The organism is Novosphingobium sp. BL-52-GroH (assembly GCF_044813085.1).
In the GTDB taxonomy this organism is placed as follows: Bacteria; Pseudomonadota; Alphaproteobacteria; order Sphingomonadales; family Sphingomonadaceae; genus Novosphingobium.
Genome location: NZ_CP171149.1, coordinates 1,702,768 through 1,787,163, shown reverse-complemented (window position 1 = coordinate 1,787,163; position 84,396 = coordinate 1,702,768). Strand labels below are relative to the sequence as shown.

At 66.1% G+C, this 84,396-nt stretch carries 62 protein-coding genes and 1 pseudogene (1 of these 63 only partly in view); 31 read left to right on the top strand and 32 right to left on the bottom strand.

Going from position 1 to position 84,396, the window contains the following annotated elements; all coding sequences use genetic code 11:
• Positions 1–52: 52 nt before the first annotated feature.
• The 4 genes from ACFFDA_RS07655 to ACFFDA_RS07640 all read right to left on the bottom strand — a co-directional run bounded on the left by ACFFDA_RS07655 (position 53) and on the right by ACFFDA_RS07640 (position 7,715).
• Complete coding sequence (locus tag ACFFDA_RS07655) at positions 53–2,488, bottom strand: glycoside hydrolase family 3 C-terminal domain-containing protein (RefSeq protein WP_404477502.1); 2,436 nt, start codon at positions 2,486–2,488, stop codon at positions 53–55.
• Between the two features lie 52 nt (positions 2,489–2,540).
• A complete protein-coding gene (locus ACFFDA_RS07650; RefSeq protein ID WP_404477500.1) occupies positions 2,541–4,988 on the bottom strand; it encodes a TonB-dependent receptor in 2,448 nt (815 codons plus the stop codon).
• A gap of 114 nt (positions 4,989–5,102) precedes the next feature.
• Positions 5,103–6,401 carry an MFS transporter gene (locus tag ACFFDA_RS07645; protein ID WP_404477498.1) on the bottom strand — a complete coding sequence of 433 codons (1,299 nt, stop codon included), beginning with the start codon at positions 6,399–6,401 and terminating at the stop codon, positions 5,103–5,105.
• A gap of 3 nt (positions 6,402–6,404) precedes the next feature.
• Positions 6,405–7,715: an NtaA/DmoA family FMN-dependent monooxygenase gene (locus ACFFDA_RS07640; protein ID WP_404477496.1), complete on the bottom strand. Its 1,311-nt coding sequence runs from the start codon at positions 7,713–7,715 to the stop codon at positions 6,405–6,407.
• A 268-nt stretch (positions 7,716–7,983) separates the two neighbouring features.
• Between ACFFDA_RS07640 and ACFFDA_RS07635 the strand changes: the two genes are divergently transcribed.
• The gene (locus tag ACFFDA_RS07635) at positions 7,984–9,609 is read left to right on the top strand and encodes an MFS transporter (RefSeq protein WP_404477494.1); all 1,626 of its coding nucleotides are present in this window, start codon (positions 7,984–7,986) and stop codon (positions 9,607–9,609) included.
• 7 nt (positions 9,610–9,616) lie between these two features.
• On the opposite strand, the gene ACFFDA_RS07630 is transcribed toward ACFFDA_RS07635, so the two are convergent.
• From ACFFDA_RS07630 to ACFFDA_RS07615, 4 genes are all read right to left on the bottom strand, one after another.
• The gene (locus ACFFDA_RS07630; RefSeq protein ID WP_404477492.1) at positions 9,617–10,630 is read right to left on the bottom strand and encodes a sugar-binding transcriptional regulator; all 1,014 of its coding nucleotides are present in this window, start codon (positions 10,628–10,630) and stop codon (positions 9,617–9,619) included.
• A 207-nt stretch (positions 10,631–10,837) separates the two neighbouring features.
• Positions 10,838–11,083 carry a hypothetical protein gene (locus ACFFDA_RS07625; RefSeq protein WP_404477491.1) on the bottom strand — a complete coding sequence of 82 codons (246 nt, stop codon included), beginning with the start codon at positions 11,081–11,083 and terminating at the stop codon, positions 10,838–10,840.
• A gap of 369 nt (positions 11,084–11,452) precedes the next feature.
• On the bottom strand, positions 11,453–12,382 hold the full coding sequence (locus tag ACFFDA_RS07620; protein WP_404477489.1) for a HEPN domain-containing protein: 930 nt from the start codon (positions 12,380–12,382) through the stop codon (positions 11,453–11,455).
• Positions 12,383–12,437: 55 nt separating this feature from the next.
• A complete protein-coding gene (locus tag ACFFDA_RS07615) occupies positions 12,438–12,623 on the bottom strand; it encodes a hypothetical protein (protein ID WP_404477488.1) in 186 nt (61 codons plus the stop codon).
• A gap of 767 nt (positions 12,624–13,390) precedes the next feature.
• On the opposite strand from ACFFDA_RS07615, the gene ACFFDA_RS07610 reads away from it, so the two are divergent.
• The 6 genes from ACFFDA_RS07610 to ACFFDA_RS07585 all read left to right on the top strand — a co-directional run bounded on the left by ACFFDA_RS07610 (position 13,391) and on the right by ACFFDA_RS07585 (position 22,784).
• The gene (locus tag ACFFDA_RS07610; protein WP_404477486.1) at positions 13,391–14,167 is read left to right on the top strand and encodes an ImuA family protein; all 777 of its coding nucleotides are present in this window, start codon (positions 13,391–13,393) and stop codon (positions 14,165–14,167) included.
• On the top strand, positions 14,085–15,902 hold the full coding sequence (locus ACFFDA_RS07605) for a DUF6504 family protein (protein ID WP_404477484.1): 1,818 nt from the start codon (positions 14,085–14,087) through the stop codon (positions 15,900–15,902). Before ACFFDA_RS07610 ends, ACFFDA_RS07605 begins: the two co-directional genes overlap by 83 nt.
• Entirely contained in the window at positions 15,902–19,171 is a 3,270-nt protein-coding gene (locus ACFFDA_RS07600) for an error-prone DNA polymerase (protein WP_404477482.1), read from the top strand. Before ACFFDA_RS07605 ends, ACFFDA_RS07600 begins: the two co-directional genes overlap by 1 nt.
• A 223-nt stretch (positions 19,172–19,394) precedes the next feature.
• On the top strand, positions 19,395–21,281 hold the full coding sequence (gene htpG, locus ACFFDA_RS07595; RefSeq protein WP_404477480.1) for a molecular chaperone HtpG: 1,887 nt from the start codon (positions 19,395–19,397) through the stop codon (positions 21,279–21,281).
• A gap of 128 nt (positions 21,282–21,409) precedes the next feature.
• Positions 21,410–21,634, top strand: a complete 225-nt coding sequence (locus ACFFDA_RS07590; RefSeq protein WP_404477478.1) for a hypothetical protein — start codon at positions 21,410–21,412, stop codon at positions 21,632–21,634.
• 127 nt (positions 21,635–21,761) lie between these two features.
• Entirely contained in the window at positions 21,762–22,784 is a 1,023-nt protein-coding gene (locus ACFFDA_RS07585; protein WP_404477476.1) for a dipeptide epimerase, read from the top strand.
• 5 nt (positions 22,785–22,789) lie between these two features.
• Here the strand turns inward: ACFFDA_RS07585 and ACFFDA_RS07580 are convergent, their stop codons facing one another.
• Positions 22,790–23,398, bottom strand: coding sequence for a helix-turn-helix domain-containing protein (locus ACFFDA_RS07580; RefSeq protein WP_404477474.1), 609 nt, complete (start codon positions 23,396–23,398; stop codon positions 22,790–22,792).
• A 187-nt stretch (positions 23,399–23,585) separates the two neighbouring features.
• Here ACFFDA_RS07580 and ACFFDA_RS07575 point away from each other — a divergent pair, with 187 nt between their 5' ends.
• From ACFFDA_RS07575 to ACFFDA_RS07555, 5 genes are all read left to right on the top strand, one after another.
• The gene (locus ACFFDA_RS07575) at positions 23,586–24,758 is read left to right on the top strand and encodes an NAD(P)/FAD-dependent oxidoreductase (RefSeq protein WP_404477472.1); all 1,173 of its coding nucleotides are present in this window, start codon (positions 23,586–23,588) and stop codon (positions 24,756–24,758) included.
• Positions 24,755–26,962, top strand: coding sequence for a TonB-dependent receptor (locus ACFFDA_RS07570; protein WP_404477470.1), 2,208 nt, complete (start codon positions 24,755–24,757; stop codon positions 26,960–26,962). The genes ACFFDA_RS07575 and ACFFDA_RS07570 overlap by 4 nt, the downstream gene beginning before the upstream one ends.
• A gap of 86 nt (positions 26,963–27,048) precedes the next feature.
• Entirely contained in the window at positions 27,049–28,371 is a 1,323-nt protein-coding gene (locus tag ACFFDA_RS07565; RefSeq protein ID WP_404477468.1) for an MFS transporter, read from the top strand.
• 31 nt (positions 28,372–28,402) lie between these two features.
• Positions 28,403–29,977, top strand: a complete 1,575-nt coding sequence (locus ACFFDA_RS07560; RefSeq protein ID WP_404477466.1) for a serine hydrolase domain-containing protein — start codon at positions 28,403–28,405, stop codon at positions 29,975–29,977.
• 22 nt (positions 29,978–29,999) lie between these two features.
• Positions 30,000–31,514, top strand: a complete 1,515-nt coding sequence (locus tag ACFFDA_RS07555; protein WP_404477464.1) for a M81 family metallopeptidase — start codon at positions 30,000–30,002, stop codon at positions 31,512–31,514.
• A 10-nt stretch (positions 31,515–31,524) separates the two neighbouring features.
• Here ACFFDA_RS07555 and ACFFDA_RS07550 read toward each other — a convergent pair whose 3' ends face one another.
• A complete protein-coding gene (locus ACFFDA_RS07550; RefSeq protein WP_404477462.1) occupies positions 31,525–31,938 on the bottom strand; it encodes a methyltransferase domain-containing protein in 414 nt (137 codons plus the stop codon).
• Between the two features lie 78 nt (positions 31,939–32,016).
• A complete protein-coding gene (locus ACFFDA_RS07545; protein ID WP_404477461.1) occupies positions 32,017–33,447 on the bottom strand; it encodes an IS1182 family transposase in 1,431 nt (476 codons plus the stop codon).
• Between the two features lie 109 nt (positions 33,448–33,556).
• On the opposite strand from ACFFDA_RS07545, the gene ACFFDA_RS07540 reads away from it, so the two are divergent.
• Positions 33,557–34,192 carry a hypothetical protein gene (locus ACFFDA_RS07540; protein WP_404477460.1) on the top strand — a complete coding sequence of 212 codons (636 nt, stop codon included), beginning with the start codon at positions 33,557–33,559 and terminating at the stop codon, positions 34,190–34,192.
• 24 nt (positions 34,193–34,216) lie between these two features.
• Here ACFFDA_RS07540 and ACFFDA_RS07535 read toward each other — a convergent pair whose 3' ends face one another.
• Together ACFFDA_RS07535 and aroD are read right to left on the bottom strand one after the other, a co-directional pair.
• Positions 34,217–36,007, bottom strand: a complete 1,791-nt coding sequence (locus ACFFDA_RS07535; RefSeq protein WP_404477459.1) for a diguanylate cyclase — start codon at positions 36,005–36,007, stop codon at positions 34,217–34,219.
• Between the two features lie 72 nt (positions 36,008–36,079).
• Entirely contained in the window at positions 36,080–36,967 is an 888-nt protein-coding gene (gene aroD, locus ACFFDA_RS07530; RefSeq protein WP_404477457.1) for a type I 3-dehydroquinate dehydratase, read from the bottom strand.
• Between the two features lie 199 nt (positions 36,968–37,166).
• On the opposite strand from aroD, the gene ACFFDA_RS07525 reads away from it, so the two are divergent.
• Both ACFFDA_RS07525 and ACFFDA_RS07520 read left to right on the top strand, forming a co-directional pair.
• Complete coding sequence (locus ACFFDA_RS07525) at positions 37,167–39,593, top strand: glucose/quinate/shikimate family membrane-bound PQQ-dependent dehydrogenase (RefSeq protein ID WP_404477455.1); 2,427 nt, start codon at positions 37,167–37,169, stop codon at positions 39,591–39,593.
• Between the two features lie 86 nt (positions 39,594–39,679).
• Positions 39,680–41,053, top strand: a complete 1,374-nt coding sequence (locus ACFFDA_RS07520) for a carbohydrate porin (RefSeq protein WP_404477454.1) — start codon at positions 39,680–39,682, stop codon at positions 41,051–41,053.
• A 72-nt stretch (positions 41,054–41,125) separates the two neighbouring features.
• On the opposite strand, the gene ACFFDA_RS07515 is transcribed toward ACFFDA_RS07520, so the two are convergent.
• From ACFFDA_RS07515 to ACFFDA_RS07480, 8 genes are all read right to left on the bottom strand, one after another.
• Positions 41,126–41,776, bottom strand: coding sequence for a TetR family transcriptional regulator (locus tag ACFFDA_RS07515; RefSeq protein ID WP_404477452.1), 651 nt, complete (start codon positions 41,774–41,776; stop codon positions 41,126–41,128).
• A gap of 50 nt (positions 41,777–41,826) precedes the next feature.
• Positions 41,827–42,345: an OmpA family protein gene (locus tag ACFFDA_RS07510; protein WP_404477450.1), complete on the bottom strand. Its 519-nt coding sequence runs from the start codon at positions 42,343–42,345 to the stop codon at positions 41,827–41,829.
• Positions 42,320–43,549, bottom strand: a complete 1,230-nt coding sequence (locus ACFFDA_RS07505; RefSeq protein WP_404477449.1) for a diguanylate cyclase domain-containing protein — start codon at positions 43,547–43,549, stop codon at positions 42,320–42,322. Before ACFFDA_RS07505 ends, ACFFDA_RS07510 begins: the two co-directional genes overlap by 26 nt.
• Positions 43,546–44,070, bottom strand: a complete 525-nt coding sequence (locus ACFFDA_RS07500) for a YfiR family protein (RefSeq protein ID WP_404477446.1) — start codon at positions 44,068–44,070, stop codon at positions 43,546–43,548. Before ACFFDA_RS07500 ends, ACFFDA_RS07505 begins: the two co-directional genes overlap by 4 nt.
• Before the next feature lie 181 nt (positions 44,071–44,251).
• Complete coding sequence (locus ACFFDA_RS07495; protein ID WP_404477445.1) at positions 44,252–44,836, bottom strand: hypothetical protein; 585 nt, start codon at positions 44,834–44,836, stop codon at positions 44,252–44,254.
• A gap of 200 nt (positions 44,837–45,036) precedes the next feature.
• Entirely contained in the window at positions 45,037–45,828 is a 792-nt protein-coding gene (locus tag ACFFDA_RS07490) for a hypothetical protein (protein WP_404477443.1), read from the bottom strand.
• Positions 45,825–46,853, bottom strand: coding sequence for a Gfo/Idh/MocA family protein (locus ACFFDA_RS07485; RefSeq protein WP_404477441.1), 1,029 nt, complete (start codon positions 46,851–46,853; stop codon positions 45,825–45,827). Before ACFFDA_RS07485 ends, ACFFDA_RS07490 begins: the two co-directional genes overlap by 4 nt.
• Positions 46,850–48,016 carry a Gfo/Idh/MocA family protein gene (locus ACFFDA_RS07480; protein WP_404477439.1) on the bottom strand — a complete coding sequence of 389 codons (1,167 nt, stop codon included), beginning with the start codon at positions 48,014–48,016 and terminating at the stop codon, positions 46,850–46,852. The genes ACFFDA_RS07485 and ACFFDA_RS07480 overlap by 4 nt, the downstream gene beginning before the upstream one ends.
• Before the next feature lie 191 nt (positions 48,017–48,207).
• Between ACFFDA_RS07480 and ACFFDA_RS07475 the strand changes: the two genes are divergently transcribed.
• From ACFFDA_RS07475 to ACFFDA_RS07450, 6 genes are all read left to right on the top strand, one after another.
• Positions 48,208–49,263 carry a LacI family DNA-binding transcriptional regulator gene (locus ACFFDA_RS07475; RefSeq protein WP_404477437.1) on the top strand — a complete coding sequence of 352 codons (1,056 nt, stop codon included), beginning with the start codon at positions 48,208–48,210 and terminating at the stop codon, positions 49,261–49,263.
• Between the two features lie 125 nt (positions 49,264–49,388).
• On the top strand, positions 49,389–51,707 hold the full coding sequence (locus ACFFDA_RS07470) for a TonB-dependent receptor (RefSeq protein WP_404477436.1): 2,319 nt from the start codon (positions 49,389–49,391) through the stop codon (positions 51,705–51,707).
• Between the two features lie 65 nt (positions 51,708–51,772).
• On the top strand, positions 51,773–53,188 hold the full coding sequence (locus ACFFDA_RS07465; protein WP_404477434.1) for a nucleoside hydrolase-like domain-containing protein: 1,416 nt from the start codon (positions 51,773–51,775) through the stop codon (positions 53,186–53,188).
• Complete coding sequence (locus ACFFDA_RS07460) at positions 53,185–54,528, top strand: spinster family MFS transporter (protein WP_404477432.1); 1,344 nt, start codon at positions 53,185–53,187, stop codon at positions 54,526–54,528. Before ACFFDA_RS07465 ends, ACFFDA_RS07460 begins: the two co-directional genes overlap by 4 nt.
• A complete protein-coding gene (locus tag ACFFDA_RS07455; protein ID WP_404477430.1) occupies positions 54,521–56,212 on the top strand; it encodes a glycoside hydrolase family 3 protein in 1,692 nt (563 codons plus the stop codon). The genes ACFFDA_RS07460 and ACFFDA_RS07455 overlap by 8 nt, the downstream gene beginning before the upstream one ends.
• Before the next feature lie 32 nt (positions 56,213–56,244).
• Entirely contained in the window at positions 56,245–57,303 is a 1,059-nt protein-coding gene (locus ACFFDA_RS07450) for a Rieske 2Fe-2S domain-containing protein (RefSeq protein ID WP_404477428.1), read from the top strand.
• Between the two features lie 23 nt (positions 57,304–57,326).
• On the opposite strand, the gene ACFFDA_RS07445 is transcribed toward ACFFDA_RS07450, so the two are convergent.
• Entirely contained in the window at positions 57,327–58,190 is an 864-nt protein-coding gene (locus ACFFDA_RS07445; protein WP_404477427.1) for a helix-turn-helix domain-containing protein, read from the bottom strand.
• Positions 58,191–58,311: 121 nt separating this feature from the next.
• On the opposite strand from ACFFDA_RS07445, the gene pobA reads away from it, so the two are divergent.
• Positions 58,312–59,481, top strand: a complete 1,170-nt coding sequence (gene pobA, locus ACFFDA_RS07440) for a 4-hydroxybenzoate 3-monooxygenase (protein WP_404477426.1) — start codon at positions 58,312–58,314, stop codon at positions 59,479–59,481.
• A gap of 82 nt (positions 59,482–59,563) precedes the next feature.
• On the opposite strand, the gene ACFFDA_RS07435 is transcribed toward pobA, so the two are convergent.
• Together ACFFDA_RS07435 and ACFFDA_RS07430 are read right to left on the bottom strand one after the other, a co-directional pair.
• Positions 59,564–60,625, bottom strand: coding sequence for an NAD(P)-dependent alcohol dehydrogenase (locus tag ACFFDA_RS07435; protein ID WP_404477425.1), 1,062 nt, complete (start codon positions 60,623–60,625; stop codon positions 59,564–59,566).
• Positions 60,626–60,798: 173 nt separating this feature from the next.
• Entirely contained in the window at positions 60,799–63,591 is a 2,793-nt protein-coding gene (locus ACFFDA_RS07430) for an EAL domain-containing protein (protein WP_404477423.1), read from the bottom strand.
• A gap of 268 nt (positions 63,592–63,859) precedes the next feature.
• On the opposite strand from ACFFDA_RS07430, the gene ACFFDA_RS07425 reads away from it, so the two are divergent.
• Together ACFFDA_RS07425 and ACFFDA_RS07420 are read left to right on the top strand one after the other, a co-directional pair.
• Entirely contained in the window at positions 63,860–64,624 is a 765-nt protein-coding gene (locus ACFFDA_RS07425; RefSeq protein WP_404477421.1) for a response regulator transcription factor, read from the top strand.
• Positions 64,621–66,021 (top strand): sensor histidine kinase, encoded by a 1,401-nt coding sequence (locus ACFFDA_RS07420; RefSeq protein WP_404477419.1) that lies wholly within the window; start codon positions 64,621–64,623, stop codon positions 66,019–66,021. The genes ACFFDA_RS07425 and ACFFDA_RS07420 overlap by 4 nt, the downstream gene beginning before the upstream one ends.
• A gap of 61 nt (positions 66,022–66,082) precedes the next feature.
• On the opposite strand, the gene ACFFDA_RS07415 is transcribed toward ACFFDA_RS07420, so the two are convergent.
• Positions 66,083–68,212: a TonB-dependent siderophore receptor gene (locus tag ACFFDA_RS07415; protein WP_404477418.1), complete on the bottom strand. Its 2,130-nt coding sequence runs from the start codon at positions 68,210–68,212 to the stop codon at positions 66,083–66,085.
• Between the two features lie 363 nt (positions 68,213–68,575).
• A complete protein-coding gene (locus tag ACFFDA_RS07410) occupies positions 68,576–69,598 on the bottom strand; it encodes a VacJ family lipoprotein (protein WP_404477416.1) in 1,023 nt (340 codons plus the stop codon).
• Between the two features lie 428 nt (positions 69,599–70,026).
• Between ACFFDA_RS07410 and ACFFDA_RS07405 the strand changes: the two genes are divergently transcribed.
• From ACFFDA_RS07405 to ACFFDA_RS07395, 3 genes and pseudogenes are all read left to right on the top strand, one after another.
• The gene (locus tag ACFFDA_RS07405; protein ID WP_404477413.1) at positions 70,027–70,413 is read left to right on the top strand and encodes a hypothetical protein; all 387 of its coding nucleotides are present in this window, start codon (positions 70,027–70,029) and stop codon (positions 70,411–70,413) included.
• A 3-nt stretch (positions 70,414–70,416) separates the two neighbouring features.
• Positions 70,417–71,187 (top strand): enoyl-CoA hydratase/isomerase family protein, encoded by a 771-nt coding sequence (locus tag ACFFDA_RS07400; protein WP_404477410.1) that lies wholly within the window; start codon positions 70,417–70,419, stop codon positions 71,185–71,187.
• A 2-nt stretch (positions 71,188–71,189) separates the two neighbouring features.
• Positions 71,190–71,573: pseudogene (locus ACFFDA_RS07395) on the top strand (flavin reductase family protein); the annotation flags it as partial.
• Between the two features lie 205 nt (positions 71,574–71,778).
• Here the strand turns inward: ACFFDA_RS07395 and ACFFDA_RS07390 are convergent.
• Entirely contained in the window at positions 71,779–72,756 is a 978-nt protein-coding gene (locus ACFFDA_RS07390; RefSeq protein ID WP_404477409.1) for a hypothetical protein, read from the bottom strand.
• A gap of 441 nt (positions 72,757–73,197) precedes the next feature.
• Here ACFFDA_RS07390 and ACFFDA_RS07385 point away from each other — a divergent pair, with 441 nt between their 5' ends.
• Entirely contained in the window at positions 73,198–73,389 is a 192-nt protein-coding gene (locus ACFFDA_RS07385; RefSeq protein ID WP_404477407.1) for a hypothetical protein, read from the top strand.
• Here the strand turns inward: ACFFDA_RS07385 and ACFFDA_RS07380 are convergent.
• The 5 genes from ACFFDA_RS07380 to ACFFDA_RS07360 all read right to left on the bottom strand — a co-directional run bounded on the left by ACFFDA_RS07380 (position 73,376) and on the right by ACFFDA_RS07360 (position 79,526).
• Positions 73,376–74,239, bottom strand: a complete 864-nt coding sequence (locus ACFFDA_RS07380) for a BadF/BadG/BcrA/BcrD ATPase family protein (RefSeq protein ID WP_404477405.1) — start codon at positions 74,237–74,239, stop codon at positions 73,376–73,378. The genes ACFFDA_RS07385 and ACFFDA_RS07380 overlap by 14 nt on opposite strands.
• Positions 74,236–75,972 (bottom strand): D-lactate dehydrogenase, encoded by a 1,737-nt coding sequence (gene dld / locus ACFFDA_RS07375; RefSeq protein ID WP_404477404.1) that lies wholly within the window; start codon positions 75,970–75,972, stop codon positions 74,236–74,238. Before dld ends, ACFFDA_RS07380 begins: the two co-directional genes overlap by 4 nt.
• Before the next feature lie 265 nt (positions 75,973–76,237).
• Entirely contained in the window at positions 76,238–77,302 is a 1,065-nt protein-coding gene (locus tag ACFFDA_RS07370; protein ID WP_404477402.1) for a beta-N-acetylglucosaminidase domain-containing protein, read from the bottom strand.
• Positions 77,299–78,450 (bottom strand): N-acetylglucosamine-6-phosphate deacetylase, encoded by a 1,152-nt coding sequence (nagA, locus tag ACFFDA_RS07365; RefSeq protein ID WP_404477400.1) that lies wholly within the window; start codon positions 78,448–78,450, stop codon positions 77,299–77,301. The genes ACFFDA_RS07370 and nagA overlap by 4 nt, the downstream gene beginning before the upstream one ends.
• Positions 78,447–79,526, bottom strand: a complete 1,080-nt coding sequence (locus ACFFDA_RS07360) for an SIS domain-containing protein (protein WP_404477397.1) — start codon at positions 79,524–79,526, stop codon at positions 78,447–78,449. Before ACFFDA_RS07360 ends, nagA begins: the two co-directional genes overlap by 4 nt.
• 114 nt (positions 79,527–79,640) lie before the next feature.
• Here ACFFDA_RS07360 and ACFFDA_RS07355 point away from each other — a divergent pair, with 114 nt between their 5' ends.
• The 3 genes from ACFFDA_RS07355 to ACFFDA_RS07345 form a co-directional block, all read left to right on the top strand.
• On the top strand, positions 79,641–80,507 hold the full coding sequence (locus tag ACFFDA_RS07355) for a hypothetical protein (RefSeq protein ID WP_404477395.1): 867 nt from the start codon (positions 79,641–79,643) through the stop codon (positions 80,505–80,507).
• Positions 80,486–81,610, top strand: coding sequence for an anhydro-N-acetylmuramic acid kinase (locus tag ACFFDA_RS07350; protein WP_404477394.1), 1,125 nt, complete (start codon positions 80,486–80,488; stop codon positions 81,608–81,610). Before ACFFDA_RS07355 ends, ACFFDA_RS07350 begins: the two co-directional genes overlap by 22 nt.
• A gap of 134 nt (positions 81,611–81,744) precedes the next feature.
• Positions 81,745–84,396 carry the 5' portion of a TonB-dependent receptor plug domain-containing protein gene (locus ACFFDA_RS07345; protein WP_404477392.1) on the top strand. The gene runs 63 nt beyond the window's last position, so only the first 2,652 of its 2,715 coding nucleotides appear in the window; the start codon lies at positions 81,745–81,747; its stop codon lies off the right edge, out of view.

Sequence of the window (84,396 nt, the reverse complement as noted above, 5' to 3'; positions counted from 1 at the left end):
ACTCCAACCAATCATCATGAAGGACCCGGACTCTACCTCTGAATGGTAACAATCAGGGGAGCAGTTCAAGGGCCTTGCCGGTTTTCGGTGCGCTTGGGATAGCCAGCACCTTCGCACCATCAGCCCGAGCGGTCGCCTCATTCGTGGGGGAGGTAGTCGCGGAAAGTGACGGCGCAGGGGCAGGCCCAGTCTTTGCGCCAACAAAATTCCGTTCCCGTATTCGGATCGATCCGGCCAGCGCCCCATCGCGGGATGATCCTGCGACTACGATGCGATAGCGGCCCTTCGCGCGCACCCATCGGCCTGCCTTCGGATCGAACGTCGCCATGGCGAGCGGCTCGAATGGAGCAACGATGGTTCGTGCCTCACCCGGCGCGAGTTCCACCCGCGCCCAGCCGGCGAGCCGGGCAGTGCGCCGGCCTGGCACGGTTGCATAGATCTGGGCGATCTCTGTGCCGGCCCGATCACCCACGTTGCGCAGCGTGAACGTCGCGCGCGTCGGCTCGATGCGGAGGTCGGCAAAGCGGAAGCGCGTATAGGACAGGCCATGGCCGAACGCGAAAAGCGGCTGCCGCCCGGTCCGTTCGAACCAGCGATAACCGACGTCGGACTTTTCGGGGTAGGTGATCGCGAAAGGCGGGAGCGTCGTTACCGGCTTGCCGCCGAACGTCAGCGGTTTTCCGTCTGCGGTACGCACCGGCAAGGACTGCAACGTGGAGCCGGGAACGACGGGGTTGGGCAGATCGGCTTCGCTGCGCGGAAACGTAACGGGAAGTTTCCCCGCGAAATTGATCTGTCCGGTGAGCAGCCGCGCCAGCGCCTCGCCCCCGCGCGCGCCCGGATACCATGCTTCGACGACCGCCGAAACGGAAGAGATCCACGGCATCGTCACCGGCCCTCCCGTTTCGAGAACCACCACGGTGTGTCGATTGGCCTCGGCAAGGGTCGCGACGAGGGCGTCCTGTCCAGCCGGTAGCGCGAGGGTGGCGGCATCGCTGCCTTCCATCGCGGGCTGGTTGACGAAGGCGATCACCACATCGGCCGACCGCGCGGCGGCGGCGGCGCGCACCGGGTCAGTGCCGTCATCGTACCCTATGGCGGCGCGAGGCAGCGCCGCCCGCAATGCAGCAAGCGGCGAAGACGGATACCACACCGGTGAACGGGAAAACGATCCGGCGACGCCAAGATCGACGATGTCCTCGTCGCCCTTGACCGCGTTGCCGCCCGGCGGATCGACCTGCCCGGAGCCGCCGCCCGTCAACACCCCCACGTTGGCGTGGCTTCCCACCAGCAAGATCGACAGCGAGATTGACCCGGGGCTTCCTGCCAGCGGCAGCACGCCGTCGTTCTTGAGCAGCACCATACCGGCCTCGGCGACGCGCTGCGCCGTATCGAGGCCGGCGGCGACGTCGACCACCATCGGCTTAGGTGGGTTGTCGACCACGCCGCTGGCGATCATCGTACGCACGATCCGCCGGGCCATGTCGTCCAGCCTTGCCTCGGGGATTTCGCCGGATTCGATCGCACGGTCGAGTGACTGGGCGAAAAACCTGCCGCCCGGCTGCTCCTGATCAAGACCGGCGAGCGCCGCTGCTGCGGTGCTGTGCGCCCCGCCCCAGTCGGACAGCACGAAGCCCTGGAAACCCCAATCCCGCTTGAGCACCTGATTGAGCAGATAATCGTTTTCGCATGCCCAATGCGTTTCGAACTTGTTGTACGCGCACATCACCATGCCCGGATCGCCGTCGCGCACCGCGATCTCGAACGCCAGCAGGTCGCTTTCGCGCGCGTCAGTGCGCCCGAGCTGGACGTCGCCGACCTGTCTGCCGGTTTCCTGGTCGTTGAACGCAAAATGCTTGAGGTCGCCGATGACGTTCTGCGCCTGCAGGCCGCGCAGGAATTGGCCGGCCATTATGCCGCTGAGCACGGGGTCTTCGGATCGATATTCGAACAGGCGGCCGTTGCGCGGTTCGCGGACGAGATTGATTCCGCCCGACAGCGAGGCGTTGTAGCCCTGGGCGCGCAGTTCCCGGCCGATCAGCGCGCCATAGTCCCGCGCGATCTCGGGGTCCCACGAAGCCGCTTCGGCGATCGTCGAAGGCATCAGCGTGGAATAGCGGCTGCGGGCGGCACCGCGGGCGACGCCTACGGACGAATCCGCCAGATTCAGGGCGGGCAGGCCGAGCCGGGCTATTCCCGGCACGAAGCCGGCCCCGCCATTGGACCCTGCCGGCGGGGCGTAAGGCGGCACGGTGCTGCGTTCGCCGTGAACCAGTTGGAGCTTTTCCGCGCGTGTCATCGCCGCGACCATCACCGCGGCACGCCGATCGGCGTCGAGCGTACGGTCCAGCCAGGGCGCCGCCGTCGTCACGGCCTGCGCCGGGACACCGTCCTGCCCATCGGCGCGCGCTTCCATGGGCGACGCGAACAGCACGGCGGCAACCGCGCATGCGCGGCCGAACCCGTCCATTGTGCCCGTACAGTGCATTTCCGTTCCCCCCAAGAGGAAGAGCCGGCCGATTTCGCGTCCGGCTCCCACTTCAGAACTTCATCGCCACGCGCGCGCCGAACTGGCGTGGCAGGCGCGGGGTGAAGGTCACGCTCTGGTTGTACTGGTTGGTCGCCCCTCCCGTGACCCCGGCCACGGACGCGTTCGAATCCGACGAGCGGGTCGCGCGATAGGGGGTGTGGTTGTTGCTCAGGTTCTTTCCGAAGACCTCGAAGGTCCAGGTGCCGCTTTGAAAGCCCACACGGGCGTTGAAGATATGGAATCCAGGTGTGTAAGCATAATTCAACTCGGATTCGTACTGTTTGCTTTGATACTGCCAGTCCCCCCGCATATACAGCGACCAGTCGTCGTCGATAGGTATTTCGTAATCGGCATTGAAGCTGTTCTGCCACTTCGAAATCGATTCGAGGCTGTTCCCGGCTACCGATACGCAGTTGTTTGGCGGGGCGGTATTGCTGTATAGCAGCGCCGCATAGTTCGACGAGCATAGCGTCTTGTATTTGCCGTCGTTGTACGAAAGGCCATCGCGCAGCGTAAGCCCCGCGAGCGGGGTCTGCCAGGCGGCGTCGATTTCCGCGCCCTTGACGGTGGACTTGCCCCGGTTCTCGACCACCGAGTACAAGTTGGCGACCGTCGATGCGCCCGACGGGTTGGACATGCAATCGGTTCCGGTGGTGGTGCAGTAAGCGTAGAAGCTGCCAGTCGTCTGCTGGTTGTTCCACTTCATGTAATACGCCGCCGCATTGATCGACAGCGAATCAAACAGGCGCGCCTTGAAGCCCAGTTCGAAATTCTCGAGCGTCTCTTCTTTGATAAGCGTCTGATCGGTCCGTCGCTGCGCCGCCGTGTTGAAGCCTCCCGGATTAGTGCCCTTCGAATACGTAGCGTAGACATTGGCATCGGGGGAGAACTTGTACTGGATGTTGAACCGCGGCAGCCAGGATTTGTAAGTGCCTGTCAGGTCGACGATACCCGCGGTGTTGATCGGCGTGGTCGTGCCCGGCGTATAGGCGTTGACCAGCACCGACGTGGTCGGCGTGCTCGTGCGGTGAACGCGTTCTTCCTGGTAGCGCAGTTCGGCGCTGACCGTGACCCGCGCGATCGGATCGACGTAGAGCGCCCCGAAAAGCGACCTGTCGCGGGTATCGGTTTCGCTGAAGTCGCCCGCCGACACGCGATCCGCCGCCGCGGTGCTGTTGACGGTATAGGCGATCGAGGGAAGGCTCTTCTGCTTGATCTTCAGGTAGTAGGCACCGGCGGCATACCGTATCCATTGATCCTGCGGTGAGGCGAAACGCAGTTCCACGCTTTTATCGTCGAGCGATCCGTAGCCGATCGAGTTGCGCACGGAAGATCCGGACACGGTCGGGCGATTGCGGAAGATGAAATTGCTTTGGGATTCCGAATCCTGCGTGTTGCGTGCCGCCGTCACCGTCAGCGTGTGATCATCGGCTAGACTGTATTCGCCCTGGACATACGTGCGCCACTGCGAGATCCGATCGCCCGGATCGCTGAGGTATTCCTGGAAATAGTTGTAGTCGCCGCGCTTGGGATTGAATGTCGGGATGGCGCCTTCGAAATACATCGTGGAAGGCACCGTCGCGCCGGTGACGGGGTTGATCTTGTTCACCACCCGATTCCGCTTGCCGGGATCGACGAACAGCGCCGAGCCGGGGCCGTCGTCGATCTTGTGGTAGCTTACCAGACCCCGGATCGTCAGGTTTTCGGTCGGCTTAAGCGTGAGCTTGCCCATGAACCCGCGCGAAGTCTGCGCGCCGTGATGCGTGCCGTCGACGTCGGTCCAGGCCTTGGGGCCGTCGATGTTCATGTACGAGGCCGACAGGAAGCCGTAGATCTTGTCGTCGACGATCGGCGCGGAAATATAGCCGTCGGCGTGTATTTCGTTGAAGGTTCCGGCATCGACCGACAATCCGCCGGTCAGTTCGGAGGGTTCCCGGGTGACGTAGTTGATCGCGCCCGCGAACGTCGATCGTCCGAACACCGCCGACTGCGGGCCTTTCAGCACTTCGACGCGTTCCATCCCGGCCAGCGACAGCCCGGTAAAATCGCCCGCGACGTACACGCCGTCGAGGAACACGGAGACCTTGTTGACGCCGGTGGTCGACACCCCGAGCCCGCGGAGGGTCAGCTTGACCTGGTTGCGCTGGCCCGCGGTCGCGAAACTGAGCGACGGCGTGGTCTGCATCAGATCGTAGAGGTTCTTCACGCCGTGCTCGGACAGCGCCGCGGAATTGAGCGCGGTGACGTTTATCGGCACGTCGAGCAGGCGCTCGGTCTGTTTGCGGGCGGTGACCAGGATATCTCCCGAAGCCGAGGCGGCGGCGCTTTCCCCGGCGGGCCCGTCATCGGCCGCCGGCGCGGTTTGCGCCGGCGCCATGGTGGGAAACGTCGCGAGCGCGGCGATCGCCGCACCTCTCAACAGGTTCGTGCGCAATTGCTTGGCTGTCATGTACGACATAGATCTTCCCCTTGATCGTCTACGCCTTTTCCAGAAATTCTCCCTGAACCATGCCGTTGCTCGGCATTTTTGTCATAGTATTACGGCTGTTAATCATAGGCTTGGAGCGTATCTCTAGCAGTTCGGGTTATCCGCGAAGCCCTCACTCAGCGGATTCTTGGAGGGAACGTCGATGGCTGGATCGAGTTCGATCAGGCGTTTTCCGCGCCAGGCCACTACCTTGAGTAAGTGCAGCGCGGCATACGCCATCCCGGCGGTGATCAGGCAGATCAGGCCGGCCACCGCCAGCGGCGTTCGCGGCGTAAACCGATCCGCGAGCACGCCGATCACGATGGCGCTGACCGGCACGAAGACATAGCCGCACGCCATGTAGATTCCCGCAATCCGGCCCTGGAACCGCGGCGGCACGCGAAGCTGGACGACGGCGTTCGCGGTCGACAGGTACATGTTCGACAGCATCCCGATCGGCAGCAGGATGATACCGAAGACGATGGGGCTGGGCGCTGCTGAGGCGATCAGGTAGCAGAAGCCGAGCAGTCCGGCGGCCAGCAGCACGATCGCGAACGACGGGCGATAAAGCCGTGCCACCTGAAACGCGCCGAAGATCGATCCGATGGCCATCATCGAGGTGAGGCTTCCGAACTCTCCGGCCCCCAGGTGGAAGGCCTTGGTCGCCATGATCGTGATGGAAACCTGGAAGTTGCCCGCGAACGACGACACGCAGGCGGTGAGCGCCATAACCACGATCAGTCCGGGATTTTGCCGCAATAGCTGGAAGCCGCCCGCAAGGCCGGGCTTCTCGCCGGGCGTCATCACGTCGTCAGGCTCTCTCGGCTTCACCTTGATCCCGAACAGCACCCCCGCCGCGACCAGATAGGCCGCCGAGACGCCCATGAAGGAATAGGCGACACCGACCGCGGCAATTAGGAACCCCGCAATCGCCGGCCCGATGATGCGCGAGGTGTGGAAGATGATGCCGCTCAACCCCATTGCGTTGATGAGGTCGTCCTTGTCCATCAGATCGCGGACGTAGGCCTGACGGACGGGTGAATCCACGCCCGATGCGACCCCGAGCGCCGCCGCGAAACCATAGACGTGCCAGATGCTCGGATGACCGAACATGATGATCAGGCCCAGCATGAGAGCCGGCAGGGACATGGCGATGCAATCGATCACCAGCATCATCCGGCGCGGCCAGCGGTCGGCGAAGTTGCCGGCGATGGGGCCGATGATGAGGCCGGGGAGAAACTGCATCGCGGTGGTGAAGCCCACCGCCGCGCCATCGCCGGTAAGCTGGATCGCCAGCCAATCCTGCGTTATGCGCTGCATCCACATCGCGGTGTTCGTCATCAGCGAGGCTGTGGCGTACCATCGAAAGCTTTCGACTTTCAAAGACCTGAAGGTTCGTGACACGGGTCAGATGGTCCGCAGGTTTTCCCGGAGCGTCTTGCCCGCGTACGTCTTGCGGGTGAGGCCCCGGCGCTGCAGCACCGGGATCAGCCCGTCGACCAGTTCGGCGATGAAACGGCGGGTGATGACGCCGCCCAACAGGAAGCCGTCCCCGCCGATGTATTCCATCGCTTCCTGCATCCGGTCGGCGACCGTTTCGGGCGTACCGACCCAGCGCCGGTCTATGGGGCGCGCCGCCGCCTGGCGAAGCGTCTTGCCCTTGTTGCGGGCCAGGAATTCGTCGAGCGATTTCTGCGTGCCTTCGGTGGTCAGTCCCTCGGCCTTGAGTTCCTCGTCGAGAGGGAACCGGCTGAAGTCGATGCCGGTCGTCTTGGAAATCAGCGCCAAGCTCTGCGGCGCCATCTTCAGGTTGTGCGCCTCCAGCGACTTGGCCTTTTCATCGGCCTCGCCCTGCGTCGCGCCGAGGATGGGCGTCAGCAGCGTCATGAACTGGATTTCGTCCGGATCGCGGCCGATCCCCACCGCCAATTCGCGCAGATTGTCGCGATAGGCCTTGGACGATTCGTTGTCCCGTCCGTCACCGACGATGGTGTCGGCGTACTTCGCAGCGAATTCGCGGCCCCGGCCCGAACTTCCCGCCTGCGCCATCGCCGGACGGCCTTGCGGCAACGGCCCCACGTTGAGCGGCCCGCGCGTCTTGAACCATTTGCCTTCGAAATCAACCGTGCGCACCTTGGCGGGGTCGACCAGCGTGTTGCTTTCGCGATCGGCGACGATCGCATCGGCGTCCCAACTGTCCCACAATGCGTTCGACGCCTCGACGAACTCGGCCGCGTGGTCGTAGCGTTCGTCGTGCGGCAGCATCGCGTCGAAGCCGAAGTTCTGCCAGGCGCGGTCGGACGAACCGGTCACGCAGTTCCAGCCGACCCGTCCGCCCGAAAGCTGGTCGAGGCTCGCCATCTGGCGCGCGTGATAGAACGGATGCGGCGCGAACGTCGAAATGGTCGGGACGATGCCGATGTGCTTCGTGGCCTTGAGCATGTACGGCGCGATCATCATCGGGTCTCGGCGCGGAACGGATATGCCGTACTTGAGGTACGTATCCATCTTGCCGCCGGCGGCATCCGCCACGAATACGTTATCTTCGAGCAGAATATAGTCGAGGCAGCCGCGTTCCAGTTCGCGGGCGACCATCTCGTACAATTCCGGTCCCATGAATTCGTCGGTGATGTTGCCGCTCCATTCATAGCCCCAGCCCTGGATGTGCGGACCACCCAGAAAAAATGCCAGATGAAACGGCTTGATGTTTTCGCTCATGCGCGGCTCCCGGTGAAGACACCGAAAATTAGGCAGCGATTCGGGTTCTTGTCAATTTTAGTTTTTGTCGCATAAATATGCGGCCGGCTGGTAACGTTTGCCGCACAAGTTTCGTTTTTCCTTGATCCAAGGAAGCGTCGCGCGCCTCCTTCGGGCCGACTCACGAAAATATGGCAGTGCCCAATCGCATTTTTATGCAACTAGTATTGATATTGACACGCTGTTCGTCTCGCTAGACCTTGCGGCGATCACATGAGGGGCGATTCAGATGCCGCAAGCCGTACCGCGCGAGGCGCGACCAGACGCCGTCGCCGATCCGTCTTCGCACGAAGACAGCGACGAAATGCCCCGCACCCGGTGGCGGCGTGCGCTCGGCCGGCGCCTTGACGTTCGAGCCGGCCGCCCTGCATCCGCCAGCGCCGAACGGCGCGCCGAGCGGAGGTCGGACAACGCCTATATGCTCGCGGCCTGGCCGACCGCGATCGGCGTCGGCCCGACATCGCTGATCGCCGCCTACATCAACTATGCGACGGGCGCCTCGCTGGCCGTTCTGGGCGCGGCCGCGACCACGGCGCGGATCGCCGACGTCGTGCTCAGCCCGATCATGGGCGTCATCTCGGACAAGACCCGCACGCCGTTCGGTCGCCGCAAGCCATGGGTGCTGTTCGGATGCTTGGGCATGCTTGCCTTCCTGGTCTACGGCCTCGTGCTGTTCTCGGAACCGCGCATCACGTTCTCGCCGTTCTGGTATGCGGTCGGGCTGGGCGCGTTCCTGTTGCTGATGACGGTGAAGGGCGTCCCGTACCAGGCCCATGGCGGCGAGATCACCGCGGACTACGACCGTCGCAGCCGCATCAATATCCGGCAGGGGATGATAAACGTCGCGGCTCACCTCGTGGCGATCGGCGTGCCGTTTCTGCTGGTCGACCCGCTGACGGCCCCGGGGCGGAGGGCTTTCGCTTCGCTGTTGCCCGCCGTCTGGCCGTTCGACGTGCTCGGCGGATGGCTCACGCTCGAACCGCTAACGGGCACCGCGAATTACGGCCGCATCATGATCCTGCTGGCGTGGATCACGATTCTGTCGACGCCGATCATCCTGTGGCGGTACATGCGCTATGCCAAGGAACTGCCCATCGCGGGCGGCGCCGCGCCCAAACGTAAGACCGTCAGGTCGACCGAACTGCTGTTGCCCTTGCGCAATCCGGTGTTTATGCTGTTCGCGCTGGGCTATTTCGTCTTCGTCGCCGGTTACGTCGGGCGGCTTAGCATCTATCCGTTCATCGTCCCTTACGCGACCGGAGGCGGCTACAGCTATTTGTTCCTTTCGCTGGTCCAGAGCGTCAGCAGCCTCGTCGCCACACCCTTGTGGACGCGGCTGGCCGGCCGGCTCGAACGAGGCCAGACGATGCTGATCGCGTGCATCGTCGAAGCGGCGGGGCTGGTCCTGATCGGCTTGTCGATCGAGGGCGGGGGCGCCTTCGCGCTAGTGGGCGCGGCGCTGGTGGGCCTGCCCGGAGGAACCGTGGGAATGCTGCCGTTCCTAATGGCGAGCGACGCTTCCGACTATTCGCGGTTCCGGCACGGCGGCGATACCCGCGGACTGCACATCAGCCTCATCAGCATGATCTCCAAGGTCAGTTCTTTCATCGCGACGTTGGTGCTGACGATGGTCGGCGCGTTGGGCATCAATCCCAGCCATGGCGTGTCGACCCGGGATGTGCTGCTGATTCAGATGATCGGGCTCTACATCCCCGCCGCGCTGGTCCTGCTGGGCGGCATGATAATGTTCGTGTTCCCCATCACGCGGCGACGCCATTCGACGATTACGCGCCGCCTCGAACGCCTGGCCCTGATCCGCACGGGGATCGTCGCGCAACCCGATCCGCCGGTATGATCCGCGATCAGCCCACCGCCGCCGGAGTTTTCGCCCTTGTCCGCCCCTTCTTGGGCGTCGGCGCATCGGCCAGCAATTGCTCGCCCGTCTGCTGATCGGTTATCAGGACATCGATCCATTTGCCTTTCAGGCTGGCGCGGACGACGGGAAGTTTGCGGACCCCGCCGGCGATGCCGACGATCCTGCCGACCTGCCGGAGCGCCGGCAGGTCGATGCCCATGACCCGGTTTATCAAGGCGGAGCGGATTGGCTTGCCTTCGGAATCGATGAAGCGCAGGCACACGTCGCCCACCGCGCCGAGTTTGGACAGCTCGGCGCGTTCCTCGTCGGAGAAGGTCGCCGCGACATTCGGGCCGACCGGCCGCAGCGACATGAGTGACCCCAGCGCCACCACGGCAAGATCGATCCGATCGAAATAGGCCGCCGCCTCACGGACCGCAGGGTCGGAACTCAATACCCTCCTTGCTTCGGGGCTGCCCACCACGGCAGGGACCTGGAGCAGCACCGGGGTCGCTCCGATGTTGGCGCTGAGTTGCTGGATCAGGTGGGGGTCGTACTGGCGGCTCTGCACGTTGCCTACGCCGCCCAGAATTTGGACGACGGTACCACCCTTGCCGCGCTGGTTCGGGCTCATCCGCTCCACCATGGTGATGAGCGCCTGGCCCCAGGGCGAAAGCCCGATCACCATGTCCTTGCGCACCGTGGTTTCGAGATAGAACGCCGCGGCCGTCCCCAGTTCGCGTTCGATCTGGTCGGCGTCGGCATCGTCGGGCGTATCGACTATGATCGCCTGCTGCAGCCCGAACTTCTGCTCGATCGCCTCTTCGAGATCGGCATGCACCCCCGTGGGCGGGGCGATGCTGATCCGCACCACGTTCGTATCGCGCGCGCGCTTGAGCAGGCGCGATATCGTCGACTGGTGGATGCCGAGGCGCTCGGTGATCTCCTGTTGCCGCAAGCCCTGATCGTAATACAGGCGCGCGATCTTGACCATCAGGCGCGCCTCGTCGAAGCTAGGCACAGGTTAGTCCAATCGTGTTACGGCGGGCACATTTCGAGGTTGCCCGACCGATAAATCGCACGGCGATCCAATGCAACTACGAATATTTATGCAGATCCTGACCGGTGTCACGATAACCCTTGCCATCGTTGCGGCCGCGCGCGTAGCACCCTGCCAGGCGCGTATGCGGCGCCAGCTGATGCGTGGCGTGTCCTGACGCACTCGGGGTCAGGGCGCAGAGTAGGGGCCGCCCGCGAGATGCAGCGGCTGGACCAGCGCCAGCGCGGCACCGCCGAGCGGAGAGAATGCGAGCGGCGGAATTATCATCATGCTGATCAGGATCGTGCCGACGCCCCAATAATAGGCGGGATGGAACTTCCGACGGACCGCCAGATCGAAGATCGGCCCGGCGAAACCGAACAAGGCGACCACGCCGAACTTCACCAGCGCCGCCGCCGCGCCGAACGATCCCATCGGCAGCAACCGGCCGAGCCCGCAGCCGAGGATCGAGATCCTGGCGCACCGGCGCAGGCCAGCTGATGGCGTCGTGAAATCTCAGCAGCGTATGGCGAAATTCCCACGCCTCGTCAGGCACCGGGTCAAAAAGGTAGGCGAACATCGTAGACGCCTCCCGCTTCATGCGCGCCAGAGGCGCAACGAAAACGCTCACTCTACCTCCTCATCAAAGGCCGTCGGTCCGCCGCCTCGCGGCAACGATCGTTGCCGCAAGTTCCAGGCCCGAAGGACTGGCTGCGAAAGGCTGCGCGGAGCGTAGAGCGCAATCGCCGCATGCTTGCGGGGCATTCACTCCTTGATGCAGATCGCCGGACAGCGACCATTCCTTCAGGCCTCGGAACGCGCAGCCTCGTCGAGTGCGGCGATCCGTTCGAGACAGACCTCCTGAACGACCCGGCCGAGTTCCTCGACCTGCCGGCCCAGCCAGGTCAGTTCTTCCTGGCTGATCTGGTAGTGCTTTGAATAACGCGCCTTCACGTACGCTTCCTTGAGCTTGGTGAAGATGGCCCGTTCGCCCCGCGTATCGCCAGGCCAGACGTAGCAGAGGCGACGATCGAGGCGTTCCGCCTGCGTGCGCAGGAACCCGAGATTGTGCACGTGGGGCGTGTAGAAGGTGACCGTAAGCAAGACGCAGTGATAGAGACGCTCGGTGGCTTGATGGAGCGAAAAAGCGGCCTCCTTGAGCCTACCGCGCCCAATGTAGAAATCCGCGCCTTCCTTCAGGGCCGCCGCACTCGGAAACCATTCCTCGAAATACTCCTTCGCCATGGCGAGCGCGGCCTCGGGCGTCTTGGGCCGGGGCGCGAGCAGGTCGCTGTCGTCGGACTGGTAGAGCGCGATGCCGTCGCGCACGAGATCCATGAAGAAGTAGCGACCGTGGGCAAGTCCGTCGTTCACTTCCTGCAGCGAATGCACGATGAAGTTGACCGGCGTGCGCAGCGCGCCGGAAATCGAAAACTCGCGGGTGAGCCGATCATCCAGCTTCGACCAGTACTCGACGCGGTCAGTCAGTCGCTTGTCGTTGACGATCACGAGCAGATCGTAATCCGACTGGTAGCCCTTGGCGGTATGGGGCTCGTCCACCCAACCGCCGCGTGCGTAGGATCCGTAGAGAACGAGCTTGAGGATGCGCCCCTTCTTCTTCCAGTCCTGGGTTGCAAGCGCGATCGCCTCCTCGAACTCCTCGAAGATGACCTGCACCACGCGTTCAAGTTCGCGCTGTTTGTTCCCGGGAAGATGATCGAGGTCGGTACGCATTGCGCCGATTCTGCCGCCTCGCCCTGCAGATGGCAAGCACGAGGCAACAGCACGCTCACCGGCGCCGCGGCCCCCTCCACCACGGACGCCTTTCCTCGAAGGCATCCGCGAGGATCATCAGGCCTGCCCCGAACTGCGCCGCGACCTCGCCCATGGCGATGCCATGGCGCTGGGCAAGCTGCTCGTAAGTCGCATCCTCGATACATAGGCCACGCAAGATGTCCTGTTGCAGCGGTGTCATCCGGGCCAGCCCAGATGCGAACGCCTCCTGAATTCATGGCGGCTAAATCCCAGAAGCGCAGCCCCCTCCCCTTCCCTCGCTCTCGCCTCGTTTGTGCCCTTGCGATCCCGGCCCCAGACTTGGAGTTTAAATACCTTGCACATCGCCAGCCTCCAATCGCGCCCCAGAACCATCATGGCTTCCCCCGCAGGGCGGAGGTGGGCGGCGAAACGACCGGACAGGATCGCCGTGGAGCTGGGCCCGGCATCCGCCAAGACCGGAACACCAGTGGAGGAGCCGGGTCCGAAGGGCACGGCTTGCGGGCAACGCGGGCGAGCCTAGACAGGGAGCGCGCCCACTCCCGCAGCTTCGGGAGAGGCCCTCACCAGTGACGCCGGGCGCGGGATTCGCGCGCACGTCCTCATCGCGGCCGGCATAGCCGGCCCCCGCGCACCAGCGATGCGAATTGGATGACGTTAGTAATGCTACGGACGTTTCACGAAGGCGGATCACTCTCCTACTGCGAGCACACGCACTTGCGTACGCTCCGGGCCGATGGGGAACAACGCGATCCCCCGCCCTGGCGGAGGGCTCGAGTTAGAATTGCTACCGGATGTCAGCCAGGAGCGTGGTCTGCGGTCATTACTGAGCACATAGCCTACCGAAGATTCTTTTTCGTTTTCAGCCCGTTGCTTAGCGTAAGATCCCCCGAGTTGTCCGAGCGGACACCTTGACGGAACAGGGGACAAATAAGAACATATAGCGAACACATGAGTCGCCCTTGACCAATGATCTTGCACTCCGCCCTTCCTTCGCGGCTGCCTGCCGAGCAGCTCGCCTTGCTGCGCGCCCAGATTGCGCAAGTCCAGGCCGTGCGCGGTCCGGTGCTGCCGTTCGGCGTGGCAGAGATCGACACCCGGCTTGCCAGCGGCGGCCTCGACGGCGCCGCACTTCATGAGATAGCCGGCGCCAGCGCCAGCTGGAGCGACGACGCTGCCGCGACGCTGTTCACTGCCGGCTTCGCCGCGCGCTTTGCCGCCGGTGCAGGCATGACCGTGCTGTGGGCGCTCAGCCGCTTCGACCTCTACGCCCCCGGCCTTGAGCAAGTCGGCCTCGGGCCCGACAAAGTGCTCTACGCGCAAGGGGCCAAGGATGCCGAGGTCCTGGCGCTGGCCGAAGACGCTTTACGCGACGGATCGCTGGCCTGCGTGATCGCCGAGGTCAAATCGGCCGACCAGACCGTGACGCGGCGCCTGCAGCTTGCTGCCTCCGATGGGAAGACGCCGATGCTGCTTTACCTGCGGCATCGCTCGCGCGAGCGCAGCCCCCTGATTCAACCATCCGCGGCGATGACGCGGTGGAGCATTGGCACCGCCCCCTCCTCGCCGCTGCCCCACGCCGGCGTCGGCCGCGGGCAATGGTCCGTCGAGCTTGTCCGTCAGCGCGGCGGCAATCCCTTTTCTCTTTGCGTCGAGGCCTGCGATGACCAGGGTTGCCTCGCTCTACCTGCCCCAGCTGCCGATCGAGCGACTGCGCCGGTTCGAGCGGCCATCCGCGCCGCTTAACGCGGCCGCGCTGACGCCTCGGTTCGCGCAAGCGATCGACGACGATCCCGGCCCCTGCTCGGTGCCGCGCGGCGGCGGCTGGCGCCCTGGCGCACGCTGGGCGCAAGGCGCGCTTGGCGCCGCGCCGACGCCATCGGACATCGATGCCTTGCCTGCACACCAGCGCCCGACCATGCGCGAGATGGGGCGGCGCAGCGAAACCGCCGATCACCCTTTTCGCGCGATGGCCCCCGACGATGGCGGGCCAGCCAGTGCAGCCAGGCCATCGCCGGTGGCGCGCCCGCGCACCGATCCCTGGGCCAAGCCCATGATTCTCATCGCGCGCAGCGGCCAGCGTGACATCGTGACCGCCACATGCCCGGTCGCGCTCGACCTCGGCCTGCGCCCCGGCATGGCTGCAGCCCATGCGCGCGCGCTGGTGAGCGATCTCGACGTCCGCGACGCCGAGCCCAGCGCCGACGCGACGTGGCTCGACCGCCTGGCGCTTCATGCCGTGCGCCACTGGACACCGACGGCAAGCGCTGGCGATCTCGACGGCCTCTGGCTCGACCTGACCGGGACCACGCATCTGTTCGGCGGCGAGGATCGCTTCTGCCGCCGGGTCCTGCGTTTTCTCGAGCGCCTGGGCTTTACCGCGCGCATCGCCATCGCTGGGACGCCCGGCGCTGCACATGCGCTGGCCCGCTTCGGGGGGAGCGCGATAACGATCCTGCCGCCCCGCGCCGAAGCACAGGCGATCGCCGACCTGCCGCTTGCGGCGCTGCGGCTCTGCGCCGACACCTTGGCCACAGCGAGCCGGTTCGGGATCGAACGCATTGCCGATCTCTACGCGATGCCCCGCGGCCCGCTCGCCAAACGCCTTGGCCTCAAGGCGGTCCAGCGACTCGATCAGGCACGTGGCCTCATTGCCGAACCGATCGTGCCGGTGGTCCCTTTCGAGGTGCCGCGCGCCGAACGACGGCTGCTCGAACCGATCGTCACCGCCGAGGCGATCAACCACGTCATCGGCGACCTTCTCGCCGACCTCGTGCACGACCTGCAGGGCCGCCGGCTGGGCCTGCGCACCGCGGTGCTGACCTGCCAGCGGGTGGACGGGATCGACCAGCGCGTCGCCGTAGGCACCGCGCGCGCCACTCGGGACGCCAAACACCTGGCGCGCATGTTCGCAATGCGCGTCGAGCGGATCGATCCCGGGCTCGGCATCGAGGTGATGCAGCTCGCGGCGCCGCGCGTCGAGGATTTGCAACCGGTTGCGCTCGATTGCGGCCTGCTGGACACTCGGCGCGCGCCCGACATCGCGCCCCTCGTAGACCAGTTGATCGGCCGGGCCGGCGAGGAGGCCCTGTTCCGCCTCAGCGCGATCGAGAGCGACGTGCCCGAGCGCGCGGTGCGGCGGACCGCCCCCTTGGCGACGCCGTTCGGCTGGCCGGCCTGGCGCCGCCCGGTCCGCCTGCTGCACCGCCCCGAACCGCTCACCAACGTCGTCGCCTTATTGCCCGATCATCCGCCACGCCGCTTCTCGTGGCGCGGCAGTGCGTACAAAGTATCGGCGGGCGAAGGGCCCGAGCGCATCCATGGCGAATGGTGGCGGTCTGCGCGCGAAATGTGGGCGGTGCGCGACTATTTCATGGTCGAGACCGGGGGCGGCGAGCGCTTCTGGCTGTTCCGGCGTGGCGACGGCATCGATGCGCCGACCGGCGATCTCACCTGGTATCTCCACGGCGTGTTCGGCTGATGGCGACCTATGTCGAACTGCAGGTCACCAGCCACTTCTCATTCCTGCGCGGCGCTTCCGCCCCCGAGGAACTGTTCGCAGCCGCCGCGGCGCTCGGCCACACCGCGCTTGGCCTTGCCGACCATAATACACTCGCCGGGGTAGTGCGCGGATGGGCGGGGCAAAAGGAGACCGGCGTACGCATGATCGCGGGCTCGCGTGTGGACCTGACCGACGGGCGCGCGCTGCTGCTCTACCCCACCGATCGCGCCGCCTGGTCGCGGCTCACGCGCCTGCTGTCCCTGGGCAAGGGCCGTGGCGGCAAGGGCAAGTGTATCCTCGCCTGGAGCGACGTTGCCGAGCGTTGCGAAGGACTGGTCGCGATCCTGCTTCCCGACATGCCGGACGTGCGAACAGCGCAGCACCTCGCGGACCTGCGCGCCGTGTTCGGGAATCGCGGCTACTGTGCGCTGTCGCTGCGCCGCCGGCCCGGCGACCAGGCCCGGCTTCATGGCCTCGATGCCCTGGCCCGGGCGGCCGGGATCCGCAGTGTCGCGACCGGTGACGTGCTCTACCACGCACCCGAACTGCGCCCGTTGCAGGACGTGATGACCGCGATCCGCGAGAAGACCACCATCGACGCGCTGGGCTTCAAGCGCGAGCGGTACCTGGACCGCAACCTCAAGTCCCCGGAAGAGATGGAGCGCCGTTTCGCGGCGTTCCCCGATGCAATCCTGGCCAGCGCCGACATCGCCGGCCAATGCCGCTTCGATCTCGGCGAGATCGAGTACCAGTATCCGTACGAGCAAGTCATGGCCGGACGCACTGCGCAGCAGGCGCTCGCCGTCCTGACCGAGGAGGCAGCTGCGCGTATGTTCCCCGACGGGCTTGGCGAGGCCTATCGCAAGCAGATCGACCACGAACTGCGGCTGATCGCCCAGCTCGGCTATGCGCCCTATTTCCTGACCGTCCATGCGATCGTCGCGGAAAGTCGGCGGCGCGGCATCCTGTGCCAGGGGCGGGGCTCGGCGGCCAACAGCTGCGTGTGTTTCATGCTGGGCATCACCTCGATCGATCCGATCAAGCACGAACTGCTGTTCGAACGCTTCGTCTCCGGCGAGCGCAAGGAGCCGCCCGACATCGACGTCGACTTCGAGCACGAGCGACGCGAGGAAATCATCCAGTGGATCTACGACACCTACGGGCGCCATCGTTCGGCGCTGACCGCGGTCGTGACGCGCTACCGCACCCGCGGCGCGGTCGCGGAAGTGGGCAAGGCGCTCGGGCTGCCTCGCGACCTGACCAAGATGCTCACCGGCCTTGTCTGGGGTTGGTCGATGGACGGGATCGGCGACGAACAGATCGAGAGCCTCAATCTCAACGCCGATGATCATCGCCTGCGCCTGACGCTGGAATTGTCGCGTCAGCTGATCGGCACGCCGCGCCACTTGTCGCAGCACCCCGGCGGCTTCGTGCTGACCCAGGACCGGCTCGACGATCTCGTGCCGATCGAGCCCGCGCGCATGGAGGATCGCCAGATCATCGAGTGGGACAAGGACGATATCGATGCCCTCAAGTTCATGAAGGTCGACGTGCTGGGCCTGGGCATGCTCGGCTGCATGAACCGCGCTTTCAACCTGCTCGAGACGCACAAGGGCATCCGGGTCGGCATGGCCGATCTGCAGGACGACGATCCGGATGTCTATGCGATGATCCAGAAGGCCGACACGCTAGGCGTCTTCCAGATCGAGAGCCGCGCACAGATGTCGATGCTGCCGCGCATCAAGCCCGACAAGTTCTACGACCTCGTCATCGAAGTGGCGATCGTGCGGCCCGGACCTATCCAGGGCGACATGGTCCATCCCTACCTGCGCCGGCGCGAAGGCAAGGAGACGCCCGAGTACCCCAAGGCAGAGCTGCGCGCGGTGCTGGAAAAGACGCTGGGCGTGCCGCTGTTCCAGGAACAGGCGATGAAGGTGGCGATCGTCGGTGCCGGCTTCACGCCTGCCGAGGCGGACCAGCTGCGCCGCGCGATGGCGACTTTCAAGCTGACCGGCGGTGTCAGCCACTTCTACGACAAGCTGGTCGGCGGGATGGTCGCGCGGGGCTACCCGAAGGACTTCGCCGAACGGACCTTCAAGCAGATCGAGGGCTTCGGCTCCTACGGCTTTCCCGAGAGCCACGCGGCCTCCTTCGCCAAGATCGCCTATGCCAGCTGCTGGATGAAGCACCATCACCCCGACGTGTTCTGCGCCGCGCTGCTCAACGCGCAGCCGATGGGCTTCTATGCGCCCGCGCAGATCGTGCGCGATGCGCGCGGGCACGGCGTCGAGGTGCGTCCCGTCTCGATCAACCACAGCCACTGGGATTGCTCGCTGGAGCCCGCCCGGGACGCACGCGGCCGATACCTGGCAGTTCGCCTCGGCTTTCGCCAGGTGCGCGGCCTTGCCAATCTCCATGGCGCTTCGATCGTCGCGGCCCGTGGCCCTGCCCCGTTCGACAGCGTCGAGGAGGTCTGGCGCCGCGCCGGAGTACCGCGCACCGCGATCGAGCGGCTCGCCGAGGCGGACGCCTTCTCGTGTATCGCCGAAAACCGCCGCCAGGGCTTGTGGAAAGTGAACGGCCTGGGCGATGCGCCGCTCCCGCTTTTCGCTGCCGCCGACGAGCGCGAGGCACGGTTTTCGCCGGAGAGCGTCGAGCCCGACGTGACCTTGCGGGCGATGAGCGAGGGCCGCGAAGTGGTCGAAGACTACCGCTCGCTGCAGATGTCGCTGCGCGGACACCCACTGCAGTTCCTGCGCACCGAACTGGATGCCATGGGCATCATGCGCTGCGCCGATCTTGGCTTGGTCCCCGATGGTCGCAACATCGAGGTCGCCGGGGTGATCCTCGTGCGCCAGCGGCCCGGCTCGGCCAAGGGTATCCTGTTCGTGACGATCGAGGACGAGACCGGCATCGCCAACGGCATCCTGTGGCCCAACAAGTTCGAGATCTACCGCCGCGAGATCATGTCCGCCTCGATGATCGCGATGCGCGGCCGCCTGCAGAAGGAGGGTGAAATCATCCACGTCATCTGCGACCGCATCATCGACCACGACGCCATGCTGCGATCGATCGCCCATGCCGACTTCGCGGTGGCGCCGGGGCGCGGCGATGGTGCCAGCAACGGCGGCGGGCCCGACCCGCGCGATCCGTCGTGGCCGCGGGGCCGGACACTGGGCTCGCCGCCCTTTGGCACTGCGGCAAACCCGGATGATCTCGTGCCGATCCGTAGCCACGATTTTCATTGATCGACGAAAGGCCTTCGCCAGAACTTTGTCAGCAGCCGGGCCAGCAAATTTTGGTTGCAAAGTACTGACGGTCAGCTTTTCTCTCAGGCCAACCCGCGAGTGGATATCTCCACAGTGCGCGGTCCACCGTTCTCGAAAAATAGCCAGCTGCGACCTCTTGAACGGCAATAGCTTTCGATCCATCTGTCGCGCGCAATTTCTAGGAATGCGAGCCAGAGAGACGATGACAATGGACACCGTTACCGCCCCTGAAACGCGGGCCTTCGAGGCAGATGTTTCCAAGCTTCTGCACATGATGGTCCACTCGGTCTATTCTGACCGGGACGTTTTCCTGCGCGAACTTATATCCAATGCTGCCGATGCTTGCGAAAAGCTGCGCTATGAAGCGATCTCCAGCCCGGCGATGCTGGGCGCGGATCCCCAATCGCGCATCAGCTTGAGGCTGGACAAGGAAGCCGGCACGCTCGTTGTCGAGGATAACGGCATTGGTATGACCGCTGCTGACATGGGCGAAACGCTGGGTACCATTGCCCGGTCGGGCACCAAGGCGTTCATGGACAAGCTTGCCGCGGACAAGAATGGCGAAGGGCAGCAGCTTATCGGCCAATTTGGCGTCGGCTTCTATTCCGCGTTCATGGTGGCGGGGAGGGTAGAGGTTACCTCTCGCCGTGCCGGAGAGGCTGATGCAGCCATCTGGTCCTCCGATGGGCTGGGTACTTATACGATCGCACCGGCCGATCCTGCAGCGGCGCCTGCGCGCGGTACGCGCGTCACGTTGCACCTGCTCGACGATGCCAAAACCTATGTCGAGCGCTACACTGTCGAGCGGATCGTCAAGGCGCAGTCGGGCCATGTCCCGGTTCCCATCTTCCTCGAAGAAGCCGGCAGCGAGGACGAACCAACACAGGTGGCCGATGGCGTGGCGCTGTGGACCAGGGCCAGGGCCGATATCAGCGAGGAAGATTACGCCGATTTCTATCGCAGTGTAGCAGGACAGTTCGACAAGCCGGCGCTGACGCTACATTACCGCGCAGAGGGGCGTCACGAATATTCCGTTCTGACCTTCATTCCCGAAACCAAGCCGTTCGATCTGTTCGATCCTGATCGCAAGGGCCGCATCAAGCTCTATGTGCGCCGGGTATTCATCACTGACGAGGCGGATATCCTGCCGCGATACCTTCGTTTCGTGCGCGGTCTTGTCGATTCCGGCGACCTGCCGCTCAACATGTCGCGCGAGATGATTCAGGACAGCCCGATCCTGTCCGCCATCCAAAAGGGCGTAAGCAACCGCATCCTCTCCGAGCTGGACAAGCTTTCAACCAGCGAGCCCGAGCGATATGCCGCCATCTGGGAAAATTTCGGATCGGTATTGAAGGAAGGCCTTTACGAAGATTTCGAGCGTCGCGAAGCACTGTTGCGCCTGGCCCGATTCAAGAGCACGACATCCGATGGCGCCTGGCGTTCTCTCAAGGACTATGTCAGCACTCTGAAAGAGAATCAGACGGCGATCTATTATGCGACCGGCCAGGATCTTGACCGGATCGCGCAGTCCCCGCAGATCGAAGGCTTCAACGCGCGTGGCATCGAGGTCCTGCTCCTCCCCGACCAGGTCGATAATTTCTGGACGACGATGGGCTTCGATTATGAGGGAAAGCCCTTCAAATCTGTCACGCAGGGAGCTGCGGATCTGAGCCTTATTCCGTTGGCCGAAGGTAGCAGCTCCAAAGACGCGCCAAGCGAAGAGGCCAATAACTTTATTGCTTTCGCAAAGGAAGCATTGGCAGATCAGGTGTCCGATGTCCGAATTTCGGATCGCTTGACCAACAGCGCGGTCTGCATCGTTGCGGCGGACAACGCCATGGATCTCCAGTTGGAAAAGATGTTGGCCTCAGCCGGCCGTGCGCCAGAGCGAGCGAAGCCCGTTCTGGAGGTGAATGCCGGCCATGCGCTGATAGCGAAACTGGGGCACGCCAGTGGCGATGAGGAAGGGCGGCGGGATCTGGCATTCCTTTTACTTGATGAGGCCCGGATTGCCGAAGGCGAAGCGCCGGCTGACCCGCGCGCCTTTGCCGAGCGGTTGGAGCGTTTGATGGCGAGAGCTTTGGGATGACGTCAATGGGGGGCCAACAGGCTCCCCCCCTTCTGACCGGATCTGCTGGGCAGATTCTCAAATCGACAAAATGTGTTGTTCGCCGATTGGGCTTTGAACGGCGGCTTTCGTAAGAAGCAGCCATTCACTTGACGCAAAGCCGTCTGGAAGCAATGCGCACCAGCGTCATGAAGACCGATGCCGACTGGATCGCCACGGTGCTGCAAGGAAAAATCCCGTTCGGCGATGCCACCGGCAAGTCCGGGCCGCTGGGCAAGCCCTCCTCGCTGGTGCGCGACGCGCGGGCAGTCGGGCTGCTCGTCTCGACCTGCGCGGTGCGGCCGGAAAACCACTTCCTGCTCATCGACTTCTAGGGTCCCGGCGGCGATGCCGAGCGGCGGTGGACGGCATGGCCTGACAAGACGAAATTGGCGTGTGCATTTCATTGACAATTCTCTAATTGGAGAACAATCGTCCTGAACAGACATCAGGAGGACTGTGGTGCCGACGACCCCGCCAGCGATCGCAATGACGGTGAAGCGCGAAAGCTGGCCCATGCACACGCCCTTTCGCATCACCGGCAAGACCTGGACGGCCGTCGATCTCATCCTCGTCACGCTCGCGCGCAGCGGTGCGGTCGGTCGCGGCGAGGCGGCGGGCGTTTACTACCACCATGAAACCCCGGAGAGCATGCAGGCGCAACTCGAGCGCGTGCGCGATCGGATCGAGGCCGGAATCAATCGCCAGGCCTTGCTCCACCTGCTCCCGGCGGGCGGCGCGCGCAACGCCGTCGACGCCGCGCTGTGGGACCTCGAAGCGCAGGAAACCGGGCGCCCGGTGTCTCTCAACGCGGGCTTGGTGCCGCTGTGGCCGCTGCGCTCGCTCATCACACTTGGCGCCGCGGCGCCCGCGGCGATGGCCGCCGCCGCCCGGAAACTGGGCGACTGGGGCGCGGTGAAGCTCAAACTGACCGGCGAACCCGACGACGCCGAACGCGTCCGCGCCGTGCGCGATGCCCTCCCCCAGGCCTGGCTGGCGGTCGACGCCAATCAGGGGTTTGATCGAAAAAGCCTGGATTTTCTGATGCCTACTTTCCTCGACGCAAAAGTCGAACTGATCGAACAACCCTTCCCGGTCGGCTCCGAATCCTGGCTCGAAGGCTGGCACCACCCGATCCCGATCGCCGGCGACGAAAGTCTGATCGACTTGCCCGACGTCGCCACGATGCCCGGCCGCTTCGAATGCCTCAACATCAAGCTCGACAAATGCGGCGGCCTCACCCAAGGTCTTGAAATGGCCCGAAAGGCGCGGGAATTGGGGCTTTCGGTGATGGTCGGCAACATGTCCGGCACCTCTCTCTCCATGGCCCCCGCCTTCGTCCTCGGCCAGTTGTGCGACGTCGTCGATCTCGACGGTCCACTGGTCCTCAGCAGCGACCGAACGCCCGGCGTGCGCTACGAAAACGGCCTGCTCCACATGCCCCAAGGCCTATGGGGCCACCTGCCCGCCACTAGCGCGGCCTAAGCCGATCAATGCGGCAGCAGCGTGGAAATGTCCTCCGGCGAACTGGCCATGACTCCCACGATCACCGCCTCGTCACACCCCTCGCCGCAGACGTAGGCGTGCCCCATCCCTGAATCGATGTAGAGCGACTGCCCGGTCTCGAGCTGCACCGGATCATAGAACTCGGTGTGCACCACGAGCGGTCCGGTCACGACGTAGATGAACTCCTCACCCGGATGGCGAACATAGTCTCCAAATTCCTCGATAGACTTGACGTGTACGTGCGTGACCACCGGCACCATGCGTTTCTGCTTCAGTTCGGTGCACAAGTAATAGTATTCGTAATTCTCGGTATCGATGCGCAGCGCGTTTTCCGGCGTACCGATACTGCGCCGCCCCAGCACCGGCGCGGGCCCTTGTGCGTCCTGCTGCGCGAAGAGATCGGCCATCGGAATCTTGAGGCGCTCTCCCAGCAACTGCAGCTTGTCGTAAGTCAACGAAAGCCGGTCATGCTCGACTTTAGACAGCGTGGAAACCGGGATGCCCGTCTGCTCGCTCATCTCCCTGAGCGTCCATCCACGACGATTGCGCAGTTCCGTCAGGACGGTCCCCAGGGTCTTTCGCATTCGGCTCATCGGTCGCGTATCTCTCCGCTTGCGCAACGTGCACGCCTTCTTATCGCGTGGCGCGCCGACCGTATAGGAAAACGATCGGCATCGATCTAGCTCAATCGCCATTATTTAGCCCGATTGGAAATTAACTTTCCATTCAGAGAATTTTCTGTCACCAATCTAATGCACGGAGTCGCACGGGAGCGCACAGATGGGGGCCGAAACTGACGTCGTCGTGATCGGGGCCGGCATGGCCGGTGCCGGCATCGCGGCGGAGCTGTCCGCCGGCCTGAACGTCGTCCTCATTGAGCAGGAAGCGCAGCCCGGCCACCACGCGACCGGACGCTCCGCTGCCCTGCACTCGGAAATCTACGGCAACCGGGTCATCCGCGCACTGACCCGAGCAAGCCGGGATTTCTTCCTCGCGGGAGGAGACGGCGCCGCCACTTATGTGCGTCCGCGCGGGTGCCTGCACATCGCTACGCCCGCGCAGCTCGAACGGCTCGACGCGTTCTCGATGCAGCCGGGCGTCTGCACTGCGATGACGCGGATCGACGGTGCCCGCGCGCGTGAACTGGTGCCGGTCCTGCGCCCCGACACGATCGTCGCCGCGCTCGAGGAGCGCCACGCCTACGATCTCGACGTCGACGCCATCCATTCCGCTTTCCTCGCCCGCCACCGCCACAACGGCGGCACGCTTCATCTCTCGAGCCCGGTGATGGCGCTCGAACGCGACTGGTCGGGCTGGATCGTACGCGCGGGCGAACGGACATGGCGCACCCGCATCGTCGTCAACGCCGCGGGCGCCTGGGGCGACACCGTGGCGCGGCTGGCCGGCTTGCCGCCGATCGGACTCCAGCCGCGCCGCCGCACCGCCTGCACCGTCGACGCGCCCGAAGGGACCACGCCATCTGCATGGCCTGCGGTGATCGACATCGACGAGCAGTTCTACTTTAAGCCGGAGGCCGGTCGCATCCTGCTATCGCCCGCCGACGAAACCGCGTCCGAGCCCTGCGACGCCTGGCCCGACGAACTCGACCTCGCCATCGCCGTCGACCGCGTGCAGCAGGTCGCCGACATCCCGGTCCGACGCATCGCCCATAGCTGGGCAGGCCTGCGCACTTTCGTAGCCGACAAGACGCCGGTTGTCGGGTTCGATCCGGCGGCATCGGGCTTCTTCTGGCTGGTCGGGCAAGGCGGCTACGGCATCCAGACCGCGCCGGCGCTGTCGCGGCTCGGCGCCAACCTCGTCTGCGGGCGGGCCGTACCCTCGGACATCGCTGACAGCGGTGTGGCGGCGGCCGATCTGGCACCGGAACGCCTTGATCTCAATCGACAATCACAAGAAACATCAATCACCCACCAGGGGGGCAGTACGTCATGATGGATTTCGATCGTAGCACATTTCGAGGCGCGCTCCTGACCGGAACCGCGATGCTGTTCCTCGCCCCCGCCGCGCATGCGCAGGAGGCCGCGCCGAGCGTAGCGGCCCAGACGCCCGGCGAAATCGTCGTAACCGCGCAGAAGCGCTCCGAGCGTTTGCTCGACACGCCGCAGTCGGTCACGGCGCTGTCGTCCGACCAGCTCGACGCCATCGCCGCGCGCAAATTCGTCGACTTCGCCGACAGCGTGCCCGGCCTGCAGTTCACCACCCAGGGCGCCGGCACCGCACAGATCAGCATGCGCGGCGTGACGTCGGGCGCCGACGTCAGCCCGACCGTGAGCATCTATGTGGACGACGTGCCTTACGGCTCCAGTTCGGCCTTCGCCAACGGCGCGCGCCGGGCGCTCGACGTCGGGCTTTTCGACATCGAGCGCGTCGAGGTGTTGCGCGGGCCGCAAGGCACGCTCTACGGCGCGAGTTCGATGGGCGGCGTGCTCAAGTACGTCACGCGCGCGCCGTCGCTCACCGATTTCGAGGGTAGCGCCAACGCGGGCGTTTCGACCACACGCCATGGTGGCACCAGCTACGACGGATCGGCGGTGGTCAACCTGCCGCTGGTCGAGGACAAGATCGCCGTGCGCGCCAGCGGCTTCTACGCGCACGATGGCGGCTACATGGACAACGTCGTGGCCGGCAAGGACAACGTCGACCGGGGCAAGACCTACGGCGGCCGGGTCGACTTGCTGCTCGCACCCACCGAGGACCTGTCGGTGCGGTTGACCGGCTTTGCGCAGAACATCCGGCGCGACGGATCGGCTTATGCCGACATCGCGCTCGATGGCGAGCCGGTCGCCGGCATCCTCAAGCAGTCGCACCCGCTCGAAGAGCCGTTCGCATCGAACTTCCGCCTGGCGAGCGCGACGGTGGACTACGACATGGGATTCGCCACGCTCACCTCGATCACCAGCTACCAGACCAATGCGGCGCGGGTGCGCACCGATGGCTCGGCGGTCTACGCGCCGCTGCTGAACATGTTCTTCGGGCTGCCCGCATCCGCCTTCGCGGTGGACGAACTGGCGCGCACGCGCAAGTTCACGCAGGAAGTGCGCCTCGCCTCGCCCACCGGGCAGAAGCTCGAATGGCTGCTCGGCGGCTATTACACGCATGAAAAGAGCCTGCTGGCGCAGGACGGCGTCACGTACGACGCCACCCTCACCCCGATCGACGTCAACGTGGTTTCCGCGCGCATCCGCAGCAAGTACCAGGAATACGCCGTCTTCGGCGACGTGACCTACCACTTCACCGACCGCTTCGACGTGACCGGCGGCATACGTTATGCGCACAATGACCAGGCCTTCGAGCAGGACGCGACCGGCCTGCTGGTGGCGGCAGCGCCGGGGCAGAAATCGAAGGAAGGCGTGGTCACGTATCTGGCGAACGCGCGCTATCACTTCAGCCGCGACGTAACCGCCTATGCGCGGTTCGCCACCGGCTATCGCCCCGGTGGGCCCAACTTCCAGGTCATCGACGCCGCCACGGGCAACCTCGCCTCGCCCGCCAGCTTCGATTCGGATTCGCTCGACAGTTACGAAGGGGGCATCAAGGCCGAAACCGCCGACAAGACCTTCGGCATCGACCTGTCGGGCTATTACATCGACTGGAAGGACATCCAGTTGCTCACCGCCGTCCAGGGCGTGACGACGTACGTCAACGGGGGCGATGCGCATATCAAGGGTGCTGAGCTAACCTTGACGGCGAGGCCCGTGGCCGGCTTCGTGGCGACCGGCGCCTTCGCGTACAACGACGGTAAGCTCACCGCGGCGAACGCCATCCTGGGGGCGGCCAAGGGCGAGCGCCTGCCCAACGCGCCGCATTTCACCGCGTCGATAAACGTCGACTATACCGTGCTGGACACCGACCTCAAACCGAGCCTCGGGCTGTCGCTGCGCTACGTATCCGACCGAACCGTCAGCTTCGACGCCAGCGCCTCGCAGCCGCAGTACAAGCTGCCCGACTATGCCGTGCTCGACTTGCGGGCCGGTCTCAGCTTTGGCCGCGTCGATGCGCGCGTCTACGTGAAGAACCTGCTCGATACGCGCGCGCAACTGAGCGGACAGACCATCCTGTCCTCGTTGGGCGGCCCTGCGCAAGTCACCATCCTGCGGCCGCGCACCTTCGGCATCGATCTGTCCACCCGTTTCTGACGTGTCCCTGGGAGGGGAGCGGTCGTCGCGATCATCGCATCGCGGCGGCCGCCAACCCTTTCGAACCCCACAAGCCGGAGCACGCAGTGACCACCGCAAGCGAGACGCAAGCCTATCCATGCCCGGCACGCGCGCGCCATGCGCAAGTGCTGCTCGTCGTCATCGCGCTGTTCACGGCGATGGACGTCTACGTCATCTCGCTGCTGCTCGAACCGATCAAGCTGGACCTGGGGCTGACCGACGTCGAGGTGGGGCTGGCCAACACCTCGGTGCTCTATGGCGCTTATGCGCTGTTCTGCCTGCCGATGGGCATTCTCGCCGATCGCCGCAATCGGATCGGGTTGCTGGCAGGCGCTATGATCCTGTGGTGCCTGGGCCTGGTGTTGACCGCGCTGTCGACAGGGCTGTGGCTGCTGGTGCTCAGCAAAGTGCTGCTCGGCATCGCCAACGCCGTGACCCTGCCCGCCTCGATGTCGCTGCTGGGCGACTATTTCCCACCCGAGCGCCGCGCCTTGGCCACCAGCAGCTACGGCATGGGCCAAAGCATCGGGCAATCGGCGGCGATCCTGGTGGGCGGCATCGGCCTCGGCGCACTGCAGAAAGCGGGGGCGGGCGATCCGCAGATGCTGTTCGGACTGCATCCCTGGCGCGTGCTTTCGCTCGCCTTCGCGGCGGCCGGGCTGGTGCTAGTCCCACTGCTGCTGACCGTTCGCGAACCGGCGCGCATGGAAGTGCGCGAGGCGCGCGGAGGTAGCTTCCGCGAAGTCTGGGCCTACCGCGCGTTCCTGCTGCCGCTACTGGCCGGAACGATGTTCATCGCCGGCGCCGCCACCGCGGTGCTGAGCTGGATTCCTCCTGCCCTCACCCGGCTCTACGGGCAGTCGCCCGCGGATTTCGCCGGATGGTTCAGCGCCGTCTCCCTGGTGGCGGGGCTCGCCGGGATGTTCGCGGGCGCCAAGCTGGTCGAGTTTTTCCAGCGCCGCGCCGGCGGGCAGAGCATCCTGCTGCCCGCGGCCCTCGCAGCGCTGATCTGCGCGCCGACCGCCTTCGTGGCGACGATGCCCGGCCTGCCCAGCTTCGCCGCCTGCGCGCTGGTGTTCATCGTCGCCTATGCCATCGTCATCTCGGTGCCGGTGATATCGATCAACTTGCGCATGCCCAACGAGTTGCGCGGCGCAGTCATGGGGCTTTACGTCATCACCGTATCGCTTGCAGGCGCCTTCGCCGCGCCGCTCGTGGCGGTGACGGGGGGATGGCTGGGCGGCGACCACATGCTGGGGCGCGGCATGGCGCTGGTCGGCGGGACGTGCTCGCTACTCGCCGCGGTCAGCTTCTGGCGCGCGGCAAGCCCGGCGCCGTCATCCCCCACCCGGCCCATCACCCGCCCCGTCACTCAGGGCGGGTCTTGACCGCCCGGATCAAGAACGCGAGGAACCTGCCATGAAGCCGACCCGAACCGCCACGTTGGACGAAAAGACGATCGATGCGATCTTCGCATCGGTGGACCAGAGCCAACTGCCCGGCGCCGCCGTCGCCGTCGCGATCGACGGGGTGCCGGTCTACCGCAAGGGTTTCGGCCTGGCGAGCATGGAACTGCCGGTGCAACTGGCCCCGTCGATGCGCATGCGCATCGGCTCGACCACCAAGCACTTCGCCGCGCTTGCTTTCCTGCTGCTGTGCGAGGAGGGCAAGGCCGGCTTCGACGACACCATCGGCACGTACCTGCCAGACATCCACCCCGCCAGCCGAGGCGCCACGATGCGCCAGCTGATGAGCCACACCAGCGGCATCCGTGACGCGATGGCGCTGGCGATGACGCTCGACGGCCCCGCCCACCACTCCACCGACCGCGACATGCTGGCCTATTACGCCGCCATCGAAGACGTCGACTTCGCCCCGGAAACGAGCTGGAGCTACAACAACGGCGGCTACGTGCTGCTGACCGCCGCGATCGAGCGCGTCACCAGCCAGCCACTCGAAGCGGTCCTGCGCGAGCGGATCTTCGAGCCGGTCGGCATGGCAGACACCCTGCTGCGGCGCACCGACCGCAATTTCGTGCCAAACAGCGCCACGCTCCATTTCCGCACCCCCGACGGCCACTTCACGCGCGACTACATGGGCGCGGAGATCTCCGGTGCCGGCGGCGTGGTCTCGACCATGGACGACATGCTGCGCTGGCTGGCGCACATGGACGCGCCGCACGTCGGCTCGGCCGAGACCTGGCAGGCCATGCGCACCCCCGTCACCCTCGCCAACGGCACGCGCACCGCCTACGGTTTCGGGCTCGTCAACGAGGCCTATCGCGGGGTGGACACCATCTCGCACGGCGGCGGCGTGGTCGCGGGCAATTCGCAGATGATAAAGGTCCCAGCGGCCGGGCTCGACATCTCGATCGCGGTGAACCGGGCGGACGTCAGCGCCGCCCAGTTCGCCTGCGCCATCATCGACGCCTGCGTGGAAGGCCTCGATCCCCTGCCCGACGGCGTCGCGCCGGAGCCGGTTTCCGGGCTCTTCTTATCGCGCGACACCGGGCAGGTCCTGGAACTGGCGGGCCATGACGGCATGCAGCTCATGGGCCTCGACGCCGCACCAATGCTGCCGCTGCGCGCGACCGGCACGAAAGCGCAGGCGCTGCCCGCGATCATGGCGTTCATCCTCCAGACCTTCGAGATCGCACCGGACGAAGTACTGCTGAACGACTTCGGCAACGCCATCGCCTTCGCCCCCGCCTCGCCCGAGCCCGACGCGGTGCTGGGCCCGCTCGCGGGCACTTATCGCGCCGCGCTCGGTGCCACGCTCGAATTTGGCGAGCGGGATGGCGAGCCCCGGATGATCGCCCATGGGCTTTCGGGCAGCGTCGCCTATCGACTCATGCCGCTGACCGGCACGATCTGGAAAGCCAACATCGACGGCCCCTTCGCGATGTTCGGCGCCATCGTGACGTTCCAGCCCGACGCACGCGGCCTCTCGCTGACAGTGGGCCGAATGAAGAACCTTCATTTCGCGCGGGCATGACCGCGCGACGAGGAACCCCGCCATGCCTTTGACCATCTTCGTCGCCGGGCTCTCCCACGAAACCAACAGTTTCTCGCCACTGCCCACCAGCCTGCGCAGCTTCGAGGCGGACGTCTGCTACCGCCCCGGCACCAGCGACGAGCGTGCCCGCGCCGGTGCCATCGCCTTCCCCGGCTATGGCGACGCCCTGCGCGTGACGCGTGGGGCGGGAGACACCGCCATCGAGGGCCCCTGCTTCTGGACGCAGCCATCCGGCCCGATGGCGCGCTCCGTCTATGAACACTTGCGCGACACGCTGCTGGCGGCGCTGGATGCGGCGGGCCCGGTCGACGCGGTGATCCTCAACCTACACGGCGCGATGATGGCGCAAGGCATCGACGATTGCGAAGGCGACCTCCTGACCGCCGTGCGCGCCCGCGTCGGCCCTGATCTGCCGGTCGGCGTGCTGCTCGACCTCCACGGCAACGTGTCGCCCGCCATGCTGGAGAGCGGCGCGGTGATGGTGGGTGTGAAGGAATACCCCCACGTCGACTATCTGCAGCGCGCGGTGGAACTGCACGCCCTCCTCACCGCAATGGCCGGGGGAAGCCTTCGCCCCCGCACGCTCATGCGCACGATCCCGGTGCTGGGCCTCCATGGCACCATCACCGGGCCGATGCGCGATTTCGTCGACCGGCTCATGGCCAGCGAACGGCAGGACGCGATCGTGTCCGTCACGATGATGCACGGCTTCGCCTGGTCCGACAGCGAGGACACCGGCGCCAGTGTGCTCGTCATCCACGATGGCAGCGACGAGCAGGCGGCCGACGCCCTCGCGGACGATCTCGCCGATGCCTTCGTCGCCGCCGCCCGAACGGGCACGCCCCGGCGTCCGGGCGTCGCCGACGCGGTGCGCGAAGCGATGGACGCGCCTCCCGGCCCCGGCCCGGTGATGATCGCCGACAGCGCCGACAATCCGGGCGGCGGTGCCGCGTGCGACAGCACCTTCCTGCTCGCCGCTGTGCTTGCGGCTGGCGTGGAAAATGCGGCGGTGGGCATGATCTGGGACCCGCAGGCAGCCCGGATCGCCGCTGACGCAGGGGTCGGCGCGCGGTTACCGCTGCGGGTGGGGGGCAAAGTCGGCCCGCTCTCCGGCCCCCCGCTCGACCTCGACGTCGAAGTGCTGTGCGTGCGCGACGATGCCCGGCAGTGCGTGTTCAGCGACGTGCCCAACGATCCGCTCGGCCTCGCCGTGACCCTGCGGTGCGGCGGCGTCGACATCGTCGTCAATTCGCAGCGCCAGCAGGTGTTCTCGGCCGAATGCTTCAGTGAAATGGGCATCGAGCCTGCTGCCAAGGCGCTGATCGTCGTGAAGTCCAGCCAGCACTTCCGCGCCAGTTTCGATCCGTTTTCGCGCGCCACCGTCTATTGCGACGCGCCCGGCACGCTGAGCCTCGATCTGCCCGCGCTGCCCTATCGCAAGCTCGCCGTCCGGTCGGACGAGGGCCTGTTCAAAACCGACCGCCCGATCTTTACGGCGAGCCGCACCGCCACCTGATCCTGTGAGACTAAATCCCGGCGCCCCGGCGGGCCGAGACTTCGACCTGCAGCGTGTCGAGCATGAAGGAACCGGATAGTCCATCCGCAACCGGCGCGCCTGCGTGCCGCGCACGCGAAAGCCGGCACGCGCCAGCGCCGCGATCCATTCCGCGCTCGTGTAACCCCGCACGTGCGAAGGATCGCGCAGCGGTTCGACCGCTTGCAGGTACGTGTCGAACGCGGGCCGCCCCGGCGATACAACGTCGACGAACACCGCAGTCGCGCCCGCTTTCAGCACGCGCCGCGCCGGCTTCGAAATCGGTCCAGTGGTGCGCGGAAAACCGGCAGCTGATAAAGTCGAAGGCGCCGTCCACGAACGGCAGCCGCTCGGCGGGCGCCACGCATCCAGCGATGTTGGCGATGCCGCGTTTCCCCGCCGACAAACGGCTATGATGGGTGGAGGCTGTGTGAAAACGCGTTGTCTGTTTTTGAAGTAGCAGGCGCGTGGTGGCTCCTTCGGCTCAGCCTTTCATCGCCGCGATCATCCTCGGGGCGCCGAGCATGTTGATCGCGCGCTTCATGTTATAGGCGAGGACGTGGAGGCTCATTTCAGTTCCGACCTTCTCCAGGGTCCGGGTCTTGAAGTGGCTTCTTCCCATCCAGTCCTTGATTGTGCCGAACACGTGTTCGACGGTTCGTCGTCGGACGCGCATGGCGTCGGGCATGCGCTCGAGCCTTGCCTGCATCGTCTCGATCACGTGTTCGTGCTCCCACCGCTTGATCCGCCGTTCCTTGCCGGTCGTGCATTGCGGCTTGATCGTGCAAACGCCGCAATGACTGGACCAGTAGGCATGGAGCCGCAGGCCATGTTCGACTGTGGTAAAGCGGCGGGGGAGCGTTTCTCCCGCAGGGCAGCGATAGCTGTCTGTGGCCTGCTCGTAGCGGAAGTCCTGCTTGCCGAACCGTCCGTCAGCCTTGGCTCCGGAGGTAAGCGGCCTGGGACAGATCGCGGTAATGCCTTCTTCCTCGCAGGCCAGCACCTCGACGCCTGAGAAGTAGCCGCGGTCGGCAAGTACGGTCAGTTCGTTCGATCCGATCGCCGCGCGTGCCTTGCGGCCCATGTTCGCCAGTTGCGAGCGGTCATGACCGACATTTGTCACCTCATGCGCCACGATCATGTGACTGTCGGCATCGACCGCCGCCTGGAGGTTGTAGCCGACCAGCCCCGTTCCCTTCCCGGCACTTGCCATCGCCCGTGCATCCGGGTCGGTCAGCGAGATCTGACGGTCAGGTGCGTCCGCCACCACACGCTCCATCTCCTGAAGCTCGCGCATCTGGCGACGTAGCGCCTCGAGCCGTTCGCCAAGTCGCTTGGTGCGGACCTGCGCCACCACGTCCTCCTGCCGGTCAGCAGTGTCGAGCAGGCCGAGATAACGCTCGATGCTCGCCTCGATCTGCTCCATCCGCCGTCGGATTGCTCCAGGGGTGAAGTTCCTGTCGCGCGTGTTCACCGCCTTGAACCGGCTGCCGTCCACCGCCACGGTGCCGCCAGCGATCAGCCCCAGCTCGCGGCACAACACCACGAACCGGTGGCAACTCGCCCGGATCGCCTCGCCGCTGTTGCGGCGGAAGTCTGCGATTGTCTTGAAGTCGGGCGCCAGCTTGCCTGTCAGCCACATCAGCTCCAGATTGCGTCCAGCCTCGCGTTCAAGCCGGCGGCTCGACTGCACCTGGTTGAGATAGCCATAGAGGTAGAGCTTGAGCATCGTTGCCGGATGGTACCCCGGACGGCCTGTCGCCGCCGCATCGCCAAAGCCTAGCGCTGACAAGTCCAGCTCGTCGACGAACACGTCGATCACCCGAACCTGGCTGTCCTCGGCAACGTAATCGTCAATGCAGTCCGGCAGAAGCTGAACCTCCCGCCGATCACAACCCTCGATGAAACGCCCCATCTCACGCCTTCCCAAACAGGCATAAAACATAGCAGATCACCGCGTTTTCACACAGCCTCGGTGGGAAGCGGACATTGCCGAAATGGGCCGATGGTGCCAACATCAACTGATGGTCGGAACGCACGACAAGATTATAGCCAAAACCGCAAAAGCCACGCTCGGGCCGCTTGGCTTCCAGCGCAAAGGCCGCTCACGAACATGGGTGGCAGATCATGGCTGGTGGGTAACCGTCGTAGAATTTCAGCCAAGCTCGTGGAGCAAAGGGAGCTACCTGAATGTCGCGGCCCATTGGCTTTGGTCAGCGGGTAACCACTTGAGCTTTGATTATGCTGGGCGCATCAAAGAACATGTCGAGTATGTTCCAGATACGCAATTCACGGAAGCAGCGTCTCTTCTAGCCGGACTGGCCGAAGATGAGGCACTGCGCCTATCGGATCTGTTTATTTCTCTCTCGGCTACCGCGACAGTTCTCTTGAGCGAGGAGCGAAAGCTTACGGGCGGGGGATGGATGGCTTATCACGCCGGAATCGTAGCAGCGTTAGAGGGCTTGAGAAGCGATGCGAACGATATGTTTGCTCGCGTTATGAAGGGCTTTGCGTCGCCCGACAGTTTGCTGACGCAGGCTGCTAGCCGAATGGCCGACCTGCTTGATGACCCACGAGCCTTTCGGGACGAGGTGACATCGCTGATCCTGCAGCACCGCGCTGCTTTGCAGCTACCAGCCTTGGCCGACAGCCCACTTTAATCAATCCAACGCCCCCGAACCCGTCTACGCCACCGCCGAGGACTGGTTCCGGCCGCCCTGCTTGGCGCTATAGAGCGCCGTGTCCGCGATCTTCAGTGCCTCCTCACTGGTCTGTCCCGGAATCAGCGATGCGATGCCGACGCTTACCGTCGCGCGGATTAGGTTGCCGGACGCGTCCGCTATGGCGGTTGCCTCTAGACGACGGCGGACTCGTTCGCATGCCAGCCGCGCCTGATCCGGTGCCATGCCTCCCAGGACCACGGCAAACTCCTCGCCGCCGAGCCTGGCGATGAGGTCCACTTTGCGCACCGACGCACGTAGTATCCCTACGAAATGCGTCAGGACCACGTCTCCGGCGGCGTGCCCGTACCGGTCGTTGATCCGCTTGAAGTGATCGAGGTCGAACACCGCCAGGCAGCCCAGGATGCCGTTTGATGGAGCCGAGGCCAGCAAGGCCGGGATCGCCTCGTCGAACGCCCTGCGGTTGTACGCGCCGGTCAGCGGATCGGTCATGGCCCGATGGGTGAGATCCTCCATCAGCTTGCGGCGGCCGGTGATCTCGCGGACGATGCTCACGGTTCCCATCACCCGGCCTTCGTCGTCGATGGTCGCGCGCACATGGCTTTCGACCCAGACGGTCCTGCCGTCCTTGCAGGTGATCCGATATTCCAGGATCGCCGTTTCTTCCGGGTTGGCAAGCGCCTGCCGGCGTCCGTCGAGCACGGCGGGCAGATCCTCGACCAAAACGAGATCGAACATCGCCCTGCCCGTCAGATCTTCGGGTCGATAGCCCCACATGCGTTCGGTAGAGGGCGAGGCATAGCGTACGGTGCCGTCCACTGCGAGCCGCATGACGATATCGCTGGTCCTGTCGAGGACCAGGCGATGCAGCGCCTCCGCCGCACGCAGCCTTTCCACCAGGCGTCGCCGCGCCCGCAATTCGGCGGCCAGCGGCAGCAGAATCAGCACGATGCATGCGAAGTAGATTTGCAGCACCTGGAGCTTCAGCGCCATGCTCACCTGCAGCAAGGTGGTCGGTCCGGACCCGGCCAACGAGCAAGGCAGACCTATGCCGATCAGGATCAGGATCGACGCCACCGCACCGAAGCGGCCGAGCCTGAACGTCGCGGCGATCATCGGCAGGAACGGCAGGATGACCAGGGGGATACGGTTCTGGCCGAAGGTCAGCAGCGTGGCAGCGGCGACCAGCCCGAGCAGGCCCACGACCTCGCCGAGCCTCTTGCGGCCCGACGACGCGATCCACTGCCGCGTCTGACCGCGCAAGGTGAGCAGCAACGGCGGCGCGAATGCGACCAGTCCCAGGGCGTGGCCCGTATACCAGTCCCTCCACGCCGCCCAATACGGCAGGTCGCGTGCGATGTGCGCGCACAGGGCGCCGGCGAAAGCGGTCGCGGCGGGAACGATCGCGCCTGCGACCAGCAGGAACCAGGCGACCTCGGGGACGGACTGGAAACGCCCGAAGCCGGGAAATACCCGCTTGACCAGCCATGCCGCCGCATAGGCTTCGGCGATGCAGACCAGCGGCAGCGGGATCGCGACGCCACCCTGGAAACCGAACAGCAGCGATGCCGCGAGGCCCGCCGGCACGCAGGCCAGCGTCAGCCGGGTCCAGCGCCAGCGCGGCGTCGCGCAAAGCTTGGCGAACAAGGCGGCGCCGGCCAGCCACACGATCGCAACCCCGCCGTCGAAGCGCGTCATCTGGAGCGCTACCGATGCGCAGGCGAAATAGGCCCCTGCCGTGAGAACAGCCTCACGGACAGACCGACCAATTCCTTGAGTGGCGCTACGCGGCATGACCCGGCATTACGCGCGATATGGTTAGAATACGGTAAACCCCGTAGCTAACCCGTCACCAAGCGCCCAAACTCACACGGAAAGCGCTTCGTGAAGCGTATCGATGATGCCTCGCAGTTTGCCGACCTCGATCTGGCCTGGCGCCGAGACTTCTCCCACCGCTCCGAAGCTCATCGCGGAACCGAATATTTCCCCCGCCAGCCGCGAGACGGCTCCGACGCCGCCCATCGCCATGGTTATCATCGGCCGGTCGGCATGGTCGCGCCGCATCGTCCAGGTCGCATCGAGCAGGCGCAGGAGATCGCCGGGGTCCTGCGGCATCACCGCGATCTTGCAGATGTCCGCCCCGGCCGCCTGCTGCTGACGGAGCAGGTCAATCATGGTCTCGACGGAGGGCGTATGGTGGAAGTCATGGTGCGACAGGATCACCCGCACGCCAAGGGCCTTGGCGCGCACTTGCACTGCGGCCACCGGGGGTGTGGGCAGCAGTGCCGCCTCGATATCGAGCACGTCGACCGCGCCGCTGGCCAGCACGGCCTGGTAGAGAGCGGCATAGTCCGCCGGGGAGATCGCTTTCCTACCACCCTCGGCGCTGGTGCGGAACGTGACCACCAGCGGTTTACCGGCGATCGCGGCGGCAACCGGGCGGATCGTGGCGGCGACGGCCTTCGGGTCCGGCGCGGCTTCGAGGTAGTCGAGTCGGTATTCGACGACATCGACTTCGCTCATGCCACCCAGCACCCGGGCCTGTGCGAGCACGGCGTCCAGCGTCGGCTGGATCAGCGACACGATCGTCTTGGTACGACCGCCGCCGATCTCGACGCCACGGATATCAATGGTCCTGGGCGTGGGAGTCACCGCTTCCCGGGCGCCGGCCGAGACGGCTCCGGCGACGAGCGAGGGCATGGCGGCAGCCAGGGCGGCCAGGGAAAGGCCTTGGCGGCGATCGAACGTGGGCATGGGTACTCTCCAGATGGCTCGGCGGTCCGGCCTTGTCGTGGGACGGACTATGTACTATCCGGTACACAGTTTCAACGGCCCAGTCTTTCAAAGGCAGAGTCGCCGTTCGGTTTCACAGCATCCACCGAAGGCTTGTCCGCCCCGGGTTCGAGGCGTTAGGTTGTCGGTGCATACGAAGAACAAAAAAAGGAGGTGCCGTATGCCCGGCACGAACATCGACAGCAGCCGGCCGACCAGGTGGTGGCTGCTCCTGCTTGGCCTGGTTATTCTTGCCGCGGGTCTTTTCCTTGCCGTCGGAGGCGCGAAACTCGTCAGCCTCGGCGGCAGCTTCTACTTTCTGCTGGCGGGCGTGGCACTCCTCGCCTCCGGATTCCTCATCGCCCGTCGTCGCCCGGCGGGCGCATTGGTGTTCGGCGCCGTGTTCCTGGCGACCGTGGTATGGGCCTTGTGGGAAGTGGGGCTGGCCTTCTGGCCGCTGATCTCCCGCCTGCTCGCGATGGGGGTGGGCGCGACGGTCGTTGCCCTGTCCTTCCCGCTGCTGCGCCGCGCGAACGGCCAGGCGCCGGCATGGCGCCCCTCGCTCGTCGTTGGCGCGGTGCTGGGACTGGGATCGGCGGCCGGCTTTGCCGCGATGTTCGTTCCTCATGCGACGGTTGCGTTCACCGGCGCGGAGGCCGCGCTTGCCCCGGTGGATGCGGCGCACGAACAGAAGAACTGGGAAGCCTACGGCAACACCGGTGGCGGCAGCCGCTTCGTCGCGCTCGACCAGATCACGCGCGACAACGTGGACAAGCTGCAGGTCGCATGGACCTACCGCACCGGAGACGTCGCAGTGAGCGACGGCAATGGCGCCGAGGATCAGGACACCCCGCTCCAGGTTGGCGATACCGTCTTCGTGTGCACCCCTCACAACAACGTCATTGCGCTGGACGCCGATACCGGCCGCGAGAAATGGAAGACGGTCATCAACGCCCGCGCTTCGGTCTGGATGCGCTGCCGGGGCCTTGCCTATTTCGATGCAAGGGCCCCCATCCCGCAGCCCGCCGTGCCCGGCTCCAGCCCGATCACGCCCGTCACCGTGGTCGAGGGCGCACCGTGCCAGCGCCGTATCCTGATGAACACCATCAATGCGCAACTGGTCGCGCTCGATGCCGATACCGGGGGCTTCTGCCCCGACTTCGGCGTCAATGGCCGGGTTGACCTCAAGGCCGGCCTGGGGGCCGCGCCTGATCCGCAATATGAACTAACGTCCGCCCCGACTCTCGCAGGCACCACCGTGGTCGTGGGCGGCCGCGTGGCCGACAATGTCCAGGTCGACATGCCCGGCGGCGTCATGCGCGGCTTCGACGTGGTGACCGGCAAGCTGCGCTGGGCCTTCGATCCCGGCAACCCGGCCATCACCGGCATGCCGCCGGCCGGCGAGACGTACGCGCGCTCGACCCCCAACGTCTGGGCGGCGATGTCCTACGATCCTGCCTCCAACACCGTGTTCATGCCGGTGGGCAGCGCCTCGGTCGACATCTACGGCGTCACCCGCAGCGCCCTCGACCACAAGTACGGCGCCTCGATGTTGGCGCTCGACGCCACCACCGGCAAGGAGAAGTGGCACTTCCAGACGGTCCACAACGACCTGTGGGATTTCGACCTGCCGATGCAGCCGACTTTCGTCGACTTCCCCGTCGGCGGCAGGAAAGTCGCCGCGCTCGTGTTCGGCACCAAGGCGGGCCAGCTCTACGTGCTCGACCGCGCCACGGGCAGGCCGCTCACCAAGGTCGTCAATGTGCCCGTCAAGGCCGCCGACATTCCGGGCGAACCCTACTCCCTGACCCAGCCCCGTTCGGTCGGCATGCCGCAGATCGGCGTAGAGCACCTGACCGAGGCGGACATGTGGGGCGCCACGCCGTTCGACCAACTGATGTGCCGCATCGCCTTCAAGGGCATGCGCTACGAAGGGCTCTACACAGCCCCCGGCACCGACAAGTCACTCAGCTTCCCGGGATCTCTGGGCGGCATGAACTGGGGCGGCCTGTCGATCGACCCGACCACCAACACGATCTTCGCCAACGACATGCGCCTCGGCCTGTGGATCAAGATGTTCCCGCAGACCGTCGAACAACAGGCCGTCAAGAGCAGCGGCGGCGAGGCCCCCAACACCGGCATGGGCAGCGTGCCGATGAAGGGCACGCCTTATTCGGTGACCAAGGACCGCTTCCTTTCGGCCCTGGGCATCCCCTGCCAGGCACCGCCGTTCGGTACGCTGACCGCGATCGACATGAACACCCGCAAGGTCAAGTGGCAGGTCCCTGTCGGCACCGTGCGCGACACCGGCCCGATGGGCATCAAGATGGGCCTGCCGATCCCGGTCGGACTGCCCACCCTTGGCGGTACGCTGGCGACGCAGGGCGGCCTCGTGTTCATCGCCGGCACGCAGGATTACTACCTGCGCGCGTTCAGCTCGGCGACCGGCAAGGAACTGTGGAAGGGGCGCCTTCCAGTCGGCAGCCAGGGCGGCCCGATGAGCTACAAGTCGCCGAAGACCGGCAAGCAGTACATCGTCATCACCGCAGGCGGCGCCCGCCAGTCGCCGGATCGCGGCGACTACGTGATCGCATACAAGCTGCCGTGATCCACGCGCGGGGAGTGGCCGCGTCCACCCCCCGCCCTTTTCAATTCACGTCATCGGGAGCACAAGCTTCCGGTCAGGGAGGGGCCATGGCCCATCGTATCAAGACAACCGCCAGCCTGGCCGGGTGCGGCCTGCTGATCGCCATGCCCGTCGCCGGGGCACGGGCCGAAGAAGCAGACCAGGCGCAGACCACCGATGCCCAAAAGACGACGCCTTCGTCGAGCGACAAGGCGGCCGTGCCTCTTGCCGGCAGCACCGCGAAAGCACCTGCACCGTTCCAGGACACGCTGACGGGCGACTGGGGCGGCCTGCGCACGGAGCTCAAGAACGCAGGCGTAAGCGTACGCGCCGACTACGTGTCCGAAACGTTCTCGGCGGTCGACGGCGGTCTCAAGCGCGGTACGGCCTATACCCAGCAGATCCGCGCCGGCATGGACTTCGACATGGGCAAGATCGCTGGCTGGTCGGGCGCCACGTTCCACGTCACCCTGAACGACCGGCGCGGCGTCGGCCTGTCGTCCGACTATGTCGGCAACCGGCTGCCGATCCAGGAGGCCTATGGCGGCCAGTACGTGCGGCTGGGCGAGGCTAGCTACGAGCAGAACCTCCTCGGCGACAAGCTCAACTTGCGGCTCGGCTACTTCGCCATGGGCAACGACCTCGGCGGCATGGCGATCGGCTGCAGCTTCGTCAACGCGGCCTTCTGCGCCCATCCCCTCTCGATGTCCGGCGACAGCGGGTGGTACAACTACCCCAATGCACGCTGGGGCGCCGCGATCCGCTACAGGCCCGACCCGAGCCTGGCGTTCCGCACCGGCGTATACCAGGTGAACACCAACCTGGGTACCGAGGACAACGCCTTCGATCCCTTCGCTCACGGGACCACAGGCGTGATCCTCCCGTTCGAGGTCGAGTACGACCCCGGTGCCACGCCCGGCAGCCGCGTCCTGCCGGGACACTACAAGCTGGGCGTCTACTACGATACCTCGCGCGTCGCGCGCCTTGGCGGCAGCGGGAAGGTGACCGGTCGCTACGGCGTGTACGTCCTTGCCGACCAGATGGTCCTACGCGAAGGAAGCAGTGCCCGCGGGCTTTCGGTGTTCGGCCAGTTCACCGCCAATCCGGAAGCGAGCGGCCCGATCACTCGCTGGTACATGGCGGGCCTCGTCAAGATCGGCACCCTGCCCGGCCGCGATGCCGATACGCTCGCGCTCGGCGTGGTCCATGCCGAGGTCAATCCCCGGCTGCGGCGCGCCCGTGCGGAGGCGGTTCCCTCGACCGAGGGCTATGCCGCCCTCCCCGCCGGCGAAACGGCGATCGAGCTGAGCTACGGGTTCCAGGCCGGCCGCTGGCTCATCATCCGCCCTGACGTCCAGTATATCATCGAGCCGGGCGCCTTCAGCTATCGCCGGACGGACAATGCACTGGCACTCGGCTGCCAGGTCAGGATCCAGTTCTGAATCACTCGAGTATAATATTATTCCCGTCATCGCGTCCCGGCGACAGGCGGGGGCGCAATGATGAAACCGGCGCTAGCGTTCTCCCGTCGCCGCCGCCATGTCCAGCGTGTCGGCGCGGCAATAGCGCAGGACCGCATCGACCACTTGCGCCCGTCGTTTCGATGCGGCCTGCGCGCTCATGGTGTCGACGCCGAAGATGGTGCTGAACGTATAGCGGTTGGACACGAAGTAGAAAGCCAGCGCGCTGATCGTCATGTGCAGGTCGACGGGATCGAGGCCTGCACGAAAGCTTCCGTCGGCGACCCCGCGATCGATCAGCGCGCGGGTATTGGGCAGGACCTGATCGTTCCGGGCCTCTTCCACCGCGCCGACGTGAAGGCCGTGGCGCATGTTCTCGTCCATCACCAGACGCACCAGTTCGGGGTGGTGGAAATGGTAGTCGAAGGTGAGCGCCACGAGGTGCTCCAGTGCGACGAGCGGCGGCAGATTCTCGAGCCCGGCATCCAGCTCGACCGAGCGGATACCGCGATAGGCCTCGGTCAGGACGGCGCGGTACAGGCCTTCCTTGCTGCCGAAGTGATAGTAGATCATCCGCTTGGACGTAGCCGTCGCCGCCGCGATCTCGTCCACCCGCGCGCCGGCGAAGCCCTTGTCGGAGAAATGCGCGGTCGCGATCTCGATGATTTCGCGCCGGTTGCGTTCGGTGAACTGTTCTCGCTTCACGGGCTCGCTATGAGCATGTCGGCCAGCCATGGCAAGGCGGAGCACCGGGGCTATTTTCCGGAACCGAGCAGATCGCCGGTCGTGACGATGACCACGACCCGGCGGTTTTCCCTGCGCCCGGCAGCCGTGGCGTTGCTGGCGATCGGTCGGTAGGCGCCGTAGCCTTTGGCCTGCAACCGGGCAGGCGCCATGCCACCGGCCAGCAGTTCCGTGCGCACGGCTTGCGCTCGCCGCATCGAAAGCGCCTGGTTGTAGTCGGCCGATCCGCTGGCGTCGGCATGGCCGTCGATTTCCGCACCGACGATGCCCACCGACGCCAGCGCATGCCCGAGCTTCGCCAAGCGCTCGCGCTGGGTCGGTGCGACGCCGCTCTGGTCGGAGGGAAAGAGCAACTTGTCGTCGAGCCCCAGTTCCCAGCCGTCCTCGGCTTGCGCGAAGCCCTGGGCCTGCAGGACGGCGACCTGCTCGCGCGTGAAACCCTTGGGCTGAGCCACCGTCTGGCACCCGGCGAGCCAGAGAACCATGCCGGTCAGCGCCAGCGTGCTAGACCGCCGCAATGTCGGGCCCATGGTCTTTCCTCCTGTTCTTGTCGTCGTACATCGATTGGTCCGCACTCTTGAGCAACGCCGCCACTTCGCCGCCGTCATCGGGGTAGAAGGCCGAACCGATGCTCAGCGAAATGCGCGTGGCGGTGCCATCTGGCAGCGCGATGGGGCCCGCCATTTCCCGGCGAATCCTGTCGATCACCAAATCGATGCCCGTGCTGTCCTGGCAAGGGCTCAGCAGGATCGCGAACTCGTCTCCGCCGAGGCGGAAAAGGCCTTCGTTCATGCCCAGCGCGACGGCCAACCTCTCGGCGATGGCGCGCAGGACGGCATCGCCCGCGTCGTGGCCATGGCGGTCGTTGATCGGCTTGAAGTCGTCCGCGTCGAGGAAGAGCAGCGCGAAGCCGGGCTCCCTCCCCGCCATGGTCGCAATCGCGGCGCCGACCGTCCGTTCGAACCCTGCGCGATTGCCCAGTCCCGTCAGCGGATCGTGCAACGCGCGATGCGACAGCTCGCGATTCTCGCCGGTAAGATCGCTGTGCCAGCCTTCGAGTTCGGCGAGCAGCGCATTGAAATCCTGCACGAACTTGTCGATCTCGGCGAGCCCGGCGACCGGAACGCGGCGGTGGAAGGCGCGCTGCGTGCGGACCGCGTGCGCCACTTCGCCGACACGGTCGAGCGGCCCGAGCACGTCCTGTTCGAGGCGCCGCGCCAGCAGGTTGGTGACGACCGCCGTGAACGCGAGGCACAGCAGCGATACCAGCACGCCGGTCAGGAGATAGAAGCCGGTGCCCTGCGAACTGCCGTATACGCGCACGGTGGCGATCGTCCTGTCGCCGAAGGTGACCGCGCGCACTTCGGGGCCACGCCACAGCAGCTTCGCCGTCGACCGCTCGATCATCGCGACCACACCCGATCGGGGCTGGCCCCATCGCGCAAGTTCGCGACCGTCCAGATCGACGACTTCCACCGAGGCGACCGAATCGGGCTGCGCGACGGAGGCGATGCCCTTGCCGATCGCCTCGCGGTCGCCGAACACGACGGCCGGCTCCACCGTATAGCCGATCGTCCGTGCCACCAGGGCCAGGTCGCGGCGTGCATAGTCGCGGATCACCAGGAATCCGCTGAGCATGAGCGTGAGCCCCGCCAGCACGACGGCAAAGACGATGATCTTGCGCTGCTCGTAGGCAAGGACCTGCCGCAGCGTGGGATGCCGCCAGCCCGTCATGGCTCGCCACCGCCCTGCGCGAGCCTCAGCACGCGCGGGTCAATACGCACCTGCGAGCGTGAGACGGCATCGATGTTGAGGCGGAACGAGAGCGACCGGATGCCGAAGACGAGGCAGAACATCGCCTCCCCGTGGCAACCGGGATCGGCCTCGGCGATGGTGACCACCGCCTGCCCACGCACCGCGGCCGTCGCGCGCTGCAGTTGTCCGACCGCCAAGCGGCCGAGATAGACCACGTCGCACTGTCCCGCACCCGGCAGGCTGCCGTCCGCAAGGTCGATGCGATGGACCCGGCGGCCGTTGTCCAGCACGATGCCGCCCAGCGCGCCGCCATGCCCGGTGAGGCCCGCCACGCAGAGGCGGATGGGTTCCGTCGGACGCGGCCAGCGGGTGTATTCCAGGATCGATTCGACGACGTGGGCAGTCGTCCCCTCCGTCGCCGCGCCGAGGGGAAGGTCGAAGCCGACCGGCGCCGGGACGAGGGCGGCGGACAGCAGCCAGAGCGAGGCAAATTTCAGCAAGGTGCCACCGCACCTGCCGCACGAAAGCCAGAGAACGGGTGGAAGGTCCGCAAGCTCTCAGCCCGCCGCCACGGCGAGGTCGTCGCCCAAATACTCAAAAGTTGACTGCCCACCCATTTCACTTGCCGCAGTAAGACAAGGTTAACGAGAGGGAAAGCCTGAATTTCTTCCCGGGCTGCGGCTAGGTTTGCTGCATGAGGCGGTAGGCGCCGCCCATCAGCGACGTCACTTCGTCGCGGCTGAGGACATATTGCGGCTCGTACCCCAGGCCTACGCGCCGGGCGCGCCGCCAATGGTCGACGTAGAGTCCCTTCTCCTGGCCGAACACCGAATGGACGTGCCGTGCAAGGGCGGGCGGGCAATCGCTGGAATAGGCCGCCCGGAAGATCGCGACGTCGGCGATATAGGGTCCGACCATGGCCCAGATGTGGCCGCCCCATTGCGGCTCCGGAGCCGCAAAGATCGCCGGTCCGTCAACCGCCCGCGAATCTTCGTAGACCGCGACCCCGTCTACCGACAAGGTCCCGGCAACCAGATGGACGGGAGCCGAGAGGTGACGATCGAGTTGTACCGCGAAGGCGGCGCTCAGGAACGCGGAAGTCCCCGGTGCCTTGGGCAAGGCTTTCAACAACTCGACGGCGCAGCCGGCCATGCGGGCACGGTCCGCATCGTCCGGCTCGTAGGCCTTGAAGGCCCTTGCCTCCGCCCAGCCATGCCGGGCGGCGACGAGCTTGCCGAGATGGACGAGGTCTTTTGCTGGTATCATCGGGGCTCTCGATTGCTTGCCCGCGCGGGCCTGGGCATGCGCCCCCTTAGGTCAGCCCGGGCGCGCAGCCAAGCCGGCGTCGTTTCGCATGCCCTTCCGAAACAAGTAGACGGCGGCGGATGCGCATCCGCCGCCGTCTGGCACCCCTGGGTCAGGAGGAGGATCTGCCGAGGGTGCCAACAGGATGGCGGGCGCCAGGATCAGCCCGGCAACATGGCAAGATCGCTCTCCAGTCGCGTGATCGTGCCCGAGGGCACGTGGCCGCCGTGGAGAGCGGCATGGAGGGCCTTCCAGCACACCCGGTAGCCGCTCTGGTAGAGCGGCCCATCGGTATGGCTTCCGAGGGCATCGTGATGCGTGACTTGCGCGGGCCGCGCGTGGGCGTCGCGCACGATTTCCACTTTGGTCCGCCGCAGCCTTGCGATCCGCTCGACCGACAGCCTGTCGGCCAAGCCTTTGCTTGCGGTCATGCGCCATTTGAGTTGCGGCTCGCCACCCTCGGCTTCGACCACGATGACGGACGGGCCGTTCATCAGCGTCCTTGCGGACTGCACATCGCCGATCATTATCCGCCCTATATGGAGCTGTTCGAGCAGCATGTCGGGCGCCGCGACGAGGTCCGCCACATCGCCCGAGAGCTCGAGAATGGCCACTTCCTCCTCGCGCGCGGCATCCAGCGGCAGGCCTTCGGCCAGGAACCATGGTACGTAGGCGAAGCCGAGCATCACCGGCGTTCCCGCTGCCTCGATCTGCGCCAGTTGCCCACGGCTGTCGGCATCCAGCAAGGCAGGCGAAGCGACCATGATCGCGCGCGTGGTCGTCCCTGCCGTCGCCAGCACCTGTGCGGCATTGCCGTCGCGGCCCGACACCAGCAGGACGTCGCCCGCACCGTCCACGACCCGGAAGTCGTTGGGCACGGTCGCCAGGACCGCGCGCTGCAGGACGGCGTCCGGGCCATCGCCACGGACGGAAACGGTCAGTTGGTCGCTCACTGGTTCGCCTCCAGGAATTGGGCCGCACGTTCGGCAAGGTCGATGGCGAACTGCAGGTCTTCCACAGCGTCGGCCAGCGACACTTCGGGTTGGCTGGTGCCGGTGACGACGTCGTGCAGGTGCAGCCACTGCGACTGGTAGCCATTGTCGCCGAAACGGAAGCTGCGGCTGCCGCTGCGGTCGGTGAAGGTGGCCGTGGCCGAGCCCGCCAGCACGTAGGACGGCGAGAAATCGACATGCAGCAAATGGTCGCGGCCCTGCACCTCGAAAGTCCAGGATGCAGGCCACTGCCCCGGCATGAAGGCCTTCATGTCCACGCTCGTCTCGCCATTGCCGAGGAACAGCGAGTAGCCGAACGGCGGGATGCGCCGGGCCGACAGGACTTCGCCCACCTGCCCGGAAAAGGCACGGATCAGCGGGACGTCGTGGATCGCAAGCGCGAGGATGGTGTTACGCAGGCGGATCGGATCGGGTGCGGGCGGCGGCGGCCCGGGTGGCGGGCCGTCGAGCGGCACTTCCTGCGTTGCGAAATCGACCAGCGCGCCGTTTGGCGGGATGTAGATGTTCGAACGCACCGCGACGACTTCGTCCCCGGCGTCCTTCCAGGCGGCGAGCGCGGCGCGGAAGCCCGGATCGTAGCGGTGCATGGTGCCGACCATGATCGCGGTGCCGGTCTCGGCTGCGACGGCGACGATGGCGTCGGCTTCCTCGCGGGTGACGGCGAGCGGCTTTTCGCAGAGCACCGCGCGCTTGCCGGCGCGGCAGGCGGCGATCACCTGCTCGGCGTGGAAGGCGTTGGGACTGCAGATCGCCACCGCGTCGATCGACGGATCCTCAATCACCTGCAGGGGATCAGTGGTGGCCTCGGCCCCGCAGCGATCTGCGACGGCCTGGGCGACGCGCGGGTTGATGTCCATGATCCGCGCCACGCGCCAGCGATCAGCCATGGTCGCCAGCACGGGAAGGTGGATCGCCTGGGTGACGGGCCCGCCGCCGAGGAAGCCGATGCTCAGCTTGTCAGTCATGCCGCGACCTCCTTGGCCGTTTCCCCCGGGGTTTCGAGCACGGACCAACCGTTTCCGGCCGCGTTGTTCTGCGCCACGCGCTCGATGAAGCACATGCCGCGAACCCCTTCCTCGATGCCGGGAAGAACAGTGCCGATGCGGGTGGTGTCGCCGCGGATGGCCGCGTCGAAATCGCGGTATAGCACGGCAAAAGGCGCGATTAGGCCCACGCCCATGCCGATTGGCAAGGGCGTGCGGACCAGGATGCCCGGCGACATCGCCTTGACCGTCTCGACGCTGCCGTCGGCTCTGGCGTGGATCAGGGCATCGGCCTGCTCGAACGTCCAGTGCAGCGCGCCGGCATCGCCGTAGATCTTGATAGAGATGCCGTTGCCCTCGCCGAAGGCGACTTGCGAGACCACCAGCACGCCGGCCTGCCCCTCGGCGAAACGCAGCAGGACGTTGCAGTCGTCGTCCAGCGCGCGGCCCGGGACCAGCCCGCGCGCATCGGCGACCAATTCGGTCACGCGCTGCCCGCTGACGAACTCCGCCAGGTGGAAGGCGTGGACGCCGATGTCGGCACTGGCGCCGCCGACGCCCGACTTGCCCGGATCGGTGCGCCACGCAGCGCGCGGATCGCCGGCCTCGAGCGGCTTGGACATCCAGCCCTGGTGATAGGTCACGACGACCTTGCGCACCGTGCCGATCGCTCCGGCCGCGACGCGGGCACGCGCCTCCCGGATCATCGGATAGGCGGAATAGCTGTACGTCAGCGCATAGAGCACGTCGCCGCCGGCCAGCGCGTCGCGCAGGCGCAGCGCTTCGGCGAGAGTCGCGGTGGCGGGCTTGTCAGACATGATGTGCACGCCCGCCTCGATCGCCGCGAGCGCGATGGGAAGGTGGAGGTGGTTGGGCGTGGCAATGGCGACCATGTCAATGCCGTCCTCACGCGCGGCTTCGGCGGCGAACATCTCGGCGGCATCCGCATAGCAGCGATCGGCCGACACGCCGAAATTGCGCGCCGATGCCAGCGAGCGTTCGCGATCGCCGTTGAAGACCCCCGCGACCAGCTCGATCCCGGCCCCGATCGATGCACCCATCTTGTGCACCGGGCCGATGAACGAGCCCTGCCCTCCGCCGACCATCGCCATGCGCAGCGGCCGACCCTGCAAATCTGTCGTCAAAACCTTTCATCCCTTCCAGCGACGCTCACGCTGCGTCGACTATGGCATTCCGTCGCGTTTAGATTTATCGCTAAACTAAATCCTGACCCTGATCTGTCAACCCATGCCTTTGCTTCGGCGGCGCAATACGGCATGAAACGGCGATTGCCATCCGGCACAGGGCAAGCTTTCGAAAAGGAAAATTACAGGGAATGGCCAGAGCGTCGCGGCGCGCGAACCAGGGCGTGAACATCCAGGCGGTAGCGGACCATGCCGGGGTTTCCGCCATGACCGTATCCAACGTCATCAACGGCCGCCGCAAGGTCCGCGAAAGCACGCGCGAGGCCGTGATGGCGGCTGTCAAGGAACTCGGATACAAGCCGAATATCGCAGCGCAGGCGCTCGCCAGCGCTGCAACCGTAAGGCTCGGGCTGCTGGTCGGCACGGCAGAGAACGCCTTCCTCAGCTCGATCCTGGTCGGCACCCTGGCCGCGACGACAAACCTGGGAGCCCAGCTCCTGCTGCACCGTATCGACGCGGTGGACCCGGCCCGTATCCGCGAAGCGCTGGAATCGCTGGTGCGCAGCGGCGCCAGCACGATCCTTGCCGCGCCGCCCTATTGCGAAGTCATCAGTCGCACCAATATCGGGGCCCAGGTTCCGGTGCCGATCATGGCGATGTCCTCGGGCGATGCCCTGCCCAACCTACCGACCGTCCGCATCGACGACTTCGCCGCCGCGCGAGATATGACGCGATACCTCATCGGCCTCGGCCACCGGCGGATCGGTTTCGTCCGCGGACCCGAGACCCACATCATCAGCCATACCCGCCAAGGCGGCTACCGCGCGGCCCTCGACGAAGCAGAAATACCTTGGAATCAGGCGCTTGTCGCCCCTGGTGACCTGACGTACGAATCGGGCCTGGCCGCCGCCGAATACCTCCTGGGCCTCGAGGAACGCCCCACCGCGATCTTCGCCAGCAACGACGACATGGCCGCCGCGATCGTCTCGCTGGCCCACCGCCGTGGCTTGCGCGTCCCCCGCAATCTCTCGGTCGCGGGCTTCGACGATACCCCCATAGCCGTGAAGCTGTGGCCCACCCTCACCACCGTGCGCCAGCCCGTCGCACTGATCGCCGAACGTGCCGCCACACTGGCGATCCAGGCGACGCGAGCCCCCCAGGCGCCCGACGCGCCGAAGCGACTGGTGGCGGATTATCTCCCCTACGAACTGATAGAACGGGAATCGACTGCACCGCCGCTCGCCTGACCGCATTTCGGTTTACGCACGAACTCCGACCAAATTGCGTTGACAGGATTACCGCTAAACCACTATCAAGCCTTCATCACGAACAACTCGGCAACCGAGCTTGCCGTGCCTGTGGGGAGGATATTTTGAAGATTTCGCTTTCGGCCACCATGGCCTCGATTCCCGTGATCGCCATCAGCATAGCGACCGCCCATGCGCAGACTGCACCTGCCGATCAGGCCGCCGACCAAGCTGGTGGTGCAGCTCCGGCTGTGTCCGAAGAAATCGTCGTAACTGCACAAAAACGCACGGTTTCTCTACGTGAATCGCCGGTTTCCGTCGCGGTCGTCAGCTCCGAGAACCTCCAGAAGGCGGGCATCAACACGCTCGACGACATGGGCAAGTCGGTGCCTTCGCTCACCGCACTGCCTTCGGGTACGGCGCTGCGCCCCAGCTTCACCATGCGCGGCATCAGCACCGACGTGCTGGGCATCGGCGCGCCCAGCGGCGTCGCAGTGATGATCGATGGCGTCACCATCGCACCGGAATCGTTGATCGCTAAACAGCTTGCCGATATCCAGAACGTCGAAGTGTTGCGCGGCCCGCAGTCGACCCTGGGTGGCCGCACCGCCTCGATCGGCGTCATCAATATCGTCACCCGCAAGCCGTCCGACAGGCTGCAGGGCGACATGACCCTGACTGCGACGACCGACAACGAATTCCGCGGCTCGGCCTTCCTCGCCGGCCCGATCTCCGACAACATCTCGTTCAGTCTCTCGGGCTTCGCGGGCAAGACCCAGTTTCTGACTAAGAACCTGACTACCGGCAAGCACGACGAGTCCTCGTCGCAGGGCGTGCGCGGCAAGCTGCTGTTCCAGCCCACCGACAACCTCGACATCACGCTGGCGGGCACGTTCGTCCATTCGCGCGACAAGGGTTCGTTCCAGGCCTACATCAATGTCGACCCGACCGCGCAGTTCCGTGGCTTCGTCGCCCAGTCGATCGCGCTGCCGGGCATCACCCCGCAGGCCGGCAACACCGACTATGCGACGATCACCACCCCCGGCCAGAACGTCAAGGACCAGCTCTACAGCCTGACGCTGGACTATCGCCTGGGCGACTTCACGCTCAGCTCGATCACAGCGCGCCAGACCGAAAAGCGCTTCCTGCGCCAGGACCTCTACAACGTCGATGCCGACTGGGTCTCGATCCTCACAGGCGGCGCCAACTCGTTCAACAACATTCAGACCTTCGATCTCGACATCAAGGGCGTAAGCCAGGAATTCAAGGTCGTCTCGCCGGACCTGGGCTTCATGCGCTTCATCGCCGGGCTCTACTACGACCAGCAGAAGTCCGGCTATCAGTTCGATCGCCGCACCTTCGGGTTCGCACCCTTGCTGTTCGCCGCGCGTCGTCCTCCCAACAACCAGACCTATGCCGCTTATGCCCGCGCGGACTGGAAGGTCACCGACACCACGACGCTCATCACCGGCCTGCGCCTCAACCGCGACAAGATCGCCTACACCTACGAGTTGCAGACGCCGCAGCAGACCGGGCCGAACCTGATCCAGTTCGTGCGCAAGGACAGCAGCACCAAGTCGACCTGGGTGGGTGACGTCACGCTCAAGCAGGCGCTCGGCGATCTCGCCAACGTCTACGGTACCTATTCGCGCGGCTACAAGCCCGAGATCTGGAACCTCGACGGCGCCGTCACCGCGACCAATACCTTCAATCCTGTGGGCCGCGAGAAGGTGGACAGCTTCGAACTTGGCCTCAAGGGCGACTTCTTCGATCGCGTCCTCTCGCTCAACGTCGCGGCGTTCTATTCGCGCTACTCGAACTTCCAGGTGCAGTCGCTCGACTACAGTAATCCGCTCGGCGCGACGACTTTCGACGTGCGCAACGCTGCGCGCGCCACCACGCGCGGCGTGGAAGTGGACGGCGTGCTGCGCCCGATGCACGACCTGACCGTCAACTTCAGCGGTGCCTGGGTCAAGTCGCGCTACGACAACTTCGCCGGCGCGGTCTGCTACTCGGGCCAGACGGCCGCGCAGGGTTGCACCACCACCAACGGCGCCTCGTCGCAGGACCTGTCGGGCGTATCGCTGCCGCGTTCGCCGCGCTGGAAGTTCAACGTCGGCCTCGACCAGAAGGTCGATGTCAACGCCGACTGGGATCTCGCCCTGGGTGCGACCTTCAACTACCAGAGCAAGATCAACTTCGATCCCAACCACAGCCCTCGCGCGGTGCAGGATGCCTACGGCATCCTCAACCTCACCGCCGGGCTCGCCCCGAAGGACGGCCGCTATTCGATCACGGTCTTCGTCAACAACGTGACCGACAAGAGCTACGTGTCCAACATCACCGACTACAGCGGCCGGTGGGGCACCAAGGCTGCCGTTTCGGGCTGGTACAGCCGCGATGCGCACCGCTATGCGGGCGTACGGCTCGGCGCCAACTTCTGATGCCGGCCACGCCGGGAACGCGCTCGCGCGGTCCCGGCGGCCACTTTTCTCGAAACGGGGTATCGATGCCTAAGACCGGCCTGCTGACCATCGGCCTCGCTAGCCTGCTGGGCCTTGGTGCGCCGGTTGCCGCCGACGCGGCTGTGGGGCGGTGCATCCCGGCGCCGATCGAGAAGCCGCGCATCCTGGTGCTGAGCGACATCGGTAACGAACCCGATGATTCCCAGTCCTTCGTGCGCTTCCTGCTCTACGCCAACCAGTTCGACATAGAGGGCATCGTCGCCACGACGTCGGTCTGGCAACGCGACAAGGTGCAGCCGGCGCTCATCGAAGCGCCGATCGCCGCTTACGGCAAAATCGTCGCCAACTTGCGCCGCCACGAACCGGGCTATCCCGATGCCGCGAAGCTCGCGGGTCTCGTGCGCAGCGGTTCCGCCGCCTATGGCATGACTGGCGTGGGCGAAGGGCACGACACCGACGCCTCCCGCCTGATCGTCGCCGCCGTCGACCGTGCCGACGAGCGCCCGCTGTGGATTTCGGTCTGGGGCGGCGCCGCCGATCTCGCGCAGGCGCTATGGCATGTGCGCGCCACCCGCACGCCCGAGCAGGTCGCGGCGTTCCTGTCGCGCCTTCGGGTCTATTCGATCTCCGACCAGGACGATGCCGGGCCGTGGATAAGGCGCACCTTTTCGCAGCTGTTCTGGATCGGCAGCGTACATGGCTGGAACGAATATTCGATGGCCGCCTGGAACGGCATTTCGGGCGACATCATCCGACTCCAGAAGTGGCCCTACGTCGACATGGTGAGCGACGCTTGGCGCGCCGAACATATCGAAGGCAAGGGCCCGCTCGGCGCCCTCTACCCTAAGCGCGCGGTCATCATGGAGGGGGACACCCCCGCCTTCCTCTACCTCATCCCCAACGGGTTGAACGAGGCCGGCCATCCCGAATACGGCAGCTGGGGCGGCCGCTACAGGCTGTCGGACCTCTCCGCCGGCCACTACGGCGATGCGGTTGAAGAGGCGACGTTTCCCGACGGCAGTTATTTCCGCAGCAACCAGGTGGGCGTGTTCCGCTGGCGCGATGCGTTCCAGCGCGATTTCGCCGCACGGATCGAGTGGTCGACCACCCCGGACTATGCCCGCGCCAATCATCCACCGGTGCTGCTCGTGGACGGCAACGGCGGCCTCGCTCCCGTCACCGTGCAGGCGCACCCTGGCGAGACCGTGACGCTCGACGCCACCGGCTCTTGCGACCCGGACGGCAACACCCTGCGCTATCGCTGGTGGCACTATCTCGAGCCCTCCGGCGTCTTCGGCCTGGCGCCGCTGGCGATCGCGGGAAGCGACGGCCCCCGCGCGCAAGTCACCATCCCGGCTGCCGCGCAACCCATTTCCTATCACATCGTCCTGGAAGCCACCGATGACGGCGCCATGCCGATCACGCGCTACCGGCGCATCCTTCTCGAGGTAAAGCCATGACCGGACAAGACACCGGGCCGCGCTACGGCGCCTATGCCTGGTACGTGGCGATCATCCTGACGCTGGCGAACAGCTTCGCCTTCGTCGACCGCCAGGTTCTGGCGCTGCTGGTCGAGCCGCTCAAGGCCGACCTCGCGGTGTCGGACACGGTCATCAGCCTGCTCTACGGCTTCAGCTTCTCGCTGTTCTACGTCGCGATCGGCCTGCCGATGGCGCGCTTCGCCGACCGGTCGAACCGGCGCAACATCATCGTCGGCTCGATCGTGGTGTGGAGCTTCATGACGGCTGTCTGCGGCCTCGCCCGCTCGGCCGGGATGCTGTTCCTCGCGCGCGTCGGCGTCGGCGCGGGCGAAGCGGGGCTGACCCCTTCGGCACAATCGATCCTCGCCGACTACTTCCCGCGCGACCGCCTGCCCGCAGCGCTCGGCATCTTCTCGATGGGCATCTACATCGGCGGCGGCATGGCGCTGATCCTGGGCGGCATGGTGATCCAGTCGCTCAGCGACATGGGCGCGATCGCCCTGCCCCTGATCGGCACGATCAAGCCTTGGCAGGCGACCTTCCTGATCGTGGGCACGCCCGGCCTGCTGCTGGGCTTCGTAGCGCTCACCATCCGCGAGCCAGCCCGGCGCGGTGTCGTCGGCAAGCCGGTATCGCTGCCTTTCTCCGAGATGGCGCGCCATGTGAAGGCCTCGCTCGGCAGCTACGTCGGCATCATCATCGGCCTGTCGCTGATGATCCTGGTGGGCCAGGGCAGCACCGCCTGGCTGCCTGCCTTCTTCGAGCGCCGCTATGGCTGGACCTCGACCGAGATCGGCTTCCAGTACGGCCTCGTGGTATTCCTGTGCGGCATGGCCGGCACGCTTTCGGGCGGCTTCGTCGCCAGCGCACTGCGCCGCCGTGGCCACGTCCGCGCCAACCTGATCGCCGCGACTTTCGGCTTCGCTGTGCTGGTCCCGCTCACCATCGTCTTTCCGATGATGCCGACCGGGCAGAGCGCGCTCGCGACGATCGGCGTCATGATCTTCTTCGCCGGCTTCCCCTTCGGTGGTGGCTACGCCGCCCTTCAGGAAATCACTCCCAACCGGATGCGCGCCCAGATCGCTGCCTGCTATATGCTCGGCGTCAACCTGATCGGCGCGGGTCTGGGCCCGACCGCGATCGCGCTGGCGACCGACCACGTCTTCGGCGATCCGATGGCATTGCCCAAGTCGCTGTCGCTGGTCGCTGCGGTCGCATCCCCGCTTGCGCTGGCCTTCATCGCGCTGGCGCTGGTCCGGCACCCTGCCGCCATCGCCCGCCTGGAAGCCGCCGAGCGCGCCGAGGCAACCCATGTCTGACATCCCCACGTTCCAGCCCGAACCCGCCGTCTGGCGCGACCTTACGCCCGACGAGAGCGAGTGGGTTTCCCGTACCCGCGCCTCGCTTTCGACCGATGCCGCCATCGCCCAACTCTTTAACTTCGGCGTCAACGACGGCGCGGACCAGGTTGCCGAGGTCATCGGCAACGGCGCGGGCGGCTATCACCGCTTCCCCGGAGCCGACCTCGACCATGCGCGCGCAATCACCCGCCGCCTGTTCGAGGAAGCGACCATCCCTCCGCTCATCAGCGGCGACATCGAAGGCGGCGAGGTCAGCCTCGGCTTCGCGACGTCGTTGCCGAACCAGCTCGGCATCGCCGCCTGCGACGATCCGGCGCTGACCGCCAGGCTCGCCCGCCTGATCGCTCTCGAAGCCCGCGCCGTCGGCTACAACTGGTCGTTCGCGCCGGTGGTCGACGTCAACGCGGCGTTCCGCAGCACGATCGTGGGCACCCGCTCGTTCGGTTCCAATCCCGAGCGCGTGCTGGCCCATGCCGCCGCCCATATCGCCGGCACCCAGAGCGCGGGCCTCGCGGCCACCGCGAAGCACTGGCCCGGCGAAGGTTTCGACGAGCGCGATCAGCACCTGCTCACCACCGTCAACCCGCTGGACATGGACGCCTGGCGCACGACCTTCGGGCGCATCTACCGCGCTCTCATCGACGGCGGCGTGATGACGATCATGGCCGGGCATATCGCCCTGCCCGCCTACCACCACCAGCGCGGCGATGCGGGCCGCGCGGCCTATGCCCCGGCAAGCGCTTCGGCGGCGCTGAACATCGACCTGCTGCGCGGCGAACTGGGCTTCCGTGGCCTGCTGGTCAGCGATGCGACCGTCATGGGCGGGCTCACTAGCTGGATGCCACGCGCGCAGGCGGTCCCCGCCGTGATCGCGGCGGGTTGCGACATGTTCCTGTTCAGCCGCGCGCCCGCCGCCGATATGGCGCACATGCGCGAAGGCCTCCGCTCCGGCTTGCTCTCCGAAGCGCGCCTCGACGAAGCCGTCACCCGCATCCTCACGCTCAAGGCGCTGCTAGGCCTCCACCGCCTGAGCGTCGAGGACCGGCTGGCGCAAATGGAGGAAGCGGCGCTGCTGCTGGGCGCGCCGCAATCGCTGGCGCTGGCCGAGCAGGCGGCGGCACGGTCGCTCACGCTCGTCAAGGACGTGCCGGATCTGCTCCCGCTCGAGCCGGCCCGCCACCGCCGCATCGTCCTGGCCGCGAATGCGCACGAGGAGGTGTTCCTCGATGGCGCACCCAAGCGCTCCTTCGCGCCACTGGTTACAGCGCTGGAGGATGCCGGCTTCACGGTGCGCGCCTACGATCCGGAACATCCGCCGACGCCGGACGACACCGACCTGCTGCTCTACGCGGTCGGCCGCGAATCCACGCCCGTCATCGCCGCCAACCGAATCGACTGGCCCTCGCTGCACGGCAGCGCCAAGCGGGCGATGCAACGCTACGTCGACATCCCCACACTGATGATCTCCTTCGGTCATCCCTACCTGTTGTACGATGCTCCGTGGGTCCCGACTTACGTCAATGCCTATACGGGTATACCGTCAGTCCAGCGTGCCCTGGTGGCAGCCTTGCTCGGCAAGGCGGATTTCCAGGGGGTTAGTCCGGTCGATCCGTTATGCGGCCGCCCCGAGCTGGCTCTTTAGTCTTTGTCCCGATAGTCCCTGCCAGGAGCTTAATGATGTCGTCCTCCGATGCCGCTGCCAAGCCTTGGCCCGTCAATGCCTGGTACGTGGCCTGTACGCCCGACGAGATCGAGGGGAAGCCGCTCGGCCGGCAGATCTGCGGCGAGCGCATCGTCTTTTTCCGCGGGCCGGACGGCAAGGCCGCCGCGGTCGAGGATTTCTGCCCCCATCGCGGTGCGCCACTGTCGCTGGGCTTCATGCGTGAAGGGGCGCTGGTCTGCGGTTATCATGGCCTGGCGATGGGCTGCGACGGGGAGGCGCTCGACATGCCGGGCCAGCGCGTCAAGGGCTTCCCCCCGATCCGCGCCTTCGCGGTGATCGAGCGCTACGGCTTCATCTGGGTCTGGCCGGGCAATCGCGAGGACGCCGATCCGGCCAAGCTCCACCATCTGGAGTGGGCGGAAAGCGACGAGTGGGCCTATGGCGGAGGGCTCTATCACATTCAGTGCGACTACCGCCTGATGATCGACAATCTCATGGACCTCACGCACGAGACTTATGTCCATGCCTCCAGCATCGGCCAGAAGGAAATCGACGAAGCTCCCGTCCACACCCGCGTGGTAGGCGACGAGATCCACACCATGCGCCATATGGAGAACATCAAGGCTCCGCCGTTCTGGCGCATGGCCCTGCGCGGCGCTGGCCTGCCCGAAGACGCCGATGTCGACCGCTGGCAGGTCTGCCGCTTCTCGCTGCCCAGCCATGTCATGATCGAGGTCGGTGTCGCGCTGGCGGGGCGCGGCGGCTACGATGCGGCGAAGGAGGACAAGGCCTCCAGCATCGTCGTCGACTTCATCACACCCGAGACCGAGACGTCCCACTGGTACTTCTGGGGCATGGCGCGCCAGTTCGGCATCGACGACGCCGCGCTGACCGACACGATCCGCGAAGGCCAGGCCAAGATCTTCGGCGAGGACCTGGACATGCTCGAACAGCAGCAGGCGAACATGCTGCGGTATCCCGAGCGGCGCCTGCTCAAGCTCAATATCGATGCCGGGGGCGTGCGTTCGCGCATGATGATCGACCGCGCCCTGGAAATGGAGCGGGCATAAGCCGTCGCGCACTTCGGGCCCTTTCAGTCCGAACCGCGCTTTTCGAGGACTGGCCGGCGTCCCGTCATACGCAAGTAGAAGCGGGAAAAATAGGACGGGTCGGCAAAGCCCAGTTCTTCGGCGACCTGAACGACGTTTGCGTTCGTGAACGTCAGCAGCCGCTTGGCCTCGAGCGCGAGACGCCCGTGGATTACTTCCTGGGGCGAACGGTCCAGCACCGCCCGGCACAGGCGCGAGAGCCCGCGCACGCTCATCGCGAGCTGGCCTGCGTACCATTCCACCGCGCGATGCTCGCGCAGATGCACTTCCACCAGTTGCCGGAAACGGGCGAGGCGCTCCTCGTGAAGCGGGACATCGCCTTGCGGGGTCGTGCGATGCTCGGGAATGAGCGAGCGGACCAGCGCCTCCGCCAGCGCCAGGAAGAACGGCTGCGGCGTGCGCCAGTCCTGCATCGTCGCGAGCAATTCGGCGCACAGCCAGCGCACGCGATCCGCCGCGGCGGGTGCGATCACGCCATGGCCGCCATGGGTTATCAACTCCCGCATCGGATCGGCGCTCCCTTGGCACCGGGCGACCAGTTCGGACGAAAAGCTCAGCACATACCCTTCGGTGTCGGGCACGAAACGAAAGCCATGTACGCAATCGACCGGGACGAACACGAAGCAGGGACCGTCCAGCGTACCCGACAGATGATCGCGGCGAAAAGCGACTTGCCCGCGCGATACCAGCAGCAACTGCATGCAGTGTGCGTGGCGGTGCGGTGTGATCTCCCAGTCGTACATCACGCTGCGCGCCGCGATCGTCTCGATATGCGAGATTTGCGCCGGCGAATCGGAGCTGCTCTCGCCGTAGAGAAGGAAGTTGGGAATTGTCGCCGGCTTCGTCATTTCTTGTCCCGAAAGTACCTGATGGACGCCCTCTCGTCCCTTCCTACCGCCGCGTCCGGCTGTCAATCCAATGCCATCGCGCAACACCGTCAGCGAATGCGCGACCGGGAGATTCAAGACCATGCGCACACAAGTCGCGATCGTTGGCGCCGGCCCCTCGGGCCTGCTGCTGGGAAGCCTGCTCCGCGCCGAAGGCATCGAATGCGTCGTGATCGAGCGCCAGACCCCGGACCACATCCTGTCCCGCATCCGCGCCGGCGTGCTCGAACAGATCACCGTCCAGCTCATGGAACGGCTCGGCATCGATGGCCGCATGAAGGCCGAAGGCCTGCCTCACGGCGGCTTCAACCTGGCCGACGGCGAACGCCTCATCCGGATCGACATCGAGGCACTGACCGGCAAGCAGGTCATGGTCTATGGCCAGACCGAGATCACGCGCGACCTGATGGCCGCCGCCCCTTCGTTCGGGCTGGAGATCATCTACGGCGTGCAGGACGTCGCGCTCCATGACATCGAAAGCGACGCACCGAGTGTGACGTGGAGCAAGGATGGCACCGAGCAGCGCATCGATGCGCAGTTCGTGGTGGGCTGCGACGGCTTCCACGGCCCTTCGCGCAGGGCTATCCCGGACGCGGTGGGCCGCAGCCTGGAGAAGGTCTATCCGTTCGGCTGGCTGGGCATCCTGGCCGACGTGCCGCCTTGCAACCACGAATTGATATACGCCAACCACGAACGCGGGTTCGCGCTCGCCTCGATGCGCTCCAGCACCCGCAGCCGCTACTACATCGACGTGCCGCTCACCGAACGGGTCGAGGACTGGAGCGACGATCGGCTGTGGGACGAACTGGAGATCCGGCTCGGTCCGCAGGCGGCGGCGAGCATGACGCGCGGGCCCTCGCTGGAAAAGTCGATCGCGCCGCTGCGCTCTTTCGTGTCCGAGCCCATGCGCCATGGCCGCCTCTTGCTGTGCGGCGATGCCGCCCACATCGTTCCGCCGACTGGAGCGAAGGGGCTCAATCTCGCGGCCAGCGACGTCCACTACGCCAGCCAGGCGCTGGTCGCCCATCTGCGCACGAACGACACCGACGCCATCGCCGGCTATTCGGACAAGGCCTTGGCCCGCGTGTGGAAGGCCGAGCGTTTCAGTTGGTCGCTGACGCGGCTCATGCACCGCTTTCCCGAGGATGGCGCCTTCGAACGCCGCATGCAGGTTGCCGAACTGGACTACATCGCATCGAGCGAAGCCGCGCGACAGGCCATCGCCGAAAACTACGTCGGCCTGCCCATCTGAAGCTGTCGTCTCGATCGGGCCCGGCACGATACCAGGACACTGGCCCGCCCGCTCGAGACGGGCCGGCGGGCCAGCGCGGGGCTCAGGCTGCTCCCGCGGCCAGCGAGGCGCTGTCGATCACGAAGCGATACCGCACGTCGCTGCGCTGCATGCGATCGTAGGCCTCGTCGATCTGCTGCATCTCGATCATCTCGACATCCGAGACGATCCCGTGCTCTGCGCAGAAGTCGAGCATTTCCTGGGTTTCGGCAAGGCCGCCGATCAGCGAGCCGGCGATCGTCTTGCGCCCGAAGATCAGCCCGCCGACATTGGGCGTCGGGTGCGGCTGGTCGGGAACGCCGAGCAGCACGAGGGTGCCGTCGCGGTGCAGCAGGTTGACGTACGTATCGAGGTCGTGGCTGGCGGCGACGGTGTCGATGATGAGGTCGAAGCTGCCGGCATGGGCTGCCATTTCCTCCTCGTCGCGTGATACGATCGCCTCGTCCGCGCCGAGATCCCGCGCGTCCTGGCGCTTGGCCGGGGTGGACGTGAAGGCGACGACGTGCGCGCCCATGGCATGCGCGATCTTGATCGCCATGTGGCCGAGGCCGCCGATACCGACCACCCCTACCTTCTTGCCGGGGCCCGCGTTCCAGTGGCGCAACGGCGAATACGTGGTGATGCCCGCGCACAGCAGCGGCGCGACCGCGGCGAGTTGCTCCCGGGGATGGCTGATGCTCAGGACGAAGTGCTCGTCGACCACGATCGCCTGCGAATAGCCGCCCAGCGTATGTTCGGGGGCGTCCTTAGTGGGGCCCCCGTACGTGCCCGTCCAGCCGTTCGTGCAGTAGTTCTCAAGATCCTCCTTGCAGGAATCGCAATGGCCGCAACTGTCGACGAGGCATCCCACGCCGACCGTATCGCCCACCTGGAAACGGGTGACTTCCGCACCGACACTGCGGACGGTGCCGACGATTTCATGTCCCGGCACGCAGGGATAGGGCGTTTCGCCCCATTCGCCCCGCGCGGTATGGAGATCCGAGTGGCACACGCCGCAATAGGTGATCTCGATCGCGACGTCGCGGGGACCTGGCTCGCGTCGCTCGATCACCATCGGCTCGAGCGGACGGTCGGCGGCATGGGTGCCATAGGCTTTGACTTGCATGGAGTGTCCTTTTGAATGGTGTTGGGCCGACCTGCGTGGTGCCGGAGTGTGCACGTGCGAGATAGGCCCTCGATCCCGGCATGTTCAGAGCATCCGGGTTGCACGTCGCGATGAGCGATGTTCAGCATCGAGGCGTGACGATCCGTTTGACCCGCCTGCATCGATGAGCCGGATCAGCCGATCTGGCGCCGCTCCATCGGCGCGGACGCGAGGCTCGGCGAGGCTCCGGGACGGCCGAAATAGTAGCCCTGCGCTTCGTCGCAGCCCTGTTCCTTGAGCAGATCGACCTGATCGAGCGTCTCCACGCCTTCGGCCAGGACCGGCACGTTGAGGCTTTGCCCCAGCGCGAGGACGGCCTTGATGATCGCGCGGGCCTGCGCGCTCGTCTGCGAGCGGATCAGGAACGACTTGTCGATCTTGATCTTGTCGAACGGGAACGAATGCAGTGTGTCGAGCGAGGAATAGCCGGTTCCGAAATCGTCGATCGCAATGCTGACGCCCAGCGCCTTGATCTGGCGCAGCAGGTGCAGCGCGCGCAGCTTGTCGGCGATGATCGCGGTTTCGGTGATTTCCAGTTCCAATCGGGTCGGCGACAGCCCGGTTTCCACGAGGATTCCACGGACCACGTTGACGAGGTCGTTCTGTGAAAGCTGGACGGCCGACAGGTTGACGGCGACCTTCAGGCCGTTCGGCCAGGCGGCCGCTTCCGCGCAGGCTTCGCGAAGAACCCATTCGCCGATGCGGAAGATTTCGCCCGTTTCCTCGGCGATCGGGATAAAATCGTCGGGCGCGACGGCGCCACGGGTCGGATGCTGCCAACGCAGCAGCGCCTCGTATCCGGTCATTTCGCCCGTCGCCAGGCCATACTGCGGCTGATAGACCAGCGACAGTTCGTCCCGGTCGATGGCCTGGCGCAGGTCGTTGGCGATCTGGCGGCGGGCCCGGGCGGTCTCGTCCATTTCCGGCTCGTAGTAGGCGATCCGCTCGCCGACGTTCGCCTTGGCACGATACATGGCAAGATCGGCGTTGTTCAGCAGTTGCTCGCGCCGTTCGCCGTCCTGAGGGAATACCGCGAGGCCGATGCTGGCGCCGAGATAGAAGCTGTTGTCCTCGGGACCGAAAGGCGTCGCGAAGCAGCCTTCCAGCCGGTCGAGGAAAGCGGCCAGGTCGGCCTCGTCCTTGAACCGCTTGGCGGCGGCAAACTCGTCACCGCCCAGTCGCGCGACCACCTCGCCTTCTGCCAGCACCTCGAGGAGGCGCTTCGACAAGTGCTGCAAGGCCGCGTCGCCGGCGCCATGGCCCCGGGTGTCGTTGATCTCCTTGAATCGGTCGAGGTCGATCATCACCGCCGTCACCTGGTGCCCGAAGTGGCGCGCCTGCTCCAGTTCGGCGTCGATCCAGTGGGCGAAGCTCGAACGGTTGGGCAACCCGGTGAGGCTGTCGTGCATCGCCATGTGAGCGATCTTCGCATCGGAGCGGCGGCGTTCGGTAACGTCCTCGAACGTGGTGACCCAGCCTCCGTCCGCCATCGCCCGGCTGACCATCGACACGACCAGCGCATCGCCGAGATCGAGAACGACCGCGGCATTGCCCGCATCGGCCGATGCCTGCAGTTGCAGGCGCAGATCGGCGATCCGCGTCTGGGACACCTTCGGATAGGCGCTGGCATCGAGCACCAGGCGGGCGACTTCCTCGATCGTCATGCCGACGAGCGAGGTCTCGCGGTCGACGCCCCAGATTTCGGTGAAACGCGCATTGACCAGCAGCAGGCGCTTGTCCGGGCCGAAGAGGCACAGACCCTGGTGCATGTTGCCAAGAGCCGCGTCGAGATGACCGGCCATTTGCTTGAGCCGGTCCTCGTCCTCCTTGAAGCGCGTCATGTCGCGGGTGATCTTGGCGAAGCCGATGTCGTCGCCGTGTTCGTCGGCGATCCTCTCGATGGTGACGTGGGCCCAGAACCGGGTGCCGTCGCGGCGCATGCGCCAGCCTTCGCCACTGAACTTGCCGGATTGCGCGGCGGTCGACATCGCCCGCTCGGGGAGACCTGCGGCGCGATCCTCCGGTGTGTAGAATGCAGCAAGCGGCAGGCCGATGGCCTCGTCCGCCGGATATCCCTTCAACCGCTGGGCACCGGCGTTCCAGTTGGCGACTTTGCCTCCGCGATCGAGCTTGTAGATGGCGCAATCGGTGATCCCCTGCACGAGGATGCTCATGTCCCGCTCGGTCTCGTGGAGCGCCAGGCGGGTCTTGCGGGCCATGGTCAGCACCGTGGCGCACAGCATGAGCAGTCCCAGCGCGCCGGCGGTGATGACCACCGCCATGCTGTCACGCGAAAGCAGGACCCCGGTGCGCAAGTCCAGCGGCGCGGGTACGAGCCGCGCGGCCGTCATCCCCACGAAGTGCAGCAGCACGATCGAGAGCGTCATCATCAGGCCGGCGATCACGCCGCTGCGGATGGCCCGTCCGCCGACCGCCAGCGCCAGCGCGGGATACATGGGGACCACTGCGAAGAGCAGCGAGACGGCAACGTAGCCGCTTCTCCAGTGGATCTGCGCGGGAAGCTCGAGTGCCGACATGCCGATGTAGTGCATCGCCGCGATACCACAGCCGCCAAGCAGGCTGGCCACCGCCAGACCCTTCGCGTCGGGGCGGGCAAGGGCTATGGAAAAGGACATCGTCGTCATCGCGATCGCGGTGATGAGCGACATGAGGGTCGCAGGAATCTGGTAACCGGCGATCACGCCCGGATCGTATCCCAGCATCGCCACGAAGTGGGTCGCCCAGATACCGAAGCCGATGGCTATGCCGGCACCCGCGATCCATCGCGCCGCCGCCCGGCCGGACAAGTGCCGGGCATGGCGCAGGAGTTGGACCGCGCTCATGGCGGAAATGACGCAGATTGCGCCAGCGAGCAGGACGAACCACTCGTTGTGCTGGTCGTGAATGCACAGCAGAACGTCGAACATCGGATGAAAGCCCCCGGGATTGCCCGATGCTGCTAGCTTTCAATGGTTAACGCGGGCCTAAGCCATTTCGATATCTGTATTTCTTGCCCCCGGGCGTGGGAAAACCGTCCTAGGTGCTTTCCGCCAGAGCACGAACCCGGCGGAACGGCGCGCGCGCCCATCGCACGGCAAGACACGGCCGGTGACGCCGCGTTGCGGCATGACGCCGCATGGTTTGTCGTGTATCAACGGGGGAGACTTGGCGCCTGCGCGGGTTTATGTGGATGCCATGAACGCGCAGCTCAGTGCGCCCGAGGGCTGTCCCGAGGGTCGTATCATCGTCCTGGAAGACGACCCCGATATTCGTGAACTCATCACCGCGCAGCTTTCGCGCGAACCGCAGCGCGTCGACGCGGTGGGCACCGTCGCCGCCTTGCGCGCCAGCATGGAGACGGGGCCGGTCGACCTCCTGATCCTCGACCTCAACCTGCCCGATGGCGACGGCCTCGACTTATGCCGCGAACTGCGCGCGGCGGGCCACGAAGGCGCGATCATGATGGTGACCGCGCGAGAGGGCCCGATCGACCGGGTGCTCGGCCTCGAACTGGGTGCGGACGACTATCTCGCCAAGCCCTTCGAGCCGCGCGAACTCCTGGCGCGCGTGCGCAACCTGCTGCGCCGCTCGCGGGCGTTCGCCAAAGGTCCCGGGAAGGCGGCAGGACAAGGTCGCCCCCGCGTCGCGCGCTTCGCACGGGTCGGCCCCTGGCGGCTCGACCTGCACCAGCGGCGGCTGATGAGCGCCGACGAACACCTCGTCATGCTCTCCTCGGCCGAATACCGCCTGCTTACCCGCTTCATCGAGGCGCCCAACCAGGTCTTATCGCGCGAGGAATTGCTGCCAGAACGCAGCGCTACCGTCGCTTTCGACCGCACCATCGACATCCAGATCAGCCGCCTGCGCCACAAGCTGGCAAGCGAGCCGGGCGGCGACGACCTGATCCTGACCGTGCGCAGCGAAGGCTACGTCCTGCCCGGCCCCGTCAGTTTCGAATGACCACGCCGGAAGCCCGCGCCGAACCCGAGCGCAGCATCCTGAAACGCTTGCGCGGCTACCCCCAGTCCCTCGCCGGCAGGCTGACCCTGGTGCTTTCGCTGGGGATGGCGGTCTCGGCCTTGCTCGCTCTGCAGGCTTCCGATGCCCTGCGCGACCATATGTTCGCCAAGCAGCAGGTCGAAGCTGCGCTGAACAGCGCCATCGACATGGCCGGTCGCTACGAACGCGCGCCGGACGTGACCGCAGCCGCTCTTTCGCGCGGGCTGGTTCTGGGCGCACACGCCGCCGAAGCGGGAATGCGGATGACCGCGCCAGAGCCGACCCTGTCCCGCCTGCTCGGCGAGCGCCTGCATCGCCCCGCGCAGGTCATGCCGCTGACCAGTGCGCAGTGCTTCGCGCATTTCTCGCGCTATCGCCCCGCCGCAGGCATGACGACCGACCCGCTCCCCGACTGCTGGCTGATCCACTATGCCGATGCCGCGGGCGCCGAGCGGAGCTACGTCGTCGATCTCCTGCCCGACCGTGCCCTGCACCAACCGCCGGTCGGTCCGCCGTACCTCGAACTCATCATCGTCGCCGGGGCCTTGCTCGGCCTGCTCGCCGCGCGCCTTGCCACCGCCCCCTTGCGCCGCATGGAGCGCGCCGCGCACCAGTTCTCCCTCGTGGGTGACTTCGAGCCGATCCCGGTGAAGGGCCCGAGCGAAGTGCGCACGGCCATCGAGACGCTCAATCTCGCGCAGCAGCGCGTTCGCGAGGGTTTGCGCGAACGCACCCAGATTCTCGCTTCGGTCACCCACGACCTGCAGACCCCCCTCACCCGCCTGCGGCTGCGCCTGGAACAGGTCGACGACGAGGACTTGCGCGACCGCCTTGTCGCCGACCTGCAGATCACCCAGCAGATGGTGCGCGACGGCCTCGACCTTGCCCGCAGCAGCGAACTGCGCGAGCCGTGGTCGGTGATCGACATCGATTCCCTGCTCTCAAGCACCGCCGAGGACGCCGCCGAGTTCGGCCACCGCGTCGCCTTCACGCAAGGAGGCGGCATGCAGGCGCGGGTCAAGCCGAACGCACTGACACGGGTGCTGGGCAATCTCGTCGACAATGCGCTCAAGTATGGCGGCAGCGCGGACCTTTCGTGCCGCCGCGACGTTGGTGGCGACCTCGTCATCGCCGTCGCCGATCGCGGCCCCGGCCTGCCCGAGGCGGAACTGGTGCTCGCCTTCCAGCCCTTCCGCCGGCTGTCGTCGAGCAAAGGCAACGGCAGCGGTATCGGCCTTGCCATCGCACAGGCCCAGGCCGGCACGTTCGGCGCCGCGCTGAACTTGAAAAACCGCGAAGGCGGCGGCCTCGTCGCCGAGATCCGCCTTCCGGCAAGCGCGGTGCTGGCGGGAAGCTGAGACCTGCCGCCAGTTTTGCACCCTCGTCATCCCGGCGCAGGCGTGGATGACGATCAGGCTGTCAGTAATCGAAGCTCAGCGTCACCACCGCGCTGCGCGGCGCGGCGTAGAAGGCCTGGCCCCACTTGAGGCTGTTGAGGTACTTCTTGTCGGTGACGTTGCGCACGTTGAGGCTGGCGCGCAAATGGTCGACGATACGCACGCCGGCCATCAGGTCGACGACCGCATAGCCCTTCTGTTTCAATGTAACGTCGCCTTCGGCCCCGCCGTAATAGACCAGATCGCTCACGACGGCATCGGTACCGTTCTGCCAGCGCAGTTGCGCGCCGAGCTTGAGGTCGTTGAACTCGGGTACCTCGTAGGTGGTGGCGAGCTTGAGCGACTTCGTGGGAATCCAGGTGCGCGTGTCGTTCCCCTCGGCGTCTTCCACGTCGAGCAGGGTGAAACCGCCGCTGACGCTCCACTGGTCGGTGACCTTGCCGGCAAGTTCCACCTCGAAACCCTTTGAGGTCGTGTCGACCGGTGCGTAGTAGCTGTCGCCCGCCTTGCCGGCGCCGGTGCCGTCGAACGTGCCGGCAAAATCGGCGAGGCCCTTCTGCTTGGCCTTGAACACCGCCAGCGTGGCGTAGAGCCTGCCGCCGAACCACGTGCTCTTGATGCCCGCCTCCAGGCTGGTGCCCTTGGCGGGATCGAGCCGCTCGTTGTTCGCGTCGACCTCGACCTGCGGATTGTAGATGTCGGTATAGCTCGCGTAGAACGAGACGTTGGGCGTCAGGTCGTAGACCGCGCCGACATAGGGGCTGACCTTGCTGTCCTTGCGCGCCTGCGTGACCTCATAGGAAAAGCCGGTGGAATCGATCCACATCGCGCTCGCGCCGATCACGCCCTTGAGCCGGTCGCTGAAGTCGAGGTGCGCGGCACCGTAGACCCGCGTCAGCTTGTCGGTGTAGTCCGCGGCGAGGTAGCTGCCGGGATAGGCGGGCTCCGCCACTTGTACATCGCCCCACTCGTAGACCGATGGATAGACCAGCGCGGTATCCTCGGCGAAGTTCTCGTATTCCTTGGCATCCGACCTGGAGACCGAAACGCCCAGCACCAGCTTGTGCTGGCGACCGAAGGCGCGGATCGGGCCGGAGAGGTAGAGATCGCCCAGGTACTGCTTGTAGTCGGACGGATAGATGCCGCTCATGCCATAGACGCCCTCGCCCGTTTCGCGGTCCGGATAGCCGTAGGCGTAGAGCAGCTTGGACTCCTCCTGGAAGCGGCGGAAAGTGGCCATGCCGGTCACCGACCACTCGTTGTCGAAGGTATAGACCAGTTCGCCGAAGGCGCTCTGGTCCTTGGTGTTCCAGTAGGTCCAGTCGGCCGAAGTCGAGGCCGAGCGCGGCAGGTCGATGCGGGTGCCGTCGGTGTAGAGCAGCGGCACGGCGCCCCACAGCACCCCGTCGGCGTCGTTCTCCTGGCGGGTGTAGCCCACCGTCGCGCGCAAGTTCGGCGTCGCCTGCCAGCGCAGGATCGCGCCGTAGACGTCGCGGTTCACGTGGTTGTAGTCGAGATGGCCGTCGCGCTCCTCGTGTGCGACGATGAACCGCGCGGCGAGCGTGTCGGTGAGCGGCACATTGAGGTCGGCGTCGCCCCGCCAGTAGTCTCGGGTGCCGGCCTGGGCCGAAGCAGTGACCTTGAGATCGTCGGTCGGGCGCTTGCGCACGTAATTGACGGTGGCCGAGGGGTTGCCGATCCCGGTCATGATCGCATTGGCGCCACGCACCACTTCGACGTTCTCGAACAGGGCGGTGTCGAGGTCGCCGAACTGGATGCCCCAGGCCAGCGGCAGGCCGATGCCGTCGACCTGGAAGTTAGACACGTCGAACCCGCGCGAGCTGAAATAGGTGCGGTCGGTCTCGACCCGTTCGACGTTGAGGCCGACGATCTGGTCCAGCAGGTCGTTGACGTTGGTGATCGCGAAGTCCTCGATCCGTTTGCGATCGATGACCGTGACGGACTGCGGGGTTTCCTTGATCGACAGGGAAAGTGCCGTCGCCGAACTGGAGGGCTGTTCACCTGCCGTGACGACGATGCTGCCGTCCGACTCGACCGCGCCGTCGGCCTCGGCGGCATGGGCGGCGGTGAATTGGCCGGGAGCGATCAGGAGCGTGCTGGCGAACAGGGCGTGCCGGAATGGCGAGCGCATGGAACCCTCATGTTTTGTTGCTGAAGCTTTGCCGCCCGTAATCGATACGATATTGCGAAGCAATCGCATTTTGAACTGCCTGCATGGGCGCGCCCGTCAGGTGGCGCGAGAGGCAAGGAAAAAGCGCAAGCCACGCCTTCGCGACGGCGAGGGTTCGGACTCAGGAACTGGGGGATGGCGCGTATTTCTACACCGATGTCATGACTCGTGACTCGTCCACGCGGCCAAAGCGCGATCGTCGCGAATTGTATCTTCGACCTTTAGCCGAGGCAGGCACCCATCTGGCGCCGAGTCTGCTCGCACATCAGCAGATGTGCGAGCACCTTCGCGGGAATGGCGAGCAGGGTTTCAATCGAACAAGGTTTAGTACGGCACCGCCGGCTTCGGCGCCTGGCTCGATTCGGGAGCGGTCGCCCCCTGCCCCTCATTCTTGCCTGCCGTCGGCATGGTTCGCCCATAGACCGGGACCACGTCCGGCGTCGTGCGACCGTGCAGTGCTTCGATCTCGGCCTTGCGCTGCTTCAGGTAGAGTTCGCGATAGGCCGCATAGGGATTGCCCTCCTCGCGGATGCGCCCGATCTCTTCGTCGAAGGCCGCGCGCTCTCCCAACTGGCTGAGGATCGTCGCGGGGATCACGACCGCGGGCTCGGTGAACGGCTTGCCGACGACGGCGGGGACCAGCATCTTTTCGATGGTATCGCCAACGAGGTCCCGGACGGTCGTCGGGCCGATGATCGGCAGGTACATGTAGGGCCCGGGTCCGACGCCGTAATAGCCGAGCACGTTGGCCAAGCCGTTGGGCCGGTAAGGCAGGTTGAACGGCTTACGCTTGGCCATGTCCACGAAGCCGCCGATGCCGATCGTCGTGTTGATCGCAAAGCGTCCGGCCGTTTCGACCGCCTTGCCGGGCTTGAACTGCAGAAGATAGGCAGCAAAGACCACCGGCTCGTTCAGGTTTGAGAAGAAGTTGCGCAGGCCCTTCCTGACCGGACGGGGCAGGCCCTTGTTGTAGACCTTGGCAACCGGTTCGATCACCGCCTTGTCGACCGATTGCACGGTCTCGAACGACTTGGTGTTGAGCCGTTCCAGCGGATCGCCCGGGGGCGGGGGCTGCCGGCGCATGACGACGATGTCGTCTCCCTGCGCCGGGCTCGCAGTGGTGCCGGCCACGCCGTTATCGGCCGATGCCGGCGGCGCGGCGGGCGCCTGCACCGGCTCTGCCGTGGACAAAGGGTCGCTCGGCGATGGCATCGCGGCGGGTGAAGCTTGAGAGGCGGCGTCCGGCTGCGGTTCGGCCAGGGCCGCAGGCTCGACCTGGGGAAAACTGCCGGCTTCGGGAGCCCCGCAACCTATCATCAACGCGACAGCGCAGGCCGTCAGACTCATTCCATCGTCCTTGCTGGGCGAGCCGTCACAGGCACGCCCAAGTCGTCCACTTTGCGCTGTCGGCGCTGCCTCAATCGTCGAGCGCTACGGCCGATCGAACGGTTAGTCAATTGCATGTCCCGCAGCGCAATTGCATGAAACGAAACGCCATAGACTCCGGTCATCCAGTGTCCGGGCCGCCCGCTCTGCCTTTTAGAAAGACTTCGGCCTCCCGAGCGGCCACGTCCGCGGCCGCGTTCAGATAGAATGCGATGTCTTGGGCGGAAAGCCTGTGTTCGACGAAGCCCGGATCGCGGATTTGCGACCAGATTTCGTGCCGGGATCGCCGCACATATATGCGTCTTCGCCGGCTTGACGATCGTTGCCGATGATGCCCGTATCAGCGAACCGGGCGCGCCGATCGGCGCGGTTTCATCACGCCGACCTGGATGGCGCAAGTCGGAGCGAAGCGCGCGAAGGAATTTGCCTTCCTGCCGGGCAACAGCATAGACCGGGCAACTTCCTTCGAATGGGGCTGGGCAAACCATTGCGTTTTCGCGAACAGTCTCGTCGAAGCCGTCGAGGCACTCGCCTCGCGCATCGCTCTGGTTCCATCGGAGGTACTGCGGGTGAACAAGCTCTCGATCCATCGTGCGGCGGAAGCATCGGGCTTTCGCGCCACCACCTCGGGTATCGCCGAGCTGGACGCGCTGTGTCGCCTTGCGCCATCAGTGCTCGCCATTCGTGCGCGCATCGCCGATCAAAGTGTCAAGGCCGCGCTCGAGGACTACCGCGGACCATCATCAACAGCACTCATCAACAGTTTCAGGGAGTAGGCAGTGGCCGACGTCGAATTCACCGTTGAGGGCCATGTCGCCCATGTCCGGCTCAACCGCCCCCAGGGCCTCAACGCGATCACGCCGGAGATGGACGAGCTTCTCCTGGCCGCGTGGACAGAGATCAACGCCGATTCGGAAATCTGGGCGGTCATCCTGTCTGCCGCGGGCGAAAAGGGCTTCTGCATCGGCGCCGACGTTTCGGGGGGCGCCGAGCGCAACTCGCGCATGGCGCTGGGCGGAGGCCTGACCGGCATCGGCGGCCCGCTGGTCACCTGCAAGAAGCCGATGGTCGCCGCCGTCCAGGGGTTCTGCGTCGGCGGGGGTTTCGAACTCGCCATGTGCGCCGACATCATCGTGGCAGCAGATACGGCGCAATTCGGCCTGCCCGAGACAAAGGTGGGCATCATCGGCGAATGCGGCGTCGTCCACCGTGCGATCCGGCAGTTGCCTTATCACATTGCCATGCAACTGATCCTGACCGGCGATCGGATCAAGGCCGACGAGGCCCGCCACTATGGCCTGGTCAACGAGGTCGTCCCCTACGACAAGCTGGCGGAGGCCGCGGCGGTCTGGGCCGCCAGGCTCAACGCCGCGTCGCCGCTTGCGGTCCAGGCCGCCAAGGCGGCAGCACTCGGCCGGCTCGGCCACCCGCTGGAAGTCGCCCTGATGACCCGCTTCGAACCGATCGAGGAATACGCGGCGAGCGAGGACAAGAAGGAAGGCGAACGCGCAGCAAGAGACCGTCGCAAGCCCGTATGGGCTGGCCGGTGACCATGAAGCTGGACCCGGCGATCGTCGGCGCGGCCTACCGCCGCGTTCGCGGGCACTACCCGACGGACGTGTGCGTGGTGCCGGCCACCCTGCCTGACGGCCGGCGCGCGGGCATGGTCGTGGGCTAGTTCACGTCGGTATCGCTATCGCCGCCGCCGGTGGGATTTTTCCCGGACATGTCCTCGAACAGTTGGCCGCAGATCGAAAGCGCGGGGAAATTCTGCGTCAACATTCTCGGCCGTGACCAGAACGGCCTTTGCCGGCGCTTGTCCGCCAAGGGCGAAGACAATTTCGCAGGCCTGAGCCCCCGGGTTTCGGCAAACGGCTCGCCGGTGCTCGACGATGTCCTGGCGTGGATCGACTGCACGTTGGAAAAGGTTCACGAACCCCTGACGTCGTTTCAGCAAGGCCCCAATCGCGAAGGTTTCGGCGGGGCTTGAGGAAGCTCTTTGACCGGTGCGCTGGAAATCGCCCATTATTGGGGTGATGCCCAATAATGGGCATTCTCATAAGGTCCGATTGATCAGACGGAAGGGCGGCCCATGAATGGACCGCCCTCCAGAATTATTCAGTATGTGCTCGATGATGCGGTCAGGTGCCGGCGCTTCCAACAAGCCCCGTGAGCGGCGAGAGCAGCGAACCAACATCCGCACCGCCGCCCGACACGCCGCCGAGCAGGCCGCCGACCACGCCTGTCACCGGCGCGAGCACCGATCCCGCGGTCCCGCCCGAGCCGACGCCGCCGACCACCTGGCCGAGCGTGCCGTTCACCGCATCGAGAACCGGCGAGACGACCGCGTCGACCGCACCCGTCACCGGGGCCACCACTGGCGCCAGACCGTTCGTCACTTGCGTGACGCCCGCCCCGACCTGCTGGCCGAGCAGCGCTCCGGCAAGGTTGCCCACGGGTGCCAGCCCTTGCGCAACGCCTGCCGCCGTCGTCGGCAGCGTCACGTCGAGCACGTTGCCGTCGGCAAGCACGTCGGCCGTCACCAACTGTCCCGAGACGAGGCCCGGATTGTTCGACAGCACGTTGACCCCGGCGAGAGTCCCGCTGGTGCTGGGACCGGTCAGGACATTGTTGCCCAGGTCCACTCCCAGGAGCGGGCCGGTGTAGGTCGGCGCCGGTCCGGCGCCGGTCCCCGGCAGGCTGCCGGTGATCCCGTCGACGAGACCGCCGAGCTGGCCGGTGACCGGGGCGAGCAGTCCGCCTTGCCCGACCACCGGGGCCAGCACGGCATCCACCGTGGCCAGCAGCGGCGTCGTCACCTGGCTGACGGTGGAGGTCACCCCGGCCACCGTGGGAGCCAGCCCGTTGGTGACCTGGGTGACGGTCCCGCCGACCTGGCTGCCGAGCAGGGCACCGGCGAGCGAGCCCACCGGAGCAAGCGCTTCCTGCGTCTGCGCCGTCGTGGTCGGCAGGGCGACGTTCACCACATGGACGTCGCCGGTCAGGACGTCGACCGCGATGCCGCCGCCATTGGCCGTGGTCGTGCCCGGTGCGACGTTGACGTCGATCAGCGTACCCGAGCCGCTCGGACCCAGGATCGGCGTCCCACCGATGGTCACGCCCGCAACCGGGCCGGTGATGTTCGTCGGGCCTGCAGGACCGGTAGGGCCCGTAGGGCCCGTAGGTCCAGTCGGACCACCCGGGCCAGTCGGACCCGTGGGCCCCGTCGGCCCGGTTGGGCCCGTAGGCCCCGTAGGACCGGTGGGTCCCGTGGGCCCGGAAGGGTCCCCTCCGCCAATGCCCGGACGGAACCCGACGCCATCGGCGCAGGCACCGAGCAGCAGCAGGGGAATGGTTGTCGCGCACAGCAGCGCCTGCGTGGCCGACTGGCGCGGTTTGCTGACCGGCATCTCGTTGTCCTCCGTGAAAAGCCTCATGCGCAAAGCGTTAGGCTCATCCAGGCGAGCTTGGTGTGGCCATAAGCAGCCACCTTGGCCCTGTGCCGGGCAAGGCCCCGTGCTGCGATGTCGAGGAACATGGAAGGCGGACGACCGAACGAAGTGGCGCTGGATATCGAGGCGCAATTCGCGCGCAAGACGCAGGGAAACCTCGCCCGTCCAGGCGCAAAGGGCTTCGGTGCATACGCAAAGTCCACGGGGCCGCCGGATTGCAGTCATGCAACCACGTCGGCGGCGATTGCCGGGCCCGCCAATATCGGCGGGCCGCTGACCCATGGTTTCAGTCCGGTTTGAAACCGGCGAGCCGCAGCGCGCCGTCCAGCGAATCGCCCAGCGGCGGGCTCAGGCGCTCGACGGTGCGCGAGCGCAGCCACAAGCTCATGCGTGGAGCAAGGCCGCCGACGAGCGTGCAGCGCGTGGCGCCGCGCTCGAAAATCGTCTCGATGAAGCGCTCGATGTGGCCGGCCGCGTGCTCGACGATCGAGCGGGCGATGGCGTCGTCGGCCTCGGCGTAGTCCATCACCAGCGGTGCGAAGGTCCCGTAGTCACGCGGGGTGGCATGATCCATCCAGGCAATCGCCTGCGCGGTGTCGTGGCCGAAGCGCTCGGTCACGGCTGCGCTAAGCGGCGTCTTGCGGGTACGCCCGTCCAGTGCACGCAAGGCGTGGCGCATCGCGGAAAGGCCCAGCGCGGCCCCGCTGCCTTCGTCCGAGATCGGGAAGCCGTAGCCGCCGATGGTGAAGTCCCGCCCGTCGAGCCGGACTTGCGCGGCGCTGCCGGTGCCGATGATGAGGATCGCGCCATCCTGCCCCGCATGCGCGCCAAGATTCGCGATCAGTGCGTCGGTGGAATAGTTTACCGACGCGAAGCCGAAGTCCAGTTCGGCCAGCGCCTCGCGCACGCCGGGACGGGTGATCCCGGCAATGCCCATGCCGGCATGGACGGTGGCCCGCTGCCCGGTGGTGAGACCCGCCTCGGCCACGGCCTGATCGGCGGTATCGAGCAGCGTTTCGTACAGCGCCTCCATGCCGATCCGCGCGTTCGCGGTGCCGGACTTGCCATGGCCGATCACGGTGCCCGCAGCGTCGACCAGCCTGGCGCGGCAATTGCTGCCGCCTGCATCGATGCCGAGGTAATAGGTCATGGGTAGTCTCCGTGGGCCGCTGCGGGGGGTGAGGCGGATAGGTTCGCCGAGCCGGCCATGGCCCAGTCCCGCGACCGCGCGGTATGGCCGATACCGGGGTTGAGTTGGTTGCGCGGGTCGATGCTGCGATAGAACTCCGCCAGCGAAGGCTTCGCGACATAGAGGTGCCCGACGTTGTGCTCGGCCGGATATTGCGCGCCGCGTGCGTCGAGCAGCTCCCACAAGGCGTGTTCGAAGGCGAGCGGGTCGGTGCCCTTGCGCACGATGTAATCCTGGTGGAACACTTGGCAGAAGAAGTGCCCGTAGTAGAGCGCGTGGATCGTGCAGGCCTCCAGCTCGGCGGGCAGCGTTTCGAGCCATTCGCGGGTATTGCGCGGTAGCGCCACGTCGAGCGCGACGATGTCCTCCACCTCGGCCCTATGGACGGCGCGATACCGCACCGCTGCGCCCGCCGCGACGAAGCGGTGGAGGAAGGCTTTGGCGGCTTCTCCGGCAGTGCATTCGAAGTGATCGCCGATCTCGCCGCCCGGGAACAGCCTCGCCAGCAGCGCGCGGGCGGCCTCGACCTGATCGCGCGGCACCTTCAGGATGAGGTGATGGGCGAAGCGATCGCGGTACTCGCGCATGAGTTCGGGCAGGTGGTCGGGAATGAAGCGGCTCGACCACTGCATCAGGCGGTCGCTGAGACCTCCGCCAAGCATAGCGTCGAAGCGGGACTTGGCGGCGAAGAGTGCGGGCAGCCGGTCGGTGCCGAGCCGCTCGATCGCCCAGAACATGTCGCGACCGTAGCGGTCGGCGACATCGAAGGCGGTGCGGTGCATGTATTCGCCCGCAATCGGCAGCGTGTCGAAATCGCGCAGCATCGTGCGGCGCAAGTCGGTCAGGAGGTCGGGTACGTCGGTGCCGATGTAGAAGGTGGTGGTCTCGTCTTCGCGCGCGAAAGTGTCGAGGCGCACGGCGAAGACGATCAGCTTGCCGGCGCTTCCGGCCGCTTCGAACAGGCACCGCGGATCAGCGTTGAAACGCGCCGGCACGTCGCTGTCGATGTCGCGGACGTGCTGGGCGTAGCTGTGGTCGTGGGCCCACCTGTCATCGGCGGTATCGATGTCGGCCTCGGTGAAGTGCCCGGTCTCGAGGCGTGCAAGGATGGTTTCGGGGTCCTCGCCCAGCGTTATGCCGAGGTGGTTGACGAGGCGCAAGGTGCCGTCCGGCATGACTTCGCCGAACAGCGCGAGCTGCGTGTAGGCCGGGCCGCGCCGGATCAGCGAGCCGCCCGAATTGTTGCACACGCCCCCCACCACCGAGGCGCCGAGGCACGACGAGCCGATCACCGAATGCGGTTCCCGGCCGTAGGGACGCAGCGCCTGTTCGAGCCGGTATAGCGTGGTGCCCGGCAGGCACAGCACCTGTTCGCCCTTGCGAATGACCCGCAGCCCGTCGAGCCGCGTAGTGCTGATGATGACGAGGCCGCCGGGATAGTTCGCGCCGTCAGGCGTCGAACCTCCGGTCAGGCCAGTGTTCGAGGCCTGCATGATGATCGATACGTCCGCCGCCACGCAGGCCTGCGCCGCCCGCCAAAGTTCCACGAGGCTGCCGGGACGCACCACCGCGATCGCCGGGCCTTCACCCGTGCGATAGCCCTTGCGGAAGCGAGCCGTAGCGCGTGGGTTCGTCAGCACATGGCGCCTGCCCACGGCGACGCGTAGCGAGGTGAGGAGCGCGGCGTGGGTCATCGCGACGAGACGTTTCCTTTCGACCGCCCGCCGTCACCCCGGGCTGGCTTCAGGTTCCATCGCGCCGCGGACGTGGTGTTTCCGGCCATGGACCGCGTTCTCGGCATTGCGCCACGAACGGTCGGTTGCAACCGGCCGATGGACCCTGAAGCCAGCCCAGGGTGACGTGTCCGGAAGAAGGCCGATGCGCGGCCACCAGGGTCCCCGTTCGCAGGCAGCGCTGCCCCCGGCGCCGTCACCACGCCCATGATGACAGGAAAGGTTCTCACTGCGTCTGGACCTCGTCGTCGGTCATCAGGTCGGCGCCGTCGAGCCAGGTCACGATCTCCCGCGCTGCGGGATGGTCGATGCCGGCGTAACGGGCGCGCAGGCGCTCGGTCCTGGCTCCGAGACGTTCGTAGCCCACGTCCTGAAGGGCGGGAAGGTCCTGCTGCAACATGACCGCGAATTCATCTCCGAGCAGGTGCCTCGCCGCCTCGCCGAACGCCGCACCATAGGCGTAGTCGTCGCCTGCACGGTAGGCCATCGGCAACGTCAGCGCGGGAATGCAGCCCAGATGCGCCTGGATCGCCGGGTTGATCGCATGGCCAGAGACGTGCGCGCCGATCGCGGCCGGACGGCCAGTGAACGCCCGCAAGTGCAGGAACCGCGACATGCGGGCGCCGTCATTGACCGGATAGTTGTCCCACAGGCACACCGGACGTCCGAGATCGCCGGCCACCCGCGCCAGATGCGCCGGCCCGATCTCGCGCGAGCACACTTCCTCGCCAGTCCAGTAGACCTGAACCGCCGGGTCAAGCAGCCGGCCCAGTTCGCCGAGGTAATCGCGGGGCCTGTCGCCGAACACCAGGTCGAGCACCGGATCGTCGGAATAGTAGGTCGGGCAGGTATAGATGCGGGTGGCCCGCGTCAGCCCGGCGCAGAAGTTCACCACCTCGGCCTGCCGGGCTGCCAGTTCGGGCATGTCGCCGCGCAAGTCGTCGAACAGCACGGCAAGATCGTCGATGCCGATCGCGTCGAGGTCCGCAACCCGTCGCGCCAGATCGGCGCGTGCGGTGGCGTCGAAGGGGTGCGTCGATCCCACCGGCGTGATCGCCATGCCGAAGCGCATCCCGGCGGCGCGGCACTCGGCCGAAAGGCGCATCAGCACCGCTATCCGCGCCGGCTCATGCCCGGTGCGCCATTCCCGACGCAGCGGGCGGTCGGCCTTGGGGCCGTAGTGGTAGAAGGCATAGCCTGCCGCCGCAAGCGTGCGCACCACGTAAAGGCGTTCGGTCTCGCTCCAGACGCGGCCGAAGCGTCCCTCGATCAGTCCCAGTTCGGGCGTCATTCGCGATGGTCCTCGCGCGCGCCGCCGATCCAGGTGGCGTGGACTTCGCGCGCATCGTCGAGATGGACGAGATCGGCCCGGAGGCCCGGTGCAATCGTGCCGGTCTCGTTGTCGAGTCCCAGGAACTTCGCCGGGTTCCCGCTCGCCATGCGCGAGGCGGCGACGATATCGCAGCCCAGCATGTCCATCGCATTGCGCAGGCTGAGCGCCATGGTGAGTGCAGAGCCCGCCAAAGTCCCGTCCGGCCCGCGGCAGGTCCCGTCGACCACGGCGATATCCTGTCCCATCAGCGTGAAGCGGCTGGTCCGCCCGCCAACCGGCGGCATAGCATCGGTGACCAGCATCGCGCCTTCGATCCCGCGCGCCAGCAGAGCGACGCGCAAGGCGGCAGGATGAACGTGCAACCCGTCGACGATCAGGCCGAAATGGCTGGCGCGGTCTTCCAGCGCCGCGCCGACCATGCCGGGATCGCGACTAAGGAACTGGGTCATCGCGTTGAACAAGTGCGTGAAGCCGACCAGCCCCTCGGCCAGCGCCGCGCGGGTCTGGTCGTAGTCGGCCAGGCTGTGCCCGGCGCAGACCAGCACTCCGGCCTCGGCCAATGCGCGCACCGTGCCCGGGGGCGCCAGTTCCGGAGCGATGGTGACGATCCGGCGACCGATGGTAGGCGCGGTGAGCCGCGCGACGACGGCTTCGTCGATTCCGGTGAAGCGGCTCTGGTCGTGGATGCCCTTCTTGGCCGCGTTGAGGTGCGGACCCTCGATGTGGACGCCCAGTACGCCGGGGACCCCTGCCACAAGGGCAGCCTCGCCCGCCTCGATTGCCGCCTCGACGACCTGCGGGTAGTCGCTGATGAGCGTGGGCAGCAGGCCGGTGGTGCCGTAGCGACGATGCGCGGCGGCGATGGCGCGGATGCCCTCGATATTGGGCATGTCGTTGAACAATACGTCGCCGCCGCCATTCACCTGGGTATCGATGAAGCCCGGCAGCAGCCAGCCACCGTCGAGTTGCTGGGTATCGCAGCCTTCCGGCAGCGTGTCCGGCTTGAGGACACCGACGATGCGTGCTCCGTCGAGGAGCAGCGCCTGTCCTTCGACGATGCGATCCGCCAGCACGATCCGCGCTCCGATGAGAGCCTGAAGGGTCATAGCGTGCGCGTTACCTTGTTGAGATGCGGCGGGGCATCGGGATTGCGACCGCGCGCCAGCGAGAGCGCATTGGCGAGGCCGTAGAAGCTCTGGATCTGGGCGATCGCTCCCAGGACCGGGTGAACGTCGGTGCGCGACGGCAGCACCAGCCCGGCGGGGACCACGTCCTCCGCCCTGCCGGAGGCAATGACCCTGGCCCCACGTGCGGCGAAGTCTTCCAGGCGATCGCGAAGGCCGGTGCGCGCGACGTCGAGCGGCGCAAGCGCCAGCACCGGGTCGCCCTTGCCTACCAGCGTCATCGGCCCGTGCGCGACTTCGGCGCTACTGAAGGCTTCGGCGTGCAGGCTCGATGTCTCCTTCAGCTTGAGCGCAGCCTCGCCGGCGATCGGCAGGGTCGGGCCGCGCCCGAGCACGAGCATTTCGCTGGCATCGCGCAACAGATCCACCGCTTCCGTCCAATCCGCCGACGCGGCCGCTTCTAGGACCTCGCCCGTGGTTTCCAGCGCTGCGAGCAATTCCGCGTCCTGGCTCCATTCGGCGACGAGATGAGTCAGCGCGACGAGGGTGCACACGAAGCTCTTGGTCGCCGCTACGCTGGTTTCGGTGCCGGCGTGGACGGGGATGACGATCTCCGCCAGCTCGGCCAGCGGCGACTCGACTTCGTTGACGACCGCGATGACGATGGCGCCCCTGCCACGGGCGTCCTCGGCGGCTGCCAGCAGGTCGGGGCTGCGGCCCGACTGCGAGATCGCGATCAGCGGCACTTCGCGGAAGTTCGCGGACGTCGCATGATAGAGCGAGCCCACCGAAGGCGCCTGACTGAGCGTCGGCACTCCAGCTCGGGTCTCCAGCAGGAACTTGGCGAAAGCCGCGGCCTGGTCCGAACTTCCGCGCGCCAGCGTAGCGGCGAAAGGCGGCGCAAGTGCGCGAAGGCGACGCCCTGCCTCGCGGACGAGATCGGCGTTGCGGCGCAGTTGCTCGACGCAACGCGCAGGGGCCTCGCGGGCTTCCCGCGCCATCTGGGTTTGCGCCTTGTCGGCATGCGCCAGGGGCGGCTTTGGTGTCGTCAATGTCATGCCCGGGACAGATACCAGTTTCGAATTTTGGCACAAGTGGCATTAAAGTGGTTTTGTTTTTGTAGCATGTGATGATACCTGTTTCGCCGACAGGGTAGCACAAGGGAGAACCCCATGCTCACAATCAACATCGCCGCGTCCGACGCTCCGGGCGACGTCAACGAAGACGCAGTCGGTCATTACGGTAACGCCGCCTGGGTGATCGACGGGGCGACCGGGATCGGTGGCGCCTTGGTCGAAGCGCCGAGCGACGCCGCGTGGCTGGCCAGCACCGCGAACCGGCTGCTCGCCGAAGTCCTGGCACAAAGCCCCGTACTTCCCACCGTCGAGGTCCTGCGCACCGTCATGGCACGCTGCGCACAAGCGCTGGAGCGCGACGCCGTCCGACCGGCAACGGGAGCGCACGAACTGCCTTCGGCCGCTTTCGCGATGGTCCGCATCATCGACGGCATGGCCGAATTCACGACGCTGGCCGACTGCCGCGTCGCCACCATCGACGCGACGGGCGGCGAGATGGGAGAGGCCAGGCTTTTCGGCGTTTCCTCGCACGAGGCGATCGAAGCCGCTACGCTGGAAGCAGCCAGAGGCCTGCTCGACGCCGACCCGGAAATCACGCCCGAGGCGCTCAAGGCTGCGCTCCTGCCTCGCCTACGCGCCAACCGGGAACAGATGAACCGCGAGGGCGGCTACTGGGTCCTCGGCACCGAACCGGCGGCGGCGGACCACATCTGGCAGATGACGATGCCGGTACGGCCTGGCCAGCGCTTCGCCGTTGCGAGCGACGGCTTCCTGCGCCTGGTCGAGTTGTTCGAGGCGGCACGACCGAGCGAGTTGCTCTCGATCGCCACGCCCGACGACTGGACGAACTGGTTGGAGCGCCTGCGCGATCTCGAACGCAAGCCCGATTCGCTGCACCGCTACACGCGGGTCAAACGGCACGACGACGCTAGCTTCGTCGCATGCACCTGGGACGCGGCGTGATGCTCGTCATGGGCTTCATGAGCGGGACCTCGCTGGACGGCGTCGACGTTGCCCTGCTGGAAACCGACGGCGAACGAATCGACGCTTTCGGCCCGTGCGCGATGGTCGCCTTCTCTGCCGCCGAACGCGCGGCGATCGAGCGGGCCACCGAGGACGCGCTGGCGTGGAACGGCTTCGGCGCGACACCTGCATCCTTCGCGGCCGCTGCCGGGGTGATCGAGAGCGCGCACGTCCGCGCCGGGCAAGCCGCCATCGCCCAGGCCGGACGAATTCCGGGCCTCGTCGGCTTCCACGGCCAGACCCTGCTTCACCGGCCGGAACGGCAGCTCTCGGTGCAGATCGGCGATCCGCAGGCTATCGCGGATGGCTTGCGCATCCCCGTAGTCGCGCAAATGCGGCAGGACGACCTGCTCGCCGGCGGCCAGGGCGCGCCGCTGGTCCCGGCCTATCACGCCGCGCTGGCGGAGCGGATCGGGCTCGAGAGGCCGGTCGCGTTCCTCAACGTGGGCGGCGTAGCGAACCTCACCTGGATTGGCGAGGACGGATCGCTGGTCGCCTTCGACACCGGCCCGGGCAATGGCCTGATCGACCAGGTCGTGCAGGCGCACGGCCAGGGCCAGTACGACGACGGCGGGCGCTTCGCGGCAGCTGGTGCGGTCGATCCGCAAGTCCTTGCCGGGCTGCTTTCGCACCCACATTTCCGGGGAGAAGGGCCCAAGTCGCTTGACCGCTACGACTTTCCGCTCGAATGGGCCGACGCCTGTTCGCTGGAGGACGCGGCGGCGACGTTGACGGCTTTCACGGCAGCATCCGTCGCACTGACGGCGCAGGCCCTGCCCAGGCCGCCGAAGGTCTGGATCGTCTGCGGCGGTGGGAGTCACAACCCCACGCTGATGACCGCCCTGCGTGACCTGCTCGGCGATTGCCGCACGGCGGACGAGATGGCCTTGCGTGGCGATTTCGTCGAGGCCGAGGCCATGGCCTTCCTCGCGGCGCGCAGCCTGCGCGGGTTGCCGCTGACGTTCCCCGGCACCACCGGGGTAGACCGCCCGATGACCGGCGGCACGATCTGGCACCCGAGCAGGATTGTTGAATTGGTCTGATACCACATCTTTACAAGTCAATGACAGGTATGCATACGTCCTGCAGCCCACAAGGTCATACCGTCGAGTCTTCGGGTCGCACCAGAACGACACAGGATCTGGGTTCAGGGAAATGGAAAAGTGAGGAATTCCTAATGGTTAAGTCACATCGACAGGCCGTGGCCTTGGCAGCGCTCGCCATCGCTCTCGCACAGGCACCCAGCGCTTTCGCCCAATCCGATTCGGCTCCCGCCGATGACACGGCCGCCGGCAACGACATCGTCGTCACCGGCACGCGCATCAAGGTGCCCGGACTCACTTCCAGCAGCCCCGTCGCCTCGACCAGCGAGGAGCAGATCAAGCTCCAGTCGGCGCTTACCGTCGAGGACTTCTCGACCAAGATTCCCCAGCTTTCCGGCGGCGTTCGCCAAGGTTCGCAAGGCAGCGACGCCTTCGGCGCGCAAGTCCTCGAACTGCGCAACTTCGGTCAGAGCCGCACCCTCGTCCTGGTCGACGGCACCCGCGGCGCCCCGTTCGGCTTCCGCAACTCGGTCGACGTAAGCTCGCTCCCCGCCTCGCTCATCAAGCGCGTCGACGTCCTCACCGGCGGCGCCGCCGCGGTCTACGGTGCCGATGCCGTGGCGGGCGTGGTCAACTTCGTGCTCAACGACGACTACGAAGGCGTGCGCGGCACTGCCGCCGCGCGCCTGTCGGAGCATGGCGGCGCCCAGTATGGCGGTTCGCTGATGGTCGGCAGCGGCCTTGGCGACAAGGGCCACATCGTCGTCGCCCTCGACTATACCCAGCGCGACATGATCCGCGCCGGCCAGCGCGATTGGGCTGCGACGCCGAACTCGACGATCCCGAGCACCGGCGGCGTCTACACCGACGTCGCGAGCGGCAACACGTTCGGTTTCACCGACGGCGGCGCCTTCACGGAGTCGCCGACCTCCACCTCGAACGTCAGCAGCCGCTACCCGCTGGTCTCGGGCCTCAAGCGCATCAACGCCGCTGCCCTGTTCAAGTACGAAATCTCGCCCGCCATCGAAGTCTACGGCCGCGCGATGTTCACCAACATGAAGTCGGTCGAGACCGGCACCGTCGGCGCCACCCCCGTTTCGCTCAGCCGCACCGTCGCGGTCAGCCAGAGCAACCCCTACCTCACCGACGACATCCGCAACCAGCTCACGTTCGTGAACGGGTCGGCGCAGGTCAACGTGGTGCGCTCGCTCGACGAGATCATCATGTACCATACCGAGCGCAACACCATGCAGGTCCAGACCGGCCTGCGCGGCGCGGTGACCGATGCGGTGAACTGGAACGTCTATGCCCAGTACGGCCGCTCCACCGAGAGCACCAAGGTCACCGGCGACGGCCTGGTAACCAGCTCGACCGGCGCCAACAACTTCGCCGCGCTCGCCACCAGCGGTGACATCTTCTCCAGCGAAGGTCTCATCAACGGGCTGATCAGCGATATCACCGGCTTCGACCGCAAGCGCGATCAGTTCGTCACTGCCGCCACTCTCAGCGGCACGCTGGAGGAGCTGTTCTCGCTCCCCGCCGGCCCGATCGGCTTTGCCGGCGGCGTCGAGTACCGCCGCGAGACCGCCAGCATCGGTCAGGATACCGCGCTGCTGACCGGCAATACCTACAAGGAAGGCGTGCAGGCCGCCTACAAGGGCAAGTTCGACGTCGTCGAGCTTTACGGCGAAGTCCTGATCCCGGTCCTGCACGACCTGCCGCTGATCCAGAAGCTCGACCTTGGCGGCGCCTACCGCTTGTCCAAGTACGACCTGTGGGGCACCCACGGGACCTGGAAGGTCGAGGCGAACTGGAAGGTCGACAACAACGTCCGTCTGCGCGGCACCTACCAGCGCGTCCTGCGCACGCCAAACTTCGGCGAGTTCGCCGGCACCACCTCGTCGCTGCCGTTCAGCAGCCTGGTCACCGTCGACCGCCTCAAGCCCCGCTACGGTGGCGATCCTTGCGTGCTGGGCACGGGCGACGCCGCCCAGTGCGCCCGCTTCGGCGCCCCGGCAGTCGGTTCGGCCAACTCTACTTCGGCCGGCTACCTGACTGGCAACTACTATTACGGCGGTAATGCTGACCTCAAGCCCGAGACCGGCTACACCACCACCGTCGGCACGGTCATCACGCCCACGTTCCTGCCGGGCCTGAACGTCACGGTCGACTGGTACGAGCTGGACCTCAAGGGCGCCGTCGGCGTGATCCAGCCCATCGCCGCGATCACCAGCTGCTACATCACCAACCCGACCGCCGGCAATCCGCTGTGCGCGCTAGTGACCCGCAATTCGGACGGCACCTTCAAGGACGCCTACGTCAACAACCAGAACCTGGGCCGCCTGCTTCAGCGCGGCCTCGACATCGGCGCCACCTACACCCTGCGCCAGGACTGGATTCCGGGCGAAGGCCTGCGCTTCAGCTACCAGGGCAACATCGTCACCTCGTACAAGATCCAGGCCAACGCCACGGTCGCCGCGATCCAGTGCAAGGGGACCTTCGGCGCCACCTGCTCAAGCGACGGAACCACCCTCGTCCAGCCCGACTACCGCCACACCGCCGGCGTTTCCTGGCTGTTCGGCAAGGGCCTGATCCAGTTCGACTGGCAGCGCATCGGCAAGGTCAAGTCGAGCGCGGCGGGTTCGACCGAGACGATCTCGGCCCAGAACACCTTCGACCTGTCGGCGTCCTACGACTTCACCGACAACGTCACGATGAACGCAGGCGTCTACAACCTGTTCGACAAGAATCCCCCCAGCGTGTCGACCGGAGGCGTGTTCAACACC

What these genes read in the sequence shown, in the direction of transcription:
- ACFFDA_RS07655 (WP_404477502.1), bottom strand. Translation starts at nt 2,488, where the DNA reads ATGCACTGTACGGGCACAATGGACGGGTTCGGCCGCGCATGCGCGGTT.
- ACFFDA_RS07650 (WP_404477500.1), bottom strand. Translation starts at nt 4,988, where the DNA reads ATGTCGTACATGACAGCCAAGCAATTGCGCACGAACCTGTTGAGAGGT.
- ACFFDA_RS07640 (WP_404477496.1), bottom strand. Translation starts at nt 7,715, where the DNA reads ATGAGCGAAAACATCAAGCCGTTTCATCTGGCATTTTTTCTGGGTGGT.
- ACFFDA_RS07635 (WP_404477494.1), top strand. Translation starts at nt 7,984, where the DNA reads ATGCCGCAAGCCGTACCGCGCGAGGCGCGACCAGACGCCGTCGCCGAT.
- ACFFDA_RS07625 (WP_404477491.1), bottom strand. Translation starts at nt 11,083, where the DNA reads ATGGGATCGTTCGGCGCGGCGGCGGCGCTGGTGAAGTTCGGCGTGGTC.
- ACFFDA_RS07620 (WP_404477489.1), bottom strand. Translation starts at nt 12,382, where the DNA reads ATGCGTACCGACCTCGATCATCTTCCCGGGAACAAACAGCGCGAACTT.
- ACFFDA_RS07615 (WP_404477488.1), bottom strand. Translation starts at nt 12,623, where the DNA reads ATGACACCGCTGCAACAGGACATCTTGCGTGGCCTATGTATCGAGGAT.
- ACFFDA_RS07610 (WP_404477486.1), top strand. Translation starts at nt 13,391, where the DNA reads ATGATCTTGCACTCCGCCCTTCCTTCGCGGCTGCCTGCCGAGCAGCTC.
- ACFFDA_RS07605 (WP_404477484.1), top strand. Translation starts at nt 14,085, where the DNA reads ATGACCAGGGTTGCCTCGCTCTACCTGCCCCAGCTGCCGATCGAGCGA.
- ACFFDA_RS07600 (WP_404477482.1), top strand. Translation starts at nt 15,902, where the DNA reads ATGGCGACCTATGTCGAACTGCAGGTCACCAGCCACTTCTCATTCCTG.
- htpG (WP_404477480.1), top strand. Translation starts at nt 19,395, where the DNA reads ATGACAATGGACACCGTTACCGCCCCTGAAACGCGGGCCTTCGAGGCA.
- ACFFDA_RS07580 (WP_404477474.1), bottom strand. Translation starts at nt 23,398, where the DNA reads ATGAGCCGAATGCGAAAGACCCTGGGGACCGTCCTGACGGAACTGCGC.
- ACFFDA_RS07575 (WP_404477472.1), top strand. Translation starts at nt 23,586, where the DNA reads ATGGGGGCCGAAACTGACGTCGTCGTGATCGGGGCCGGCATGGCCGGT.
- ACFFDA_RS07570 (WP_404477470.1), top strand. Translation starts at nt 24,755, where the DNA reads ATGATGGATTTCGATCGTAGCACATTTCGAGGCGCGCTCCTGACCGGA.
- ACFFDA_RS07560 (WP_404477466.1), top strand. Translation starts at nt 28,403, where the DNA reads ATGAAGCCGACCCGAACCGCCACGTTGGACGAAAAGACGATCGATGCG.
- ACFFDA_RS07555 (WP_404477464.1), top strand. Translation starts at nt 30,000, where the DNA reads ATGCCTTTGACCATCTTCGTCGCCGGGCTCTCCCACGAAACCAACAGT.
- ACFFDA_RS07545 (WP_404477461.1), bottom strand. Translation starts at nt 33,447, where the DNA reads ATGGGGCGTTTCATCGAGGGTTGTGATCGGCGGGAGGTTCAGCTTCTG.
- ACFFDA_RS07540 (WP_404477460.1), top strand. Translation starts at nt 33,557, where the DNA reads ATGGTCGGAACGCACGACAAGATTATAGCCAAAACCGCAAAAGCCACG.
- ACFFDA_RS07535 (WP_404477459.1), bottom strand. Translation starts at nt 36,007, where the DNA reads ATGCCGCGTAGCGCCACTCAAGGAATTGGTCGGTCTGTCCGTGAGGCT.
- aroD (WP_404477457.1), bottom strand. Translation starts at nt 36,967, where the DNA reads ATGCCCACGTTCGATCGCCGCCAAGGCCTTTCCCTGGCCGCCCTGGCT.
- ACFFDA_RS07525 (WP_404477455.1), top strand. Translation starts at nt 37,167, where the DNA reads ATGCCCGGCACGAACATCGACAGCAGCCGGCCGACCAGGTGGTGGCTG.
- ACFFDA_RS07520 (WP_404477454.1), top strand. Translation starts at nt 39,680, where the DNA reads ATGGCCCATCGTATCAAGACAACCGCCAGCCTGGCCGGGTGCGGCCTG.
- ACFFDA_RS07510 (WP_404477450.1), bottom strand. Translation starts at nt 42,345, where the DNA reads ATGGGCCCGACATTGCGGCGGTCTAGCACGCTGGCGCTGACCGGCATG.
- ACFFDA_RS07505 (WP_404477449.1), bottom strand. Translation starts at nt 43,549, where the DNA reads ATGACGGGCTGGCGGCATCCCACGCTGCGGCAGGTCCTTGCCTACGAG.
- ACFFDA_RS07495 (WP_404477445.1), bottom strand. Translation starts at nt 44,836, where the DNA reads ATGATACCAGCAAAAGACCTCGTCCATCTCGGCAAGCTCGTCGCCGCC.
- ACFFDA_RS07485 (WP_404477441.1), bottom strand. Translation starts at nt 46,853, where the DNA reads ATGACTGACAAGCTGAGCATCGGCTTCCTCGGCGGCGGGCCCGTCACC.
- ACFFDA_RS07475 (WP_404477437.1), top strand. Translation starts at nt 48,208, where the DNA reads ATGGCCAGAGCGTCGCGGCGCGCGAACCAGGGCGTGAACATCCAGGCG.
- ACFFDA_RS07465 (WP_404477434.1), top strand. Translation starts at nt 51,773, where the DNA reads ATGCCTAAGACCGGCCTGCTGACCATCGGCCTCGCTAGCCTGCTGGGC.
- ACFFDA_RS07460 (WP_404477432.1), top strand. Translation starts at nt 53,185, where the DNA reads ATGACCGGACAAGACACCGGGCCGCGCTACGGCGCCTATGCCTGGTAC.
- ACFFDA_RS07455 (WP_404477430.1), top strand. Translation starts at nt 54,521, where the DNA reads ATGTCTGACATCCCCACGTTCCAGCCCGAACCCGCCGTCTGGCGCGAC.
- ACFFDA_RS07450 (WP_404477428.1), top strand. Translation starts at nt 56,245, where the DNA reads ATGATGTCGTCCTCCGATGCCGCTGCCAAGCCTTGGCCCGTCAATGCC.
- ACFFDA_RS07445 (WP_404477427.1), bottom strand. Translation starts at nt 58,190, where the DNA reads ATGACGAAGCCGGCGACAATTCCCAACTTCCTTCTCTACGGCGAGAGC.
- pobA (WP_404477426.1), top strand. Translation starts at nt 58,312, where the DNA reads ATGCGCACACAAGTCGCGATCGTTGGCGCCGGCCCCTCGGGCCTGCTG.
- ACFFDA_RS07435 (WP_404477425.1), bottom strand. Translation starts at nt 60,625, where the DNA reads ATGCAAGTCAAAGCCTATGGCACCCATGCCGCCGACCGTCCGCTCGAG.
- ACFFDA_RS07430 (WP_404477423.1), bottom strand. Translation starts at nt 63,591, where the DNA reads ATGTTCGACGTTCTGCTGTGCATTCACGACCAGCACAACGAGTGGTTC.
- ACFFDA_RS07425 (WP_404477421.1), top strand. Translation starts at nt 63,860, where the DNA reads ATGAACGCGCAGCTCAGTGCGCCCGAGGGCTGTCCCGAGGGTCGTATC.
- ACFFDA_RS07420 (WP_404477419.1), top strand. Translation starts at nt 64,621, where the DNA reads ATGACCACGCCGGAAGCCCGCGCCGAACCCGAGCGCAGCATCCTGAAA.
- ACFFDA_RS07415 (WP_404477418.1), bottom strand. Translation starts at nt 68,212, where the DNA reads ATGCGCTCGCCATTCCGGCACGCCCTGTTCGCCAGCACGCTCCTGATC.
- ACFFDA_RS07410 (WP_404477416.1), bottom strand. Translation starts at nt 69,598, where the DNA reads ATGAGTCTGACGGCCTGCGCTGTCGCGTTGATGATAGGTTGCGGGGCT.
- ACFFDA_RS07405 (WP_404477413.1), top strand. Translation starts at nt 70,027, where the DNA reads ATGGCGCAAGTCGGAGCGAAGCGCGCGAAGGAATTTGCCTTCCTGCCG.
- ACFFDA_RS07380 (WP_404477405.1), bottom strand. Translation starts at nt 74,239, where the DNA reads ATGACCTATTACCTCGGCATCGATGCAGGCGGCAGCAATTGCCGCGCC.
- dld (WP_404477404.1), bottom strand. Translation starts at nt 75,972, where the DNA reads ATGACCCACGCCGCGCTCCTCACCTCGCTACGCGTCGCCGTGGGCAGG.
- ACFFDA_RS07370 (WP_404477402.1), bottom strand. Translation starts at nt 77,302, where the DNA reads ATGACGCCCGAACTGGGACTGATCGAGGGACGCTTCGGCCGCGTCTGG.
- nagA (WP_404477400.1), bottom strand. Translation starts at nt 78,450, where the DNA reads ATGACCCTTCAGGCTCTCATCGGAGCGCGGATCGTGCTGGCGGATCGC.
- ACFFDA_RS07360 (WP_404477397.1), bottom strand. Translation starts at nt 79,526, where the DNA reads ATGACATTGACGACACCAAAGCCGCCCCTGGCGCATGCCGACAAGGCG.
- ACFFDA_RS07355 (WP_404477395.1), top strand. Translation starts at nt 79,641, where the DNA reads ATGCTCACAATCAACATCGCCGCGTCCGACGCTCCGGGCGACGTCAAC.
- ACFFDA_RS07350 (WP_404477394.1), top strand. Translation starts at nt 80,486, where the DNA reads ATGCACCTGGGACGCGGCGTGATGCTCGTCATGGGCTTCATGAGCGGG.